This window comes from Paenibacillus sp. J2TS4 (genome assembly GCF_018403245.1).
Taxonomy (GTDB): domain Bacteria; phylum Bacillota; class Bacilli; order Paenibacillales; family NBRC-103111; genus Paenibacillus_L.
Genome location: NZ_BOSH01000005.1, coordinates 230,686 through 346,028, shown reverse-complemented (window position 1 = coordinate 346,028; position 115,343 = coordinate 230,686). Strand labels below are relative to the sequence as shown.

Annotated in this window: 92 protein-coding genes and 6 pseudogenes (2 of these 98 only partly in view); 72 read left to right on the top strand and 26 right to left on the bottom strand. The window is 45.0% G+C overall.

All coding sequences use genetic code 11. The features are described 5' to 3' along the window. Window positions 1-1,217: the 5' portion of an MFS transporter gene (locus KJS69_RS13780; protein WP_213584342.1), read on the bottom strand. The gene continues 181 nt to the left of window position 1, outside the view; the window shows 1,217 of its 1,398 coding nt (coding positions 1-1,217); its start codon is at window positions 1,215-1,217; its stop codon lies off the left edge, out of view. Continuing rightward, a complete protein-coding gene (locus KJS69_RS13775; protein WP_213584341.1) occupies window positions 1,214-1,834 on the bottom strand; it encodes a TetR/AcrR family transcriptional regulator in 621 nt (206 codons plus the stop codon). The genes KJS69_RS13780 and KJS69_RS13775 overlap by 4 nt, the downstream gene beginning before the upstream one ends. Before the next feature lie 114 nt (window positions 1,835-1,948). Here KJS69_RS13775 and KJS69_RS13770 point away from each other — a divergent pair, with 114 nt between their 5' ends. The 10 genes and pseudogenes from KJS69_RS13770 to KJS69_RS13725 all read left to right on the top strand — a co-directional run. Further along, window positions 1,949-2,932 carry a helix-turn-helix transcriptional regulator gene (locus tag KJS69_RS13770; RefSeq protein WP_249730510.1) on the top strand — a complete coding sequence of 328 codons (984 nt, stop codon included), beginning with the start codon at window positions 1,949-1,951 and terminating at the stop codon, window positions 2,930-2,932. Window positions 2,933-3,004: 72 nt separating this feature from the next. Continuing rightward, window positions 3,005-4,192, top strand: coding sequence for an MFS transporter (locus KJS69_RS13765; RefSeq protein ID WP_213584340.1), 1,188 nt, complete (start codon window positions 3,005-3,007; stop codon window positions 4,190-4,192). Window positions 4,193-4,356: 164 nt separating this feature from the next. Next, complete coding sequence (locus KJS69_RS13760; RefSeq protein WP_213584339.1) at window positions 4,357-4,953, top strand: class I SAM-dependent methyltransferase; 597 nt, start codon at window positions 4,357-4,359, stop codon at window positions 4,951-4,953. Between the two features lie 420 nt (window positions 4,954-5,373). Then, the gene (locus KJS69_RS30270; RefSeq protein ID WP_213584338.1) at window positions 5,374-5,523 is read left to right on the top strand and encodes an aminoglycoside adenylyltransferase domain-containing protein; all 150 of its coding nucleotides are present in this window, start codon (window positions 5,374-5,376) and stop codon (window positions 5,521-5,523) included. Window positions 5,524-5,967: 444 nt separating this feature from the next. After that, window positions 5,968-6,387: a DUF1259 domain-containing protein gene (locus tag KJS69_RS13750; RefSeq protein WP_213584337.1), complete on the top strand. Its 420-nt coding sequence runs from the start codon at window positions 5,968-5,970 to the stop codon at window positions 6,385-6,387. Between the two features lie 54 nt (window positions 6,388-6,441). Next, complete coding sequence (locus KJS69_RS13745; RefSeq protein ID WP_213584336.1) at window positions 6,442-6,864, top strand: DUF1259 domain-containing protein; 423 nt, start codon at window positions 6,442-6,444, stop codon at window positions 6,862-6,864. Between the two features lie 896 nt (window positions 6,865-7,760). Beyond that, entirely contained in the window at window positions 7,761-8,318 is a 558-nt protein-coding gene (locus tag KJS69_RS13740; RefSeq protein WP_249730509.1) for a helix-turn-helix domain-containing protein, read from the top strand. Window positions 8,319-8,481: 163 nt separating this feature from the next. After that, window positions 8,482-8,958, top strand: a complete 477-nt coding sequence (locus KJS69_RS13735) for a YbaK/EbsC family protein (RefSeq protein ID WP_213584411.1) — start codon at window positions 8,482-8,484, stop codon at window positions 8,956-8,958. Between the two features lie 333 nt (window positions 8,959-9,291). After that, on the top strand, window positions 9,292-10,554 hold the full coding sequence (locus KJS69_RS13730; protein ID WP_213584335.1) for a serine hydrolase domain-containing protein: 1,263 nt from the start codon (window positions 9,292-9,294) through the stop codon (window positions 10,552-10,554). A gap of 17 nt (window positions 10,555-10,571) precedes the next feature. Beyond that, window positions 10,572-10,909, top strand: a pseudogene (locus KJS69_RS13725) (MFS transporter); the annotation flags it as partial. Between the two features lie 354 nt (window positions 10,910-11,263). Here the strand turns inward: KJS69_RS13725 and KJS69_RS13720 are convergent. Next, the gene (locus KJS69_RS13720; protein ID WP_213584410.1) at window positions 11,264-12,145 is read right to left on the bottom strand and encodes a LysR family transcriptional regulator; all 882 of its coding nucleotides are present in this window, start codon (window positions 12,143-12,145) and stop codon (window positions 11,264-11,266) included. Between the two features lie 116 nt (window positions 12,146-12,261). Between KJS69_RS13720 and KJS69_RS13715 the strand changes: the two genes are divergently transcribed. Continuing rightward, window positions 12,262-13,620 carry an MFS transporter gene (locus KJS69_RS13715; RefSeq protein ID WP_213584333.1) on the top strand — a complete coding sequence of 453 codons (1,359 nt, stop codon included), beginning with the start codon at window positions 12,262-12,264 and terminating at the stop codon, window positions 13,618-13,620. A 521-nt stretch (window positions 13,621-14,141) separates the two neighbouring features. After that, the gene (locus tag KJS69_RS13710) at window positions 14,142-14,327 is read left to right on the top strand and encodes a hypothetical protein (RefSeq protein ID WP_213584332.1); all 186 of its coding nucleotides are present in this window, start codon (window positions 14,142-14,144) and stop codon (window positions 14,325-14,327) included. A gap of 35 nt (window positions 14,328-14,362) precedes the next feature. Here the strand turns inward: KJS69_RS13710 and namA are convergent, their stop codons facing one another. Further along, complete coding sequence (gene namA / locus KJS69_RS13705; protein ID WP_213584331.1) at window positions 14,363-15,370, bottom strand: NADPH dehydrogenase NamA; 1,008 nt, start codon at window positions 15,368-15,370, stop codon at window positions 14,363-14,365. Between the two features lie 448 nt (window positions 15,371-15,818). Here namA and KJS69_RS13700 point away from each other — a divergent pair, with 448 nt between their 5' ends. The 7 genes from KJS69_RS13700 (at window position 15,819) to KJS69_RS13670 (ending at window position 25,203) form a co-directional block, all read left to right on the top strand. Continuing rightward, complete coding sequence (locus KJS69_RS13700; RefSeq protein ID WP_213584330.1) at window positions 15,819-18,080, top strand: ATP-binding cassette domain-containing protein; 2,262 nt, start codon at window positions 15,819-15,821, stop codon at window positions 18,078-18,080. A 20-nt stretch (window positions 18,081-18,100) separates the two neighbouring features. Continuing rightward, a complete protein-coding gene (locus tag KJS69_RS13695; protein WP_213584329.1) occupies window positions 18,101-19,060 on the top strand; it encodes an ATP-binding cassette domain-containing protein in 960 nt (319 codons plus the stop codon). A 29-nt stretch (window positions 19,061-19,089) separates the two neighbouring features. Continuing rightward, entirely contained in the window at window positions 19,090-19,848 is a 759-nt protein-coding gene (locus KJS69_RS13690) for an ABC transporter permease (protein ID WP_249730525.1), read from the top strand. A 22-nt stretch (window positions 19,849-19,870) separates the two neighbouring features. Beyond that, on the top strand, window positions 19,871-20,791 hold the full coding sequence (locus KJS69_RS13685) for a helix-turn-helix transcriptional regulator (RefSeq protein WP_213584327.1): 921 nt from the start codon (window positions 19,871-19,873) through the stop codon (window positions 20,789-20,791). Between the two features lie 355 nt (window positions 20,792-21,146). Then, complete coding sequence (locus KJS69_RS13680) at window positions 21,147-22,061, top strand: NAD(P)H-binding protein (RefSeq protein WP_213584326.1); 915 nt, start codon at window positions 21,147-21,149, stop codon at window positions 22,059-22,061. Between the two features lie 589 nt (window positions 22,062-22,650). After that, complete coding sequence (locus tag KJS69_RS13675; RefSeq protein ID WP_213584325.1) at window positions 22,651-23,937, top strand: leucine-rich repeat domain-containing protein; 1,287 nt, start codon at window positions 22,651-22,653, stop codon at window positions 23,935-23,937. 483 nt (window positions 23,938-24,420) lie between these two features. After that, entirely contained in the window at window positions 24,421-25,203 is a 783-nt protein-coding gene (locus tag KJS69_RS13670) for an aminoglycoside phosphotransferase family protein (RefSeq protein ID WP_213584324.1), read from the top strand. Here KJS69_RS13670 and KJS69_RS13665 read toward each other — a convergent pair. Continuing rightward, window positions 25,111-25,404 (bottom strand): Sir2 family NAD-dependent protein deacetylase, encoded by a 294-nt coding sequence (locus tag KJS69_RS13665; RefSeq protein ID WP_283777462.1) that lies wholly within the window; start codon window positions 25,402-25,404, stop codon window positions 25,111-25,113. The genes KJS69_RS13670 and KJS69_RS13665 overlap by 93 nt on opposite strands. A 794-nt stretch (window positions 25,405-26,198) precedes the next feature. Here KJS69_RS13665 and KJS69_RS13660 point away from each other — a divergent pair. Together KJS69_RS13660 and KJS69_RS13655 are read left to right on the top strand one after the other, a co-directional pair. Further along, window positions 26,199-27,479, top strand: a complete 1,281-nt coding sequence (locus KJS69_RS13660; protein WP_213584323.1) for a hypothetical protein — start codon at window positions 26,199-26,201, stop codon at window positions 27,477-27,479. 53 nt (window positions 27,480-27,532) lie between these two features. Further along, window positions 27,533-28,072, top strand: a complete 540-nt coding sequence (locus KJS69_RS13655; protein WP_249730508.1) for a DUF6985 domain-containing protein — start codon at window positions 27,533-27,535, stop codon at window positions 28,070-28,072. 199 nt (window positions 28,073-28,271) lie between these two features. Here KJS69_RS13655 and KJS69_RS13650 read toward each other — a convergent pair whose 3' ends face one another. Beyond that, entirely contained in the window at window positions 28,272-29,816 is a 1,545-nt protein-coding gene (locus tag KJS69_RS13650) for an ABC-F family ATP-binding cassette domain-containing protein (protein WP_213584322.1), read from the bottom strand. 598 nt (window positions 29,817-30,414) lie between these two features. Between KJS69_RS13650 and KJS69_RS13645 the strand changes: the two genes are divergently transcribed. From KJS69_RS13645 to KJS69_RS13635, 3 genes are all read left to right on the top strand, one after another. Next, complete coding sequence (locus KJS69_RS13645) at window positions 30,415-31,191, top strand: DeoR/GlpR family DNA-binding transcription regulator (protein WP_213584321.1); 777 nt, start codon at window positions 30,415-30,417, stop codon at window positions 31,189-31,191. 160 nt (window positions 31,192-31,351) lie between these two features. Then, on the top strand, window positions 31,352-33,421 hold the full coding sequence (locus tag KJS69_RS13640; protein WP_213584320.1) for a bifunctional aldolase/short-chain dehydrogenase: 2,070 nt from the start codon (window positions 31,352-31,354) through the stop codon (window positions 33,419-33,421). Window positions 33,422-33,457: 36 nt separating this feature from the next. Further along, window positions 33,458-34,942: a rhamnulokinase gene (locus KJS69_RS13635; RefSeq protein WP_213584319.1), complete on the top strand. Its 1,485-nt coding sequence runs from the start codon at window positions 33,458-33,460 to the stop codon at window positions 34,940-34,942. A 75-nt stretch (window positions 34,943-35,017) separates the two neighbouring features. On the opposite strand, the gene KJS69_RS13630 is transcribed toward KJS69_RS13635, so the two are convergent. Further along, window positions 35,018-36,304 carry a M20/M25/M40 family metallo-hydrolase gene (locus KJS69_RS13630; RefSeq protein WP_213584318.1) on the bottom strand — a complete coding sequence of 429 codons (1,287 nt, stop codon included), beginning with the start codon at window positions 36,302-36,304 and terminating at the stop codon, window positions 35,018-35,020. Window positions 36,305-36,538: 234 nt separating this feature from the next. Between KJS69_RS13630 and KJS69_RS13625 the strand changes: the two genes are divergently transcribed. From KJS69_RS13625 to KJS69_RS13600, 6 genes are all read left to right on the top strand, one after another. Further along, window positions 36,539-38,047 (top strand): sugar ABC transporter ATP-binding protein, encoded by a 1,509-nt coding sequence (locus KJS69_RS13625; protein WP_213584317.1) that lies wholly within the window; start codon window positions 36,539-36,541, stop codon window positions 38,045-38,047. A 19-nt stretch (window positions 38,048-38,066) separates the two neighbouring features. Continuing rightward, entirely contained in the window at window positions 38,067-39,026 is a 960-nt protein-coding gene (locus tag KJS69_RS13620; protein WP_213584316.1) for an ABC transporter permease, read from the top strand. A gap of 7 nt (window positions 39,027-39,033) precedes the next feature. Further along, window positions 39,034-40,029, top strand: a complete 996-nt coding sequence (locus tag KJS69_RS13615) for an ABC transporter permease (RefSeq protein WP_213584315.1) — start codon at window positions 39,034-39,036, stop codon at window positions 40,027-40,029. 110 nt (window positions 40,030-40,139) lie between these two features. Then, complete coding sequence (locus tag KJS69_RS13610; protein ID WP_213584314.1) at window positions 40,140-41,339, top strand: M24 family metallopeptidase; 1,200 nt, start codon at window positions 40,140-40,142, stop codon at window positions 41,337-41,339. Window positions 41,340-41,354: 15 nt separating this feature from the next. After that, window positions 41,355-42,386 carry an autoinducer 2 ABC transporter substrate-binding protein gene (locus tag KJS69_RS13605; protein ID WP_213584313.1) on the top strand — a complete coding sequence of 344 codons (1,032 nt, stop codon included), beginning with the start codon at window positions 41,355-41,357 and terminating at the stop codon, window positions 42,384-42,386. Between the two features lie 9 nt (window positions 42,387-42,395). Beyond that, window positions 42,396-43,160 (top strand): DeoR/GlpR family DNA-binding transcription regulator, encoded by a 765-nt coding sequence (locus KJS69_RS13600; protein ID WP_213584312.1) that lies wholly within the window; start codon window positions 42,396-42,398, stop codon window positions 43,158-43,160. Window positions 43,161-43,645: 485 nt separating this feature from the next. Here the strand turns inward: KJS69_RS13600 and KJS69_RS13595 are convergent, their stop codons facing one another. Genes KJS69_RS13595 through KJS69_RS13585 form a run of 3 tightly spaced genes read right to left on the bottom strand, consistent with a single transcriptional unit; the run spans window position 43,646 to window position 48,166 of the window. Beyond that, complete coding sequence (locus KJS69_RS13595; protein ID WP_213584311.1) at window positions 43,646-45,343, bottom strand: extracellular solute-binding protein; 1,698 nt, start codon at window positions 45,341-45,343, stop codon at window positions 43,646-43,648. A 40-nt stretch (window positions 45,344-45,383) separates the two neighbouring features. Next, window positions 45,384-46,436, bottom strand: a complete 1,053-nt coding sequence (locus KJS69_RS13590; protein ID WP_213584310.1) for a response regulator transcription factor — start codon at window positions 46,434-46,436, stop codon at window positions 45,384-45,386. Beyond that, entirely contained in the window at window positions 46,433-48,166 is a 1,734-nt protein-coding gene (locus KJS69_RS13585) for a sensor histidine kinase (protein ID WP_213584309.1), read from the bottom strand. The genes KJS69_RS13590 and KJS69_RS13585 overlap by 4 nt, the downstream gene beginning before the upstream one ends. 260 nt (window positions 48,167-48,426) lie before the next feature. Here KJS69_RS13585 and KJS69_RS13580 point away from each other — a divergent pair, with 260 nt between their 5' ends. From KJS69_RS13580 to KJS69_RS13560, 5 genes are all read left to right on the top strand, one after another. Continuing rightward, window positions 48,427-49,710, top strand: a complete 1,284-nt coding sequence (locus KJS69_RS13580; RefSeq protein WP_249730507.1) for an ABC transporter substrate-binding protein — start codon at window positions 48,427-48,429, stop codon at window positions 49,708-49,710. Between the two features lie 78 nt (window positions 49,711-49,788). Then, window positions 49,789-50,742: a carbohydrate ABC transporter permease gene (locus KJS69_RS13575; protein WP_213584308.1), complete on the top strand. Its 954-nt coding sequence runs from the start codon at window positions 49,789-49,791 to the stop codon at window positions 50,740-50,742. A gap of 27 nt (window positions 50,743-50,769) precedes the next feature. After that, window positions 50,770-51,600, top strand: coding sequence for a carbohydrate ABC transporter permease (locus KJS69_RS13570; RefSeq protein WP_213584307.1), 831 nt, complete (start codon window positions 50,770-50,772; stop codon window positions 51,598-51,600). Between the two features lie 425 nt (window positions 51,601-52,025). After that, complete coding sequence (locus KJS69_RS13565) at window positions 52,026-52,355, top strand: HIT domain-containing protein (RefSeq protein ID WP_213584306.1); 330 nt, start codon at window positions 52,026-52,028, stop codon at window positions 52,353-52,355. Between the two features lie 262 nt (window positions 52,356-52,617). After that, complete coding sequence (locus tag KJS69_RS13560; protein WP_213584305.1) at window positions 52,618-52,782, top strand: hypothetical protein; 165 nt, start codon at window positions 52,618-52,620, stop codon at window positions 52,780-52,782. 147 nt (window positions 52,783-52,929) lie between these two features. Here KJS69_RS13560 and KJS69_RS13555 read toward each other — a convergent pair whose 3' ends face one another. Next, window positions 52,930-53,763, bottom strand: coding sequence for a helix-turn-helix domain-containing protein (locus tag KJS69_RS13555; protein WP_213584304.1), 834 nt, complete (start codon window positions 53,761-53,763; stop codon window positions 52,930-52,932). A 153-nt stretch (window positions 53,764-53,916) separates the two neighbouring features. Between KJS69_RS13555 and KJS69_RS13550 the strand changes: the two genes are divergently transcribed. From KJS69_RS13550 to KJS69_RS13530, 5 genes are all read left to right on the top strand, one after another. Next, entirely contained in the window at window positions 53,917-54,309 is a 393-nt protein-coding gene (locus tag KJS69_RS13550) for a VOC family protein (protein WP_213584303.1), read from the top strand. 62 nt (window positions 54,310-54,371) lie between these two features. Next, a complete protein-coding gene (locus tag KJS69_RS13545; protein WP_213584302.1) occupies window positions 54,372-54,851 on the top strand; it encodes a DUF4362 domain-containing protein in 480 nt (159 codons plus the stop codon). Between the two features lie 44 nt (window positions 54,852-54,895). Beyond that, window positions 54,896-55,129 carry a hypothetical protein gene (locus tag KJS69_RS13540; RefSeq protein WP_213584301.1) on the top strand — a complete coding sequence of 78 codons (234 nt, stop codon included), beginning with the start codon at window positions 54,896-54,898 and terminating at the stop codon, window positions 55,127-55,129. A 189-nt stretch (window positions 55,130-55,318) separates the two neighbouring features. Beyond that, window positions 55,319-56,140, top strand: a complete 822-nt coding sequence (locus KJS69_RS13535; protein ID WP_213584300.1) for a hypothetical protein — start codon at window positions 55,319-55,321, stop codon at window positions 56,138-56,140. Between the two features lie 288 nt (window positions 56,141-56,428). Continuing rightward, complete coding sequence (locus KJS69_RS13530; protein ID WP_213584299.1) at window positions 56,429-56,899, top strand: hypothetical protein; 471 nt, start codon at window positions 56,429-56,431, stop codon at window positions 56,897-56,899. A gap of 163 nt (window positions 56,900-57,062) precedes the next feature. Here KJS69_RS13530 and KJS69_RS13525 read toward each other — a convergent pair whose 3' ends face one another. Together KJS69_RS13525 and KJS69_RS13520 are read right to left on the bottom strand one after the other, a co-directional pair. Continuing rightward, window positions 57,063-57,857, bottom strand: a complete 795-nt coding sequence (locus tag KJS69_RS13525) for a class I SAM-dependent methyltransferase (RefSeq protein ID WP_213584298.1) — start codon at window positions 57,855-57,857, stop codon at window positions 57,063-57,065. A 293-nt stretch (window positions 57,858-58,150) separates the two neighbouring features. After that, entirely contained in the window at window positions 58,151-59,815 is a 1,665-nt protein-coding gene (locus KJS69_RS13520) for a glutathione ABC transporter substrate-binding protein (protein WP_374706633.1), read from the bottom strand. Window positions 59,816-59,944: 129 nt separating this feature from the next. Between KJS69_RS13520 and nikC the strand changes: the two genes are divergently transcribed. Genes nikC through KJS69_RS13500 form a run of 4 tightly spaced genes read left to right on the top strand, consistent with a single transcriptional unit; the run spans window position 59,945 to window position 63,833 of the window. Beyond that, the gene (nikC, locus tag KJS69_RS13515; protein WP_213584297.1) at window positions 59,945-60,841 is read left to right on the top strand and encodes a nickel transporter permease; all 897 of its coding nucleotides are present in this window, start codon (window positions 59,945-59,947) and stop codon (window positions 60,839-60,841) included. A gap of 37 nt (window positions 60,842-60,878) precedes the next feature. After that, on the top strand, window positions 60,879-61,802 hold the full coding sequence (locus KJS69_RS13510) for an ABC transporter permease (protein WP_213584296.1): 924 nt from the start codon (window positions 60,879-60,881) through the stop codon (window positions 61,800-61,802). A 31-nt stretch (window positions 61,803-61,833) separates the two neighbouring features. Next, window positions 61,834-62,844, top strand: a complete 1,011-nt coding sequence (locus KJS69_RS13505) for an ABC transporter ATP-binding protein (RefSeq protein ID WP_213584295.1) — start codon at window positions 61,834-61,836, stop codon at window positions 62,842-62,844. Beyond that, window positions 62,841-63,833 carry an ABC transporter ATP-binding protein gene (locus tag KJS69_RS13500; RefSeq protein WP_213584294.1) on the top strand — a complete coding sequence of 331 codons (993 nt, stop codon included), beginning with the start codon at window positions 62,841-62,843 and terminating at the stop codon, window positions 63,831-63,833. Before KJS69_RS13505 ends, KJS69_RS13500 begins: the two co-directional genes overlap by 4 nt. 220 nt (window positions 63,834-64,053) lie before the next feature. Here KJS69_RS13500 and KJS69_RS13495 read toward each other — a convergent pair whose 3' ends face one another. After that, window positions 64,054-64,551, bottom strand: coding sequence for a DinB family protein (locus KJS69_RS13495; RefSeq protein ID WP_213584293.1), 498 nt, complete (start codon window positions 64,549-64,551; stop codon window positions 64,054-64,056). Window positions 64,552-64,743: 192 nt separating this feature from the next. Between KJS69_RS13495 and KJS69_RS13490 the strand changes: the two genes are divergently transcribed. Then, on the top strand, window positions 64,744-65,220 hold the full coding sequence (locus KJS69_RS13490; RefSeq protein ID WP_213584406.1) for a DinB family protein: 477 nt from the start codon (window positions 64,744-64,746) through the stop codon (window positions 65,218-65,220). 358 nt (window positions 65,221-65,578) lie between these two features. Here KJS69_RS13490 and KJS69_RS13485 read toward each other — a convergent pair whose 3' ends face one another. Continuing rightward, a complete protein-coding gene (locus KJS69_RS13485; RefSeq protein WP_213584292.1) occupies window positions 65,579-66,838 on the bottom strand; it encodes a Gfo/Idh/MocA family protein in 1,260 nt (419 codons plus the stop codon). Window positions 66,839-67,346: 508 nt separating this feature from the next. Here KJS69_RS13485 and KJS69_RS13480 point away from each other — a divergent pair. Continuing rightward, window positions 67,347-67,685 carry a TetR family transcriptional regulator C-terminal domain-containing protein gene (locus KJS69_RS13480; protein ID WP_249730506.1) on the top strand — a complete coding sequence of 113 codons (339 nt, stop codon included), beginning with the start codon at window positions 67,347-67,349 and terminating at the stop codon, window positions 67,683-67,685. Between the two features lie 397 nt (window positions 67,686-68,082). Here the strand turns inward: KJS69_RS13480 and KJS69_RS13475 are convergent, their stop codons facing one another. Together KJS69_RS13475 and KJS69_RS13470 are read right to left on the bottom strand one after the other, a co-directional pair. Beyond that, on the bottom strand, window positions 68,083-69,276 hold the full coding sequence (locus KJS69_RS13475; protein WP_213584291.1) for a YhgE/Pip domain-containing protein: 1,194 nt from the start codon (window positions 69,274-69,276) through the stop codon (window positions 68,083-68,085). A gap of 40 nt (window positions 69,277-69,316) precedes the next feature. Next, window positions 69,317-70,096, bottom strand: coding sequence for a nuclear transport factor 2 family protein (locus KJS69_RS13470; RefSeq protein ID WP_213584290.1), 780 nt, complete (start codon window positions 70,094-70,096; stop codon window positions 69,317-69,319). A gap of 192 nt (window positions 70,097-70,288) precedes the next feature. Here KJS69_RS13470 and KJS69_RS13465 point away from each other — a divergent pair, with 192 nt between their 5' ends. Next, window positions 70,289-70,894 (top strand): TetR/AcrR family transcriptional regulator, encoded by a 606-nt coding sequence (locus KJS69_RS13465; RefSeq protein ID WP_213584289.1) that lies wholly within the window; start codon window positions 70,289-70,291, stop codon window positions 70,892-70,894. Window positions 70,895-71,226: 332 nt separating this feature from the next. Continuing rightward, window positions 71,227-72,012 carry an IS110 family transposase gene (locus KJS69_RS13460; protein WP_213584288.1) on the top strand — a complete coding sequence of 262 codons (786 nt, stop codon included), beginning with the start codon at window positions 71,227-71,229 and terminating at the stop codon, window positions 72,010-72,012. A gap of 70 nt (window positions 72,013-72,082) precedes the next feature. Here KJS69_RS13460 and KJS69_RS13455 read toward each other — a convergent pair whose 3' ends face one another. Next, window positions 72,083-72,418 (bottom strand): helix-turn-helix domain-containing protein, encoded by a 336-nt coding sequence (locus KJS69_RS13455; protein ID WP_213584287.1) that lies wholly within the window; start codon window positions 72,416-72,418, stop codon window positions 72,083-72,085. A gap of 200 nt (window positions 72,419-72,618) precedes the next feature. On the opposite strand from KJS69_RS13455, the gene KJS69_RS13450 reads away from it, so the two are divergent. The 7 genes from KJS69_RS13450 to KJS69_RS13420 all read left to right on the top strand — a co-directional run bounded on the left by KJS69_RS13450 (window position 72,619) and on the right by KJS69_RS13420 (window position 86,616). Further along, the gene (locus tag KJS69_RS13450) at window positions 72,619-72,822 is read left to right on the top strand and encodes an aspartyl-phosphate phosphatase Spo0E family protein (protein WP_213584286.1); all 204 of its coding nucleotides are present in this window, start codon (window positions 72,619-72,621) and stop codon (window positions 72,820-72,822) included. A gap of 1,164 nt (window positions 72,823-73,986) precedes the next feature. After that, a complete protein-coding gene (locus KJS69_RS13445; protein WP_213584285.1) occupies window positions 73,987-76,239 on the top strand; it encodes an AraC family transcriptional regulator in 2,253 nt (750 codons plus the stop codon). A gap of 140 nt (window positions 76,240-76,379) precedes the next feature. Further along, window positions 76,380-77,324: an ABC transporter permease gene (locus KJS69_RS13440; protein ID WP_249730505.1), complete on the top strand. Its 945-nt coding sequence runs from the start codon at window positions 76,380-76,382 to the stop codon at window positions 77,322-77,324. Between the two features lie 155 nt (window positions 77,325-77,479). Next, on the top strand, window positions 77,480-78,199 hold the full coding sequence (locus tag KJS69_RS13435; RefSeq protein WP_213584284.1) for a carbohydrate ABC transporter permease: 720 nt from the start codon (window positions 77,480-77,482) through the stop codon (window positions 78,197-78,199). Window positions 78,200-78,231: 32 nt separating this feature from the next. Beyond that, window positions 78,232-79,770, top strand: coding sequence for an extracellular solute-binding protein (locus KJS69_RS13430; protein WP_213584283.1), 1,539 nt, complete (start codon window positions 78,232-78,234; stop codon window positions 79,768-79,770). A 20-nt stretch (window positions 79,771-79,790) separates the two neighbouring features. Next, on the top strand, window positions 79,791-80,591 hold the full coding sequence (locus tag KJS69_RS13425) for a sugar phosphate isomerase/epimerase family protein (protein ID WP_213584282.1): 801 nt from the start codon (window positions 79,791-79,793) through the stop codon (window positions 80,589-80,591). A 118-nt stretch (window positions 80,592-80,709) separates the two neighbouring features. After that, on the top strand, window positions 80,710-86,616 hold the full coding sequence (locus tag KJS69_RS13420) for a DUF6528 family protein (RefSeq protein WP_213584281.1): 5,907 nt from the start codon (window positions 80,710-80,712) through the stop codon (window positions 86,614-86,616). A 19-nt stretch (window positions 86,617-86,635) separates the two neighbouring features. Here KJS69_RS13420 and tnpB (KJS69_RS30265) read toward each other — a convergent pair whose 3' ends face one another. Next, window positions 86,636-86,860: an IS66 family insertion sequence element accessory protein TnpB gene (tnpB, locus tag KJS69_RS30265; protein WP_374706638.1), complete on the bottom strand. Its 225-nt coding sequence runs from the start codon at window positions 86,858-86,860 to the stop codon at window positions 86,636-86,638. 157 nt (window positions 86,861-87,017) lie between these two features. On the opposite strand from tnpB (KJS69_RS30265), the pseudogene KJS69_RS13410 reads away from it, so the two are divergent. After that, window positions 87,018-87,462 (top strand): annotated as a pseudogene (locus KJS69_RS13410) (DinB family protein). 687 nt (window positions 87,463-88,149) lie between these two features. Here KJS69_RS13410 and KJS69_RS13405 read toward each other — a convergent pair. Both KJS69_RS13405 and KJS69_RS13400 read right to left on the bottom strand, forming a co-directional pair. Continuing rightward, window positions 88,150-88,446, bottom strand: coding sequence for a hypothetical protein (locus KJS69_RS13405; protein WP_213584279.1), 297 nt, complete (start codon window positions 88,444-88,446; stop codon window positions 88,150-88,152). Beyond that, complete coding sequence (locus tag KJS69_RS13400) at window positions 88,443-88,676, bottom strand: helix-turn-helix transcriptional regulator (RefSeq protein ID WP_213584278.1); 234 nt, start codon at window positions 88,674-88,676, stop codon at window positions 88,443-88,445. The genes KJS69_RS13405 and KJS69_RS13400 overlap by 4 nt, the downstream gene beginning before the upstream one ends. 367 nt (window positions 88,677-89,043) lie before the next feature. Between KJS69_RS13400 and KJS69_RS13395 the strand changes: the two genes are divergently transcribed. After that, the gene (locus KJS69_RS13395; protein ID WP_213584277.1) at window positions 89,044-92,211 is read left to right on the top strand and encodes a DEAD/DEAH box helicase; all 3,168 of its coding nucleotides are present in this window, start codon (window positions 89,044-89,046) and stop codon (window positions 92,209-92,211) included. Window positions 92,212-92,968: 757 nt separating this feature from the next. On the opposite strand, the gene KJS69_RS13390 is transcribed toward KJS69_RS13395, so the two are convergent. Next, window positions 92,969-93,784, bottom strand: a complete 816-nt coding sequence (locus KJS69_RS13390; RefSeq protein ID WP_213584276.1) for a hypothetical protein — start codon at window positions 93,782-93,784, stop codon at window positions 92,969-92,971. Between the two features lie 521 nt (window positions 93,785-94,305). Here KJS69_RS13390 and KJS69_RS30260 point away from each other — a divergent pair. The 10 genes from KJS69_RS30260 to KJS69_RS30255 all read left to right on the top strand — a co-directional run bounded on the left by KJS69_RS30260 (window position 94,306) and on the right by KJS69_RS30255 (window position 106,437). Beyond that, window positions 94,306-94,521 (top strand): DNA/RNA helicase domain-containing protein, encoded by a 216-nt coding sequence (locus tag KJS69_RS30260; RefSeq protein WP_213584275.1) that lies wholly within the window; start codon window positions 94,306-94,308, stop codon window positions 94,519-94,521. Between the two features lie 207 nt (window positions 94,522-94,728). After that, a complete protein-coding gene (locus KJS69_RS13380) occupies window positions 94,729-96,486 on the top strand; it encodes an MrcB family domain-containing protein (RefSeq protein WP_249730504.1) in 1,758 nt (585 codons plus the stop codon). Further along, window positions 96,458-98,854, top strand: a complete 2,397-nt coding sequence (locus tag KJS69_RS13375; protein WP_213584273.1) for a restriction endonuclease-like protein — start codon at window positions 96,458-96,460, stop codon at window positions 98,852-98,854. Before KJS69_RS13380 ends, KJS69_RS13375 begins: the two co-directional genes overlap by 29 nt. Window positions 98,855-98,872: 18 nt before the next feature. After that, window positions 98,873-99,661: a hypothetical protein gene (locus KJS69_RS13370; RefSeq protein ID WP_213584272.1), complete on the top strand. Its 789-nt coding sequence runs from the start codon at window positions 98,873-98,875 to the stop codon at window positions 99,659-99,661. A 326-nt stretch (window positions 99,662-99,987) separates the two neighbouring features. Next, window positions 99,988-100,821 (top strand): hypothetical protein, encoded by an 834-nt coding sequence (locus tag KJS69_RS13365; RefSeq protein ID WP_213584271.1) that lies wholly within the window; start codon window positions 99,988-99,990, stop codon window positions 100,819-100,821. Window positions 100,822-101,088: 267 nt separating this feature from the next. After that, a complete protein-coding gene (locus KJS69_RS13360; protein WP_213584270.1) occupies window positions 101,089-102,966 on the top strand; it encodes a DEAD/DEAH box helicase in 1,878 nt (625 codons plus the stop codon). Next, the gene (locus tag KJS69_RS13355; protein WP_213584269.1) at window positions 102,967-103,290 is read left to right on the top strand and encodes a hypothetical protein; all 324 of its coding nucleotides are present in this window, start codon (window positions 102,967-102,969) and stop codon (window positions 103,288-103,290) included. A gap of 654 nt (window positions 103,291-103,944) precedes the next feature. Then, window positions 103,945-105,324 carry an RNA-dependent RNA polymerase family protein gene (locus KJS69_RS13350; RefSeq protein ID WP_213584268.1) on the top strand — a complete coding sequence of 460 codons (1,380 nt, stop codon included), beginning with the start codon at window positions 103,945-103,947 and terminating at the stop codon, window positions 105,322-105,324. 66 nt (window positions 105,325-105,390) lie between these two features. Beyond that, window positions 105,391-106,104: a YaaC family protein gene (locus tag KJS69_RS13345; RefSeq protein ID WP_213584267.1), complete on the top strand. Its 714-nt coding sequence runs from the start codon at window positions 105,391-105,393 to the stop codon at window positions 106,102-106,104. Between the two features lie 66 nt (window positions 106,105-106,170). Then, window positions 106,171-106,437: a YaaC family protein gene (locus KJS69_RS30255; protein WP_213584266.1), complete on the top strand. Its 267-nt coding sequence runs from the start codon at window positions 106,171-106,173 to the stop codon at window positions 106,435-106,437. A gap of 383 nt (window positions 106,438-106,820) precedes the next feature. Here the strand turns inward: KJS69_RS30255 and tnpC are convergent. From tnpC to KJS69_RS29975, 4 genes and pseudogenes are all read right to left on the bottom strand, one after another. Next, a pseudogene (gene tnpC / locus KJS69_RS13335) lies at window positions 106,821-108,411 on the bottom strand (IS66 family transposase). A gap of 57 nt (window positions 108,412-108,468) precedes the next feature. Continuing rightward, entirely contained in the window at window positions 108,469-108,822 is a 354-nt protein-coding gene (gene tnpB, locus KJS69_RS13330) for an IS66 family insertion sequence element accessory protein TnpB (protein ID WP_213584265.1), read from the bottom strand. After that, window positions 108,816-109,121, bottom strand: a pseudogene (tnpA, locus tag KJS69_RS13325) (IS66 family insertion sequence element accessory protein TnpA); the annotation flags it as partial. The pseudogene tnpA and the gene tnpB (KJS69_RS13330), both read right to left, overlap by 7 nt. Before the next feature lie 205 nt (window positions 109,122-109,326). After that, window positions 109,327-109,476 carry a ribbon-helix-helix protein, CopG family gene (locus KJS69_RS29975; protein WP_283777461.1) on the bottom strand — a complete coding sequence of 50 codons (150 nt, stop codon included), beginning with the start codon at window positions 109,474-109,476 and terminating at the stop codon, window positions 109,327-109,329. A gap of 636 nt (window positions 109,477-110,112) precedes the next feature. On the opposite strand from KJS69_RS29975, the gene KJS69_RS13315 reads away from it, so the two are divergent. The 5 genes and pseudogenes from KJS69_RS13315 to KJS69_RS13295 form a co-directional block, all read left to right on the top strand. Continuing rightward, the gene (locus KJS69_RS13315; RefSeq protein ID WP_213584262.1) at window positions 110,113-110,850 is read left to right on the top strand and encodes an undecaprenyl pyrophosphate synthase; all 738 of its coding nucleotides are present in this window, start codon (window positions 110,113-110,115) and stop codon (window positions 110,848-110,850) included. Window positions 110,851-110,972: 122 nt separating this feature from the next. After that, window positions 110,973-112,256: pseudogene (locus tag KJS69_RS13310) on the top strand (IS110 family RNA-guided transposase). Between the two features lie 453 nt (window positions 112,257-112,709). Further along, window positions 112,710-113,266: pseudogene (locus tag KJS69_RS13305) on the top strand (histidine phosphatase family protein). A gap of 616 nt (window positions 113,267-113,882) precedes the next feature. Then, window positions 113,883-114,527, top strand: coding sequence for a DUF7986 domain-containing protein (locus tag KJS69_RS13300; protein ID WP_213584261.1), 645 nt, complete (start codon window positions 113,883-113,885; stop codon window positions 114,525-114,527). A gap of 194 nt (window positions 114,528-114,721) precedes the next feature. Further along, on the top strand, window positions 114,722-115,343 hold the 5' end (the start) of the coding sequence (locus KJS69_RS13295) for a mechanosensitive ion channel family protein (RefSeq protein WP_213584260.1). The gene runs 623 nt beyond the window's last position; 622 of the gene's 1,245 nt are visible here — the first part of the coding sequence; it begins with the start codon at window positions 114,722-114,724; its stop codon lies off the right edge, out of view.

The window sequence follows — 115,343 nt, the reverse complement described above, 5'->3', positions numbered from 1 at the left end:
GTTCCAACAGCGCCTGAAACACCAACGGCCAGCCCATAGAACCCCATTCCGGCTCCTATTTGCGAAGCGGGCAGCGTTCGGGTGATTGTTTCCGTAAGCGCGGTTTGCATAAACGACATCCCGATATAGATAAAAGCCAACGAACCACTGATATACCAGATCGATTTATCCGTCATACCGGCAAACAGCAGCAACGCCGCACCTATCAGTAGATATCCAATGTAAAAAACGAAACGGTGACCTTTCCTTGCGGTCATTTGACCGGCGATAACGCCAAAGATCACCGAGAAAACGGCGCCTGGAAATAGCACGATACCGATTCGATCCGTCGGCAGTTGATGCAAACCGGCCAGCATAACCGGTACGATAAAAACGATGCCCAGCATGATACCGAACACAATAAAGCTAATACTGATTCCAATCAGATAAGGAAGATTGCGGAATAATATCGGGTCCACAAACGGGTTCCGGGCGCGGATCACATGGATGATAAGTATGCTCAGGGTAAGCAAACAGGGCAGTAAGTAGTACCATTGCGCTTCAGTGCAAGCAAGCATCAAACATGCAATAAAAATCGAAAGCAAGCTTGCCCCGAACAGGTCGACTTTAGCCTTATTCTTAACTTGACTCGTCCTGGGAAGTTTAAGAAACAAGATGAGCGCCGGAAGCAGAAACAACGGGATCAGAAACAAGAGCGACCAATGCAGGGTCGAGGTGATATATCCGCCAACTATCGGGCCCGCGGCTACGGCCATGGCTTCGACCGAAATAAACAGACCAAAAAGCTTCGCCCTGCGTTCTGTACTGAAATACCGAGCCACAGCCACTAGAGTGAGTGCTTTCAGAGAGGAAGCTCCGAATCCTTGAATAGCCCGGACGATGAGCACCCAGGCATACCACTTCTGCAGGATAATTCCCCATACTCCGGAGATGACGTAAATAAGAATGCCAATGACCAATAAGGGACCGATTTCGAAGCGATCGGACAATTTGGCAAAAATCGTTTGCCCGATACCGAAAGTAACGATAAATGTTGTGACAATCCAACTCCCTTGAGAAGGGAGCAATTGAAACTGTTGCGCTATCTGGGGAATAGATACATTAAATACGGATTCATTCAAAACGGCAAAGAAGAGCACATAGACGATACATGCGGAGAAAATACCGGATCGTGACAGTATTTGCCCAGCGGGCGACTCGGCAGAAGGTGAATTCATGGTTTTCCCTGCACCTCCTGAACCTGTGTAAATCCTTTGGCAATCCAATCGGAGAGCAGTGCCATGGCTTGGTCGAATATTTGCGGCTTAAATTTGGACCGATGTTCGTTCATCGTAAAGTACAATTGAACAATGGCTGTTAGAACTTCAGGATCTTCTGAAATCACTTTGCCGCTTGCCTGCAGTTGTTCAAACACCGGGCTGAACTGCATATAGTCTCGGAAGACATGCGCCGCAATCTCATCCTTGGAAACCGATCGCATGACGAGATTGAGATCTTCTTCGGAGTGCTCCAGAAACGGATCTTCCTGGATCTGCTCGATCCCTTTCGTTAACATTTGACGGATAGCGGTGCTGGGAGAGCCTTCATTCTGATTCGTGACTTCCTCGATGAGCAAGGCCTGATTGTGATAGGCTTTATCTTCGAATATTTTGAAATAAAGCTCTTCCTTGGAAGCATAAAACTTGTAAAATGCCGCAGGCGAGATGCCAGCAGCTTTGGTCAGTTGCTCGATACTTGTTTTCTTCAGACCAAATCTGCCGAACAATCGGCTTCCTTCCTGAAGAAGCTTACCCCGGATCATTTCCAGTTCTTGCTCAGTAAATTTACGCGCCAATTTAACCACCTCTCTTGTTTATTATATAAAACCTGCGGTAAATGTAAATATATAAATAAATTATTTATTTATTTTTACAAAGGACGTATAATAATTCATGTGAGGTGATTTGTTATGGAATCGTTGACATCGATGTATAAACGGTATTTCGATGAATCCTTATTTTGCCCCCAAAATGAGGTGTCATTTATGCCTCGGCCTGAAGTGGGTACCGGGAGCATTTATAGAATCGCGACTTACAGCGGAATCGAAATTGTGTACTATGATATTCGCTATCATGTAGCCAGTCCGTTTGTTTTCGCTTCAAATGGGCGAATGGTAGAACTCCAGTTTGCTCTCTCTGGTCAACGTCAAGTCATGGTGTCCGATCAGCTTCATGAGCTTCCAGTCGGCAAGGGAGCTCTTGCTTTTATGCAAAACTTTAAAGCTCGGTTCTACCCCCCTGTACCGGAACGATACGTTTCGCTCTCGCTGGGCATACCGGTGACTCTATTTGACTACGCGGCCAATCAATTGGCGACTTCGCTTAATCGTCAATTTGAGTTTAACAGGGTCTTGGATGGTAAGCCGTCTCGAGCTTATTATTTTGATATCGATGTCAGAAGCATGGCAGTGGTCAAGCAATTGATCTCGGATTTTAGAAATGACAACCGATCCCCGCTCATGATGGAAGCTTCCGCATTGGAGCTCTTGAATAGGCATATGATTCAATTATTTGACCTGACGCCAAGACCAAGAGGCTTGTCTAAAGACGATCTTCAAAAATTGCATCGAGTTAAACAAGTACTTGAATCTGGTATGGCTGATCCCCCCTCGCTGCAGGCCCTTGCCAAAATGGCGGGGCTAAACGATTTTAAACTGAAGTCGGGGTTCAAAGCCTGTTTCGGACTGACCGTATTTGAATATTTGAGACACATTCGTCTCGACTATGCGATGAAGCTTCTGCGAAACGGTGAGGCTAACGTAACCGAAGCGGCAATGGCAGTAGGATATAGCAACGTAAGTGCGTTCTCCGAGCAGTTTTTTCGAAGATATGGCGTGAAGCCATCGGAAATCAAAAATAATTATAATCCGTTTGACCGTAATATTTCCTTTTGAAGGGAGCAGAGGCAGCCAAAGTTCACTTATAATCCTCATCAAATCATAGGTTATGAAGAGGAGTGTAGGGAAATGAAGAGAGTGAAGACCAGCGTTTTCTTAAGCGTTTTTGTAGCTATGTTGGGGCTTATGCTGATTGCCCCCATTATGCCTCCGCTAATTCGGGAATTAGGGCTTAGGGAAGCTCATTCCGGTCTCATTATATCGCTTGGCTCTGTCATGATGGCGGTTATGGCGCCGGTATGGGGGAATGTCAGTGATACGAAGGGGCGGAAACCCGTTATACTGATTGGGTTTATTGGGATGTGTATCAGCAGTTTATTACTGACCCTCACTTTTTATAGCGGACTTAAACAGTGGATTAGCGGTGGACTGCTGCTGTTTCTGTTAATCGTAACGCGTAGTTTAATCGGGATGTTCATCCCCGCAGTCTTGTCCTCTTCACAAGCTTATATGGGGGATGTGACGGAGGGAAAGGAAAGAGCGAGCGGCATGGCGATCATTAGTTCCGCAAACGGGCTGGGGCTCATTTTCGGTCCGGCTATTGCCGGTGTGTTTACGTTAATTGGCTTGCTATGGCCATTATATTTTGGAATCGTGATTGCAGCTGTCGCGTTTATAGTCATACTACTGCTAATGCCTGCAACGAAACCGGTAGTAAAGGAACGCCCGGTTAAAGTCAGTCCATTTCAACCCGGATTGCGGATGTATTTATTAGCCGCTTTAATCACGATGCTGGGGATTGTAACGGTTCAGGTTATCGGAGGGTTTTATTTGCAGGATCAGCTAAATCTCGCATCTGAAAGTGTGGCGAGAGTGGTTTCCTTAGGACTGATGCTTACAGGTCTGGCTATGCTTCTTGTACAACTGATTCAGACGAAATGGCTGAAATGGGAGCCGCGGCCGATGATCCTGCTCGGTTCTATGATTCTCGTCCTCAGTATGATCGTATTCCTGTTTACAGCTAGCCTTCCATTCTATTTCTTGGCGTTTTTTATGTTCGGGCTAGGTGCGGGATGGATGATGCCCGGATTTATGGCAGGCGCGTCCCTTTCCGTCAGTAATGAACAACAAGGCGGGGTTGCCGGGCTGGTTGCCGCGATGCAGGGAATTGCAGCCATCATCGCGCCTATTGTAAGCACCACTCTCTACCAAGTCGATAAACAAATCCCTATGGCCATTGTGGCGATTCTAGCCGTATTTCTGGGTGGAGTCATGATGAGAACCTCCAAAAAGAGACTACCCGCGAAAAACTTTTAAGAAGCAATCGGGACAGGAACCATGATTTGGGAATTATTAATGGGAGAGCCTCATATTCTTAGGACTCTCCCATTTAACTTGCTGGCTCTGTTCAGCAGGACGCTTTCCCTTGACGCCCATGACAAGCGATAATTACAATAAATAAAAGAATGGAGGTTGACAGGATGAGAGATTGGGATGAAGTGTATACCAACGGAAACTTTCGAGACTACTGGGATCTCCCGTACCCGTCTCAAGAATTGGTCGCGTTCGTGGCTTCCATGGACCTTCCCCCTAACATTGCCGTTTTGGATGTAGGCTGCGGCGCAGGCAGCGAAGCCATTTTTCTTGCCCAGCGGGGATATCGCGTAATCGGCGTCGATCTGAGTGCCGCTGCCTTGAACATCGCAAGGGAACGGGCAAACAAGGCGGAGGTTCAGGTGGATTGGCGTCAGGGCGATGCCTTGAAATTGCCGCTTACAAACCGGTGCGTGGATATGGTCAATGATCGCGGATGTTTTCACAGTATCGCCGAAGAAAATCGGGGGCGATTTGCGGAGGAAGTCGCGCGAGTGCTCAAACCGGGCGGGGTGATGCTGCTCAGAGGCTGTCGCGACAAGGCAGAAGAAGGACATTTTGTCTCCGTGACCGAACAATCAGTAGACCAGCACTTCAGCCGGTATTTTAAACGTGGCCCGGTGCTGCCGATCCAGATGACGGTCGGCAAAGGTTATAGCGAAGAAGGAATGAAGGGCAACCTGGTCGTTTTGAAAAGAAAGTGAAAGTCGACGCAGGGTGACCGCATTAGGGCTGCAGCTTTCTTGCGTATGGACCGGCAGACAAGGCTAGGGCGGCTTCCTCTGCCAAACAGATGATGCTCGGGATCGTCTCCAATTCCCCAGCCTCTTATGGGGAGAAAAGTGGATTCCGGTAAACCGTCGCCGCTTAGCAAACGGCATAGAATGGTTTCCGGAATCCCGGCAGAACGCAGCCAACGGAACCTAAGTGCCCTTCTTGAAGCAACCCGATGTACCATTTCACCGGTAACATCTACCCGCGCAACAGATTCGAACCTCAGATGTCTCTTTCAACCAATTGACAGAAACTATTATGTACAATCCATTCTTAACGATATTGGAGAAGCATCCAAGGAAATTATTGATGCACCTGTTTAATATGCCTTAAATCTTTGCAGAGTTCTTTTGTTTTTACAAGAAGGCAAAGTATCCTCTAAGAAAGAGGGCGGCGAATGGGGACTGAAAGTGCTACCCAGTAAATTCCACTGCATTATTGCCAATTGCTTAGATGAATACGATGGACTAGTAAATGAACTTGAGTTTGATAGCACATAATTTAGTAGAGTTTTCTGAATATATGCAAAATGAAATAAGAAAGTTAATTAAGCTTGGGCTTTAAGCGAAATTCTATTCTGGTCATGGGAATAAGTCTATAATATGAAGGTAGCCATTGTAAAAAGCAGTTTTCGTCTCCATCGTCCCACCTCCGTTTCGAAAAATAAGTTTACCGCTAAGCCGACGAGATTCAGGTATTTGCCCTGATTTTCGCTCGGCTTTTTCTTTTTGACCAGGTTATAGGATTTTTGGGGAAACGGGAGAAGGCAATAACATTCGGATGGTGAGGAGGCTGCAAACGAAGGAATCGCATTGGCTGATGAGGTAATGGCGTGAATGGCCGAAGGCTACACCCTATTTTTATTCTTGTAACATGGTGTTTTGTCCATACACTTTGCTTCTTTGATCATAAGATATTTCGATAATGGTTAAAGGAGGATTTATATGGCAGAAAAAGTGAAGGTTAGCCCACAATTCAAAAGACTTTGTACCCAATTCGGAAAAATCCTTGGCGGTGAATCGGAAGTGGATGAAGGTCCGGTTTGTTTTGTCATGCGCATGACGAACTTAAGGGCGACGATTCTGGGAAGAAGAACGCGCTCCCCTTTGGTTCAAATGCAAATGTTTTCGTTTGAATCTCTTGATAAGTCGGGTCGCGCGCTTTGTTTGGGCGAGACTGCCGTACATCAAAATCAAGTTAATCGATTGATGTCGAATCTTCGTAAACGTGGGATAAAAGTGACTGCGCTTCATAATCACTGGCTAAAAGAAACCCCTCGTTTAATGTATATGCACTGGGAAGCTATTGAGAATCCTATTGTGTTTGCTAGAAAAACCAAAGAATCCATTGCATTCTTGGGTTAATGCAGCTGAGCGATGAAGCTATATTATTATCATATTACGAAAGGATGATTCCGTATGGCGGCACAAGTGAAAGCAAGTCCCCGTTTTAGAAGACTATGTAACCAATTTTCAACCATTTTAGGTGGAACAGAGCATGAAATTACAAAAGGTCCGGTTTGTTTTGTTACCAGAAATAGGAAGATAAACGCTACAATTTTAGGGAGACGTACCACATCACCATTGGTCCGCTATCAACTGTTTTCGTTTGAATCACTGGACAGTTCAGGCCGCGCACTCTGTTTAGGGGAAACGGCCCTCTTCCAAAACCAAGTTAATCGATTGCTGTCAAATCTTCGCAAAAACGGGATCATAGTAACAGCACTCCATAATCACTGGCTGTTTGATAACCCACGTCTTATGTATATTCACTGGGAGTCGATCGATAATCCCATTGCATTTGCAAGGAAAGTGAAACGTTCTATTGCTTTCCTAGGTTAATTTTGAATAGTATTAACATGAAAGTGCTTCCGGGGCATTTTTGTTGGATGCACATCGTGCTGTTGTTCTCACTGGGAACTCGGCATATGTGGAATGCTGTGTGTTGTTGGCAAGGAGTAATATTTTTGAGCCACATCAAGATGAAGTATCTACGGATTGCTTAGGCAAGAAGTAGCAGACGGGCTGTTCCGCCCCCTATGCCTACAGGAGACATCGGTTGCTTGCTAGGACAACTTCACAGATACCCCGTATTTTGATATGGAGTAGATGGGGCAAATCCCTATCTGCAATAGGTACATGAAGTTGTCCGTGGTAAGAAGCCCCGACTTCAACTCGCGATAGCGAGTAAGTCGGAGAGGTTCACGGCTGCTTATTGAAGGTATATCCTGATACTTTTGCTTTATGAGACATGAAAAAACGCTCCTCCTTACAGTAAACAGTTTTATTATTTCCACTGTCTACCACAAGGGGAGCATATCAAACCTGGGCGGGTTATTTTCGTTTATTCAGGTAAGTAATCAGCGCGAGAAGAAACATTCCGAGCATGATCACTTCCACCAACGAAAATCGCATGAGCACCACCTCCGCTCTGAAGGCGATACTTCCCCACCCAAGTCATGTTGTACTATACCAACATTTGCTATGTTGGGACAGGTCCTTTTATGAATGAACGAGCTGAACTTAATTTGAAAAAGCCTGGAGAGACTGATATTTGAGATGTATTGGCGGATATAGTAAGGAAGCGGTGAACCCCGCTTCTTTTTTTGGCTCTGTAAAGAGTTATTAATTGATTGACTTATTAAACATAACGGCCGTTTTGAGTAACAACAGCCCTTTAAATTTGTTTTTTATATTGTTATATTTGTATAATATACTAAACGAAAGGAGGAAAATAATTGGATGCTATTCACATTACAATAGGACAAAACTTGCAACGATTGAGAAAGCAAAGGCAGTTAAGTTTGGATAAAATGGCAGATTTAACTGGGGTTAGTAAGGGGATGCTGCATCAAATCGAGAGAGGGGACACACAGCCGACAGTAACCACCGTTTGGAAAATTGCTACGGGACTTAATATTTCTTTTTCATCACTAATAAAAGACGATGAATCTACAATATCCATTGTTAATCGAAAGAAAGTACCTGATATAACAGAGGATAATGGTAATTGTCTCGTTTATGTATTATTTCCGTTCAACCCACAAACCCAAATTGAAATTTTCACGATTGTATTAAAACCTAAAGCAAGCTATGTTTCTACTCCACACAATGAGGGTGTTCTAGAGTACATTACTGTTGTTTCAGGAGAGTTTAAGATTATGGTTAAGGATGACGTGTATACTTTACCTGCAGGAGACGCGATACGGTTTGCAGGAAATGTTTTGCACCAATATATAAATGACACGACTGAGGATGTGGTCATACAAGTGGTCATGCATTATCCAGAATCGTAAAAAAGCAGTATAAATGTCAATGACATTTTAGTGGAAAGAACAAACTGTACTCACTTGTACAAAACGGGAAGTTGGAGAATTTAAGTTGAAGCGAATTAACATTAGGAAAGGGAAAGAAAGAACAGAAATTTATGTAATCGAATAATAGGAGGTAAACACGTTGATGATTCAACTTAAAGAAAGTGCACAACTGGTTCAAAACAAGCTAATAGAGTTAGGTTATCCTAATATAGTAATAGAATTACCAGATAGCACAAGAACTGCTCAGGAAGCTGCCGACGCGATAGGTTGTGAGGTTGCACATATAGCTAAGTCAATTATCTTTCGACTTAAAAATTCCGACAAACCGTTATTGGTTGTAGCAAGTGGAGCAAATCGAATTAATGAGAAACAGATTGGCAGCCAACTCGGTGAGAAATTAGGAAAAGCTGACGCTGATTTTGTTCGTGAACACACAGGATTTGTTATTGGGGGCGTACCACCTTTAGGGCATATAGAGTCAATCCTGACTTTTATTGACGAGGACTTGTTTCAATATGATGAGATATGGGCTGCTGCCGGACATCCCAGGGCAGTGTTTCAATTAACGCCCGAACAATTAATGCAAATGACAAAAGGCAAAGTAATCTGTGTAAAATAATATGAAGTTAACGATACAACAAGCGTTTCGATAGTATAGAGCGGGCCACATTTACCTAAATACTTGACCCGAGAGGTTCAAGCAGACACCATGCTTGGGCTTTTCTTTTTATACGAATCCGAGTTTCTGTGGTAGGTATTTGAAACGGCAGGTTCTATCGTATCGTAGTAACACCAAAGGGTGAAAAAGCCCGAATTCGATCTGGGGTCCAGCAGCTTTATATCGATCATTAGCCGCACGGCCATGAAGCAATCCGCTTCGTTTCATTCTTTTGTACAATGGAGGCGAGGAGTGAAGTTTAAGATTTTTATATCTTGTGAGGAGTGAGAACTGATGCAAACCATGCGATTGAAACTAGAAGAATATATCAACAAATATCTGGAATTGTGGGACTTTTACGGCGTTATTCAAGTCACCCAAAAAGGTGAAGTGCTTTTTGAAAACGCATACGGCTATGCAAATATCGAGTTTGGAATCAAAAATGATATCAATTCATGCTTCTCCATCGCTTCCATGTCCAAACAGTTTACTGCCTTCGCGATTATGCTCCTGTATGACAAGAATATGCTGGACATCGATAAATCCGCACAAATATACCTCCCGGCCGATATGAAGATTGACGAGTCGATCACTGTACATCATTTACTATCGCATACTTCTGGATTATTTAATTTTTATAATTTTGAAAATGATTTTTTTGCTGGTTACAACAGAATGAATTATTCGATAAACGATTTCTTCCGGCAGTATATCAATAAAAAGCCTACCAAGCCGCCGGGTACGGCATATGATTACAATAACTCAAACTATAATTTGCTCGCATGGATGATTGAAAATGTTTCAGGAGAAAAATATGAAGATTATATTCGAAACAACCTATTTCTGCCCTTGAATATGATGAACAGCGATGTGGATGACGGTTGTAAACCTATTAAAAACAGATCATGTAATTATACAAAAGATTTTGACGCAACGGTCAAAAGTCCGTATTATAACGAAAAATTTAGCATCGGTGCAGGGGCGATCATTTCAAACTGTGATGATTTGTTCAAATGGTATACTTGTTTGCGGGATCGTAAAATTGTATCGCAAAAAACGTATACCAGGTTTTTCAAAGAGAACAAAAACAATTACTGCTATGGATTGGAACATCATCATATTTACGGTACTGATAGGTATTCTCATGGGGGAGATCATCTTGGAATAAGCACCTATATGCAGGATTATTTCGATGAAGATATTTGCATCATCATTCTTTCAAATAATGAAGCTATCCATCAGTACAGACTGGGCAACGCAATATCAGATATTTTGCATCATGTTGATGTAGATGTTCCGACGAAGTATGAAGAGTTTCCCATCAACGAAAGCAAGCTTAAAGAGGTTTGCGGAACCTACTTGAAAGATAAGATCAAAGTGGAGCTTATTAACGGGAAATTATATTTTACAAGATTCTCAGGCAATCTTCATATTGAGATTTATCCAGTAGGTGAAGGGAGATTTGCCCGCAGATATTGTGACCAGATCCATCCGTACAGTATAACAGAGAACGAGAACGGTCAAATGACATTTTTCGGGTATGCCAAGGAGCTATAGGGGAACTGGCACACTAACTAAATTGGGGGTTTGACCGTAAAAAATATTGTTATCGATACTTGCTCTTTTTATTTTTGAGTAATTTTATCACTTTTTTCAGTCAAACTTTGAAATGTTTCTTTTCACACGAATCTTGCAAGGATTAAGTGGTGGGATTGTTATTGTCGTGGCAATGGCTGTAGCTACTCGACTCGTTGAGAAGGAAAGAAGAGGAAGTGCCATTGGAATCATTTTAATGGGTTTAAGCAGTTCCTTAGTTTTTGGTGTACCGCTGGGGACATTTCTCAGTGGGATCATGGGGTGGAAGGCATTATTTGTCTTCATTGGTTTGGTCACGATTATTCCACTACTCGTTTAAATAGGTGGCTATTCCACATTATTTAATTTGGATTCGCCTTAGGTTCGGGATTAGGAGGTCTTGTAATAAGCGGCACTTCTGTATTGAATCTTAGTTGGGTCGCAGCCGGTACTGTTGTTCTCGCTTTACTAATGACTTTAATGTTGGTTGCTTTTGAACGAACCCCTAGTAGTAAGGCGTTGATGGAAAAAGGTTAGAAACTATCGTCCATTTAAACTAATGGATTCAGATTTGAGTTGAATCTTCTCCAGATTTGTGTTCACAAGCAAGTGACGAGGTATCCACATACTTGTGACCACATGTGTGAGTTTCTACGTTAAAGAACTCTACCCCCCTCAAGGAAGCTCACTTCTACTTTTCTGCATAATACTCGACAAGGAAACGTTGAAATTCGCGCGCAGCTTCAGATAGATACCGCGCTTCATTCCACGATACGTAAAAGGCGCGTTTGTTATCCGGGTCTTCGATATGCAGCAAAGTATATTGCGGTACATCATCCCCTTTGCATCCCGGAACGAATGCAACCCCCAGACCTGCCTGTACCAGGCTGCCCAAAGCGGCGGGCTCCTCCACTTCACAGACGATGGTCCGCTGAATTCCCGCTCGGCTACTGATCTCGTCATTGGCTTCGCGAAACGGATGTCCGATCTTGTATTCGATGAACGGGTCATCGGCTACCTGCTCCAATGTAATGCTGCTCTGGTGCTCATACCGGTGGCCGCGAGGCACGGCCAGGAAGACCTCTGTCTGCAGCACGGGAACTTCACGAATGCCCGGCTTGTGAAAAGACATCGGTCCAAACCCGAGATCTGCGATGCCCTGCTCCAAAAGCTCCCCGATGCTGTACGTCTCGGCAGGCGCAATCTGATTGATGCGGAAGCTGACATCCGGAAACCGCTCGCGAAAAGCCGCTATTGCAGGCGAGAGGCGGTTTAATGCATTCGTAGCGATGCTGATCACCCCCCGTTCCAACCCTGCCAAATCCATCACTTCTTTCTTTCCTTCTTCCAAAGAAGATAAAGCCGTTTCGACTTTGGCAAGAAAGACTTTGCCGAATGCGTTAAGACGAATTTGCCGGTTCGCACGATCAAACAGCGGGACGCCCAGATCTTCCTCCAGTCTGGAAATCGTCTTGCTGAGAGCCGGCTGTGCAATATGAAGCTGTTCAGCAGCCTTGGTCATATGTTCCATTCTGGCAACTGTGCGGAAATATTGCAGCTGCAGCAATTCCAATGTCATCACCACTTTTCCATATACTCAAGGTTATGAATGTATTGAAAAATATATATTATTCTTTATCTATATTCGATTGTAAAATAATGCGTAACAAAAAGAAAGGGGGATCTTCCATGAAAACCGATAAGTTAATATATATCCTCGCATTCACCATGGTTCTATCTTCCATGAGTGCGACCATGTTCAATATCGTACTGCCGAAGATGGGGGAAGAGTTCCAGCTTTCCTACTCGCAAGTGAGCTGGGTGTCTGCAATCTATTTGCTTATTTATGCGATCGGTTCGGCTGTGTACGGCAAATTAGCCGACCTTTTTAGATTAAAAAGCTTGATCACATTCGGGCTGCTTTTCTTCTGTGCCGGCTCTCTGATCGGGTTGGCTTCTCAAGCTTATTGGATGGTTCTTCTAGGCAGAATTATGCAAGCTTGCGGTGCGGCAGTCATTCCCGCGACGGCGATGATCGTGCCGATACGGTATTTCCCGATGGAAAGACGGGGATGGGCGCTCGGCATTACGGCAAGCGGGCTGGCCATCGGCAACGCGATCGGTCCGGTTGTCTCTGCGATGCTTGTCAGCTTTGCTCATTGGCGGTGGTTATTCTGCCTGCCGATGCTTCTCGTCTTTACGCTGCCCTTATATCGCAAATATCTCGTTGAAGAGCCGCGGAATGGCGGCAAACTAGATTGGATCGGCGGCGGATTGCTGGCTGGAACCGTGGCAAGCTTGCTGCTGGCCATTACATTCGCGGATTGGCTGCCAGCCGTAATAAGTGCGGCAGCTTTCCTCTTATTCGTCGTCCGTATTCGCCGAGCGGAGACGCCCTTTGTGAATCCCCGCTTGTTTCGCAACAGCAGTTATTCACTGGGTCTAACCATCGCTGTATTGGTCATGGCTGTCGGATATTCGTTGCCGTTCCTCACTCCTCAGCTTTTGGCAGATGTCCATGGGCTCTCACCAGGATTGATCGGCTATGCGATGGTGCCCGGAGCCGCTGTCTCGGCGTTCTTGGGACGTAAAGCCGGCAAATTAGCGGATATTAAAGGGAATATGACCTTGTTCACGATCGCTGGCGGATTGCTTATGATTTGCTTCTCATTGCTGTCTCTTTATGCGGGTGTTTCTCCCGTGATCATTGCTGTCTTCCTCATCTTCGGCAATGTTGGACTAATGTTTATGCAGATTGCTTTATCCAATACGATTTCCAGAACGCTTCCGAAGGAACAGACCGGAATCGGGATGGGACTGTTATCGATGCTGAATTTCTTATCCGGGGCCATCTCCACGGGTGTTTATAGTAAAGTCATCGATCAAGGCACTGCGTTTCGATTGAATCCGTTCAATGCGTTCCCGGGCACTTATGTTTATAGCAATATTTACTTCGTGTTGGCGCTAACCGTTTTGGGAGTATGGATCATGTATCGTGTACGATTCGGAAGCAGGCTGAAAGTACGAGGAGAAATGCTGGAAAATTGAAAATAATAATGACGCAAGACCTTTAGATAAAATATCAAGATCCGAAGAAAATGGAAAAAATGCAGGCGTTCGATCGCAGCATCTCCGCCAAGTTTACATGGAAAATTAGTTTGTCTAAATCTTGCAGCCGCCACATAAACAAGATTGAAGTGCAGAAGTGCCTCTTAAATCTAGCCTTTTCCCAAAACGAGAATTAGAGTGCAGAAGTACCCTTTAATTTGACAAAATCGTCTGATTTTTACTAAACATAGAAAATAATGCGCACTTTTACACCACAATAGCAAAAATAGCTAAATTGGCAGAATTGGGGGGCATATTTGTACTTTTGTTTGTATTTTAATTTGTTTTCCGGCCTGACTATAGGCCCTAAGTTAAAAGTATAGCACCTCAATAAGTCACCCATCGTTTCTTCAGGGGACAGCTGAGGTGCCGTCGACTATGAGCGAACTTCCGGCAAATGATCGAATGCGGTTTTGGTTAATGCCACACGCGGCTCCCTCCTTATATTTACGGTATGGAGTGTGAGATCCGGCTTATGGCTCGATGGCCGCTTTTTTCGTATTGATGGCGCGAATAACGGCGGGGTCGAATTTGGGCTTGCGGTCATAAGTGCACAATCCATTCACTTCTTGCTCGACATCGTACAACTGGGTGTAGCAGAAGCCGAGGGGGGCTTCCGCCTCGTATTTGTTCTGGATGCGGGCTGACCCGCATCGGGACAGCCAAGCGGCGTGAGCGCAGCTTACCAGCCGCGCTGGTACGGCTTCGGCGCGGCAAGCTCGGCACCAAGCCGCTTCGCGGCGGCACGCGGCCAATACGGGTCGCGCAGCAGCTCGCGTCCCAGCAGCACCAGATCTGCGCGGCCGCTCTGCAGAATCTCTTCGGCCTGCTCCGGCTCCGTGATCAGGCCGACCGCGCCGGTCGCGATGCCGGCCCCTGACCGGATCTCCTCCGAGAAGGGTACCTGGTACCCCGGATATACTTTCGGGGACCCGCCAACGACCGCACCGGAGCTTACATCAATCAGGTCGATGCCCTGGGCCTTCATCTGTTTGGCGTAGTATACCAAATCGTCCGGCGTATTGCCTTCCGGATGGTACTCATGCGCGGATATGCGAACGAGCAGAGGCCCGTCCCAGACCGATTGAATGCCCTCGATCACCTCGCGAAGGAAGCGGTAGCGGCGATCGCGGTCGCCTCCATACTCGTCTTCACGATGATTCGTGAGCGGTGACAGGAACTCGTTGATCAGGTAGCCGTGCGCTGCATGAATCTCGAGCACATCGAAGCCGGCATCCTTCGCTCGCCCGGCAGCGGCTGTGAATGCGGTGACCGTCTCCCGGATTTGCTGCAGCGTCATGGCCTCCGGCGTCTTCGACTTGTCGTCGAACGGAATCGCCGACGGCGCAATGATCGGGCCGTCCAGCACCGCCTTGCGGCCGGCGTGGGCCAACTGGATGCCGATGTGGGCGCCCTGTCCGTGCACCAGTCTCGTCAGTTCCCTCAGTCCTTCGACATGCTCATCGCTCCAGATGCCGAGATCCTGGGGAGTAATCCGCCCTTGCGCCGTAACCGCCGTCGCTTCGACCAAGATGAGGCCGACTCCGCCTACCGCACGCGACGGATAATGGATTTTATGCCAGTCCTGAACACGGCCCGATTGATCGACGACCGAATACATACACATCGGCGACATGACGATCCGGTTCTTCAGGGTTAGCTGCTTTAAGGAGTATGGAGTAAACAACATGCATTTTCACGCCCTTTTCATATCATTGTTGATGGTTGGGTTCGGTATTTACTTATTTAATGGCTACATTAAGTCTCAATCCCGGAATCCGTGCTGGACAAAATAAGGTGCCATTGTACACCCCGATTCTGCCAATTTAGCCAATGAGCGTCAAGCACGGATGGCTGGCTAGAGCCTACTTTAAGCCGCCTTTTACAGGTTGTCAATAAACTTCAGATAATCCAGTGTACTTCGATTTTCCTGCAGATACAGCCAGAGCAACTTTGCGTTTTTTAATTTGTCGCCTCCTTTTGAGCTATAAAGCAGCAGTCCCCGACTTGCTGTTCCTTTCATTTTTTCCGTCTATAAAAATATTTAGTCCCTCCCGAATCCCTGACAAACTGTTGTCAGGGTGCGTGGCTTATACTTTTTTTGTATACATAACAAACAGGTAGAAAGGAGCGATACCATGCCGCAACAAGAGTACATCGTGGTAAGGGGAGCCAGGGAAAACAACCTGAAGAATGTATCATTACAAATCCCAAAGCGGAAGATAACTGTTTTTACCGGGGTTTCCGGCTCTGGCAAATCATCACTTGTTTTTGATACCGTGAGTGCCGAAGCACAGCGGTTGCTGAATGAAACGTACACGGCATTTATCCGAAATCGTCTTCCCAAATACAGCCGACCGGATGCAGATACCATTGAAAATTTGTCTACCGCAATCGTTATCGATCAAAAACGACTAGGAGGCAATTCACGCTCTACAGTAGGTACGATTACCGATATCTATTCCATGCTTCGCCTTTTATATTCACGCGCAGGCACGCCATTTGTTGGATACTCGCACGTTTTTTCCTTCAATGATCCGAATGGGATGTGTCTGGAATGCCAGGGTCTCGGCAAAAAAGTGGAGCTTGATGTGGACAAAATCTTCGATAAATCGAAGTCGTTAAATGAAGGAGCCATCTTGTTCCCCATATTTTCTGTAGGATCCTGGTATCTAAAAACGTACACCCTATCCGGCTTATTTGATAACGACAAGAAGCTCGCAGACTATTCGGAGCAGGAGTGGGAGATGTTGTTGTATGGTAAAGGACGAAAAATAAAGCTTCCGTCCAAAGGAGGACCTATCCAGTCTGATTATGAGGGGGTCGTTCCCAAATTTAACCGCCTTTATATTCAAAGAGACAATAATGAATTATCCGAGAGCACCCAAGGCAAGGTGAATCGCTTCATTACCGTTGTACAGTGTCCAGTATGCAAGGGAGCACGCCTTAGTCAAGACTCATTAAGTTGTACCATCCACGGCTATAACATTGCTGAATGCGCGTCAATGGAAATAAGTGAGCTTCTGAAGGTTATCAAGGACATCGTAAATCCGGTAGCCGCGACGATCGTATCCAGTCTGTCGGAGCGGTTGCAGCATTTGATCGATATGGGGTTAGATTACTTAAGTCTGGACCGGGAGACGACCACCTTATCTGGCGGCGAGTCTCAGCGGATTAAGATGGTGCGGCAGCTTGGCAGCAGTTTGACCGATATGATGTACATTTTCGATGAGCCAAGCATCGGTCTGCACCCCCGTGACATTCATCGTTTAAATCGTCTGTTGAGGAAATTGTGCGACAAAGGAAATACATTGCTTGTTGTAGAGCATGATCGGGATGTCATTCAAATGGCCGATCATATTGTGGACGTCGGACCGCGTGCCGGAACACGCGGAGGAGAGATTGTCTTTGAGGGAACGGTGGAAGAACTGTATCGCGCTCCTACACTAACAGGCCGTTATATCAATCGGCAGGCGCCGATGAAAGAAACCTTTCGCATGCCACAAGGACACATGACCATTGCAGGAGCGAACGCCCATAATCTGAAAAATGTTACGATTGATATTCCTGTAGGCGTCTTGACCGTTGTAACCGGTGTGGCAGGGTCAGGTAAAAGCTCGCTGATTCATCATGCCTTTGTTCCCCAGTACCCTGAAGCCGTTGTCATTGATCAATCTGCGATCAGCACTTCGATCCGCTCCAATCCTGCCACCTATACAGGGATTATGGATGATATTCGAACTATGTTTGCCAGAGCGAATAAAAAAAGCGCCTCTTTATTCAGCTTTAATTCCAAAGGAGCTTGTCCGGATTGTCAAGGATTGGGATTTATTTATACGGATTTAGCCTTCATGGAAGGCATCAAGACAGCTTGTGAAACCTGTGAGGGCAGACGGTTTAGAGATGAAGTGCTGAAATATACATTGAACGGGAAATCCATTACGGATGTTCTGGATATGACGGTGCGGGAAGCGCTTGATTTTTTTGATAAGAAGGAAATTTGCCAGCGGCTGCAAGCCCTCGATGATGTAGGCTTGCATTACCTCACACTCGGTCAACCATCCAGCACCTTATCCGGAGGGGAATGCCAACGTGTCAAGCTCGCTGACGAACTGCAGCAAGAAGGGAAACTATATGTAATGGACGAGCCGACCACCGGACTTCATATGTCCGATGTCGATCATTTGCTCGGTATTATCAACCGTATTGTGGATAGTGGCAGCACTGTCATTGTCATTGAGCACAATCTGGACGTGATCAAACAGGCCGATTGGATTATTGATCTTGGACCGGAAGGAGGCCATAAAGGAGGGGAAATTGTGTTTGAAGGGACGCCGCGGCAACTGATTCACACCAACAGTTCACTAACCGGTAAGTATGTGAGAGAAAATGCAATGTGAAATGAAGGAGGGAAAGCGCGATGGTTCGTGTCGAGAAGCTGCAAAAAATCTATCATGCCGGCAAGAAACATGAAGTTAAAGCGGTTCGGAATGTCAGTCTGGCCATTCAAAGAGGAGAGATATATGGATTGTTAGGTCCGAATGGCGCGGGCAAGAGTACGACTATGCGGATGTTGGCTACTTTACTTCGGCCAAGCGGGGGGCAAGCTTTCATTGCAGGCATCGATCTCTTACGGAATCCAGACGCCGTCCGTTCAAAGATCGGCTATGTGGGGCAGCATGGCGGAAGCAAGCTTTGGGCCAGCGGAATGGAAAATTTGGTTTTTCAAGGCCGTATATACGGCCTGTCTAAATCAGAGAGCGAACATAGGGCCGGGAACCTGGTGCAAGCATTGGATTTGCATGCTGTCTGCGACCGACAGGTAAAAGCGTACTCCGGAGGCCAAAAGCGAAAGGTTGATCTTGCCATCGGCATGGTTCATTCACCTGACTTGTTATTTTTGGATGAGCCGACAACGGGGCTCGATCCGAAGAGCAGAGCGGAGTTCTGGGGCTACGTCCGAACAATCAGAACTAACGGGACAACCATCCTCTTAAGTACGCATTATCTGGACGAGGCTGATGCTTTGTGTGATCGCGTAGCCATCGTCGATCGGGGAACGATCCAAACGGAGGGAAGCCCGGAGCAATTGAAAATGCAAGTAGGCGGAGATCGTATCACCCTGCAGTTACAGGAGGAAGGGAATCGCGGACGCGAGCAGGACTGTATGGATGCTTTGCGTCGGGCCGATTATGTCCAGCGGCTGCAGCAGGACGGGCAGTCTGTCCGATTAAATGTGGATTCGAATGAAAAGATCCTCTCGGAGGTCATTCGTCTCATCGATCATTACGGGTTAAAAATTTTGCGTTTCGAACATGCACGGCCAACATTAGACGATGTATTTCTCCAATACACGGGACGTTCCATGCTTGCCCAATAAATATGAAACAAAGGAGGCGGATATTGAAAATGATGCAGCAAACCTGGGTATTGTTTCAATCTCATGTGGCGGAAATGCTTCGCAGCTTCATCTGGGCCCTGATCTCATTATTTGAACCGATCTGTTACTTATTACTATTCTTCCCGCTATTGAATGGAATGGCCAGCAACCTGTTGTTTATTGAAGGCAATGCTCTTGATTTTTTTGTACCCGGATTGATGATCATGGTAACCATTTATTCGGTCATGACCTCAGGAATGAGTGTTATCGGACAAATCAAATCAGGGGTATTTGAGCAATGGCAAGCAAGCCCTTCGAGCCGAATAGCGATGACGTTCAGCTTGTTGCTTCGGGATGTAATAAGTACACTGATGCGTATTGGTATTTTACTAATTGTAGCTGTATGTATGGGAATGAAATTCAGTTGGTTTGGTTTTGTGATGTGCAGCTTGCTTGTTGTTCTTATTGTTCTTTTTATGTCTTCCATATCCTATGCGCTGGCTTGTATGATGCGAGACGAAGGGTCGCTTGCAGCGCTGACTAATTTTCTCGTACTGCCTTTGCTGCTGTTGTCGGGTATTTTAATGCCGCTTGAACTAAGTTCATCCCGTGTCATTTCGTTTTTAGGCAAAATCAATCCGTTCACCTATGTTGTAGACGCATGCAGAGCGCTCATGACTGGTGGAGGTTTGACCCCAACAGTTGGCATTGCTTATGCGGTAACGGGCATTTTGGCTCTAGGGGGGATTTGGTGGGCAACTCGTACTTTTAGTAAGTTAACGATATAATTTGGATAAGGGGGGATTTCGCTTGAAGCTGGATCGTTTGCTTTCCATTACGATGGCTTTGCTCAGTAACAATAGAGTGAGCGCTGTCGAATTGGCGGATAGATTTGAGGTGTCTTTAAGAACCATCTATCGTGATATGGAGACGCTGAATCAAGCCGGAATTCCCATAACCTCTTATCCCGGACCGGATGGCGGATATGAGATCATGTCGGGTTACCGGTTAGATAAACAGGTATTAACACTCGAGCAATTCCACTCTATCTATACCGCATTGCGAGGCATTCAATCGGCAACCGACAATTCCGATATGACCGATTTGCTTGAAAGAATCGGGGCCTTGATCCCCGATGGGTCCGGAGCCCCTTCTTCATTCAGTTTGGATTTTCGGCATGCGTCCGATAAGGATGTGAAGGAGAAGATTCGATCCCTGGATCTTGCCGTTCGGAAGATGCATGTTGTGGAATTCGATTATATGGACAATCAGGGTGTGGAGACGTCTAGAACGCTCGAACCTATGGGCCTGTACTTGAAGCGGAGCGCTTGGTATTTATGGGGCTTCTGCCGAATTCGATCGGCCCTGCGAGTTTTTCGTTTATCTCGTATGAATGATTTGAATGTCTTATCAGAAATGTTCATTCGCCGTGATCTAACGGTTGAAGATGTAGATAAGGACCGCAGGTGGATAAAGCCGCCGGATGGTGTGGACGTCACGTTATTGTTTCAACCATTGGCGAAGGCGCGGGTCAGGGATGAATTTGAAGCAAGCCGAATCGTAACGAATCCCGACGGAACACAGCAAGTGACAGCTTATTATTATACGAAGGAGAAGGCCATACAGCATATTATCAGCTTTGGAATTCATGTGAAGGTATTGGGACCGCCTGAGATGGTTAAAGCGTTATACAGCCATGTGCTTCAGATTTCCCATCTGTATGAAGAGTGATGTTTGCTGTCGCAAACACTTGGCGAATGGCCCGAATATATTCGAAGCGTGTCACATGTTCATCGGTATAAATCCGTTGGAATTGTGCTTGACAGAAGGAAAGGAACGATTCCCCAACTTTTATAGTGCCTTTTTACGCGCTTGTGCTGACATTCAATTTTCTGGCCATATCGATTGCTCTTGAATTCATGCCGTCACTTCATTAAACATTATGTATTAAGTTTAAAGCTTCCCGACGGATTATCTCAATACAAAACTATTATGACAGGTGTAAATTCGTTTAACTTTAGCATTTGCATGAATGTTATAGAATGGTGGTGAAGTCAGACAAAAATATGTTCAAGGAGGCACTCTCATGATATTAGTGACTGTCGTACCTACAGGCAAGCATCCCGGTGCAAGCCCATCCGAACCCATCGGTCGTTGTCTGGTCGATCGATTGATAAAGGCGGGCGAACAAGTGCGCGTACTGGCCGAAAGGCCGCAAACCTTGGGGTGGCCGGACGGTGTCGAAGTTGTCGAAGGAAGCATCACGCGCCCCTCAGAATGTTTGGACGCATTTCTAGGCGTCGAACGTGTATTCTTATCCGGTGCATCCCCAAAGACCGTACGGGAGTTTCTAGACCAAGCACAGAAAGGCGGGGTACGCCGCATTGTCGTATTATCTTCGCATGGCCCCGAGTACGAAGCCGAGTATCCTCCGGAAACGTGGTATTGGTTGGCCATAGAGAGGGCAGTGGAGGAATCCGGCGTGGAGTGGGTGCATATCCGGCCTTCTGCCGTGATGGCGAGCATGCTTACAGGCTGTTACCCGGCAACCGGATCGGCTTGGGTGGAGTCCATCCGGACTGAAGGAGTCATCCGTGAGCCCTACATTCGAGCTGCCTACCCGTTCATTGACGAGAGGGACCTCGCCGGTGTAGCAGCGGCCGCTCTGCTCGAAGATGGGTACACCGGAAAAATATTGGAGGCAGGAGGAGCGAACATTAGTGCAGTGGAACGGGTACGTATAATCGGTGAAGCGCTCGGGCGGGAGATTCGGCTTGAGGAGATAACTCCGGATCAGGCAGGCGAACTTTGGCGGGCTCAGGGATGGCCTGAGGAGACGATTGAGGTTACACTGTACGCTTTGTCCGAGTTTGGCGCTCACCCGGAATTATATGCCCAGTGGACAGCAGATAATGCGGATCCGACTATTAAACAGGCGCTCGGCCGCTCCGCCCGTACCTATGCGCAGTGGGTTGAGGATCACGTTGAAGACTTCCGCTAAATATTTATCATCCGAATAGCAATCCGATTGTAGCGGGCTGACGGTATCATCGTCAGCCTGTTGAATTTAAAGCGCAGCATGATCAAATGGAAAATTCTATTTTCAAGTCACCCAAAAAGGTGAAGTGCTTTATGAAAACGCATACGGCTAAGCAAGTATCGAGTTTGGAATCAAAAACGATATAAATTCATGCTTCTCAATCGCTTCCATGTCGAAACAATTTACTGCCTTTGCGATTATGCTCCTATATGACGATCGTAAAATTGTATCGCAAAAACGTATACCAGGTTTTTCAAAGAGAACAAAAACAATTACTGCTATGGATTGGAACATCATCATATTTACGGTACTGACAGGTATTCTCATGGGGGAGCTTAAATTATACAATTGAATTAGAAGATTTCCAGCATGGTTATAAATGTGTTCAAGGTTTGGAAAAACTGGGGTTTGGTATGGAGTGATGGTTTTCTTGAAGTAAAGATTGTAATAAAAAAGCAGCTTAATTGAGCCGTCCTGAATTAGAGCAAGATGGAGATTGTTCTCCGTCCTGGTACTAAAAAGGTTAGGAGCTTGCCCAAGGAGGAGCGCCATGAATATTACCGAAGATTTCATTGATGAACGTTTCAAAGCATACGTTCTGGAAAAGTTTTGCGGGAATCGTGAATGGATTCAGACGAGCGATGTGGATCGAATCGTATCACTGCAGCTTGCGAATCATAGATATTCAAGTCTGAAAGGGATTGAGCATTTCGCGTCGCTGGAGGAGCTGGATTGTTCGTTCAATAACCTGACGGAGCTCGACATCAGCAAGAATATAAACCTGCAAACGTTGGATTGCGGGGGGAACCAATTAACTTGTCTGGACACGGGGGATCATCCCAAATTGGAAAAGCTGTCTTGTCAATACAACAAGTTGACTCATCTGGATATCCGCGGCAATCCGTTGTTGAAAGAACTTAACTGCAACAAAAACGAGATTCATGCCTTGGATTTGACGGCCAATGTTCAGTTGGAAACGTTGGATTGCGGTTTTAATCGAATTCGGAATCTGGATGTCAGTCACAACGCCATGCTCACCAAGCTGGACTGTTATTGGAACATCCTTTCGGAATTGCCTTTAGATCAGAACACGAATTTAACAGAACTTAACTGCAGCTACAATTCCATATTTGATTTGAAATTGGAGCAGAATACACAGCTTACCCACCTCGATTGCGCGAACAATTATTTGATCAGCTTGAACCTGCAGGGCTGCTCGAGCTTGATTGAAATCCGCTGCAATAACAATCATCTTACGAATTTGGATGTAACCAGACATCACGCCTTGCAAAGTTTAAGATGTTTCAATAATCACATTACAACATTGGATCTCAGCCATAATGAGTATTTAGTCGAGCTCTATTGCTCCGAAAATAAAATCTCGAAGCTGGATACCAGTCATAATCCAAAGCTGGAACGACTGGATTATTCCAATAATCTCATCGTAGAGCCGGACCATACGGTTAAGGGTATCGGAACTTTTGGGTACGATGTCTCTCTATCTACCTATACATCCGCGCTTCCTTATAAGGGGAAAGAGCTGTCCGTTACAGCGGATGTCTCTGCCAAAGCTGCTATGAAACGGCTGTCGCCCATCATCAAGAAAGCATGGGGGAATTTGGACGAGCTCAACGATCGGGCGCTGGACCTGATTGCCCAAACGCATCCTGACGAAGATGTGACCGAGTTAGTTTTGTCCGGGCTTGAATTTGGTAGAGACAGCACATTTCGATTGGGTTACGATGCAGGCGATACCCCGGCCGGACAACTATACATTTACGTGGCTTTCAATAAAAAGCTTGAAATGAACGGCGATCTCGTTTATGAAACTTATTAATAACGCTGGACAGGGTTTGCGTCGATTTGGTCCTTGTCCAACTATATTGCTGGATTTCACCACTTGGATGAATTAGTTGATTCATGACAAGGGGCGATCACTATGCTGACTCTTACTCAAATCAAACGTAAGGTGAACCTCCCCCACTTACTCGCTATCGCGAGTTGAAGTCGGGGCTTCTTGCCACGGACAACCTGCACGCGGTCTTCCTAAGTTACGGGTAGCTAAAGTTAAACTAGCTCTTTCCGAAATGAGCACTTTCGGCGCAGGAACGGTTTGGCCTTTCGAACTATTGGTTTACTTTTGTGAAGAGGCTGTTCAGTTTATCCAGGAGGAGGGCGATATTTTTGAGGATATGGGGGATTGCTTCACGAATGCTTATGAAGAAGTAATTCAAATCCTTAATAAAGAAAAGACTCCATTGCCTGTAGACGGTTCAAATAGAAGCGGTTGTGAAAATGGTTTTGAAAGGCCGGGGATATAATGAAAATTGGGAGAATCATTGGCGAAGGCAATACGGCCACTGTATATGAATATGGGGAAGGTACAGTGCTTAAGCTTTTCGTTCAGGGCTATCCCCAGAATGCGATAGAAAGAGAGTTTCATAACGCAAAGGCAATCAACAGTATGAACTTTGCAAAACCAAAGGCACATGAAATGATTTGTTGCGAAGAGCGAACGGGAATTATCTATGACAGGGTGGAGGGGGAGTCCCTGTTGGATTGGGTCTTGAAAACAGGTGACCTTAAGGGATGTGCTAAATATATGGCGAACCTGCATAAGTCCATTGTTCAGAACAGGGTTAGCCATGTACCGGATTATAAACAATTTTTAATATCCAATATATTAAAAGCGCGATCGACTAATTTAATGGAACCAGAAGGAGTATTAGAAATCTTGGATAAATTGAAAGATGGGGATACCCTTTGTCATGGTGATTTTCATCCGGGCAATATATTACTATCCAATGGGACTACGGTGGTTATAGATTTCATGAACGTGTGTCATGGAGATTTTTTGTATGATGTGGCAAGAACTGTTTTTTTGGTACAATATACGCCTGTTCCCGCACATACGACGTATGATCGAGAATCGCTTCTGCGTCTAAAGAAAAGGCTGGCAGACTTATATCTTATCGAAATGAATGTAACCCGAGATAGGATACAAGATTATCTATCCGTGATTATGACGGCTAGAGTAGGGGAATGCCCCGACGAAGAGAGTGGGTTTAAACGTGTTTTGGGTAATGATCGATTGGAGCTGTAGGTGCTTGGCCCACAAGTTTAAGCAATCATATCCTTTATGGGGACTAACGGTTTGTAACGCTTGAATCCGCATGCGGTAAAAATCAACAAATTGCTGCGGACTGTTGTTCATAGCTTCCGTGCTTGCCAGCAATTGGGGGTCTTTTCCATGCCATAATCCGTTAGCGGAACGGAAATCAGGCACTCCGCTTTCTGTACTCATTCCGGCCCCGGTGAATACAACGGTATAGTTTGGATTGTTTAAGCATTTGGCTATCACAGTACTCAGCTCCTGTGCTTTATTTATGGTATATTTTTTGGCGGTCAAAGATGACCGGCATGAAACTTTAGCACTTCCTCAGCCGTATCAGAGGTAATAACTCCAACTGCTGGAGGTATAAATAATTATAGCATCGCTAATCCGAGAAGCTAGAATGCAGTCGGCCATTTTTAATTATAAAGAATGATAACTCAACTTTGCAGAGTGAAAATCAGCTTGAAACCTTGCAGTGGCTGGAGCGGGGAGAAATCAAGCACCTTATTTTTTTCGCAGTTACGGCGTGTCTACTTTTTTAGTCTACTCACGTCTACTCGCAAAGGTAGCGCCTACCTGTATTTTATGTAGGTAAATCGAAGCGGATGGGGCAAATCGACTAGACTAGATGGAAAAACTGTATTTAAAATGACGGATTTTTGCGGGTATCCTTCTTTCTACACGAAATAGATGGAGTTTTTCCACTTAGATACCCGTTATTCGCCCTTTAGTAACAAATTAGCTGTATGAAATCCATTTCGTTGTCCTGTTTATTTTGATCCAGCGTCAACTCTAGTAATTGAATAGTCAACATTGCCTGACTACATAAAGGCTGTGTGTCGATTTCAAGCTGAGAGAATTGAGTTATAAGATCGACACTTATAATCATGCTTATAGTTCACCGCGAAACGTCAATCCACCTTTAAAGGACGGTGGCAGCCGTTTACGCTTAAAAGAGGAAGCCGGAAGCGAGGTCACAATTGATGAATTCAAGGACACAGCAGTTAATTGATTTTACCAAAGCGAAATTTGGACTGGACAACTATTATTTACAACGACATAGATTCGACCGGGAGATTACTCCTGCTAATGAAACGGTGTATACCCTCAGTATGGAATGGTTCCCCAATCATGCCGCCGGACAAGAGGAGGAGGACTTGAATCCGGAAGGAACAGCGGTTATAGAAATCGAAGTCAACCGGCCAAAAGTGAAAAGCGTTATTTTCGTCATGGGGAAAACCTATGCGCAAAATGGAATTGTGTTCCCCAACCGGAATACGCAAGAGATTATCCAATGGGTGGAGGCGGAAACCGGTCTGACCTACGGCAAGCAATTTCAGCTCCGCAAGGAAGAGGAAGGGGAGCTTCAATTTGCGGAATGCTTTGAAGGCATTGCAGTGTCTCCCTCCGGGTTCATTGAGGTTAAATGGAATCCGCAAGGCCAGCTCACTTCCTTCTCAGTCTATGGTCAGTTTCCTTTTCCTAAGTCTGTTAAACAAGAAATTTATACCTTGTCTCTGGACAAGGCGGAACCATTGGCCAAAGAGCAGTTTAAGCTGGTGAACTTTCCTTCTTATGAACAAAACCAATGGGTTCCGGTTTATGCGGTGGAAGAGATTTTTGTGACGAATGACGGAACGTCGACCCTCCCTTTTGAATTTATAGTAAATACACAGTCTTCCGTGCGAATGGACCAGACCTTAGTTTGGGACAAGCCCATTGAGCGATCTCAAACAGCCTTTGAAGGAAAAGAGATTCAATGGCTTGAGGAGATTACTGCAGAACAGGCATTTGCGAATGAGCCGTCCCCGGATTCCCTGCCGATCACGGAGGAAGAGCGGGAAGCATGTGCGACTGCCGTTAAAGACTTTTTATCACGGGAATTACCCGATGACACTGGCCAATGGACGCTTAAAAGCTTGCATCGGGAAAAGGGCCGCATTCACGCCACATTAAGAGCGGCTCAACAGAACACGTGTGTTTTTCAAAGAAAGCTTACCGTGCTGCTGGATGCAGACACCTTGCAAGTCCATAACGTTATAGATAATCAACCAATGCTGGACATGTTTAACTCTTTTGAAGAGCCTGAAGAAATAAAGATTTCCGGAGAACAAGCGTATGCAAAGCTAAAATCATTCTTCGAGCTGACCCCCTATTATGTTTACGATGCCCAACAAAACCAGTATAGTTTATGCGGCAAATTCGATTGTAACTATGGTGCTCATGCCGTAAGCGGTGAAATTGTATCTTTAAATGAGTTGTAGGACTAGGAGAAGATTTGAGCCTTTTCTTGACGAATAAAGGGGTATAAATGGGAATGTCGAATCGGGAATATCCAATTAGTAGAAAATTTCATTTAGAGAATGTTGGCAAAGAGGAAGACGTTTACGCGTCAAACGGAGAAGCTACTTCTGGATTTGGGTTGTTTGTTTTATCTAATGAACGCGTACAATACCATTTTAGAGAGGAGGACATGAGTTTAGACGAAGCGGAGTCCTATATCGAAAATTGTTTGAATAATCTACCTGATGAAACGGTTGATGAGTTATGCAAAAAAATGTGCACATGGAAAGATCATCTCCTGACAGATTGTTATCCAGATATGAAATGCCCAGATGGTTTGCCGGATGCTCAGGGCAGGGACCTCTTACGCTTTATTTCAGTGAGCGATATTTATATCTACAGAAATCCTTATGATAAGAATGATCCCCTATTTGGAGCAAGCGTTCTGGCTGGTATGGAATGGGATTTTGAAGACGGTATTGAAATTATTATCAAAGGCAAGGAAGTTCTTGAAGTACGCGAGTTTCTAGGTTATGGGGAATATGCCATTTGGGATGAAAGCGACGACGGGTAAAAGTTTCGAAGCCGCATTTACCTGATATATTAAAGGCCCAAGCCATAAAATGCTTGCGCCTTCTTTTGTTTATTACAGATTAATTGGTTTTTTCGATTGCTTTAAGCCAGCCGATTCCCTGACATTAAGCGAACATGACTTTCAATAAATAACGGCACCAATTAGTGTAATCGATCCAAATCAATCCATTTTTTGCTTCTCATGTAAGGAAGATGCCATTTTCTATATTAAAAATATTATCTGCCCAATCAAGGTAAAAATTGTCTTCGTGAGAAACAAGCAACACACTTCCTTTAAATTGGATTAAAGCCTTCTGTAAAGCTTCTTTCGCTTCCGCATCCAGATGATTCGTAGGCTCATCTAAAATAAGAAAATTACATGGAGAAAGTATCAAACCACATAATTTCACTTTTGATTGTTCTCCGCCACTTAATGTGCTAATTTCTTGTGAAACGTTTTTATCTTTTACGCCACATCGTGCCAGATGCTGCCGTATTTCTTTTACATTCAGTTTAGGGAACTGTTCTGAAATAATTTGGAGCGGTGTTATTGCTCCGTTGTCCCAGTTTAAATCTTGCTCATAATATCCCATTTTTATCTGGTCTGAAAATCGAAAATAACCTGAAATGGCGGGAATACGCCCAACTAAAGTTTTTAATAAAGTTGATTTTCCAATCCCGTTAAACCCTGTAATAATCAGTTTTTGTCCACCCATAACTGAAAAATTTAGTTTTGGTAAAAGTGCTGATTCATAGCCGACTTCAAGATCTTTGACTGTGAGTACTGTATGTGATGAGATTGGCAATTCATCAAACTGAATGGATGGCTTATGAGTAAACGTAGGTGGAGCGATTCTTTCCATCCTTTCCAGTTGTTTTCTACGTCCTTTTGCTATTTTGGAGTTATTCCCTGCAATATTTTTTCGAATATATTCTTCGGTTTTTTCAATCTTTTTTTGCTGAGCGTTATATCGACGGATATAATCCTGTCGTAAATGCTCTTTTTGACGAAGAAAGTCTGAATATTTACCGTAGTACTTTTTAACAGTTCCAAACTCTATGTCACATATACAAGAAGAGACCTTTTCTAAAAAAGCAAAGTCATGGGAAACAATAATAAAAGCACCATCAAACGCTTCTAAATAATTTGCAAGCCATTCCACATGTTCTTTATCAAGGAAGTTTGTTGGCTCATCCAGCAACAGTACATTAGGTTTTTCCAGCAAAAGCTTTGCTAAAATGACCTTGGCACGTTGTCCGCCACTCAGATCTTGAATCTTACGATCTATTCCAATTGCATCGATACCTAAGCCAGCAGCCATTTTATTAATGTTGCTATCTACGGAATAAAAATCGTTAGCTTCCAGTTGTTCTTGATATGTTGCAGCTTGGAGTAATTGATCCGTATCCCCAGTAATAGCACTATCTTGATATAATCTGTTCATTTTGTTCTCCATTTCAATCAAATCCGCAAACGCAGTCTTGAGATATTCCCAAATTGTATGGTTTCCATCAATTTCAGCATATTGATCTAGATGTCCGATTTGAATATTAGGTTGCCACTTGATTTCCCCTTCATCGGGAATAATCTCTCCCATCAATATTTTTATTAAGGTACTTTTTCCAGCACCGTTTTGCCCAACTATCCCCATATGTTCGCCCTTATGCAAATCGAAAAAAGCATTTTCATATAAGGTTTTATCTATAAAAGAATGTGATAAGTTTTCAACTATAAGTAAGCACATTATGATTCCTCTTTTCTTAGAAAAATAAAAAAGCAGAGAACAATGTCTTATGACATTAGCCCTCTGCTTTTGTGGTGTATCGTACTTTTCAGCACGTTATATACAACGCCAATTTGTTGGTAAAACTCATTCGCGTTGCAACAAACACAAAGGGCCATAGACAAAGCATTGTCTATGGCCCCTTAATCTATTCTTCCATCAGCAAATAGCCATAACTAAATAAGTATAGTGAAACTACACTTTTTTCAGACTATTCAGCCGATGAATGTAAGAAGCATTATGCTCCTTGATTAAGCTCCGTACAACGCTTCATCGTATACATTTGTGCGGAGCAAAGCTTTCTAACGAGTTTTACAAATTTTATATAAAGCATTTTAAAGCCCCTTCCTTATAATAAATAATAAATTAAATTTTAATGAATGACAAGTTGAGATCGGTTAAATCATGTCTTCGCCTCTTCTCTGGTTTTTGTTCTGGAAGATGGAGATGGGAGCTACTGCGCAAACTCACCCATATTTTTATAGAAGGCCTTTTACCTGCTCCGCGAACAAGTTATACTTATAGGAAGAACAAAAATTGGAATTTCAAGGAGAATGAGATGCTTGTAGCGGAGCGGTACCATAAAATCGTACAACTTGTTAACGAGCGGGGAAGCATACGAGTAACGGAACTGAGTGAGATATGCGGGGTAACGGAGGAGACCATCCGTCGCGATCTTGATAAATTAGAAGCAGAAGGCCGATTGCTGCGAAGCCATGGCGGGGCGGTAAGTGTGAGGGATACTCAACTAGAGACCCCATATCTGGAACGTGAAACGTCAAACGTAGATCAAAAGATGGAAATCGCGCAGGAGGCTGTGAAGCATATATTGCCCGGCGATCGAATTGTGCTTGATGCCAGTTCGACTGCCTGGTTCATGACGCGAATTTTACCGGATATACCCATTACGGTTCTGACCAACTCGATTAAAGTGGCGTTGGAACTCAGCACAAAAACCAAGGTAGAGGTTATTTCAACTGGAGGTATTTTATCCCCCAGATCTTTGTCATATGTAGGTCCGCAAGCAGTGAAAACATTGGATACCTACCATGTAGACAAAGCATTTATATCGAGTAAAGGCGTTCATATTCAGCGAGGCATCAGTGATTCGAATGAGCTGCAAGCGGTTGTAAAGCAAAAAATGATTTCCATTACAGATAAAGTATTTTTGCTTGCTGATTACAGTAAATTCAATGTACAAGCTTTTGCGAAAGTATCTGCCTGGGATGATATTGATGTGGTGATTACGGATCATCAAACGGAGGAAGCCTATATTCAGGGGCTGAAGGACACAGCACGGTCTCTGACTGTGATTCAAACGGGCAGTGGTAAATAGAATATAAATTCGTTAATGGTCTGCGATGAGGTCGCAGGCTTTTTTCTTGGCCAGAAGACTTCAAAATTAATTGTACAAAAACATAAATAAGTATGATAAGATTAAAACAAATCAAAACAAAAACAAATAAACACAAACAAATAAATATGGAGGTTGTGAAATGCCAATAAATTTATGGGAAGAGACCAAAGCTCCACAAGCAGACGCAGGACTGAATGAACTAGTGTATCGTTCCAACCTGCTTGGCAGTGATCGTTCGGTTGCAAACTGGGGCGGGGGCAATACTTCAATGAAAACAAGCATGATCGATTTTCGCGGTCGTGATGTGGAAGTCATGTGGATTAAAGGCAGCGGATCGGATCTCGGCACAATGAAAAACAATCATTTTACTGCTTTAAGGCTGGAAGACTTGAATGCTCTCTACGACCGGAATGAAATGACGGACGAGGATATGGTTGCGTATCTTGCGAACTGTATGATGGACAGCAAACATCCAAGGGCATCGATTGAAACGCTGCTCCATGCGTTCCTGCCATTCAAGCATGTAGATCATACGCATCCTGATGCCATTATTTCGATTTGTTGCGCGCATAATGGAAAGCAGATTGCGGAGCGTATATTCGGGGATCGTTTTGTCTGGGTTCCTTATGTGCGCCCTGGCTTTAAGCTGTCCAAGATGATTGCAGAAGGGGTACAAAATAATCCCCGGGCTGAACTTGTACTTATGGAGAAGCATGGACTTGTCACCTGGGGAGATACTTCGGAATCGTGTTACCATAAGACGATCTCCATTATTGATGAAGCGGAGCGTTACATAAACGAACGGATTCAAGTCGAGAAGCTGTTCGGAGGAATGAAATACGAAGTGATTCCGGCAGAGGAACGCAGCGCTATTGCCTCAGAGATCATGCCATTGCTTCGGGGGGCGGTATGCCAAAATAAGAGAATGATTGTGACTTATGATGACAGTGACGCGGTGCTGCGTTTTGTGAATAGCAGGGATGCTGGAACGTTATCGCAAGTCGGAGCGGCCTGCCCGGATCATCTGGTACATACAAAAATGGTCCCCCTCTATATTGATTGGGATCCCGAAACCCGCAATATCGAACAGCTTGTCCGCAAGCTGAAGGAAGATCTTGAGGCGTTCGAAGCCGCTTATACACAGTATTTCGCTAGAAATCAAAACAAGGGCGACCTGATGTTCGAGCCTGTTCCGCGTGTCATTCTCATTCCTGGCATTGGAATGATGAATACCGGCAGCAGCCGGTTTATGGCAAGGATCAGCTGTGCATTATACCACCGTGCCATTGCTGTTATGCAAGGGGCGACGACACTAGGCGATTTTGTTTCATTAAGCGAGAATGAATCGTATAACGTCGAATATTGGCCGCTGGAGTTATATAAATTAACGCTGGCCCCGGCTGAAGCGGAATTCTCTCGACAGGTGGCATTCGTTACGGGAGGGGCTGGTGGGATTGGCCGAGTCACCTGTCAATCTTTAGTCTCTCAGGGGGCTCACGTCGTTATCGCCGATCTGAATTTGGAAGGCGCTGAGAAGGTTGCTGAGCAAATTAATGAGCAGTATGGGGCAGGCAGAGCGATTGCCGTGAGAATGGATGTAACCCAAGAGGAGGATGTAGCGAATGCCTTTAAACAAGCTGCATTAACCTATGGAGGCGTAGATATTGTCGTCAATAACGCAGGTTTAGCCACTTCATCACCGCTTGATCAAACTTCACTTCGTGAATGGAATCTGAATATGAACGTGCTTGTGACTGGTTATTTCCTGGTTGCCAGGGAAGCGTTCAAAGGGATGAAGCAGCAGGGGACTGGCGGCAGTATGGTATTTGTTGGCTCCAAGAACTCCGTCTATGCCGGTAAAAGCGCTTCGGCTTATAGTACGGCAAAAGCGGCTGAAATCCACCTGGCAAGGTGTATTGCGGTAGAAGGCGGGGAATATGGTATTCGGGTTAATTCGGTTTTACCGGATGCGGTGCTGCAGGGTTCGGCTATCTGGAATTCCAGTTGGAGAGAGGAGAGAGCAGCTGCTTATGGAATTGAGCCGGACGATCTTGAGGAGTATTATCGTAAACGAACGACGCTGCTCGTGAATGTTTATCCTCAAGACATTGCAGATGCGATCCTGTACTTCGCTTCATCCCAATCGGCGAAAACAACGGGCTGTATCCTGACCGTGGATGGCGGCGTTCCGGCGGCATTCACACGTTAAGAATGGATGTATGGCACGGCAGGGAGGAGATGCTAGTTGAATAAGCAGCAAGCTGCAAATGTTTTAGCGTTCGATCTGGGCGCTTCCAGCGGGAGAGCTATCATTGGAAGATGGGACGGATACAAGCTTTCTATTGAAGAAATCCATCGTTTTCCCAATGATCCGGTGCAAGTAGGAACCCGCCTTCAATGGGATATCCTTCGGATTTTTCATGAAATTAAACAGGGCTTATTAAAGGCTAAACAGAGTGGAATCGCACTGGAGAGTATGGCGATCGATTCATGGGCAGTCGACTTTGGTGTCCTTGGTTCCACAGGCGAGCTGCTGATGAATCCCTATCATTATCGGGATCGTCATACGGACGGGATCATGGACGAAGTCGTGGATCGCCTTGGGGCCAGTTCTATCTTCTCCAGAACGGGTATTCAATTTCTCCCGATTAACACGATTTATCAGTTGTATGCGCTTCGTAAGTCGGAGTCCTTCGTGTTCAAAGAAGGGAGATATCTATTGATGATCCCTGATCTATTGCAGTATTTTCTGACAGGCAAAATGAAGAGTGAATTGACCATCAGCAGTACGACACAGCTCTATAACCCCACGCTTGGGGAATGGGATGGCGCTCTGCTGCGCGAACTGGGCATTCCTCGGGAATGGTTTGCAGAGGTCGTTGAGCCGGGAACGGTTGTCGGTTTGCTGACACCGATCGTCTGCGAAGAACTGGATATGGGGCCGCTGCCTGTTGTGGCCGTGGGCGAGCATGATACAGCTTCGGCTGTTTTGGCGGTTCCTGCTGCGGATTCCGACTTCGCGTATTTGATTTCCGGAACGTGGTCTTTGTTGGGGACGGAAGTGCAGCAGCCCGTTTTAAGTCAGCAGGCGCTTGAATGGAACTTCACTAACGAAGGCGGCGTACAGGGAACCTATCGTTTGTTAAAAAACATTATGGGATTGTGGTTGCTTCAAGAGTGCAGAAACGAATGGATAAAGAATGGAAAAGAGTACTCCTTTGCTGAATTATCGAAATTGGCTGAGCAGAGCGAGCCTTTCCGCTCTTTAATCGACCCGGATCACGAGATGTTTTTGAAGCCGGTTCACATGACCCGGCAAATTAGCCGCTTTTGTAGAGAAACCGGTCAAAGCGTACCGCAAACCGAAGGACAATATGCGAGATGCATTTTGGAAAGCTTGGCATTGAAGTATAGGTATGTTTTTGAACGTACGGAACAGTTAGCGGATAAGACGTTTAAGGGATTGCATATGGCAGGAGGAGGCATCCAGAATACGCTCCTATGTCAGTTCACAGCGAGTGCCATTGGCAGGCCGGTATGGACAGGGCCGATTGAGGCAAGTGCCATTGGGAACATCGCGATGCAATTGATCGCATCAGGTATATTTGACTCTATCCAGGAAGCCAGGTCGGCGATTCGGGGATCTTTTGCCATCGATACTTATTTGCCGGAAGAGGGCGCCCGGTGGGAGCAAGAATACCATCGGTTTTTGAATTTAGTGAAGGATTAGTTTACAAAAAAACAAATCCGTTTCCAACTCTGCTAGAGAAGGAAACGGATTGTTTGTATATTCGCATAAATAAAATTATTTCTTTACTCCCCCGCACCATTCGATAATGGTTGCAGCGTATATCTCAACGAGCTTCAAGAAATCGGAAATGCAAATATGTTCATCGACAGCATGTGCATTCTTGCCTGACGGTCCGAAAAGAACGGCAGGGGTTGATGAAAACTTATTAAAAATAAACGAATCGCAAGCGAACGGGGCGCCCTGATAGGGCAATGATGCGCCGACGGCTTGAGTAGAGATGGTTTTAAGCGTATCGAGTAAGGGGTGATCTTCACTCATGCTGGTACCATATAGAAAACGCAGCTTTTTTTCGATCTTAGGCGGATGAGAGCACAGCAGTTCGTCATCTGCAGCTTGATTCTGATAGAAGCTAATAAACTCCTGATACAGCTGTTCCTCCGTCACATCCGGGTAACATTGAATCCATACGTCGAATGAGCAGCTGCTTGGCACGCGGTCTCCCAAATCGATATCGACATCGCCTGCACGCATGACTTGAATGAGAGTCGCCAGTTCCGGATTATTGACATACAGCGGATGAACAGGGGTATGTAGATTTCTCCATTCATGATATTGCCTTATGATTTCCACGAAGCGGGCGGCTGGATAAATGGGATTGATCGTATTTTCTCCGCTGTAGGATCGGCCAGCGCGCCCTTCGAATGTAACACGGAAGTAGCTGCCTCCTTGCGCGGCCGGACAAATGGCCAAATTGGTGGGCTCAGGCACGATGGCCGCATCAGCGTTGTATCCACGAAGACGGCTGGCAAGCGTTCCATTAGCTCCGCCGTATTCTTCATCCACAACGGTCTCAATTAAGAGATCGCCCTGTAATGTATATCCAAGCTCTTTGACGCATTTGGCTGCCATTATGGCGGCCACCATACCGGATTTCATATCAAGTATGCCCAGGCCATACTGCTTGTCCCCTTCGATTTCGCCTCCAAAAGGCTCCTTCGTCCAACGATCGCCGCCTCGGGGAACTGTGTCCATATGTCCAGAGAATAATAGCGACTTTCCGCCGCCGGTTCCTTTAAGCACCCCTACAACATTAGGGCGATTATCATAAATGCGGCCTTCATTGAGAAAAGCCTCGTGCTCTGTTAATCCCTGTACATCAGTAGGCAAAAACACATCGGTGGTAAAGCCAAGCTGCTGCAATAGTTTGTTTACTTCAAGCTGCACTTTCAATTCTTCGCCGTTTGGATATAAGTTTTCGCTTGGGAGACTGACAAGCCTTTGATTTGCTTTCAATATGTCTGTTTGATTTGCTTCGATCCATTGCCTAATGGTTTGTAACATATAAGAGCATCCTCTCCATAAGTATAGTTGTTATTTAAAGCAAAGATACCATATTTATGTGGAAAAGTATAGATGTTATCCACATAAACAAATGTAAATAAAAGAAAACAAACAATTTTTTACTTGCAAAATTCTTTGTTTCCATGTTAATATGAGGCAAGCAATCAGAAGCATAAGGATGGTCAAATAGTCATATTCAAATGGATTCAAATTTTTATGGGAGGGGTGAAGCTGGTGGAGCTTGATACGATTATTCGGGCTCATCAGATTGGCAAACAGTTTGATGGGGTCACCGTATTGCAAGCCTTCGACATGGAGCTAAAGCGTGGGGAAATTCATGCATTAATGGGAGAGAACGGAGCGGGCAAATCGACGCTGATCAAAATTTTATCCGGTATTTACCAGCCTGATCAGGGAATACTTGAGTTTCAAGGTCAGCCGGTTAAAATTGCAAATCCATCCAGGGCGCATAAGCTCGGTGTTTATACGGTTCATCAAGAACCGGCGATGCTTCCACAGTTGTCAGTTGCGGAAAACATTTTTATGGGTTTTCATCCACACAAGCGTTTTATTTTTAGATGGGTCGATCGCAAGCAAATGAATAGTCAAGCTGCAGCTTTATTCCAACGTCTAGGTATAACGATAGATGTTAAGCAAAAAGCCGGCACGCTGACCATCGCCCAGCAACAAATGGTCGAGATTGCAAAAGCGCTGATTCATGATGTGAAGGTGCTCATCCTTGATGAGCCAACAGCTACATTGTCTGTACATGAAGCGGATATATTATTTGAAATCGTAAGGCGATTAAGCGACGAAGGCACCTCCATTTTATTCGTTTCGCATCGGCTGGAGGAAGTGTTTGCGCTGTCTTCGAAAATAACCGTACTTAGAGACGGTATGCAGGTCGGCACTTACCCAACGGCTGAAATGGATGAGAAGCAGCTAGTGAGTTTGATGGTTGGCAGGGACGTCGAGCTTGAACGTTTCCGCCATGAAAGGATTGAACGTAAAGACCCTGTATTGCAGGTGAAGAAACTTACCCATGCCGGCGGCCGGTTCCATGACATCAGCTTTGATTTATACCCCGGTGAAATCGTCGGGTTTGCAGGATTAGTCGGATCAGGACGGACAGATATAGCGGAGGCCTTATTTGGTATTCAAGAAGCAGCTTCCGGAGAAATCCGGTTGGATGGCAAGCAGATCCGCATTCCAAACGTTAAACAGGCGCTAGGAAATGGAATCGCTTACATCCCGGAGGATCGCCACAAGCATGGAGTCGCTCTGGAGATGGATATAGCCTCTAATACGAGCTTGCCAAGCTTGGAGCAATTATCTAGATCAGGCGTTATACAGTTTAGCAAAGAAAAGGAATTAGCAGACAGAATGATCAAGGATTTGCAAATTCGCGCCGTTTCCGCCAAACAGAAGGTCGGTGAATTATCGGGGGGAAATCAACAGAAGGTTGTTTTTGCCAAATGGCTTGCACGCCATCCTAAAATTATTATTCTTGATGAACCGACACGCGGCGTTGACATTGGAGCCAAGAAGGAGATTCATAGAATGATTCATGAACTGGCCATGGACGGCGCTGCAGTCATGTTAATTTCGTCAGACTTGCCGGAAGTTCTGAATCTAGCCGATCGAGTAGTCGTTATGCGGGAAGGGAAGATCATGGCTGAAGTGATAGATGAAGAAATCAATGAAGTGACGATCGGCTCGTATGCAGCCGGCGTACATGCGTAAAGGAAATGGAGGCTTGAACTTGCAACAGCTGCTATGGAGATTAAGTAATCAACGTGAACTGTCTTTGCTTGTTTTTATCGGCTTTCTCGTAATCGTATTTGCAGTCACAACTCCGGCCATGCTATCCGGGGGAAATGTAATGGATTTACTGCAAAATTTAGTTGTCATTTGTTTACTGACCATTGGGGTATTAGTTGTTATTCTGGCTCGAGGGATTGACCTCTCCATTGGCGCGACTATGGGCTTTGTTACCCTATTAGTGGGCAAGCTTGCGGTGGCAGGCTGGCCGCTATGGTCATTAATTATTGTGGGGCTGGCCGCCGGACTCATTGCGGGAGCGATTAATGGCCTTCTTGTCACTGTGGTTAAGCTGCCTCCCATTATTGCCACACTAGGCACGCTTAGCATTTATTCGGGATTGATGTTCGTCATAACCAAGGGACAGTGGATTACGGGCGTCCCCAAACAATTGACGATATTAGGGAGTTTTACGATATTCGGTATTCCTGGAAGAATGATTATCCTTGGGATTATTATGTTGATTGTTATTTTGTTTCTTCAGTTTAGTGTGCTTGGGCGTTATATCTATGCGGTAGGCAATAACCCCAAAGCGGCCAACCTGGCTGGAATTTCCGATGGGCCTATAGTGTTTGTGACTTATTTAATTGCCGGGGCAACAGCAGCGATTGCGGGCATATTGTACGTGTCCTATACGGGATTTACAACACCAACGATGGGGATTGACATGCAAATGAAAGCGATTGCGGCAGCTGTCATTGGCGGGACGAGCATTTTTGGAGGAAGAGGTACACCTATTGGCGGATTTCTTGGATCGGTTTTGCTGGTCATGATTGCTTCATCTCTCGTATTCTACCATCTTCCGGCAATATGGAATAAAGCGGCAGAAGGATTAATTATTTTGATCGCGGTAATTGCTGATTCGGCGTTTGAAAATAAATCACAGAAGTTGGGAAGGTGAGCGTGTAATGAGAAGATGGTTATCTAATTGGACGCTCATGGCATTTCTCGTATTTTTTGTAGAAATGATTATATTAATTTCAATTGCGCCCAACATTCTGGACATTTATAACTTGTCGACTATGCTAAATAACTTTCTTGTCATTGGGATCATGGCCGTATCTATGAGCTTCGTCATTATTTCGGGCGGCATTGATCTATCCATCGGATCCATTGTGAGCCTGAGCGGAATTTCGATGGGGCTTATGTGGCAGGCCGGTATGCCGATTTGGCTTGCTGCGCTCATCGCGATTCTAATCGGCGGATTGGCTGGATGGTTGAATGGATTCATTATAGTGCGTACACGGATTCAACCTTTAATCGCTACACTGGCTACTATGTTCATATTTTCCAGCATTGCCCTTGTACTTGGCGGGGAAAGCTCTATTTCCGGATTTCCAAGTTCGTTCCTTAAGTTAGGCACCGGCTCTTTATTTGGCCTTATTCCATTTCAGGTCATCATTTTTGTCCTGATCGCCTTAATCTTCGGATTTTTATTACAAAAAACAACGTTTGGCCGCATGGTTACTTATATTGGCAACAATGAAAACTCGGCTTCGTATTCGGGCGTATCTGTTAACAAAATCAAGCAATGGACTTACATCTTATCAGGCTTGACTGCGGGATTGGCTGGAGTTATTCTCGGATCCTATTTCTCTGCTGTGCGCGGAGATATGGGTTATCAATTTGAGTTTCTTGTAATTACGGCATGCTTGGTTGGCGGAGTGAATGTGTTTGGCGGATCGGGAACGATATCCGGTGTGGTTCTAGGCACGCTCATCCTTGGGATGCTGAACCAGGGCATGAATATGATGAACATTTCATCTGTCGAGCAGAAAATTATTACGGGGATTATTTTGTTGCTCGCTGTTACGATTCAACAATTAAATACATTTTTTGCCAAGAGGCGATCGAGTGCCCATAAGTCAAAGGATAAAGGGACTGCTCAAACAGAACCTGCATAATTGATTAGTTCTACTCTTTTGAGGGAGGTGATCCTCTTTTTACTGGAGTGATTATGAGTTTATTCAATTAAAAAACAAATTCCAAGGTATAGGAAGGAGTGCTGGAAGTAGTGGTAAAAGTGATGATTCCGCCAGCAGAATTTGCAGAACGTGTTGAAAGATTAAGATCGTTAATGAAATCCCAGGGGATCGATATTTGTTTCATCTATGGAGATGAATATCGCAAAGAGAATTTACGTTATATCAGCAATTATTGGCCGATTTTTGAACGCGGTGCTGCCATTGTATCTATGGAGGGTGAGCCAATCGTACTCGCCGCTCCGGAAGGGGAGATGGTTTGTCGGGAAATGAGCGCTTGGCCGGACATTCGAATGGTTCCTGATTTTGCTTGCGTAACCGTTCCGGATGAAATTGAATATCCGCATGCGAATTATACGAACTTTAAAGCGGTTTTCCAGCGATTCGGCCAGTTCCGCAAAATGGCAATTGTAGGCCTTGATGCTATGTCTCATGATGTGCTGTTAACCATTAAAAATAGTTTGCCTGACCATGCAGAAGTTGTGGACGGCAATGATTTGCTATTTCAGCTTCGCATGAAAAAATCAACTAACGAAATAGCTTGCTTGAAAGAAGCGGCTCGAATTGCGGATGCAGGTTATGAGGCTTTGCTGAAGGAAGCCAAGATCGGCCGAACGGAGAAACAACTCTCGGCGGCTGCACACGATGCAGCTTTTCGTGAAGGAGCTGAACTCATTCCTTTTTGTCTGGTATCCAGCGGGCAACGTGTAAACAGCATTATCGGACGGGCGACGGATAAAGTGATTGAAGATGGCGATATGGTCATGGCGGCATTATCCGTTCAGTACCAGGGATATGTTGCAACGATTAATTTTCCGTTTGTCGTAGGCCGGATGAGCAATGAGCAGAAAGCGTTTATCGATTTGCTTATTCAAGCAGAGGATATTGCATTGGCCCATTTGAAAGCGGGAGAGAGTCAAAGCGAGCTTGTGAAAGCAGTAAAGGCTTACTTCGAGAAGCAACAGGTGAGCCAATACGACTTATATCCCCCACTTCATGGATGCGGGGTAGCAGAAGCAGAATCACCGTACCCGAACGAACGGACAACAGGAGTTTTCGAAGCAGGTATGACCGTGAATACAGACATTAGTCTATTTGGTCATCCCCATGGCTCGAATCGCATTGAAGAATGCTTGATTGTAACGGAGCAGGGATACGAGCCTATGTCGAAATTGGTTAGACAATTAAGTAAAGAATGGAAAGAACGAGGGTCTATTCAGGTGCTGAAATAATAAGGGGGCCACAATATGTCCAAAAAGATGGGGCTTGTTTCATTTATTCTGGTGCTATGTCTTGTGATGGCAGGTTGTAATTCTTCTGCTAAACCATCGGATACGGAGAATCCGGATAACGGACAATCCAAGGCAAATGAAAAGATTAAGGTAGTGATGATGCCGAAAGCGATTGGCAATTCTTATTTTGCTGCCGCTGCCGCAGGGGCGGAAGAAGTGAGCGCAGGTTTAAATATCAATTTTAACTTTAACGGACCCACTACTCTGAATGCTTCACAGCAAGTATCCATGATTAACGGTTATATTGCTCAAAATTACGATGTACTGGCTATTTCCGCGGTTGACCCTACTTCGCTTGTTCCAGCGTTAAAAGAAGCAAAGAATAAGGGAATTAAAGTGATTACATGGGATTCGGATGTAGAACCGGAAGCACGTGATTACTATGTGAATGCCGCTACCTCGGAAGGGATCGGTTCGACGCTGGCGAAACTGGCTTCCGAGAAATTTGCGGGACAAAACGTAGATGTAGCTATTCTTACGTCGACTCCGACAGATCCCAACCAGATTGAATGGATTGGTTCGATCAAGAAAGCAATTGAAGAGCAGTATACTAATCTCAATATTGTTACTACTCAATATGATAATGGAGAACCGGCCACAGGTCTGGCGGCTGCGAGCGATATTCTGAAGGCATATCCCAATGTCAAAGTGATCATTGCTCCGACCTCCATTGGGCTTCCGTCTGCCGCAGAGGCCGTTGAAAAAACCGGTAAGAGCGGCGAAGTGTATGTAACGGGTCTTGCCAATCCGGCAGTTGTGAAACAATATGTCCACAGCGGTACCATTGAACAGTTTGTACTTTGGGACGTTAAGACGTTAGGCAAATTGGCTATGTATGTAGCAAGGGCAGTTGCCGATGGTACAATGCCTACATCAGGCACTTTCAAGGCTGGAGATTTGGGAGAGTTTGAAATTGTTGGCGATAATATAATGCTAGGCTTGCCGTTTGTGTATGACAAAAACAATGTGGACGAATTCGATTACTAGGTGAATGCGATGTTGGTTGCAGAAAGGCTGCAGAAAATTGTCGAACTAGTGAGTGAAAAAGGGAGTATACGCAATACGGAACTCAGTGCGATCTTCCATGTCACGGAAGAAACAATTCGTAGGGATTTGTATAAATTGGAGCGGGAAGGCAAACTTTTGCGAAGTCATGGCGGTGCCGTCAGCATTAGAGAAATTCACACGGAAACTCCATTTGACATTCGAGAAATTACGAACATTCATGAGAAACAACTGATTGCCTTGGAAGCCGTTCAACATATCAAACCGTCTGACCGAATTGCTTTGGACGCTAGCTCGACAGCATGGTATATGGCCAAGATGGTTCCGGATATCGCTATTACTGTGCTTACCAATTCGATGAAAGTGGCCATTGAATTGAGCGCGAAGGAAAAAATTCAAATTATATCGACTGGCGGCATGCTTTCAAAAAAATCACTGTCATTTGTTGGTCCGCTTGCGGAACGATCGCTGGATTTGTACCATGTCAACAAATCTTTTATTTCCAGCAAAGGCGCATACCTTGAACGCGGCATTAGCGAATCTAATGAACTGCAAGCATTAATCAAGAAAAAGATGATTTCTATTGCCGATAAGACGTTCTTATTGTGCGATTTTAGCAAGTTCGGCAAACAGCATTTAACCCAGATAGCAGACTGGAATCAAATTCATCATGTGATTACAGATGTAAAGACGGATCAGAAGTTTGTTGAAGGTCTGCAGCGGATGTCCGTTCAAGTTAAGCTTGTAGGCGATTAAACTAACGAATCAGGAGCCAAAGATATCTAGTAGAACAATTTGAAAACATATACTTAAAACGAGGGCTTCCTCCACAGACGTAGATGTGGACGGGAAGCCTTTTTTTCAATATGGGGTGTTTTACTGAGGCATTAGGTGGTTTTGCCTACTTTTCTGGCGTATATCGTTTGTTGGACTTTTCCGGCAGTATGGACGTTCCTAACTGGATTTCTTACAGCTAGTTTGCTCCTCTAGGGCGAGGGACGGAAACTAAGTGGAAAAACCGCAGCTAGTTTGTGCGAAAAAGGCGATTTCAGCCAAAATCCTCGATTTTAAGTGCAGTTTTTCCATTTACTTTAATCACTTTCTGCCATTCGCCTGAATTTACCTGCATAAATTACAGCTAAATCGTTTACCACTTATTGTTATATGATATATATATCGTAAAATATGAACAAAAGATGCGAGACGGGATCATCCGATCCTAGCTTAGCGATCACGGTCATTCAACGGTTGTCGATCCGTTCTTCAATTTCCTCTATGATCGTTTGTCCGCCTTGGGCGTACCACTCGTTCACAAAATCATCGAACGAATCGACAGGGATTTCGCCCAGAACGATTTTGTAGAATGTTTCGTTTTCGAGCTTGAGCAGGGTATCCCATTTGCGTTCCATAGCCGGTGTCATCGATGTAAATTGATTATAGACCTCTTTATCCATCTTCCGCGTTACAATCTCGCCCCCATACAAATAGGCGTGGGGAGCGGCCCAATCGCTGACATTGTTCTCCAGCTGCTGTTCTCTTCGCAGCCATCGGTTGTAATGCCCCCTCATTTCAGGGGATAACGAATCAGGCGGGGCTTTCCCCTCCACGACTTGAACAAGCGCCGCATATTTACGGGAGACGGCGTCGGCATAATCGATGGTCAAATAAAGGGGGGAGAGCGGAATAATCATCCCCGGATCCAATTGGTTGTACTCCCCATCCGGCAGCCGGGAGTCCGCTAAATGCTGGTTCGCATAGACAATCGCCGCTTCGGGGTGGGCGAACCCTTTGCGCACGACCAGGTAATAGGAACTGACCGGCATTTTCTGCGTGTTATAACGGCCGTTGGCATCCGCGATTAAATAGGGCCGCCAATCGGCCGACGGATCTTGTTTCACCGCTTCGACGATGTTCCAAGGGGAGAACCATGAACCGAAGAACATGCCGCTTCGGCCTGCGGACAACAGATCCATCGGTTCCGTCCGGTAGGGAAAATCGGGATCGATTAAGCCGGACGCATACATGCCGCGAATTGTTTCGAGCGCATGCTTCGTTTCGGGCCGGGTGGAGCCATAGACGATCCGCCCCTCGTCATCCCGCAGCCACAATCCCGGAAAAGCGTCATGCGCGGCGAAAATTCCCGTGAAATCATACATACCGGCTAAAGCGTAGAGGTTTGTTTTGGTGCCGGATAATCCGACCGTATCCTTCAGGCCGTTGCCGTCCGGATCGCCTTCCACGAACGCCTTCGCAATCGTTATGACGTCTTCCATCGTACGGGGCGGCGCCAGCCCGAGCCGGCCCAGCCAATCCTGCCGCACCCACAGCATGCTGACGGAATCGGCCTGGATCGAAATATTGGGAAGCGCCATTAACTTGCCGTCGATCGTCGCATTTTCCAGCACGCTTATCCCGGAGGAAGCGTATATTTCCTTCATAAGTGTCGAGGCGTACTTGCCGTAAGCATCGGTTAAATCTTCGATTTGACCGTACTCCGCCAATTGCCTGAACATCGGTTCGTCGACGATCATGGCGTCCGGCAGCACGTTGCTTTCGACGGCCAGATGGAGCTTCTGCGTGTAATTATTGTCGGAAGCGTACCAATCGACCTTAAACTTAATATTTGTTTTCTTATAATAGTAATCGGTGAACGAATTGTTCTCGATCGTTTCGCCTTCCTGCAGCGTCAGTCCGGGCGGAACATTCTTGACGACCGACATTTCTACCGGATACGGAAGCCGGAACGGGTCCACGGGCGAATCGAGGGCGGCATCGGACGCACTTTCGTCTACCGTGTCCGCCGCAAGGCCGGCAATTTCACCATGGTCGCATCCCGCCAGAACCAGACCGGAGAACAGGGGCAGGAGCAGGATCGAGACCATCATCCCAGGTGTATAAAGCTTCCGCCCCGCACAATTCCTTTTGCCGCTCTTCTTCATCGCCATCCCTCCTTGACTCTCCTTGACAAGTTCAATGCGGTTAACCGTACAATTTGCGAAACTCGCTTGGCAGCATACCGGTCCATTTGCGAAACACTTTGGAGAAATATTTTTCGTTCGGATAGCCGGATTCCATCGCCACCCAATGAATCGGCTTATTGGTTTGCTTCAACAATTTCTCCGAATGTTTCATGCGCACTTCCCGCGTATAATCGTTAAAAGTTCGGCCTGTAATATCGTGAAAACAGCGGCTGAAATAACTTCGGCTCATTCCTACTCGCTTGGCGACGTCGGTCAAAGTGAGATCGGATTGGAATTCGCCTTGAATGAGCGCCTGCGCTTTTACAATGCAATGAATCATCTCGGGCGCATACGGGATGTCGGTGATTCGATTCCCGACCGCCGTCTTGAGCGCTTGAATCCATGCCAACCCATCGTCCCACGTTGTCATTCGGTCCGCATCGGGTGAGGGGCACGAATCCGGCGGCAGCAATGTTTTCCACTCCTCGTACCCCTTCTGCCATCCGTCTTGCAGACGAGCGGGGGAGGGTTGGAGCTGCAACGTTTCGTCAATCAACGCCGTGCATTCCTCGTCGTCGACCGTCCATTTTCCCTCCGCCCACCGATGGAGCAGAGACTCCGTTCGCAGTTGTTCGCCGGAAGGCGAGACTTCGCCGCTCGGCAGCTGTCCGTAGAACGATGGCTGAACGTCCCCGCTTCCATTGCGTTCCCGAATTCTCCGCAGCACTTCATCCATCTTCTCATCTTCCAATTCTACTTTCGTAATATAATCGATCGCTCCCATCCGAAGCGCTTCCTGAATATAATCGAACTTATCGTGAAAGGTGAGCACGACCATATGGATATGAGGGTAGAGTCGCCGGACTTCGCGCATTAGTTCAAGCCCGGACATGACGGGCATATGCAGGTCGGTAATTAACAGATCGACGGGATGATCGGCCATAAATTCCAGCGCTTTCTTCGCGCTTTCCGCTTCGCCCGCCACTTCCATCCCGTAACGCTTCCACGGCATCATCGCAATAAAGCCTTTACGCACCAAATAATCGTCGTCCACAACAAGCACCTTAGTCATTCACTTCGTTCCTCCCCGCTGGCAATAGGCAGGGTTAACGCAATGCACGTTCCCTTGCCGACCTGGCTGCGAATGTCGAGATTGGCCCGTTCACCGTATTTAAACTTCATGATCCGATGGACATACCGCAGACCGATGCCCATTCCCGCTTGCTTGCCATCCTCGCCATCCAATAACTTCCGAATCTGTTCCTCTGTCATGCCGCTTCCGTTGTCACAGACTCTCAATACGACATGCGTATCCCCTTGCTTGGAAATGTTCACTTCAATTCGCCCGTTCTCCTCGTTCAGACCGTGGTATAGCGAATTCTCGACCAACGGCTGCAGAATAAATCGCGGAATAGGCAAATCCAGGGCGTCCGGCTCGGCGTACATTTGGACATTGAATTGAAAATTGTAGCGAATGCCTTGCAGCGTAACATAATTTTGCAGCGCATCCATCTCTTCCTTAATCGTCGAAACCTCTTGTTTGCCAAGATTATAATAGAGCACCTTCGTCAACGTCGAGACGAGCCGGTCAATATCTTGCTGCCCGTTGGCTCGCGCCAGCCAGCGAACCGTATCCAAGGAATTGTACAGAAAATGAGGGTTGATCTGGTGCATGAGCTTCTCCACTTCAAGCTGGGCTTTCCGCTGCTCGTTCGCGGCCACTTCCGTAATTAATTCCCCGATTCGTTGACTCATGCTCCGAAATTCTCCCTGTAATTGCTCGAATTCGATCATAGAAGCGGTTGGTTTCAATAGGCGAGTATATTCGTGATTATCTTTGAAATGCCGGATGTCTCTGCTGAGCAGCATCAGCGGGCGGTAGACGGTACGCCAGATGAGCCAAGCCAACGAAAGGCCCAGCGCGATGGACAGAATGGCAAAAAGAATATAATGCCGCACCCATTGATGAATTTCATTATTGTAAGCCGACTTGGAAATGACGGCCACCACTTTCCAGCCTTGGTTGCTCTTCTCCTCAAAAAAATAATTGTCCTGGCTCGCCTCCCCTTTTATCCCTTGCTCGAAGAGCGACCCGATCGGGAATTCGGCGGTATGCTGACTATAAGCAATTCGATTTCGGTTATCGACTAGCAGAGTCGCGAAATTTCCTTCGTTCGGATTTAAAATCTCGTCCAGCAGCTTAGGGTCCGTTTCGATATATAAAAACAAATCGTCCCGTTCGGGCAGCCGCACCTGTCTTAAGATAGACAACACGTCGTTGTTATTCAGCGTACTTACCGACGGATGCGGGTTAAAGTAAGTCATCGTTTTAAATTCCATCATCACCGAGAGGTGATCGATATTGAAGTCGTCTCGCACACTAAAGGTTTCGAACAATTTCGTATCCGTCGACTGGAAGAAGTAGAACATCAAGCCGATCGAAGGATTCGTAAATTGAACCAGATTGATTTGGTTCGATATTTCTTCGTGCAGCGCCCGTTTCTCGTAATGGCTCGCATTGATGTAGCGCTCGATGTTTTTGCCCACTCTGCCGTCAAAGGTCAACTGCTGCGAAACGTGGTTTAATTGATTCAGTGTATTTTCCAGGGACGTTCGCATTTGGTGTAAATTGTTGATCACGCCGGTTTCCGCTTTATTTTTTAAGATGGAGTACATGGAATAATAGGAGATCGGACCGATGAACGCGAGCGGAATGATCGTAGATAGTAATAATAGAAGCGTCAATCTATGTTTTAAAGAACGGAGTCCGGCTATTCTCATAAGCCTGTGTCCTATCCGCATGCTGCACCGCCTCGTGTCCGTTTAAGATTGCTGTATTCTACTATTATATCACGCTATTAAAAGATGAAATGGCGGCAGGAAGTGAACGAACGTCTCTTTCGGGTGCATTTTTGTATAAATTGTCATTCCGCGTTCGGCATTTGAAGATCATTGTCCTCTGCGGCGAAGACCGGGTATGCCCTTCAAGCGGACCTTCTTTGTATATAATGAAATCGCTTGAAACATACAAACAAGCTAGACGCGTTGAGGAGGTAATAAAATTGAAAAAACAGTGGTTCGTATGGCCGTTGGTGCTGGTCATGCTTTTTCTGCAAGCGTGTTCAGGCGGGGGCGGCTCGGGCGATTCGCCTGCGGCAACCGAAAAGGGCGGCAAGGGGGACAAAGTCACCATTACTTATGCATTGTGGGATAAAAACATGCAGTCCGCTTATGAAGAAATTATTCGGAAATTCCAAGATGCCCATCCGAATATTGAAGTCAAGATGGAGCTTACGCCTTGGGAACAATATTGGGTGAAAATGGAGGCGGCGGCAACGGGCGGCGCTTTGCCCGATGTGCTCTGGATGAACGGTCCGAACTTTCTGAAATACGCTCTAAACGACATGCTCGCTCCGATCGGCGATCGGGTCGCTGCGGACGGGGTTGACCTGAACCATTACCCGAAAGCGTTGATCGATCTGTATTCCTATGACGGCAAACCTTATGCGTTGCCGGGATACTACGACACGGTTGCGTTGTACTACAATAAGAAAATATTCGACGATGCCGGTCTGCCATATCCCGACGATACTTGGGACTGGGCCAAGCTCAAGGAGGTTGCCGCTTCATTGACGGACACTTCCAAAGGGATCTACGGCTTCAGCGCGGAACTGTGGAACCAGGGCGCCTTCTATAATACGATCTTCCAAGCGGGCGGATATGTGATATCGGAAGACAAAAAGTCGTCAGGATACGATAAGCCCGAAGCGATCGCCGGACTTAAATTTTTGACCGACATGATCCAAGAAGGCATTTCGCCGACCTTCGCTCAATTAAGCGAAACGCCGGGCAATACGTTGTTCGAATCAGGCAAAAGCGCTTTGTATTTCGGAGGTTCCTGGTATCAGGGGGCTTTGATGAAGGCGGAGGCGCTGAAAGGCAATATCGGCGTAACCTTGCTGCCGAAAGGGGAGAAGCGCGCTACGGTTATGCACGGCGTCAGCTACGCCTTATCCGCGAAAACCAAGCACCCCGAAGAGGCTTGGAAATTCATTAACTATTTGGGGTCTAAAGAAGCGGCCGAAATTTTAGGGGAGACGGGAACGACGATTCCGGCGTTTAAAGGGACGGAGGGCGCTTGGGTGAAATCCAATACGGAGTTGGACTTGCAAGTGTTCATCGATTCCACGGAGTACGGTATGCCGTTCCCGGTATCCAAGCTGACTTCCGAATGGCAGGAAAAAGAGACCGAAATCCTGGGAAGAGCTTGGGAAGGCTCGATGAGCATCGAAGACGCGGCCAAACAGTTGGCCGACGAGATGAACAAAATTCTATCGAAAGAATAATAAATGGCAAGACACGTTGTCGGCTCTGTCATCGGTACAGAGCCGATTACCATCTTATTTCGAAGGAGAGGTTAAGGAATGAACGCCGAGCATGCAAGCAAGAAGAGCATCGGTATAAGCGGCAATTCCCCCCGACCTCGCAGGGGCTTAAGCACGTTTAAACGGCAAGATTATACATGGGCCTACCTGATGATCGCGCCGACGGTGATCGGTTTGCTGATCTTCTATGTATGGCCCGTTTTCCAAACGATTTTTTTCAGTTTTACGGAGTGGGGAGATTTCGGCAAATATCACTGGACCGGTCTCGACAATTATAAGAATATGATGCAGGATGCGGAAGTCCTCAAGGCGTTCCGCAATACGTTTGTCTATACCTTGTTGGTCGTGCCTATATCGATTGCGTTATCGACGATCATTGCGGTGATGCTGAATCAGAAAATCAAAGGGCAATCGGTTTATCGCACACTTTATTTTTTGCCTGTCGTGACGATGCCCGCGGCCATCGGTATGGTCTGGAAATGGTTGTACAATACCGAGTACGGTCTGATCAATTATTTGCTCAGCCTGTTGTCCATCGATAAAATAGCGTTCGTCACCGACGCGAATATTGCGCTCTATTCGATTATCGCCGTTGCGATCTGGAGTTCGCTGGGCACCAATATCGTCATTCTGCTTTCCGGTCTTCAAGGCATATCCGGCTCCTACTACGAGGCGGCGGAGATGGACGGGGCCGGACCGTTTGTGCGCTTTTTCCATATTACGCTGCCGTTGTTGACGCCTACGTTGTTTTTTGTGACGATCATGGGATTGATCGCTGCATTCCAAGTGTTCGATTTGCTATTTATAATCGTGCAAAATGCGAGCCCTTCCGTGCTTGAGAGTACCCAAAGCGTCGTTTACCTGTTCTATAAGTATGCTTTTGTAACGAACAATAAGGGTTACGCCGCCGCCATCGCTGTGACGCTGTTCGCCGTCATTTTAATGATCACCGCGGTGCAGATGAAATTACAGAAAAAATGGGTTCATTATTAAGAGGAAGGTTGGAAGGGGAGAAAGGGAATGTTAGTGCGAAACCGTACGTTCGGTCGGCTTGCGATTCACGCTATTCTATGTTTCGGAGCGGCCCTGATGGTAGGACCTTTCATCTGGATGCTGCTTACTTCGGTGAAGACGTTTAGCGAAGCGGCTCAAGTGCCGCCCGTTATTTTACCGTCCCGTTTGGTATGGGAAAATTACACGGAAGTGTTGCGGGTGCTGCCTTTTGACAAATATTACTTCAACACCGCGATCACGACCATCTCGCGGACATTGGGTCAAGTTCTGTTATGTTCCATGGCGGCTTACGCCTTCGCGAGAATCGAATTTCCGGGAAGAAACTTTTTATTTATGCTTTGTTTGTCCGTATTGATGGTTCCCAGTCAAATTTTCATTATTCCGCAATTTCTCATTATGAAGGATTTGGGCTGGCTGAACTCGCTTCAAGCTTTGATCGTTCCGGGCATCTTTAGCGCATTCGGCACGTTTTTGCTGAGACAATTTTTTATGACGCTGCCCAAAGATGTGGAGGAAGCCGCGAAATTGGACGGGTGCAATCACTTCCTCACCTACTGGCGCATCATGCTGCCGATGGTGAAGCCGGCGCTCATTGCCTTGACCATCTTCACCGCGTTGGCTTCATGGAACGAATTGCTGTGGCCGCTGATCGTGAACACTTCGCCGGACAAGATGACATTGGCCGCGGGGATCGCGTCGCTGAAGGGGCAGTACACCACCGATTATCCGACGATGATGGCCGGCACGTTAATGGCGACATTGCCGATGATCGCGATGTTCATTGTGCTGCAGAGATACTTTATCGAAGGGATTGCTCTGACTGGATCCAAAGGTTGATTTAAACTAACCTGGAGTATGTCCCGAGTTGGCAGGTGTATGGATAATGCTGTCTACTTGACAGGGTGCAGTTCAGAAAAGGCGTATCCCTCCCGGGACATCGTCTTTTCTTTTTTTGTTTGAACTTGTCGAAGGAAGGCTGTTGCGATGTTCCCTTATTCCGGGAAAGTGATTTCAACAAAGTAAGATTTTCGGAAGCAGGTAAAGATTTTCTGTATAACCTGAATAGTTTGTCCGGAAGCTGTTTCCAGGTCTAAATTTGTTTAAACCGACACAGGGGTTTGCTACCATCCAATGAAACGCACTACTTTTCTACGGACTACGAGTAAAATTTTAAGTGATACAACAAAGATAATTCCAATATATGGTATAATGAGGTGATGTTTTTCATTGATGAAAGATTATTTTTGTAGGGAGGGAATAGAATGTCAGTAGATTTCTATTGTGATGAGGTTCTAAGTGGAAAGACACCTGTGAATAAAGTTTACGAGACCGAAAATGTGCTTGCTTACCATCATACACGCCCATTCTATCCTGTACATATTGTTGTAATTCCTAAAAGGCATATATCATCGCTAATTACCTTGGAAGACAGCGATACTGGATTGCTTGTTGAACTGTTATCCGTAGTAAAAAAAGTTGCGTCTGATGTAGTATCTGAACAAGGTGCTTGCCGAGTGATAACAAATTTAGGAAAGTACCAAGATTCAAAACATTTACACTGGCATATAGCTTTTGGTACACCTATAAGATAATTGGATAGAACATGGATTCCATTACCCTATGAGGCGGAATTTTTTTGAAGGGTGAGAAGAATTATGGGCCCAAGAATAATGCACCTGGTAATTGCTAATAGAATTGCAGAGTGTCTGTCGATAGAAGATAGTACACTATTTTTACTCTCTATAAGAGGGTTAATGCTATTTTCGGTTGAACATGAATGATTCAATCTAAAATCTCATCATATGTTATAGTTAGAATCAATACTGATATTTAAGGGATTGAATGGTGCAACCAATGAATCAAATCAAGGATCTTCAGAAACTCATTAAACTCACAGGTGAGCGTGCTAAGTTGGATGCCAAAGCTAACGACACATACATTGTATATAAGACATCTCAGGGACAAATTGTAGAAGAATTCACTGATGGTAAAGTTGTTCCCTGTTTTGAACCAGAATGAATCTCATGCATGAAATGATTCCGATCATGTATGTTTTTGCCGGTAATAATGGCAAAACTGCTGCATCTCAATATTACCGATTCCACATATGTCGATTGTTCAGTGTGAACATCTTCTATACGGTCTGCTTGCCATCCAGACTTGCACCTATAGGGGAACATGATTCTCAAGTATATCCTGCCTGCGAAACAGTTCAGTCGGGGTCATATTGGCATACTTGTGGAACTCCCGATACAAATGGGATTGATCATAATATCCGCTGGATAGAGCCATGTCAATACTCGGGTTTACCCGCTCTTCCCTGATCATTCGAAGTGCCAACTGGAATCGCACAATACTTCCGTAATTTTTAGGCGTCAGTCCTACCTCTTCCTTGAATAAACGTATAAATCGTTCCGTACTAAGATTAGCCATGTCTGCGATTTCAGCAATGGAAGGCGCGGCCGCGGGGGAATGCTCAAACATTTGCAGCGCATAAGCTACGGCTGGATGTCCTTTCGGAACCATAATTTTCTTCTCCAGACAGCGCAGCAAGTATTGCTCGACTAATTGAAACCGTTCCTCCGCCGCAGAAGTCTCCTGCAGCCTTTCCCGAAAATCATCCACATGGGAATGTCGACCCAGACCATCCTCAAGAGGCATGTCAACATCCTTTAGTTTGCCTACCAAATTACCGAGAAAAGGCAGCGCTCCCCCCGGTTTGAATTGAATGCCCATACATGATTCTTGACATACCGTGTCCAGGTAGTAGTAGGATGACCGTGGACCAGCAATAATACTGCCGGGTAGAATCATAAGACGATCCATCCGATTACTCTCAAATACTCGGATCTGATCCTCTTTGAGATTAATAATCCATGCCAAAGAGGCATCGGGAAGTTTAAATTCAAGCCGATGGCTTGGCTGGTAGCCTTCACATATCCACAACTTATCAATCCATCTTGCTAAAGCTTGTCCAGGTTTGCGAGCATGGAAGTTCAAGCAATCCCCTCCCTTGATTTAAACGAATGCCGATGTCAAAATTATACCATCTAAAAAACAAAACGAAGATCAACTTTATACAATACGTTCTGATTTAATATAGCTATACTAATTAGGTAACTATAATTCACAAAAATTAAAGGAGGACAGGTTATGACAACGACTTATAAACCGCAAGGATATTCCGCTGTCACACCGTATTTCATTGTCGCAGGAGCAGACCGATTTATTGAATTTCTTAAGAATTGCTTTGATGCTGAGGAGCTTGAGAGGCATACTCGGCCGGACGGAAGCATTCTACATGCCGCATGTCGAATTGGAGATTCCATCATAGAGATCGGTGGAGGAACTAATAATGATTTTCCGCCGATGAAAAATGCGATCCATCTATTTGTTAAAGACGCAGATGAGGTGTACAACCGGGCTTTGAAAGCAGGAGCGCGTTCCCTGTATGAACCGCAAAATCATGATTATGGGGAACGCTCAGGGGGTGTGGAAGACCCATTTGGAAACCATTGGTATATCGCCACGAATATCAGCAGGTAATTTCTCTAGACAATTGAAACAATACATTGAAAACACTCGTCACTAATGAGTGAGGTGATTCAATGAGGAAAATATTTATTATATTTGGTTTAGCATCCTTATTGCTTTCTGCTTGTGGTGATTCCAACAACAATGGAAATGGTCAAGTAAATAATTCAAGCTTTCCAAAGGTTTCGAAGCCTTACCGTCCAGAACAAGCAGTTCAAAACGGTGATGTGGTAAATGTTCATGGGAAATATTCAAACATGGATAAGTGGCATCAATTCATTAAAAATATTGAAGCTGAGAAAGAGGACAAAGTGCGAATCACCCAATACACCATAGAAGGAGACCCCATCTTCTATGAGCTTGTTTACGATGGCAAGACAATTCATTATACGTATGATAACTCCATGGATGCCTTTGGTTCTGATGCAGGAAGACCGAGTGCAAGTTGCAAAGTAATTGGAACAGATAAAAATGAACAAGGTCATGAGTATTATGTATTAAATGAATGTAATAATGATATTGGCAAATCATTTTGGTTTGCGAAAGAAGAATAAATATATTGTTTACTCCCACAGCCATAATATGGATGTGGGTTTATTTGTTTGCAAATTTCCCTTCAAGTGATACCTTTCGTGGACAAAAAACAATATTAACCCAGCAAATTCAAGGGATTGCACCTCAGGCGGTGCGCGTTCGTTTCTGGGAAAACGGCAAGTTGATCTTTTATACGGTAACAGAGGATAGGGACGTATTTTTCCGATTCGATCCTGAAACGAATAACATCGATACGACGATGAATACTTTAACAAAGCCTACAAACTTCCACCAGTAACCGTAGGAACTACGGGGATAGCTTTTGTGGCTGAACCTAAGTTAGGAACGGATTGTTATTAAAAGGAGCCCATGAATTTGAAACTTTCAAAAGGATCAAATAAAATGGTCTGCCGCTTTGCTTGAGCCACAAGGTAGTTTTACCCAAAGTCTGCATGGTAAAATTACCAAAAACAGTGAGGTTTTATTTATGAGAACAAATTTCGGAAAATACTATGTGCCCCCAACTTTGGAAAAGCTGATCGACTTTCAAAAGGAGATTGGAGGATGGGAGGCTTTTAACAAGGGGTTGAATTTTTTCCTTTCCCTGGACAATTTTCGATATTTCAACACACCAAGTGACGTGATCGTTTTTGGAAATATCGGTGTGGACGGGATTCACTTTGGTTTCCTTACGGATTATGGCTCGGCAGATCACCTTGAAGCAGCGCCCATTGTTTGCGTTTCGCCAATGGAGTTTGATAGTCCCACTAAAATCGTTGCGGGCAGTCTGAGGGAATTTCTTCGCGTGAATCTGGCGGATCAAGAATTGTTTTACAACTGGTTCCAAAGCGAAGAGGATTACATAGCGGCCAAGCGGCGTTGGGCCGAAGAGACTGCCAGCTCTCCATATCGGCCATCGGAAGCGGAAGAGAAAGCACGGCAGGATATCATCCGGCGGTTAAAAGAGGTAATCCCCATGCCCGAGATCGACAATCCGTATAGGTACGTTCAGGAAATCGGGCTTCAACGGCAAAACCGGATTACCGTACAGACCCGGGACGGATTGGGGATTATTGCCCGGTTGGAGGAAGGAGAGAAGCATGAGCCGTTCCCGGTTGATAAGGATACGGACCCTGATTTGGCTCGGCTAAGAGATTTCCTGGAAATCGCGCCTAAAGTCTCGAAGCTTGCGTTGTTTAGGGATGTTCAGCAAAATTATATTTTACGGGATTATGAGCAGCTGTGCTCTATGGTTACGGAAGAAATGAACCGGATGGGGCTTGCGGACGAAGCCGCGCGAATCTGGTGAGTCTGGTTAACCCAGCGATTTGGATTCATGAGCTTCTCGATTCTATCAATCTTCTTAATGCTCAACAGCATGAAATCGCGCCATCTGCCTTATAACGGATTGGCATCCGTAACCTTCCGGACAAGTTCGTACAAATAGAGGAATAGGATAGTTGGACAGGGTGCCAAGTCATATCAATACAGGAGTAAAGTCACTTGTCTTTTGTACTCTAACCGTTATAATTTGAGGTCAGGGATTTTACCATTATTTTCCCAATGGATGTATGACTTCAGAATGGAAGGATGGAAGATGATCAAACAGACGGAAAAGTTTTATTCGAACAGGGTGCTGACCGCTTTTTTAAGTGTGCTGATGTTTGCCGCGGCGTATATCATTTATACTAAACTTTTGGCCGAAACGGACTATATCACAGAGGTTGCTTATTTTGTCTTTTACGGCGTATTAATTGTTGCGGTTGTTGTCGGTTTGGCCTGTGCAATTTTGACTTTTGATCCAAGGCCGATTATTCAAATCTCTCCGGATGGAATTGGGATTAGATCGTTTATTTTCATAGCAGAATTCGTGCCATGGAACGAGGTCGTCGGCACTCGGAATGAAGTCTACAAAAACCGGGTAGGGGCGGGCGTACGCATAACTGTCTCTGCCAATTTATTTAGAATATACCGACCCAATAAGCGCTCCCTCGCTATTAATCTCACCTTGTTAAATAAGCGCGGAGACGGGTTTAATAAGGCCTTTTCGAAATACATGGAAGTTTAGGGACTCAAAATTTTATAAACTTAATCCAAGGAATCGAATAGAGAAATACGATAGGGGAGGGGCGCTTGTCCCTCCTTGCTTGCTGTTGAGACGATGTTGGGAACAGAAATGTTTTTTCAATCAGGCTTCAAATTCCGCAGGGAAATCAACACCTTTATGTCCGCTAACGTTTCATCGCTAAAATAATGGACAGGTCTATTTCTTCTGTGAAGATTCCGCTGTTGTCTATGCGTAATAAAGCTTTTTCCAGTTCCTGTTCGAAAGAAGAAGCCCGGTCGCCAAGGAAACGCCTAGAACCATAGGAAGTGGAATACAGGTTGCCAATGATGGACTGGATCGTCCACTGCTGTTCATACGTTGGCAGACGATGAACTTCTAATTCAAATCGAGATTGTGCAACGATCTCTTCGTGACTAATTTGTGGGTGGGAGTATGTCGTGTTTCCCGCTCTTCTTTCTTCTCCATACCATAATTTGATGATTTGCTGGAGCTCAGCTTGCCATGGCAGCGGCTCTTTATGAGGGGCATAATGATCAATAATGGCGACTCCGCCATCTAGTTGGATTTTGTTATATAGACCGTCGAGCACCGCTTTTCTATCCATCCAATGAAACGCTTTGGCGATCGTGACTACCCGAAAGATTTCGTTAGTATTCTGCAAGTAGCTTTCCGCATCGGCCGTAATCCACTTGATGTTATGGACCCTCGTTTCTTCACTTCTCCTCAAGGCTTCGTCAATCATTTCTTGCTCACTGTCTACGCCAACCAGCCTCTCGAACCAATCGGAGAAGCGCATCATGAGTTGACCGGTTCCGCACCCCAAATCAAGCATATTGCCTTGGCCATCGAGAGAAAATCGGTTCACGATCCACCGCGCCAGTTCAGACGGGTAAAGCGGGCGGTACGCAGAATAATAAGATGCGGTTCCTTTAAATAACTCATGACCGTAATTTTTCATCGTAACACTCTCCTCAGATCGACACAGCGATCATTTTGTTTAGCGATCATAATTATTCTGTCTTTTTCCGGAAAATCCTTCCCAAAATTCAAAATAAAAGGACTCTGCACGGTGAATGAATGCGGGGTTTTTCGCATGGAAATAAAAAGCATTGGCAACGAAGAATATCGATGCATTTTCAAACGGCTTACAAGACAGATTCGTACCTGCCGATTATGCATAGCCGTCGTAAACGGCAGGAAGAAAGCCCCCGTACTTTTAACCAGAGTACGGGGGCTTTCACTTGCGCCATGCTACGGCTCAATCGACACGTCATGCAGCTGCATAATGCCGCTCGGATGTCTCCAGTAGCCCTTCACCTTCTTGCTCACCCCGTCCAAATATTCCTGATGGTGAATGTACAGCATCGGGGCCAGCTCGACGAGCTTCTCCTGCGCTCGCTTGTAAATCGCTTTGCGTTTCTCCGGATCGTTCTCCTTGCGCCCATCGTCCAGCAGCTTATCGAGCTCCGCATCCTTCGTGTAGGTCCGGTTCCCCGGCTCGCCCGCGTTAGCGGAATGGAAGACGAGGTACAGCCCGTAATCGGCGTCGGCCGTCACCGTGGACCAGCCGAGCACGAACATATCATGCTTTCCTTCGGCTGTCTGAGCCAAATAAGCGCCCCATTCCATCACTTCGATTTTCACATCCACATTCAGCTCTTTCAGCTTCGCTTGCACATATTCCGCAATTTTAATTCGTTCCTGGTTGTCATTCGTCCAGATCGTGGTAGAGAAGCCGTTCTCGAATCCTGCCTCTTTCATTAATTCCTTGGCCTTATCCAGGTTATACTCTATCGGCTTGACTGACGGGTCATAACCGTTCACGTCCGGCGCCAGCGGTCCAAGTGCGGGAATTCCCGTTCCTTCGTAAATGCCTGAAATTACTTCATCCTTGTTAATAGCCATGGATAGAGCCTGGCGCACGCGGACGTCATTGAATGGCTCCTTTTCCATATTAAAGCCGATATAAGACAGGCTGAGCGATGCTTGGCGGTTCAAATAAGCGCCGTCCAGTCCCTCCACCCGCTTGATGCTGCTCGGCGATACGGGCTCAATGATATGCGCGTAGCCTGTCTCCAGCTCGGCTATTCGCGTGCCGTCCTCGCTGACCACTTTGAAGGTTACGCTGTCTATTTGCGCTTTGTCGCCCCAGTGGTCGTTATTCTTGGCCAGCTTCAATTCCTGTCCCGGATTCCAGGAGTCCAGCTTGAAAGTCCCCGTCCCTACCGGATTCCGGGACAGCCAGGCTCCCGCCTTCTCCCCGGCGTTCAATTTCTCATAGTCTTGCTTAATGCCTTCGGCGCTGACGATCCCTACGCCAGGGTGAGCCAGATGGGCAAGCAGCGGAGAGTAGGGATAGTCGGTAACAATTTGCAGCGTGTACTCGTCAACGACGGTAACCTCCTTGATCATATTAACCAATGAAGCCCGCGGGGAAGCTGTCTTCGGGTCCAGCAGCCGGTCCAGATTAGCCTTCGCCACCTCGGCATTAAAGGCCGATCCATCTGTAAATTTCACTCCCTGGCGAAGCTTGAACTCCCAGGTTACGTCATCCAGCACCTTCCAGCTCTCGGCCAGTCTCGGCTGGATGTTCAGATCCTTGTCATGCTTCACCAGGGTGTCATAAATATGGGAAGACGCAATGCTTGTTTGCTGGTCTGTCGACATGTGGGGGTCCAAAGAAGGAGGGTCTGACAGCCAAGCCACAATGAGATCCCCGGTATCGCCCCCGCCCTCGGGCTGATCCTTGCCCTTGTCCTCCGTCACGGGATCCGGAGAGTTCGTGCTGCCTTTGTTTTCTTCCGGCGGCTTCTCCTCCGTCGTGCCGCGGCTTTCGCTGCATGCCGATACGGCCAGCAGGATCATCATAAGCACGAGCGGAATGAACCATCTTAACCTTGTTCTGATTGTCAACATTTAACACTCCCCTCTCGATCAAAAGATAAATATTTTTTTCGTACTTAACATATATTTGAGTAATTCAGATTTATTCTAGGATTCTACTTTAACGGGCGAATAATTATTTGTAGAAAGGATGAATTCCACATGCGAAACGCGGCGGGAGCAGCGGATGGCGCGGCACCGGGGCACAGCCGGTCACCGGCACGCGGATGGGGGATGCTCTACAGGCAATTACGGCAAAACACAGCGGCGCTGTTAGGAGGTTACTTCCTTCTTTTCATCATGATCGTTGCAATCCTTGGCCCTTTCCTTACACAGCAGGATCCGACCATCGTCGATTATTCTTCCAAGCTGTTGAAGCCGTCAGCCGACCATTGGTTCGGAACGGACCATAACGGCCGGGATATTTTCACAAGGATTATCCATGGAATGCGGCTTACTCTGACGATTGGCTTCATCTCGGCCATCCTCGGGGCGGCCTTCGGGGTCATTCTCGGTATCCTCTCCGGTTATTATGGGGGAGTATGGGACTCCATCATTATGCGCATCTGCGATATTTTGCTGGCGTTTCCCGGCCTGCTGTTGGCCTTGGCCATTGTAAGCGCTCTCGGAAAAAGCTTGTTCAATGTGATCATCGCGGTCGGCATTTTCTCCATTCCGACCTTCGCCCGGATCGTGCGGGGATCGACGCTGGCGGTTCGCAAGCTGGAATACATTGATGCGATGCGGGCGCTTGGCGCAAGCGACAACCGCATAATTTTCAAGCATATCTTGCCGAATATTACTTCACCTATTATCGTCCAAGCCACTCTTCGCATCGCGATTGCGATTCTGACGGCCAGCGGACTGTCCTTCCTCGGGCTAGGCGCGCAGCCGCCGACACCGGAATGGGGGGCGATGCTGAACGATGGGCGCAACTATATTGCAGAGCATCCTCATGTCGCCCTCTTCCCCGGACTGTCCATCGTCCTTGTGGTCGTTGCGTTCAATCTGCTGGGCGACGGACTGCGGGACGTGCTCGATCCGAAAATGAAGAAGTGACCGGAGTCACCAATTCACTTAAAAAGGAGCCGGCGCCATGCTCATTTATATTCTGCGAAGACTGATTCAAACCATCCCCGTCATCATCGGGGTAACGATTATCGTCTTCCTCCTCATGCATCTCATTCCCGGAGATGCGGCTCAAGTCATTGTCGGGGAAGGCGCTCCCAAGGAGAAGGTGGAGCAAATTAGGGAAAGCCTCGGCTTGAACGATCCGCTGCCCGTGCAGTATTGGAATTACGCCGGCAAGCTGATCCGGGGTGATCTTGGAGACTCTATCCGCAGCAGCCGTCCTATCGCCGACGAAATTTTCAAGAGCCGCTTCTGGATTACGGTGGAGCTTGCCCTGTACGGTACGATACTGGCTGTCTTCCTCGGCCTGACCGCAGGCATTGTTTCCGCCGTGTACAAAAACTCCCCCTCCGATCTCGGAGTCATGCTCGTCGCCTTGTTCGGGGTATCGATGCCGAACTTCTGGCTCGGACTGATGCTGATTCAATATTTCGCCGTCGATCTCGGTTGGTTCCGTCCTTCCGGCTGGGGCACCTGGTCGCAGACCGTGCTTCCGGTCATTACGCTGGGCACCGGCGGCGCAGCCATTATCGCCCGCATGACCCGCTCCAGCATGCTGGAGGTGCTGAACCAGGATTATATTCGCACCGCCCAGGCGAAGGGGGTGCGGGAGCGCGCTGTTATATACAGGCATGCCCTGAAAAATGCGATGATCCCCGTCATTACGGTCATCGGTCTGGAGTTCGGCACCTTGCTGAGCGGAGCGGTGCTGACGGAAACGGTCTTTGCCGTCAACGGAATCGGCCGCTATGTGATCGATTCGATCCGGGCGCGGGATTTTCCGGCCGTTCAGGCCACCATCCTGATCATCTCCTTAACCTTTGTGCTTGTAAATTTGTTAGTGGACATCTCCTATAAATATTTCAATAAACGAATTGATTTCGATTAATCCGACACTTGCGAGAGAGGAGCGAAGAAGGATGAACACGAAGCAGCCGCTGCTGGAAATCAACAGCCTGCAAACCTCCTTTGTCACGGAACGCGGTGAGGTGAAGGCGGTGGACGGCGTCAGTCTGACTATCCACAAAGGCAAAACGCTGGGCATTGTCGGCGAGTCGGGCTCGGGGAAAAGCGTGCTGTCGCTGTCGATTCTGCGTCTGATTTCCCATCCCGGCCGCATTATCGGCGGTGAAATCCAATACAACGGAGACAATTTGCTCGGCAAAACCGGCAGGCAGATGCGCCATATCCGGGGGAATCAAATATCGATGATTTTTCAGGAGCCGATGACGTCGCTGAATCCCGTCTTTACTGTCGGCCAGCAGATCGCGGAAGTATACCGGATTCATGAACGGATGGGGAAGCGGCAGGCGATGGGCAAAGCGGTCGAGATGCTGCGCCTCGTCGGTATCCCTTCTCCCGAGAAGAGAGTGAAGCAGTACCCCTTCCAGCTATCGGGCGGCATGCGGCAGCGGGTGATGATTGCGATAGCGCTGGCCTGCAATCCCGATCTGCTCATCGCCGACGAACCGACAACGGCGTTGGACGTAACGATTCAGGCGCAAATATTGGATCTGATCCGGGAGCTGCAGCGCAGACTGAATATGTCGGTTCTGTTCATTACGCACGATCTCGGCGTCGTGGCGGAGACATGCGACGATGTCGCCGTCATGTATTGCGGACAGATCGTGGAGTATACGGATGTGGTCACGCTGTTCCGGAAGCCGAAGCATCCGTATACGGTGGGACTGCTGAATTCGCTGCCCCGCCATGACATCGAGCAGCAGGAGCTGGTGCCGATTGCAGGTTCCGTCCCGGGCCCCTATGAAGCGCTGGCCGGATGCCGGTTTGCGCCGCGCTGTCCCTACGCGGAGGACCGGTGCCGAGAAGCGCAGCCGGAGTTGAACGAAGTCGGTGACAACCATAAGGTACGCTGCTGGATATATACCGAGCAGTGGGAGAGGAAGCCGGAGGTGAAGGTGACGATATGAGCAAAACACTTCTGACCGTGAATCGGCTGAAGCAGTATTTTCCAATCAAGGGCGGCATATTTGGGCGAACGGTCAACTATGTCAAAGCTGTCGATGATATTTCCTTCACCGTCCGCGAAGGGGAGACCGTCAGCCTCGTCGGGGAATCGGGCTGCGGCAAATCGACGACCGGACGCGCCATTCTGCGCCTGGATGAACCGACCTCCGGGGAGATTCTGTTCGACGGCACCAATCTGCTCTCGCTCGGCAAGAAGGCCATGAACCGCAAACGGAAAGACATTCAGATCATTTTCCAGGACCCGTATGCCTCCCTCAATCCGAGGAAAACCGCCGTGCAGGTGCTGGAAGAGGCGATGGAAATCCAAAATGTCGTGCCCAAGAACCGGCGCCGGCCGCGAGCGGTCGAGCTGCTGGAAACCGTCGGCCTGTCCTCCCACCAAGCGGACCGCTACCCACATGAATTCAGCGGGGGACAGCGTCAGCGGATCGGCATCGCCCGGGCGCTGTCCGTCAACCCGAGGCTGATCATCTGCGACGAGGCCGTCTCCGCCCTGGACGTCTCCATCCAGGCCCAGGTGCTCAATCTGCTGCAGGCGCTGCAGCGGGAATTCAAGCTGACCTATCTGTTCATCTCGCATGATCTGGGGGTCGTACGCCATATTTCCGACCGGATCATTGTCATGTACCTGGGAACGATCGTCGAAATCGCCGACTCCGCCTCCTTATTCCGTCAGCCGCGGCACCCGTATACACGCGCCTTGCTGTCCGCCATTCCGACTCTGAACCCCGAACGCAAAGCGGAGCGCATTCTGTTGAAGGGAGATGTCCCTTCCCCGATCGATCCTCCGTCAGGCTGCCGGTTCCATACCCGCTGCAGGTATGCCAGCGACCGCTGCCGTTCCGAGGCCCCCGCGCTGCGTTCGGTTCCAGGCGAGTCCGGCCATCAGACGGCGTGCTTTCATTTTGAAGACATCGATGTCCCTGGCTAGGTCATAGCTCTTGATCAGAGTTATTTGCTCAATGGAAGCAACATTGATCTAAGGCACATTCGCTTCATGAGGTTACCAGGATAGAATGGATTCGAAGTTAGGGCGTTTTAAGTGCTGAGCTGGCGATTATATCTTAAACATTGGCTCTGTTTTCGTTTATTGTTGATTATCGAGTAAAAGAAAATCGCCCATTGAAAAGGCGATTAATTTAACTGCCGTATTAGAGAAGTGCTTTTAGATCTTTTATTTGCTCTATATGTCGTTGCTCGTGTAAATATAACAGTTCGATCCACTGATCTAATGGCAAGTCACCAAACCTGGGATGATTCACGGCAATTTCCTTCAAAATGGATTTATCATCAACCTTATCAAGAACATCGATTAATTTATTTCTTGAGTCGCTTAATCGTTGAATGATCTGTGGAACTTGAAAAGGTCCCGAACCAGGTTCTGCAATCGCAGGTGCTTGGTACTTCACAGACCTATCTAACACAATTTGAATAGACTTTCGGTCGGTTTCGGATAAAATCCTTTGATCAAGCCCGAATAAAATGGCCTTTCTGGACAAAGTTTCCGTCTTCAATAAATGATGACAAATCTGACCTATACTCCACTTACTAATCTCAAATGTACGATTGAATTCACCGTCATTTAGGGATGAAATCTCATTTAACAATCGCTCTCTAGCTGTAAATAGATTTTTTCCAAAATCATCCATACTATCTCCTCCATAAGATAATGGTAATTTCAACCATAATTATATAACAAGGTACTATGACTTGGTACTATTTTTTACGATATTTATGGTTTAATAGCCAAACCTAAAGAAAATTTACGGGCATTACGATTGCATTCTGTAGGCTGTTTCCTTAAAATTGAATATAAACATCTGAAAAAAGGAGTGACGATGATGTACCGCAAAATAGACGACTTTATTGCGGATTGGAATGAACAGACGGCAGGTACGCTGCGGGTTATCGAGGCGATTACGGACGACAAGCTTGGACAAGCGATTGTGGAAGGACATAGCACGCTTGGCTGGCTGGGATGGCATTTGGCGACGAGCCCGGCGTTTTTTACAGGCTTGGTCGGGGTTAAAGTGCAGCCTGCGGGTACGCGGGATGATGTACCGGGCAAGGTGAGCGAAATTGCAGAGGCCTATCGCCGTATGGCCGCGGATGTGCAGGAAGGGGTCACAAGTGCGCTGACGGATGATATGTTGAGTGAAACTGTGTCTGCTATGGGTAGGGAAATGGCACGCGGAAAACTGCTCCGTACACTGCTCGCTCATGATACGCATCATCGCGGCCAGATGACCGTACTGCTTCGTCAAGCCGGGCTTACCGTACCGGGAGTCATGGGTCCGACGAAAGAACAAATGGGATAAAGCAGCCATTCATTGGATTTTCCATATATGTATAAAAAGACAAGCCGGATGCGAATTGCTTCCGGCTTGATCTTGTATTAAGAAGATTTTATAAAAGCAGGGTTTTCAGAACCGCTTCAAGTACGTCTGTTAGCATCAGGCGAAGTGGGTGAAGGATATATGGATTTCCGCCTTTGTCCGTTTGGAAGCCTACGATGAATCTTTACAAAGTCTTCACTCCTCCAAAACATGCATGTCGCCTGCCGTGAGATAAGACTTCGTCTGAAGTTGCATTTTAAGAAATCGCCATCAGCGCCCCAATACGTCATCGCAAATCTCATATCCTGACCGGTTAAATAAATGAGATGCAGCTCTCCGATTAAACAAATGTCGTGACCTTTTTGTAATAATCCTCCAGCTCGATCGACTTTCCGTTGTTCAGCCTGGATTCCTCCGCCGCGAACGCCATCAGGTGGCTGCGGACGGATGCCGAAGCCGAGGTGAGGCTCTCTCCGCCGTCGTAGCCGCGAACTTCGTTCAGGAAGCTGCGTACAATCCCGCTATCTCCTCCTCCGTGGCCGGTCGTTTGCGGCGGTATTGTGATTTCATGCTCTTCGTGGGTAACGAAATCCATGATGGTGATTTTTCCCTCTTCCCCTCGAAGCTCGCCTTTCGTCCCCATAATCTGAATACGCCGCTCCTGATGGCGGGTAAAGCCGCACATGCTGAACATGGCCGTCGCACCGTTTGCGAACTCCATGTTGACGACCTGGTGGTCCACCACATTGTTATCGCTCTTGTACACGCAGCGTCCGTAATTCGTTTCTTTCAATCCTTTTACGATATGGTCCCGGGACAAATCTTCCGTAAAATGTCTTGCCCATCCCTTGCCTTCACCTAAATAAAATCTCGGCGCGGAATAGGGGCAGGTCGATTCGACGGCACAGCCGTTGAGACAGTAGTCCGTCGAGCCTTCCGGCGCATTGCCGGAATGGAAATGCATCAGCGAGCCGTAGGAGCTGACGCGCACGCACGGCTCGTCCATAAGCCAGGACAGCACGTCCATGTCATGGCACGATTTCGCTAGAATCATCGGACTGGACGTGTCGGAATTGTTCCAGTTCCCGCGCACGAAACTGTGCGCAATGTGCCAGTAGCCTACATTCTCGTTCAGCTGGATCGATACGATCTGGCCGATGCGGCCCTCCTGGATCACCCGCTTGATTGCCGACCAGAATGGCGTGTAGCGAAGCACATGGCAAATCGTCAGCAGCCGGTCGTTATCCCTGGCCGCGCGTTCCATTTCAATGCATTCCTTCGGATCCGGCGACATCGGCTTCTCCAGCAGGACGTGATACTTTTTGTCGAGCGCTTTCAAAGTCGGTTCAAAGTGCATCCGGTCCTGCGTGCAGATCATGGCGATTTCGGCTAGCTTCGGCTGCTCTAGCAGCTGTTCCCAAGACGCATAGCTGCGCTCCGCAGGAATGCCGTGCTCCTCGGCAAACTTGGCCCGCCGCTCCGGATTCGCCTCTGCTACGGCGACGAATTTCAACTCATGCGGATAATCGAGCGCATAAGGCGCATAGCCCCCGGCTCCTCGGGCTCCCGCTCCGATCATAATGGCTGTAAGTTGCTGCATGGTGTTCGCTCCCTTATTGCGGATTTGTATGTACAATAAACCATACGTTTGTTTGTTATAATACACGATTTGACCATTATTTTCTATACTTCTTTTCACTTTTAACTTCAAAAGAATGTAATTCATCACCTAAGGGATACGTCTATCCAAAAATAGGTTTCGGGGGAATGATATTTCACTAAGCATAATCCTGCTACATCCATACACCCTTTCCTTCCCAATTCTGGACTCTCTGTCGACCGATTATTGAGCTGTCTCCAGGCAGAATTGATGGTTTTTGAACAGCCTCTTGAAGTCAAAACTACTGTAAGCGAAAAAATTCATTATTTTTCGCACTATTTGTCATAGTAATGTAAAGTCGTTGGGATAAGATAGTAGAACAGCTTAAACTTTAAGGCAAGTGGTTGATCAATATATGTCATCGTATGGACAGGTTTCGGAAAGTTTCCGGGATACAAGTATACCCCCGAAAGCAGCCATCGAGCAGGGATTACGGCGGTCGGCACGGATGCAGACAGAGAGGTCCCACCCTTTAGGCTGTCTGTTAGTTTTATCCGCAGTAACCTGTTCTCCTGAGCAAAATCACATCCGAGAGATGCTCTCCAAGGAACGAGAAAAGATCCGCAACTGGCTGAAAGATTGTATAGAACGGGCCGTAGCAATTGGTGATTTGCCCGATTCTACGGATATTGCCATGCTGGTTACCTTATTTGAAACATTTCTTCGAGGAATTTCGACACAAGCCCGAGACGATGTTCCATACGAGGCAATTGACTCTGCCATAACTCAACTGATGAGTGTATGGGATGTGCTGTCTGCAAAGACGGGGGATCGGGACAAGATTTGAGAAGACGACAAGTTAGGGGATTATCTATGGGACGGACCTTATAATCCAAGGATCTAGAAAACCAGTTGCGGATAATTGCCCGTTACTTCAATGAAAAACGGCAACCGATCGTTATCGTCGGTTGCCGTCATGTCTTTATTGACCTATCGATCCCGTTAGCGGAATTAATTACTTGGACGAAAATTCTAACAATAATTTTCTTGCCTCTTCAAAGTTTGTATATTCCTCATAAAAGTCCTTATAGTTACCGATTCGGTCTATATATTACCATAAACTAGTATACTTAGCGAAAAACCCCCTTCTAAATATTCCCTACTTGCGGTACGGCTCTCCATATCATCTATAGTGCGAAAATGGAGATGCAAAGGCACCCTAACGGGTGCCCAAGATGATTTTATTAGGAGGTATGTGCAATTTCAACCTCTTGCTTCCGTTCCGGTTGACGGGAATGTTTAAAGGCAGATGCAAGCAAGACCAAGAGGCCGCAGGCGCCGATCCAGATTAAGACGATTGTCGGATGATTCATGCGTAGGCCTTGCCCAAAGAAGAACAACTCACGCAGCCCTTCAACCATGAAGCGCATCGGCAACCATGATAGTATCCAATCCCGGTAAAACGGAGATATCAACTCGGGAGCGAAACTAAGGAGTGGCGCACTGAAAAAAAGGAACAGTACAAAAATAATCATGCCTTTCAGTCCAATCCAAGAGAAAACAGCAGCTATCATGAGGAAAAATGCTAAATAAGCAATGGCCAAGAATAAAGCTGTTTCCGTGAACTGAGAAATGTGTAAGCCCCAACTCTCGGCGAACCAAGTGAAGCTAAATCCAGCCGCCAAAGCAATGACCGCTCCCCAAAAGACTTGGACTATATTCGCCCGAAGCCGTTCATTACGATTCGCGTAATTCGATTTGTTTTTTACAAGCAAGAAAATTACATTTCCGATTAGACTGGCCATCCATAAAGGTTGAAACATCAAAACCGGTGAATTCCCGTTCGCACTATGCGTACCGATTGCATTCACATAGATGACTTCGCTAACGATTGGTGAAGCGAATGCAGCGGCTTGTTTCGTCGAAATCGCAGCGCCTTGCTGATCGAAAGTCGCCAATATCTCAGTACGTATCTCCTCATTTATGCCACTAATCGCTAGGTTTAGCATTTCCCCAACCATACTAGATGTCGATGCATTCATGCCTTGGTTGATATAAATCCGCATCCGGGGTGAGGACGGATCGGGCGTCATTAGCGATGCTTGCTTCTCGCTAAAATCCTTGGGAATCACCAATGCCGCATAATATTCCTGATTATCGAGTCCTGCTCTTACTCCTTCTTCACTACCAACTTCGATCCATTTCATCGCCGGCTCCCCATCCGCATTCGCAGAGGTTGCAGACTGAATGTTAGACACAACCGTCTCGCCCATATTTACGTTTGAGACCGTCAAGCCTTGATCCTCATTCACAATGGCAATGGGCAGGTTATGGGGAACAGGATTGATGCTAGGAATCATAGCAAGGCTAAAAATGAAGATAACTGCAATAACAATAAGGGGTAATGCAATAATGAATTTGTTTTTCAATAAGCTCATACGTTTCCTCTGTCTTTCTTGCGATTCAGCTGCACCAACCTCAAAATCTACTGTTCGAATTCTTTCGTTTTTCTACCGGCAGTATGGCCTCGATGACGTCCCAATGCTCGGCGATCTTTCCATTCTCCACGCGGAACAAATCGTAGAAAGCGGTAGGCTGACCGTCGAAGAAACCTTCACTCACCGTAAGCACAAAATCGCCTTGTCCGATTACCTGATGGACATGAGTATATTGAAATTCTATCTTTTTCTCCTCCAGCGCCTGCAAAGCAGCATGAAGACCGGAAAGGCCGTCTGCAATATGCGGACTATGTTGAATGTAGTGATCGCCATCAAAGTAAGAGGCAAGCAGGTCGGGGTTCTTCCCGAGCAAGATGTTCTCCACATAGCTTTTGACAAATGCTTTGTTAGCATCCGTCTTGTCGATATCCTTAATCGTGACCGGTCCGTCAATCATCGTATGATTGCTTGGCGTCTTTTCCGTCATCTCTTGCAAATTGTCCCAATGCTCGACGATTAGCCCATTCTCAAAACGGAAGATATCAATAGCGATTTTAGGGCCGTGAAAATCATATACGGAATGAAGAGCCACATAATCTCCGTCGACTAAAGTACGCTTAATGCTTACCTTTGTACCCATTTCCTTTAAATGATCAAGTGCGCCAAGCATGGCTTCACGGCCATCGGGCAAGGCCTGGTTATGCTGAATATATCGATCCGGATGAACGTAAGCCGTTATCGCTTCGGGGTTGCCGCTCTCTAAACTTTCCAGCACGGCGATTGCCTTAAGTGCAAGCTCATTTTGATGATTGAATGTCATTGGAATATCCTCCTTAGAGTTTATAGTCATTAGATAAATAATGAACATCATGTTGTTTATTTATCTTTCGCTCATTATAATAGAGACTAATACAACGCTCAATATTTAATATTTTTGTTTTTGCAGGATAAGTTACAGTTCATAAAACTTTGTCGCTTAACGGTCTAAATTAATTTGAGGGGAACTAAAATCATGAGTAAAAAAACGGATCTAAGAATACTGCGCACTAGACAATCGATTCGAATGGCGTTTTATGAGCTTATTCAGGAAAAAGGGTATGAAGCGATAACGATCCAGGATATTGCAGATCGGGCTATGATCAATCGAAACACGTTTTATCTTCATCACCACAATAAACCTGATTTATTGGACACTTGTATGGATGAGTTGTTGAGCGAATTAAAGAATGCAGTCGTTCTATGTCCATTCAATATGAGTCCTTTCCATACTTCTACACTTGAGACAGTCATGCAAACTGTACTGGAGCATATTTCGCGGAACACCACCTTTTACTATGCCATGTTAATTGAAGATAATAGAATCTATCAGTTTCGAGCGAAAATGGAGAATATCATTAAAGATAAATTAAATGAGGGATGGAATCCTGCTCAGGAAAAGTCCCCTTTAGCGATATCCAAGGAATTGCTGCTCGAGTACCTCGTATCGTCTTTCATGGGGATTGTCATTTGGTGGATTAAAAACGATAAGCCCCTTCCTACGGGTGAAGTTTCATCTCAGTTTAGTAGAATCGTTGCCTACGGGCATTCGAAAGCTGCCGGCATCGCCGTCGAGGAATAAAATTAGCGAGGGTAAAAGGGCATAGGCACTAAGCAGGTATCCGCAAAAAATTGGGAAGGGGCTGTCCAGAAAGTCAGCTTTCACTGACTTTCGTATTATTAGGTCAACCAGATATTACTGGTTGGCCTATATTTATGGTCATTTTATGATGGCGGTAGCCGGAAGAACGTGACAGCCCCTGGGGGGAAACCCCGTACACAAAAACTGTTCTCCCACTACCACCAACCATCACGATTGAGCTGGTTGAGGCATTGACCTCGTATCACAAGCGAAGCTGTGGAGTTGGATCCATTGTGGGAATGACCGGCAGATTTTCTTTGAAAGGAGAACTAATGAAACCTGTTATTGGAATTGATGTAGCAAAGGGAAAGTCTGTCGTGCAGTGTTTTTTAAAACGTAACCGACCCGTAGGACGAGCAGAAACCATTCTGCATACGCCTAAAGGATTCGAGCGGCTTAGAACCTTACTCACCGATCTGGAGCAACAAACTGGGTTAAAGCCGCAAGTTATCTTCGAACCAACAGGCCATTATCATCGTGTACTGGTTCAATATTTACAGTGTGAAGCCTTTGAAGTCATCCTGGTGAATCCCCTGCAGGCACAGCGAGCTAGAAGAACGGGTTTGCGTAAGGTCAAAACTGACGAATCCGATGCATGGCATTTAGGCGATCTGTATTATCAGGAAGAAGATTGGCTGACTCATCCCCTCCAAAAGGAAGCTTTCACAGATTTGCAGTTCTTAACGCGCCAGCATGAATTCGTTACGAGCTTGTATGTGCAGGCCACGTTAAATATGCGTGCCCTGATTGATCAAGTCATCCCTGGCTATGAGACTTTTTTTACAGGGGTAAGTACAAAGCTGGCTACCGCTATTGTGGCAGAAATCGGAGATGTGTCTCAGTTCAGCCATCCCAAACAAGTCGTGGCTATGGCTGGGCTTGACCCAAGCGTGTTTAGTTCTGGGAAGTTTACGGCAAGTGAAAACAAAATAACGAAGCGCGGCTCAAAACGTTTGCGAAGAGCAGCTTATCTTGCGGTAATATGCGGATTAAGAAAGGGATTAAACCCGCGACTAAGAGAATATTACGACAAGAAAAAAAGCGAAGGTAAGCCCTAACCTCGCCCCGGTAAGCCTCCCATATCTGGCGCGTTAATGGTACGAGACTGAGAGAGGCTTGTAGGAGAGTCTAACGAATCGCGGCGAGAAATAGCTTCAAAAGGGCATAGCCATCCTTTCGCTGCTTCTCTGTGCATTGATTCAAAGCAGCGATAATCAGTTCCGTTTCATTATAGGGCTTGGTTTGGTCCGAACTACCCAATAGAAGTTGATTGGGAGACAGTTTTAACAGGGAACAAATACTTAGCATGGTTTCTATGGACATCCCCGCTTGCCCGCGTTCAATATCGGCACAAAATTTGGGAACCCGTCCTATTCTTTCCGCAAAATCCTCCTGAGATATGCCCAAAGCCTTTCTTCGTGCCCGAATGCGTTCGCCTACGGCCTTTTTATCGTATTCACTCATGTGGATTCCTTTCCAAAGCGGAGTTTTCAGTTCCTATTATGAAGGAGTTTTTAATTGACTTTAATGAGTTTTAAAGGTACTATTTAGGATAGTTTTAGGGGTACACCTCTCAAGTGTTCCCGATTTATCGGGACTAATACGGAGAGTGTATAGGCGGCTAAGGGTAACGCAATTTTGACAAGAAACAGAGAGATGCTTAGATGAAGAAATGGGCTGAGCAGCTTGAAAATGAAAAAGAAAAGTTGGATCCACTTGGGAACGAATCTCTGGCGAATGGAATCCGGTTGTATGAAAACAACGCGTTGCAAGCTCAAAGCAGGAAGGTGGATGAACTGATTGTTCAATTGTATAGGAGAATTGGGTTTGAACAACGGTCAACATGGATTCGGAAAGTAGCCTCTTAAAAAGTTGAAAAAGCCGCGTCAAATCGAGGTTTATCCGTCACATAAAGTTGCTAATTTTTTTCAAAATAAACAGGACACTACGTGCCCCTTGCCAAAGGTTAAACCACCACAGAATAACCGACGAGAGGGAGTGTCCTTAGCAACAAACACAAGCAACGAACCATGCACCAGAACAAAAAACACGCCGTGAAAGGCGAACCCAAATCTTGGGGGAAGGCCGCCACATCAAGAAAACCGGCTTGCCCAGATCTAGAAGTGATTGTACGCACGATACGGCATAAACTTCGAACGTTCTCCGATCGGTTACGACTGAACGAATCCATCGCCGCTTAAACGAGTCCAATCCCAACCGACTAATGACTCCATCCCGCAAAAAGGCGGGCTTCTTTGGAATTCCCAAATTTGGATTGGGAATTCCTAACAGGCTGTTCAATTAAAGCAGTACAACTCACAAATTCCTATATATCCCATTTCTTCGCATAATCACGACTTATTCACAGACTTGAGTTATCCACATTCCGAATTCATGTTGACAATTTATTTTCTTATGCTGACTCATTTCAAACATTAGGTTCAGACAGTTCCTACGTTATCTGAGTTTTTTGGTATCTCCGTAAAGCAGAGAGAGGCTGAAGATCTCATGGCATTCATTAATATGGGGAAGGAGCACGGTCTTAACCCGGATTTGGCCAGTGAATTCTTTATCGGATATTCGATTCGCAAATTCCCAAAGAACTAGATCATCTTCGTTTTGGTGTCAACTACAACCTGAACATCGAACTGAAGAATGCCAGTAGCTCAGAGCGAACCAGCTTATCATGCCCGCCTCTCCATTTAAAATCGCAATCTAATTACCCCATTCAGAGTAGCGAGAAACAAGTTTATACTCTCGATGCAAATGAAAATCTTGTTTCCAGTACGATAGAAGAGCTACACGGTGCGATCAAGGACCAGATAAGAAAGCGGCCCAAATGGTCAAATAAGAAGGGATGATGGCGATATGACACCTATTATCCATCAATCTTCCCATCAGCTTAGCCTAAGACCTCTAATAAATCTGAATTTATCAGGAGCAACTAACTACAAGGATATAACGATAAAGCTGTCGAAGTATTCTAAGATTATAGAATGTTCAGAACTATTTAGCCGGTTAGGAGTGAGATAATGAAGTTTCGCAACTTTGTTGACACCAAAATAGCATTTCGCAAATATTTAATCTTGTTCTTTATTACCGTACTGGTTCCTACCGTATTGCTCTTAACTCTTCAAATATATAATAAATATCAGGACACCCTACAGCAAGCGGATGCGATCTCGGAAGCTGTTCGTGAATCTGCTTCGCGTAATCTGGAGCTATTGTTGGAGCAGATGGGACAAATGACGCTGCAGATTTCGATGTCGCCGGATGTTCTGGAGCTGTTAACCCGCCCCTATGATCTGCCAGCTTATCGATATGCCGAAACTAAGGACCAGTTGGGAACGTGGATGGATTCTAATTCGTTGTTTGAATCCATCTATTTGGATATTAGACTGAATGAGAAGGTGATGACGGTTCGAGAAGGGCTGTATGACAGAGAAAGCTTTTACGACAAGACCTTCCTGAAGGAGATTACCCAGTTGTCCTCCGAATATTCGCGTTCATGGGTAGGCGTGCGTCAGTATCCGGGGAGTTCCGGTAAGGAGGTTCTGTCTTTCGTCAGATCCGTGCCGGTTACAGAGAAAACCGCCTTAGGTTACCTGGTTGTGAATGTAGACAAAACCAAGTTTATGAACATACTGATGAATATTAATTCACAGATGTCAGGACAGTTGATCGTAGCGGATCCCGAGAACCATCTGGTCTCTTCCTCCTTTGAAGGCATAGATGCACAGAAGTTGCTTTCAAAAATAACGCCTGGAATCGTTTATACCGATGTCATCAAGCTGGATGGAATGCAATACAGTCTCAACGGCTTAAAAAGTGCCTCAAACAATTGGACGTTGTTGAAAGTCACGCCTATCAGCCCTTATATGCCTGCGCTAACCGGAGCTATTCGGCAAGCTATGCTTATTCTTGTTATCGTGCTCTTGCTGGGTATTGGAATGTCTTATTTGTTTGCGTCGATTCTATACAACCCTTGGAAACATCTGGCGACGACGCTGCAAGGTTATGTCATGCGAAATACAGAGGATAGGCAAGACGCTTATACGGTCGTCAATCGAGCGATTCATAATTTAATTGCAAAAATCCATCAGAATGAACCGATCGTCCGAGACCACGTTGTCTATGATTGGCTTCATAATCAGTATCCCGATGATATCGATACGCCAGCTCAGCGCTTCGCAGAGGCCGGCATTCACTTCGTATCCCCCCATCATGCTGTGCTTGTTGTCGTTGATGAGAATACGCGTGATCCGGAAAGAGCAAGCGGCGATACCCTCTTTCTATTCAGTTTGACTGAGGATGAGCTACATTCGCGGTTTATGGCAGCAGGAACGATGATCGATAGCGGTAAATTTGCGTTTATTCTAAATTTCGACCGCAACGAATTCGACGCCGAACTCATGGCCGAGTTGGAGGATGCTTGCCGGTCCATTCAGCAGAAGGCTCACAAACGCTTAAAGGCGGAGCTAGGGTTCTTCGTCAGCGGTATTCAGCCGCTATCCCATCTTTCTGAAGCCTTTGAGCAAGTGAAAAGGGCGATGGCCTACAAGGCTTTTCTGCCGCAATCTGCGGTCTGCTTCGTGGAGGAATCGAATGAATCCGGCCAGTTCCAGTACCCTGCCAGCTATCAGAAGAAAATAATTAATTTTATTCTTGCCGGTGACCGGGACAGAGTAGAACAGTATATGACCGAGCTGTTTGAGCAATATTTGCAGAGCAGCGCCGCTCCTTATCCTAAATTGCTACAAATGATTATTATGCTGATGAGCCATATACTTGGTTCGCTCGCGCAGGAAGGGTATGATATTGAACCTCTATTGGATCAGGTCGATCTGCTCCAATTACAGCAGTGTCAGAACCAGCGAGAATTAAAAATGATGCTCCTGCTTCAAATCGGTCAAATTATGGACTACTTGTGCATGGTAGGGAAGCAGACGGAAGACAGCAACCCTATGGTAAGCCAGGCTCTGGCCTATATCGATAACCATTATGCCAGCAACCTCTCGATTGCGGATGTTGCGTCGCTTATCGGGATCAGTCCCTCTCACTTGAGTCGAATATTTAAGGCGGAGGTAGGCAAGTCGCCGATCGAATATTTAACGGAGCTCAGAGTATCCGCGAGCAAAACGCTGTTGAAAGATAAAGCAAAGTCGCTGCAACAAATTAGCGAATCGATCGGTTATAACGATGCCAATACCTTTATCCGCACGTTTAAGAAAGCGGAAGGGATGACTCCGGGCGAATACCGCAAAAAAGTAATAAACCATTCTTGATCGGAATGGTTTATTTTTGATTATCGGCTATTTGTATCGAAATACGTCCATGATAATCAAATTGTCGTTATATACGCCCCAATCGGGAATGTCTTATAGTGTAAAGGCAAGCACACAACCATAAGAAAGGAGGGTTTAGATTGGCGTTACCTTCTACGGCCCGAACATCCACACCATCATATTTATCAATGTATTGGAGGAAAGCGTGGAAGCCGTTTGCAAGCCACAAATATTATTTTGTGCTGCTGCTTCCTGGTATCCTTTACTTCTTGTTGATCCATTATTGGCCTATGGCTGGTATTGTAATCGCATTCAAAGATTTTCGGTTAATAGATGGCGTAATGGGAAGCCCTTGGGCCGGGCTCAAATGGTTTCAGTTATTGTTTGATTCACCTGATTTCTGGGTGGCGCTGAGGAATACGATCATTCTCAGCCTCTATAAGCTGGCCATCAACTTCCCGGCACCGATTATATTGGCGCTTCTGCTCAATGAAGTGTATCATGCCGGCTTTAAGCGGGTCATTCAGACAGTTGTTTACTTTCCGCATTTCTTGTCTTGGGTCATTCTTGGAGGGGTGTTATATTCGTTGTTTTCCTCCAAGAGCGGATTGCTCGATCTGCTTGGACTCCAAACCTCGCCATTGATGGATCCGGGCAGCTTTCGGGGATTACTTGTACTGTCCGAGCTGTGGAAGGAGGTCGGATGGGGGACCATTATTTATATGGCGGCGATCTCCGGAATTAATATGGAGCTCTATGATGCGGCCAAAATCGATGGGGCTAACCGGTTTCAATTAGTCCGCCATGTTACATTGCCTTCGATTGCGGGCACGATCGTCATTTTGCTTATTTTGAAAACAGGTCATATTTTGAACGTAGGCTTCGATCAAATTTACAACTTGTACAATCCATTAGTATATGAGGTGGCGGATGTACTGGATACTTATGTATACAGAGTGGGGATTATGATGGGAAGATATTCGTTCGCCACGGCCGCGGGGTTGTTCCAGTCCGTAGTCGGATTGATTTTAATAGTATTGACCAACCGGTTAGCCAAGAAATTCGGCCAACAAGGAATATGGTGAGGTGACGATAGCTAGTGCATTCTTCATTCGGAAATCGCATGTTCAACACACTCAATGCAGTTTTTCTTTCATTGTTAGGTCTTGCCACGATCTATCCACTATGGCGAGAGATTTCCCGGTCGTTAAGCTCGGGTGATGCGGTAATGCGAGGGGGCATGTTCTTATGGCCCGTTGACTTCAGACTGGATGCGTACCACATCATAATAAAGAGCGATTATTTGTGGACGGCGTATGGCAATTCCCTCTTTATTACCATCGTAGGAACAGTGCTAGCGCTTCTATTAACGTCAAGCACTGCCTATCCGCTGGCCAAGCGGACGCTCCCGCTCAAGAAGTTGTTTATGCTCATTGTATTGTTCACTATGATCTTCAGCGGAGGCCTGATCCCGACTTACCTGGTGATGAAAGATCTGCACCTCATTAATTCTTTGTGGGCCATCATCGTCCTGAATCTCATAAGCGCTTTCAATGTCATCGTCATGCTCAGCTTCATTCGAACGATCCCCGAGGAATTGGAAGAATCGGCTATGATCGATGGCGCCAATCCGATTCGTATCTTTTTTACGATTATATTGCCGCTATGCAAGCCGGTACTGGCAACATTGGCCCTGTGGATGGCGGTTAGCTTATGGAATAACTTCTTCCAATCCTTTATCTATTTGAACGATAAAGCGCACATGACCTTACCGGTCTTGCTTCGTCAAATTATTGCCGGTCAAGTTGATGCGGAAGCGATGGGCGAGCTCAATGCAGCTTCTTCGGATTCTGTCATTGCAGCCACAATTGTTGTCTCTTTGATCCCTATATTGATGGTGTATCCATTCTTGCAGCGTTTCTTCGTGAAAGGCGCGATGATTGGATCGGTCAAAGGGTAAAAAAATACAAATCATATTAGGGAGGTCATTCGATGTTTAAGGATCAAAAAAGAAAGATGATGTTGGCTAGTTTGTTGGCAGTAGCGATTGTTTCCGCTGGTTGCAGCGGAGGAGAGAAGCAAGGGGAAGGGACTACGACTGCAGAAGTTGAAGAGATGACGACGACCTATCAAATGTTCCGCAAATTTGCCGCTCCAGAGTATCCGGAGGATGGCGGCGAGGGCAAGAAAACGCTCCTTGAGGCATTTGAGAAAACTGGAGCGAAGGGATTCGATTTCAAGGTTACTCTCGCAAGCGGAGACGATTACTTTACCAAGCTGAACATTCTTGCTACCTCAGGCCAGCTTCCTGACTATTTCGACATCGATTCGAAGACGCTCGCGCGGTTCTCCGAAGAGGGACTGCTTCTGCCACTCGATGAGTATCTGAAGGATGCTCCAAATCTAATGAAGATCATTCCGGAAGAATTCTGGAAGGAAGTCACGTTTAACGGTAAAATTTACGGCATTCCAAAGGGAATGAACGACAAGCCGTTTAACTTGCCCAGTACACTTGGACTTACCATTCGACAAGATTGGCTGGATAACCTCAAACTGAGTCAGCCGACCACACTAGATGAGTTGTATGCCGTATTGCAAGCCTTTGTTACACAAGATCCTGACAAGAACGGCAAAGACGATACATTCGGTCTGGGAGTTTCCAACGAGACGAATTTCAATGCGATCTTTGGCGCGTATGGCATTATCCCTAAATATTGGACTGAGGTAGACGGAGGAATTAAGAAAGGATTCGTGCTTCCCGAAATGAAAGAGGGCCTTGCCTTACTTCAGAAATGGTATGCGGAAGGTCTTATTGCTCACGACTTCCCGATTATGGAATCCAAACAAAGAGATGAGTTGGTTGTAAACTCTCTGGTCGGATTGTTCGAGGGAAGTGTGTATTATACGGAAAAGATGTCTAGCCCACTTGCAACTTCGCTGCATGAAGCCAATCCCAATGCCAAGCTCATCATGCTGGAAGCGCCGAAAGGTCCGACTGGTAAGCAAGGCTATCAAGAAAAGCTCTATAATTCGGAGTTCACAGCACTGTCGGCTAAAGTTCAGGATCCCAAGAAGTTGTTCCAATATCTGGATTGGGTTGCCGATCAGAGCGATGAAGGCGGATTCAATCACATGATGTACGGCATCGAGAATGAGGATTTCACTTACGACCGCGCTACGGATACAATCGAATTGATTACGCCGTATGCCGAGCTGTATAAGAAAGGGTATTCCAACCCGGTTCGATTCGTTATTGTTACCGATCGTCGTTCAGCGAAGCCAGAAGTTCGTGAGGCCATTGAAATTGTGAACAAACATGTGATCACCAATGCCTTGTGGAAATCGGTTCCAGCAGAGATGGATTATCCGGATCTCGAGACTAAGCTGTGGATGGAATATTTGGTCAAGATCGTTACGGGTGTGTGGCCTGTAGAGAAGTACGACGAGTTTATCAAAAAATACTATGCTCAAGGCGGTAAACTCATCGAAGAGCAAGCCAACGAGCTGTGGAAAGAGTTAAGTCAAAAATAAGGTCAAGGAGCGTGCGGAAGTTGAGACAGCTTGAAGAGTGGAAAGTCGGTACATCGTATCGTGATAGAAATAGCGCTGGTTTGGAGCAACTGAAGCGCACCGGGTTGGATTGTATAGAGCTCGTGCTGCATGGCGAGGACTGGCACAACCACTTTGAAGTGCTTGCCAAGAAGTATACCGATATTGTTCATGAAGCAACTCGTTTGGACATGCAGGTGTGGTCCGTGCATTTGCCGTTTGGAGACGAATGGGACGTATCTTGTCCAGATGCTGCGCTCCGAAAGACCATCATTGAAAATCAATACCGAATGTTGCAGTTAGCGGACAGTTGGGGTGTGGGCATCGCAGTGCTCCATCCCAGCTTTGAGCCGATCCCTGCGGAGGATCGGCACGAACGATTGGCGATTTGCAGAGAATCGTTACATGCATTGGCCAATCTAGCCAATCACCTGGACATTCGTGTAGCCGTGGAATGCTTGCCAAGAACCTGTCTCGGCAATTCAAGCGATGAAATCTTGCAGTTGATTGAACCTACGAGCGAATTGGTCGTGTGCTGCGATGTGAATCATCTGCTGCATGAAAGCGCAGAGGCGTTCATCAACAAGCTCGGATCACGAATTGGTACGGTTCATATGTCCGATTATGATGGAATAGATGAACGGCATTGGATGCCAGGACAAGGAATTATTGAGTGGAATAAGGTGCTGAAAGCTCTAGCTGAACAAGGATATCAAGGTCCGTTTATGTTTGAAGTGCGCGATCCTCAGGCGGAGGAGCTCATTTCATGCTGGGAGGGGCTGAAGCAACAACAGATGATTTAATACCCGAGTCTGGCTAATCATTCCGAATCAATAGAAAAACTCCTGCAGCTAGGACATATGATCCACCGAGAACTGACCTAGCTGCTCTTAATTAAAACTTTGGGGAGGTAAATAGTAAATGAGTCAGCTAAGAAGAGGCATTACCCAATTCAGTATCTCGGTCATGCTGATAAGCTTGTTCCTGCAGCTATCCCCTAGTTCCGCAAGTGCTCAAGGACTAACGCAAGTCGATGGCGATGACATTGTCAGCGGCGGTTATTATGTGTTTGCTATTCCAGGTATCAGCAGCACTTTGTTAGGAAGCGGTCAATATGCAATATCCTCGGAAAGTAACGGTAACGCGTCACCGTCGCTGCGCAACCAAATCGCGTTTGACGAAACACAGTCTGGGGTCAACGAGGAAATCGTGTGGCAGGCGGTGCCATTTGGTTCAGGATATAGTCTAAAAGCCTACTCTAAGAATGGAGCAGCTGCCTATCTGAATCTGAATGGAGGTGATTTAACGCTTGGCGAGCAGCAGGAACTAAATCTGATTGTCAATGAAGATGGAACCATACTCATCTCCCGAGAGATAGACGGTACATTCTATTATGTGCGGTTTACCAACACCAATGGCGGTGGCTGGCAATCCAGCACGTATGATGCGCATAAACCAAGTATGTCCTTCCGTGTGTTCTCAATTACACAGAATAGTATTGTATTGAATGATAGAATCAGCCAGATTGATGGTGACGAGATTACGAGCGGTGGATATTATGTATTTGCAATCTCAAATATTGTAAGCAATTGGAAGGGGCGCGGTCAATATGCGCTTTCCTCAGATAGTAACACCAATTCTACACCGCTGCTGCGCGATCATATTAAATTTGACGAAACAGTGCCTCAGGTACACGGAAGAATGGTATGGCAGGCGGTGCCATTTGGTTCAGGATATAGTCTAAAAGCCTACTCTAAGAATGGAGCAGCTGCCTATCTGAATCTGAATGGAGGTGATTTAACGCTTGGCGAGCAGCAGGAACTAAATCTGATTGTCAATGAAGATGGAACCATACTCATCTCCCGAGAGATAGACGGTACATTCTATTATGCGCGGTTTACCAACACCAATGGCGGTGGCTGGCAATCCAGCACGTATGATGCACATAAACCAAGTATGTCCTTCCGTGTGTTCCCTGTCACCGAGAATATGATCATTTCAATCGATAAGATTACTGAGATTAATGGCGGGGAAATCGTAAGCGGCGGGTTTTATTCTCTCTCTATTCCCGGAATCAACAGCAGTGCGCTAGGGAGAGGTGAATATGCCCTTGCCAGTGAAAGTAACGGCAATGCATCCCCTCTTTTACTCCGTCATATTCCATTTGATGTAGATCAGAAGAGCTTGTCCAATGCTCTCGTATGGAAAATTGAAAGCTTTGGCGGCGGCTATAGCTTAAAAGTGTATCCCGGTAATGGAGTAAATTCCTATCTGAACCTGAATGGAAGCAGTTTGACGCTTGGTCAGCGGCAAGAGCTAAACCTGATTGTCAATGAAGATGGCACTGTACAGATTTCCCGCAATGTAGATGATATATCTTATTATGTACGGTTTACAAACACCAATGGCGGTGGCTGGCAATCAAGCACAGATGCTTCGTACAAGCCAAGCATGTCTTTCCGCGTGAGCGCTGTTCCGCTTACTAGTGTCGCGGAGCATCCGATTAAGCTTGTTTCCCCGAACGAAATGCAAAGCGGCGGCTATTATATTTTTGCCCATCCCGCCATCGGCAGCTCCGATCAAGGCAAGGGCCAGTTTGCTCTATCCGGTATTGCCAATATTAATCCTAGCAACTCTATACTAAGGCACGTAAAGTTTACTGAATCACAAGATGGTTTGGACAATACGATCATATGGAGATACGAAGCTTTCGGGGCTGGATTCAGCTTGAAGCTGCTCGGTGCCGGTGAGACGGATAGCTATCTGAATCTCGTCATAAACGATTCAACTGCTCGTGCGACATTGGGGCCACAGCAGGAATTGAACTTTACTAGAAATGCTGACGGAACAGCCAAAATTTCGCGGACCCTGAACGGCGCGGACTATTTTGTTCGATTTACAACCACAGGCGGAGTGGGCTGGCATGCGAACACTTATGATGGAAGCAATGCGTTCCGCGTGTTCGAAGTTCCTGGAGATCGCATCCTGCCAATGCCAAGCCTCATGAAAGGACAAGAACTGCTCGACGGCATGAAGATCGTATTAGCGATACGGGATATCTCCAGCAATGACCAAGGCAAAGGACAGTTTGCCCTATCCAGTACTCCGAATGCTTATACGGAGCAAGGACTGCTCCAGCATGTCAAGTTTAACGGAGCCGATCAACCTCCAGTAAACCCAAGTCTGGTATGGGTCATTGAGGAATACGATGGAGGGTATAGCTTGAGAGCAGATGGCGTCTCGGGGGAGAACAATTATTTGAATATCAGCATGGTAAACAACAAAGCTTCTGTTGGCCTGGGCCCCCGGCAAAAGCTGACGGTTACGTTCAACGAGAATGGGACGGTCATGATTTCCAAGGTCTATCTCAAGCAGCCATTTTATATTCGATTTACGAACCTAAAGGGGATTGGATGGGAAGCGGCTACCCCGTCAAACTCCGCATCCTTCCAGGTATACAATGTTTCCTATGTTCCGACGCCAAAGCCGACCTATTATAAAGTCGGCGCAACAAGCCTGGTCAGCGGCAAGGATTATGTGCTAGCCATTCCGAAAATCACTCCTGTCGGCGGCTCAATAGATCAGTATGCGGTTTCCAGCGAAAATACAGCTGGTGCAAGCCCTCTTCTACTGAACTATGCCAGTTTTAACGCTTCGCAGAGCGTAATCGATTATCGGCTCATTTGGAATATCGAACAAGTAGAGGGCGGCTGGACGCTGAGGTCTGTTCAAGCGACGGGTGACAATAAGTACCTGAACATTGAGCTGGACAACGACAATCAGCCAAGTCTGACGCTTGGTCCTAAGCAAACACTGACGATAAGCGCGAACGGCAGCGGTCTGGCAAGAGTGTCGAGAGTCATCGACGGCAAGACGTATTACATCAGCTTTACGACAGGGAATGGTCAAGGCTGGCAAGCGAACACAAGCAACAGTAACAACTTATTCCATGTCTATGAAGTGGAGATCGACGGAACAAAGCTGGATGTTGAAGAGCCGCGCGAAAAACCGTTGTTTACCATTACGGCCCTTACTGATCTGCATGTTGGTTACGGACTGCAGGATCAGCCGGACGTCATTAGGGAACAGACCCGTCTGGCATTGGAGCAAATCAAAACGAAAGAAAATCCGGATGTGATTGTTGTTACCGGGGATATCAGCAGTACAACCGGCGGCGATCCATGGAATGCAGAGACCTATAATAAGGTTGTTTCGCAGGTGACCGAGGCGTTTGCTCAGACCAGCAAAGACGGAAAAGTATTGTATGTAGGCGGAGATCAAGATTATGAGGCAGGTTCGACACTGTACAACTCTGGCGCTTATATGGATGCAACGATGCTGGGAAGCCTTGGGCCTTATGAAGATGCGCTGTATGAAGGAACCGACCGAAATTCGAATCTTCTGGCTTATTACTACAAGATCGGCGGGATCCACTTTATCGGAATCAATACCCCGTATAATGGGGACGACACGATCGACTCCAATGTGTATGCTCCGGAAGCGGTAGATTTTCTGGAGAACAAACTGTCGAGCATAGACAATAATGATAAAATTATCGTACTCGGGCACTATCCTTTACAGGGATCACAAGCATTATCTGCGCCAAGTCAAGGACTCTCGGATGACAACGGCATGGACACGAGAATAAATAACTTACTGCTGAACTATCCCAATTTGATTTATATCTATGGACACGACCATGGCGGCCCGATCATCGAACAGGACACCTTCGAGCGAATGACCGCCTATAACGCCGACGGCAGCGTTGAGCAGGAGCGTACCGTTCGGTCTACCGGTTTCGTGTCCGGTTTTGCAGGTTCATTGAGCTATTCTAACAACCGTTTCGATCAAGGACCGCTTTCAGCCAATCAACCGGCTGTGGTCCAGTCGCTGATGATCTATGTGTATGAGGATCACGTGGATCTGCAGATGAAAAATTACGGACAACAGACAGGTGAGAAGAAAAACCTTATGTCATATGCCATACCGTTCAGACAATGGATTACCTCGGATCACTATTCGATCGACCGTACTGCAGGAACGGTAACAGACATTCCTCACAGAATAACCATTGAAAATTTCTTGACCGGGTTTGATCACCCTGAGGAGCTGTCGGTATTTGGGGTGGATGGAATCGAGATCACCGATTATAGCCGAAACCTCCGTTCTGGGATGGCGTTGAAACGAATGAAAGGTACTGTAGAGCAGGATTCCCTGGAGGTTCTGGTAAATCTGCAGGCTCTCACGTTGCAGCCTTTCGAAGGAAACCCGTTGGTGCCTAACTCGGCCGATACCGAGATGATCGCGGTTACAGACCAGGTAGACAACAAAATTGTTGTATACAAGCAAGACAGCTTGGATTGGAATAATCCTGATGCTGTAGTTTGGAAGTGGCTTCCTTCTGAAGCTTTGGGCTTTACCGGCATTACAGATTATGCCCGTGTGACGGATGCCAAGCTTCGCTACAGCGAATTTTATGGCGGATATGTCGTTGTAACGACCGCTTCCGGCGGCTTTGTGGGATTAATTGACTACGAAACGGGTGAACGTCTATATAGCCGCGACACGAAGAACGAAAACAATCCTCACTCTATTGAGCTGTTGCCAGACGGCAACCTTGTTGTGGCGGATAGTGTAGGGAAAGCCGTTACGATTTACGCGTCTAGCCAAGGGGATTCGAACGGCTATTTCTACCGAGTGGAGCTGCCTGGGGCCCACGGTTTGGTTTGGGATAACAAACGTAAGCTGATTTGGGCTGTTGGAGATTACGAGGTGGTTGCTTATGAAATTACTGGAACATTACAGCAGCCGACACTGACATTGAGGGAGGATTTGGGGGCCGATCTCCCAAAACCGGAAGATAAAGAAGGAGCTTGGGGGCATGATTTGTTCCCGGTTACAGATGGCGGCGATCTGCTCTGGATTACGGGCCAATATGACGTTTTTCAGTTCAATATGGTTACTGGCGAGGTCTCAACTCAATTTGATGCATATGATGATGTCTTCGCTCTAACAGCAAAGTCCATTGGTACACAGCCGTACACCGGCAACATTATCCGCACGGTTCCAAATGGAACGCTGGCGTCTTATAACACGAATGTCGTAGATATCTTCCGGCCTGACGGAGAAGGCGGATATACCCGCGACGAAAGAACGCATAACCGAGAAGCGTACTACAAAGCGCGTGTATGGTACCCTAGCATTCGGATGATAAACGACGTCAATCATCCATTGGAGCCATCGGCAACCTTAAGCGGTCCAGGCAATGTGGAGGAGAATCAGTCGTTCGATGTCGTTTATGGATTTAACAATATGAACGGACCGGTGTTGGCTCAAGATGTTACATTTAACTACGACGAGCAGAAGCTTGAATTTACCGGATTAGAATCGATGAAGGAAGGCTTCACCGTCATTGAATCCGTCTATGGTCCAGGAACGATACAATTAATAATGGTCGATCTCGGCGACAATCCATCCGTTTCGAACAGCCAACTGCTGAAACTGCAATTCAAGGCCAAGCCGTTGGAAGAGTCTTCGGAGACCGTTATCGAGGTAACGAATGTGCGCACATCGGACGAGGAAGGACAGGAAACGCAGCTGGCCGGAGCGCGGTATAGGGTGTTCATTGTGAAAGCAGTTGACGAGTCTGCGCTTGAGGCTCTGATCGGCGATGCACTAGCAGCGGTGGAAGGCGAGCGAGTCGGTCAATATCCTCAAGGCGCTAAAACTATATTACAATCTGCCATTAACGTGGCGAAGGCGGTTGTAGACAATGACAAAACAAGATCGGCATCAAAGATTTGGCATACGTCGCTAGACTTATATTAAATAAAACTGATAAAGGATACTATCCGGGGGCAGGCGCTATTCTGCCTGCCTCTCGTTCTGTCATCAGGAATCGGTCACGGTTGCAGAACACGAAGAGGCACGATGAGAACGGATCGAGTCCAAACCCTTCCTGAACAAGTGCGGCCAATCCGTCGATGGACTTTCGCAGATCGGTTGATCCGCAGGCCAGGTAAACGCTTTGGGCGCTGGTGGGTTTGACGCTTACTTGGCTGTGGTACTCCATGCACGAAAAGGCGACGGCGAAAAAACTTGCCGTTACAGTCAGCACGCTAAAACGTATCATAAGTAACGGCTGGCCTAGCCGAGCGCTTTACTTGATTGAATGTTTTCAACAACGAGGTTTATATTAAATATAAACTATCTAAAAAAGGAGTGACAATATGTACCGGAAAATAGCGGGTACGATGCAGGTGATCGAAGCGATTTCGGACGATAAGCTTGGACAAGCGATTGTGGAAGGGCATAGTTCGCTTGGCTGGCTGGGATGGCATTTGGCGACGAACCCGGCGTTTTTTGCAGGGTTGGTCGGTGTTAAAGTGCAGCCAGCGGGGACGCGGAATAATGTGCCGAGCAAGGTGAGCGAAATTGTGGAGGCCTATCGCCGTATGGCCGCGGATGTGCAGGAAGGGGTCAAAAGTGCGCCGACGGATGATATGTTGAGTGTAACTGTGCATTGCTATGGGTAGTGAAATGGCACGCGGAAAACTGCTCAGTATATTGCTCACTCATGATACGCATCATCGCGGCCAGATGACCGTACTGCTTCGTCAAGCAGGCCTTACCGTACCGGGAGTCATGGGTCCGACGAAAGAACAAATGGGATAAACCTCACTTATATGGCCAGGGATCTAGCAACCATTCATTGGATTTTCCATAGCATAAAAAGACAAGCCGGATGCGAATTGCTTCCGGTTTGTTCGCGCATTATGAGATTATAAAGCAGTGTTTTTAGAGGATGCATTTGATCCGAATAAGGATTGATGGATTTTTGATATTTCATGTTGGGGTGATTTATGGTGTTTATTCATTTATGTAGTTTCATCACACCCGGCCTGTAAGGGATGACATAGCTCCCCTTGGCTCTTTTGCAGGCCGGGCCTTCTCCCAAGGGGCGTGATGAAATGAAAAAAAGCAGAAAGCGAAGTCGTGCGTATTACCGACATCATCGAAGAAGGGTAATTCAGCGTAAGAATAAGATTGCCAAACAACTCGGCTGGAATGAAAGATATGCAGGGAAGTTTGCTAAGGGTAAGGTTCATTGTTCCTGCTATTACTGCAGGAAAAAGACCAAATATTTAGGATTACCCAAGTCAGATCTTGTAAGGATGCAACGTATGGACAACCTCGACGATTGGGTATAGCAAATCTACCTATTGAAGTTGTAAGGATTGGCTGTAGACATGAAGTCTATGGCCTTTTCTCAAAAAGAATGCCAGAACAAGGAGGTTCCGCAATCTTATTGTAACGAAGAAAGATTCTTCATCTGTCCATTTGTCATCTGAGGTTGAGTGATTAGTAGTTTTTGCGAAATCTGTTCAATGATACAATGGACGCAACATTTGAAAGGATCAAAATCACAGCAATGAGTATTTTATAAATATGGAGTGGGAATTGCAAAAATACGTCGGAGATAATCAATAAACTTATCAGCATAGATAGATACGAAAATGAAGTTCTTGATGACAAACCTATTATTATATCCCCTCGTTCGTCCATGCCCTCTTCCTTAGTAAATTTCTTATTGTAATAGTAATTATAGGTGACGGCGATCAGGGCAATAGACCAAGCGGCTAATTCCAACCATTTCATTGTAATTCCTCCTCATCAAATTCCTCAAATTGAAATACTTCCGTGATTTCAACTTCAAATAATTTAGCGATCTTGAAGGCTAGGATTAAGGACGGATTGTATTTGTTTGCTTCGATCGAGGCAATCGTCTGCCTGCTAACACCTAACCGATTAGCAACTTCCTGTTGTGACCACTTTTTTGCTGCCCTTAAGAGGTATACGTTATTTTGAAGTTCTCCATTTATCTCCATTTTTCCCCTCCTAATCCCGATTGTAATTAATTTTTTACATATTGAAAAGTATTTTATACAAAATGTAATTTATTTTATTCATGGGGTTCGCTCGGCAGATTGCCTTGAAGCGGCACTCGTTGCATGTTTATCCATAACTTTTTTGCAAAACTATAGCCATTGAGAGTAACGGTTAACCCCCGTCGTTAGGTTTGAAGAAGGTTCGTTTATCTGAAACCAACGAATCAAAAATGTGGTACCGCGAAGGAAAACCTATCGCCTCTTTGCAGGCAATAGGTTTTTTTATTCCCCTAATTATGAAAATAGGTAAACGGAATAGGCCAATGGTATAATATTACATAAGTAAATTTTGAAGGGAATGCTATCATTGAATTTGCAGTTCATTAATAAAATCGAAGCATGGCACAAGGTTGAATTTCTAACACCTTTCCAGTTCCAGTGGGATAAGGATGAAGATTATCTGATAATGGAAGAAAGACAAATTCCATGGATGGACCATGAAAAATATCGTCTCCAAGAGACGGAAGATGATACTTTTCGTTTTACAGTATACATAGGGGTTGTGGACACTGAAGTAGTTATGCAATCCGTACGTAAATTTTTGCATGATGAAGAACAAGTCCTGGAGGATATAAATTATAAGACAAATACAGCAATCGCAGAGATTTCATTAGATTTTAACGGGAAATACATAGCTGGAAGTTTTAAGTTATCGACGTTGCCTTTTGCACTTGGCCAGTTGAAAAAAGGGGATTTTTATAAGGATTGGTACCATGAGTTTAATAAACTTCACGTACAGTTAAATGAGACGATTGATAGAGAACTTCAACATACAGTCACTTTGGACAGAATGAAATTTATTCAGCAAGAAATTAGTGATTTTGTCGGATGGTCATCAGACTATTCTTATTTTATTGCAAAATGCAGGAAAGTTCCAAAACCTAAGCAGGCAGATAAAGAACAAACTTCTTTCGCTAGAGAGCCGGGTATATTAAATAGTTTCTATATTAAAGATCTTGAGTTGGTGCGAAATAGTCTTAAATCGGAAGGAGCAATAAGCGGCGGGCTGGTTCAGTTTTTAAGCGGTGAAGAGATTCCTCAAGAAAATCGGCAAGACATTCATCGTAATAAGGAAAAACTCTTCGAGATTCTTTCCCCTGAAAACATTCCATTAGGAAAATGGCCGGGCCATCCGGAACATTCTCTCAACTTAATGCAGCAGGCTGCAGTAAACCAGTTATTTAAGCAATTGCAAGACTCAACTGGAATATTCTCCGTTAATGGTCCGCCTGGGACTGGAAAAACAACACTTTTAAGGGATGTCATTGCCGAAATCATGGTTGAACGGGCTGAACGCTTAGCAGCCTATGATGATCCGAAAAAGGCTTTTTCCTTCATTAAAGAAGCGGACGGTTCTATCAAGAAAGTGCAAAATTCATATGTGAATACACTCTCTCCCGAATTATGCGGGTTTGGCATAGTTGTGGCGTCTTCGAATAACGGGGCCGTGGAAAATATATCAAAAGAACTGCCCGATATTAAAGCGATACATGAATCATTTTTAGAGGTTGAAGGGGCAGATTATTTCAGGGATATTGCAGAAAGAATGCACGGAGCCCATTCATGGGGGCTTATCTCTGCCGTTCTTGGCAATAGCGGGAATCGGTTTACTTTCAATACTAAATTCCTTGACCGGGGAAAAGATAAGGATAAGCCGGGAAAATCCTATTTTCAAATCCATGATGAATGTAAGGCCATACCAGACCACGTACATATAGAAAAATGGAACAAGGCTAGAGAATTATTTAAACAAGCCCTAAAAAATGTTCAAGATTTAAAGAAGGAAGCAGTAGAGTTATATGAACTTTGCATTAGAAGAAATAAAGTCGAAGCGGAGATAAAGCATAGGCAGGATGAAATACAGTCTCTCACTTTGAAAATGGAAGAACTGAAAGAAAAGCATCGGCAATTAAACAGAGAATGTAGTGAACTGGATGAGAAAATTTATGATTTGAAGGAAGCGCTAGATTATCATAATAGGCAAAAAATTGGTTTTTTTGTCAGGTTATTTAGACGTAAACCCTATAAAGATCATCTGGCACGGGCAAATTTCTTAAATAAAGATATCTCTGAACAAATTCAATTAATTAGTCAAAAGAAATCTGATCTAAAAGCCGTAGAAGACAAGCTCACGCCAATATCTGATAAATCTATCAAGTTAAATGAAGAGCTTGCTCAACTAAAGGAAGAATTTGCGTCCATTGAATCGAGGATCAAGAACTCTTTGCAGGAAAAACCGCGCTGTGTGGTTAGCTTGATGGATTTAATTCATGGGGATAATGAGGAGATTCAGAAATCTTCTCCATGGATTACGCAAGAGTTTTCTGCAGCAAGAAGTAAATTGTTTTTAGCGGCAATGCATGTTCATGAATGCTTTGTTCGTGCATCGGTTTCGAAAATAATTGGTAATGTAATCCTTTTTAGCAAATTAAATTCACTTGATACTTTTGCGGAGAAAGAAGTTTTCAAACCTATATGGGATGTTATCAGCCTGATCATCCCTGTCGTTTCAACTTCATTTGCTTCTGTTGCCAGCATGTTTAGAGGTGTTGGAAGTGAAAGTTTAGGATGGCTAATAGTCGATGAAGCAGGACAAGCGGTGCCCCAAGCTGCTGTGGGTGCCATATGGAGAGGCCAAAGAACAGTGGTTGTTGGAGATCCAATACAAATTGAACCGGTAGTCACCCTACCGAAATCTGTCTTTAATGACATTAGGAAATATTATGAAATCACTCCGCATTATTTGTCCGAGAAAAGCTCTGTTCAGACACTTATGGACCTTGCTAATAAGTACGGAACATTTCTTCAAAGTCGATGGATAGGGTCGCCATTATGGGTGCATCGAAGGTGTATCAACCCTATGTTTAGGATCTGTAACGAAATTGCATATGATGGCAATATGGTACTCGCTACGGAGAATCCCGAGGATAAACAAGCACCTCTTAAGGCAGAGGAACAGAATCAGGTAAAGTTTCTAAAGCACATGGGTCCGAGTTCATGGTATCAAGTTCAGGGAGAGACGGATGTCAGACAATACGTTCCTGCCCAGGGCAAACTGGTTGCTGAACTGGTTAAGAAAGCATTTCAATACTTTAACGGACAAGTTCCGAGCTTGTTTATTATTACACCATTTACGGCTGTAAAAGAAGAACTGAAGTCTTTATTGAAAAATAGGTATGAAGAGTTAACTTCCTCTAAGATTAATAAAAAGCAGTTTCATAGATGGATTAATGAATCGGTAGGAACTGTCCATACTTTCCAAGGCAAAGAAGCATCCGTAGTCATTTTTTGTTTAGGAGTTGATCATAAAAATCCGGGCCCGGCTTCATGGGCCACTAACGAACCTAATCTTATTAATGTTGCCGTTTCCAGAGCAAAATATCGCTTCTATGTCGTAGGAGATATAAATATCTGGGGGCCCTTGGAATATATGAAGGTGGTTAGGCGCGAGTTAGCTTGCGAACAACCTGGGTAATTTAAAGGAAGTTAGTAGGGCTATTCGAGAAATTTGATCAGGATACAAATAAACCTTCAAGAGATATAAATGGGAATGTCAAATCGGGAAATATTGAAATTATTATTCTCAAAGGTAAGGAATTTCTTGAAGCATGAATTTCTAGATTATGGGAATGTGCCATTTGGGATGAAAGCGACTGCGAGTCATAAGCGAATTAAAAAGGAATGCAAGAGAACTGCTGGCTACCGAAGCTAGTGATGAAGTTCATAATATTTTAATGACACTTGGAAATAAAATTGAGACGCTAATAGACTTGTATCCGGTGGAGTATTTTCAATAAAAGGGGTTAAATCAGCTCCCAAGGCTCAACCAGGTTCAAACAGCATCTTAATTTATCTCCTCAAGACATGTTGAAGCTGTGTTCCTTGGTAGGTTTTTGAGACAGGCCTGGGGATGAATGAATTGGGATGCGAGTGATGGCGTCCTGAATTCAATGCTATCTGCAGTTTTTCGGAATACATTTGCATCTGATGCATTACCTTTTTTCATATATAGATGTACTCTGATTAGAATGGAGGCATTTTGGATTAATCCAAATGACAAGTTTAGCAGGAATTGTATTGTTGGTTGTTTTGCTGCTTGCTCTATTTATTGGTATTAAAATAGATTGAAGGATTAAGTATCTATTGGCAAAGAAATCGCTGAAATCAAAGGAAACAGATGGACATAAAAAGGTACGGAAAGGGACTTTTTTGTAAAAGTAAATAAAATAATTTCATTTAAGAAGTATGCTAGACTTTGGAAGCATTATCTTTTCACAGTCTTCAGTTGGTTCAGGTTTATCTCCAATAAGAATATTGCCTTCTATACTAGGTCGAAATATATACTTATTATATAGTTTCTCCCCGTTAGTTAAAGTGATTGTAGCAACAATTACAGGTTTTAAAAAATTTATATATATTCTTACAAGTGGCTGAAATAGAAGCCTGAGGAATCCATACATTAACAAAACTATCATTGATATTCCGAAATAGGCCTTAATCGATGGCAAAGAAAATAGTGTAGTAAATGTATCTTCTTGGCTAATGTTTAGTGAATGGTTTAGGTAACTTAGTATTATATTAATTGTATAACCGAATAAAACACTCAATATTATGAGATAGGTAATAATAAAAATAAAGAACACCCAAAATATAGATTTGTTACTAAATACTTTTTTATAGGTGTATCTCAGTAATTTTTTATTTAATATCAAGATAAAGAAAAAGGTGAATAGAATTCCAGCTATAACCACACACGACAAGGTAATCGCGTTTGGTAAAAGACTATTTGGAATAAATGGAAATGTACTAATAGGGATATGTTCGGTAGTGTTAAATGAGGTGGGGACTACTGTAAAGTATATAAATGCCATCATAGCGGATAATTCGATAAATATCTTCCTGACTATGCGCTGGTAACCTGTCAGAAAGGGTATCTCTTCCAAAGAAATACTTATTATTGGATGAGGAATGAAGATCATTTTAAATAAGCTTAAAAGAATGGTGACACCGATTCCGCTAAAAACCCAAGCTATTATCGACTGATCCAATTAATAAATCCTTCCAGTTCTTTAGGTATATTATACTATTAATCTTGAAATTTTTGTTAAAAATACGGTTTTTCAGTATTAATGACATATATAACCTCAACATAAATCAACAAAACCAACCATAATTTGACTATAACTGTTAAACAGGATAAATTGTAAGGAGGGATAGTTTACGGGAGGGCCAAAGCATGGCTGGTGACAGGCGAAATTATTGTGGGAACATATCTACCTTTTTGGATTAAGGGAGATGTGTCTTTTTTTATTTTCAACAATAGTTATAGGGGTGACTTCACATTGATTATTTACAGCAGCGCGTTGGAGTTTTGTCAGACGGTTGACCGAAATGAGATCACTGTGAAAATCGAGGAAGCTTTTATAGATAGAATGGGAAAGAAGCCATCCTTGGGCGAGAAAAGGGACAGCGAGCTACGGACGGCTGGGACAATGAAGCTCTTGAATTTGAACTGGTAGATTATGTCGGGGTTATCATTGGGAATGATCTGAAATAAGATCTTGATAAAATGGAGCTCTATGCCGATTATGAGGAGTATAAAGATAGAGTTGGCAAGAGAGGACTTAAGTCTAAACCGGCCCAATTAACAGCTCTCATTAAAAATATTTATATAGTTTTGCTTTCCAGAGGGATAAAGGGCTGCTATGTCTACTGCCGTAATCCTGAGCTGCAGCAGTATTTACAAACTAGGTTGAAGCAGGTTCAAAGGGACGATTTTCGATAATAAAGAACTTGGAGCTTGAAAGGTGCTAAAGAAGCAGTACAAGCGATAGGTTAAACCCAACATTTAAATTGTGAGGTCCTTACCAGAACTTTTGACTGTACTATATATTTTTCACAATAGGCTGGTGATGAGATGGCTTTGCCACCAAAGTACTATAATGAAAGTTCGTATCCTACCTTCTCCTTACAGGAGGCTTTGCATAGGGTTATGTCCAGTTATTTACAGGCCAAAACGGAATCTTTTGCTGGACACGAACTTGGCGAACTAGTCCGTAAGACTATTCCGAACCAACTGAAACAAATACCTTTTGTAACAGAAGAGTTAAAGGTTCAAGCCTCCGTAGGGCAAGGGAATTGGGCTGCTATACCATGGATCGCTATTATGGATAAACGAATTACGGGTACAACACAACAAGGTGAATACGTTGTCTATTTGTTCTCCGAAGATATGAAGAGAGTGTATTTAACTCTAATGCAAGGGGTAACGGTTCCTCTCCGTGAGAAGGGGAGAAGTGAAGGGTACTCTTATTTACAGGACAAAGTCAAAGAAATGCGCGAACAACTTCCACTCCATGGCATGCAAAAAGATGAAGAAATTTATTTGAACACCAAAGGGCTAGGTCGGGATTACCAGGTCTCCACCGTTGCGTATTACTGTTACGAGCGGGATAATCTACCTGACGATCAACAATTAATTTCCGACTTACATAATGTGGTCAATAATTATAAACAGTACGTCGCGTTTACATTAGGAGAACCTATAGAGCTTGATAACGATCCGACTGAGGAGGTATTAATCGTGGATTCTTTATCTCCGCAGGAGAGGATAGCTTATATTAAACAATATATAGCAAGTAAAGGCTTTTTCTACCCTGAGCATTTTATTGAGAACTTCTATCTTTCTCTTAAGTCGAAGCCTTTTGTTATATTAGCAGGCATATCAGGAACAGGGAAGACAAAGCTGGTGGAGCTGTTTGCAGAGGCAATTGGAGCAACAAGTGACAATGGGCGGCTGAGAATTATTCCAGTAAGGCCCGATTGGAGTGATCCGACCGATCTTTTAGGGTACAAGGATTTAACAGGTGCTTTCCGACCAGGACCTTTAACCAAAGTCATCGCAGAAGCTTCGCAACCGGAGAATCATCATCGTCCTTTTTTTGTATGCTTGGATGAAATGAATCTGGCTCGAGTCGAGCATTATTTCAGCGACCTACTTAGTATACTAGAAACGAAAAGATGGCACAGAGATCGAGCTCAAACGATTGCCCTTATCCCCCAAGAAACTCTTTCATCAGAATATGATATAGAGATGTATGGGAAACTATACTTACCAGATAATGTATACTTGATTGGAACCGTCAATATGGATGAAACGACCCATCCTTTCAGCAAAAAAGTTCTCGATCGAGCCAATACAATAGAATTTAACTATATCAATCTTCATCAATATCCCGATAATAGTAATAACACGCTTGAAAAGGTTAGTGTGACGGAAGTTCCCAACTCGTTCTTAAGGAGCGACTATCTGCAACTCATTGACATATATGATGAGTACTCCCAGTTAGTAAGGCAGACGACGGAATTATTGGGTCTCATTAACGATATCTTGGAACCTATTCATTGTCACATTGGTTTCCGTATAAGGGACTCTATTAGCTTCTATATGATTTATAATGAGCGATTCCAGCTATTGAAGACTGAGGAAGCATTCGATCTCCAGCTATTGCAAAAGATTTTGCCAAGAATTCAGGGAAGTAGTACATCCGTCAAAAGAGCTTTGTTACAACTAGCTCAATTAACCATCGGCAACAAAATCCCCATTAAGGACTTCATGGAGGATGCCACCGAGCTATATTCGTCAACTATTATGAAAGAGAAAGCGAAATATCCCGTGAGCATGAAGAAGCTTGCTTATATGATTCGGAGGTTAGAAGAAGATGGCTTCACCTCATACTGGCTCTCTTAGTCAGCCTATAGAACTGATTCGAGTTGAGACGAATTTATTTAATTTATATATTCAGGGGAAGCCGTTTCATCCAACCGTAGATGCCTTGAACCTTCACAGAAATGAACAGAATGAATGGGTGGACGCTCCCATTCATTTTTCTTATGGGCAAACATTGGAAGTCCAATCTATTTGGGTGTTCTCTCCAGAGCGAGGGGACATGGTTAGCTGGGAGGAAGGGCAGGGAGGATCTCCGCTATTTTTTGAAACGCAGTCTTATGAATTCGTTGTCGAGAAGAAGGAGGACATACCGCTAACCTTTTACCACGATAATCTTAACTTGCGGCAAGCGATCAAGCCACTGGGAAAGCGAATATTATCCGGAATCCTAAATTTTCGTAATGAGATTGGTTATTCGGAGCTAGTTCTTAGGCTGGGGGGACAACCTGTCTTTAGCCTACAAATTGAAGTGTTTCCATCCAAGATGGACTACAAAAAAGATTATCAGCGCATCCTACAGGACGTTAATGAACAGGTCTATAACCTTTCTTTTGACTTTCTGCGCAAAACATATCATATGACGGGACTTAAAGAAACGAATCATCAGAGTTTAACGGAGTACTTTACTATTTTGCAGCATGTCTTTAATCAACTAGTTGAAGCAGTAGAGCGAATTAAGACCGCTCCCCATGTCAAGCTTCAAGCGGAACATAGGGTGGTGGATGCAGCTAGAGTCAAAAGTGTGGGCAAAGATACCTTAGCTTACTTGCAGAAGCGAGCACACCTTCTGCAAGAGAGTACGAAGGGGATTCTTACGATTAATGGCAAGGATTATACTCCTAGTAGATTGTTAGAGAGTAAGCGGCAGATCAGCTATGATGTGCCGGAGAATCGCTTCGTCAACTATGTCTTAACACGAACACAACAGAAGCTTAAAGACATGAAGCTTCGATTAACCCAGCTTAAACGTAATTCAGATCCGCATGTCATCGACAAAATCCAATGGATGCAAACTCAGCTTCAGCGGGTGCTAAGATATGATTTCTTAAATGTAGGCGAGCTTAGGCAAATGTCGATTTCTTTAGTTTTACAGATGGCCCCGGGGTACCGGGAGGTTTATCGCTGCTACCTTATGCTGATGAAAGGGTTGTCTATTCAGAGTGATCTTTTTCGCTTATCTATGAAGGATTTGGCCCAATTATACGAATACTGGTGTTTTCTTAAGATCAATCAATTATTAAGTAAGAAATACGAACTCCTCAAACAAGACATTATAAAAGTTAATAGGCAAGGGTTGTTTGTTACCTTAGATAAAACCCAGAAGGCGAAAATGACGTATCGCAACCCGCAAAATGGGGAAGAGTTCACTTTGTATTACAATGCTCTCCCCAAAGGGGATCGTAGTCCCACCCTTAGTCAAAAGCCAGATAACGTACTTACGTTAAAAAAACGGGATTCGGGAGCAGAGTATAAGTACATTTTCGATGCTAAATATAGGATTAATCCTGCTTATGAAGGCACACCTTATTATGAAAAGTACAGGGCACCTGGTCCTGAGGAAGAAGACATTAATACGATGCACCGTTATCGGGATGCCATTCATTATACGGGGAGTAACGATCAAGAATATGAAAGAAGCATGTTTGGGGCGTATGTTCTCTTTCCTTATCATGATGAAGGCCGATTTAAGGAACATCGTTTCTACAAAAGTATTGAGCTCGTGAATATCGGGGCGTTTCCGTTTCTACCTGACTCGACCACCTTGATGGAAAATTTCTTGGATGAGATCATTTGGGATAGTCCAGAAAAAGCCTATGAACGGTCAACGAGACCAAGGGGGACGCAAGAGTATTATGTGAACAAGCTTTCTGGTAAGAACGTGTTGTTAGGCTCCTTAAGTAAGAAGGAACAGCTCCAAATTGCTTTAAGGCACCGATTCTACCATACTCCCTTGGGCAATATTCGAGATCATAAAGTATTGACGCAGTTGGAATATATAGGCCTTTATCAATCCATTACTTTGTTCGGTAACCATGGAGAAGTAGGGGTATCGTATTATGGGAAAATATTGGACTGGAAAGTCATTCCGCGCAAAGAGATTAAGGAAATCTCTTCTAGCCGAGGGAAGGATGACGAGTTGTACGTGGTTTTTACCGTTGAAGAATGGCTCAAGCGGCCAGAGCCAATCATTCCCGGTGGGCATGGAATCTATAGAGTTCTATATACGACGAAATATATGTTTGACCGAGCACGAGAAATCGCTGAGCTGAGACTGGAGACCGAGGAGGAGTTACGAATCTGGCGAGAAAAACGGCGACAAGGGAAAGTAAAAATTCAACTCGACCAGCAGCATGCGGATTTAGCTAAGAGTCTTAGAATTGAGGAGTAGGGGAAAAGGGGGATAGGTGTGGAAGGAATTTTAGAAGGAATAAAAATATTAAGTGCGTTGCCTGCGATAACAGCAATTATAGGAATAATAAAATTTTTTAATAGAGTTTTGAACAGAAATGAATTAGAAAACCATGTAACTGAGTACGACAAGAAAACATGGGAAAGTTTTGGTGAGGTTTTAATAATATGTATTTTGTTGGTGTTAGGTGTGAATGTACCTGTTCTTCTATTGGATACCAATAATCCCCTGTTTTCTAAACTAGCTGGAATACTGTTCTTTATTAGTTTTCCAGTATTAATAATAACAACTGTAACAACAGGATTAATAAGTTTGTATTTTAATATTGTAAAGTTTTTCAAAAAGGAATTTTTAAATAATCTTATGCATGTCATTATTCCGAAAATACCATACCCTTTATTGTTTTCATTGATGTTAACCAATGTATCTTACTCTATTTTACATTTACCTGAAAAAGTAACGAGTGATTTTTTGGTTGGTTACATAACGGTTATTTATATAATTTATACAGCACTAATATTGTTATCGATAAATACTTTGAAGTATATCGCCAAGCCTTCCATTGCTGCCGTTAAAGTTGAGGCTATTCATGATGCCTTAATAGAAAAAGTACTCACGAAACTATGCTTTATTTACGCACTGGATAATGAAAGACATGTGATGAGTCATGTAACAGTTAAAAAGAATGAGTTAGTTTTACCTGCCTATATTTATTATCCAAAGGAAAATAGACTAATTAAATATTACAGAGAAGAAAGTTGGTTTGGGGGGAGTAAATCGATCTGAATTTCTTAGAAAAATATTTGCGAAGATGGAAATTAGGGAAGGTGTAATCCTAGATTGTGGAATAAGCTTCTTATCGTGTGTTCGAGTTATTATTCTATGGATACATACCGGTTTGTGGGGAATGCCTGGCCTGGCGTTCTGTCAACGCGTGGACATTGCCTGAAATCGGAACAAGGCTGCTGTAATGTAACGGAGAAAGCGAAGGAGGATCAAATGGCAATCGATCTGAACAATACGTACATGGCCAATCGCTTTGCTTGAGCCACTGGTAGTTTTCCAAAAAGTCTGCTTAGTAAAATTATCGAAAAAGTGGTGAGATTTTATTTATGTGTATAAATTTTGGAAAGTACGACATACCTCCAACTTTGGAAAAGCTTATCGATTTTAAAAAGGAGATTGGAGGATCGGAGCCTTTTTATAATGCTCTGAATTTTTACCTTGTCCGGGATGAGAATTTCCGATATTTCAACACGCCAAGTGATGTGATCATTTTTGGAAATATCGGTGTAGACGGCATTCACTATGGCTTCCTTACGGATTATGGCTCCGCAGATCGCCTTGAAGCAGCGCCCATTGTTTGCGTTTCGCCAATGGATTTCGATTGTCCCACCAAAATTGTAGCGGGCAGCCTGAGAGAATTTCTTCGCGTTAATCTGACAGATGGAGCATTGTTTTACAACTGGTTCCAAAGCGAAGAGGATTACATAGCGACCAAGCGGCGTTGGGCCGAAGAGGCCGCCAACTCTCCATATCGGCCATCGGAAGCGGAAGAGAAAGTACGTCAGGATATCATCCGGCGGTTAATGGAGGTGATCCCCATGCCCGAGATCGATAATCCGTATAGGTACGTTCAGGAAATCGGTCTTCAGCGGCAAAAGCAGATTACCTTTCAGACTCAGGACGGATTAGGGGTTATCGCCCGGTTGGAGGAAGGAGAGAAGCATGTGCCGTTCCCGGTTGATAAGAACTTAGCCCCTGATTTGGATCGGCTAAGGGATTTCCTGGACACCGCGCCTAAAGCTTCGAAACTTGCGCTGTTTAGGGATATTCAGCTAAATTATATTTTGCGTGATGACGAGCCGTTGTGCTCCATAGTTACGGAAGAAATGATTAAAATGGGGCTCGCGGATGAAGCCGCGCGAATAGCGGAGATGGGTTAATGATGGAGGAAGGTTAGTATATTGATGAAGCACAGTTGAAAAAGAAATAACAATCTCGTTTTTTTATTTATGGTGTGGTGAACCGTGTCATCGCTAGTGGTAAAGCAGAGGATTGAGCTGCAGGTTGAAGCTTCAGTGCTATGTGCTCATTTAGGAGCGTATGGAGCAGTGATTTAGGCTTCGAATCAACATACAAACCTGTTAAAAGAAGGAAGATGGAGGCGGATGTCGAATTATACACAAAACATTTTAAAAGGGGAACAATAGATGAATCAAAATTATTTTCTTGAGTCGATACCTAATATTGAGTCAAATGATGGCTTAAGGGAGCCGCAGATTGAGGCGTATAAAGCCGTTTACGATCATCTTACTGTTCAAAATAGTCGTGAGCATGCTATTGTTGTTCTCCCCACTGGTGTAGGGAAAACAGGAGTTATGGGCTTAATACCGTATGGAAATTCATTGGGAAGGGTGTTAATTATAACACCTCAATTGGTCATAAAAGATGCAGTGCTTGATTCTCTTGACCCCGAGCATCCAAAGAATTTCTGGATGGCGCGGAACATATTTAGCAAATTTAATGATCTTCCCGCAGTTATTGAATACGATAGTGCAACCTCTAAATGGGCGTTGGACGAAGCTAATATAGTTATATTGAATATTCATAAGCTTCAAGAGAGATTGGACAAAGCCCTTGTTAAAAGAGTTCCTTCCGATTACTTTGATATGATTATAATTGATGAGGCTCATCATTCAACAGCCCCAACATGGGAGAAGACCTTGGAGTACTTTTCTTCAGCGAAAGTCATTAAATTAACAGGGACTCCGTTCCGCTCCGATGGTGAAGTGATCGAGGGGAAATACGTATACAAATATCCTCTGAGTAAAGCAATGGCAAAGGGATATATAAAATCACTGGAAAGAGTCAAATATATTCCTGATGCATTGTATCTGACAATTGATCGTAAGGACGATACTTTGTACTCCGTTGATCAAATTCGAGATATGGGATTAAAGGAGGAAGACTGGATATCCCGTTCCGTTGCCTATTCAAAAGACTGTAGTTTAAAAGTCGTTAAAGAAAGTATTGATATCCTTGAGCGTAAGAGAGTAACTGGCATACCTCATAAAATTATTGCAGTTGCATGTAGTATATATCATGCTGAACAGATTCAAGCCATATATGAAGAATCTGGAATGAAAGTTGCGGTAATTCATAGCAAACTGCCCAAGGATACGCTTGCCGCTGGTTTAAATGCTATTGAAAACCATAAGGTTGAGGTAGTAATACACGTGGCCAAATTAGGTGAAGGATATGATCACAAGTATTTATCTGTAGCTGCCATATTTAGACCATTTCGTTCAAGGTTACCTTACGAGCAGTTCATAGGCAGGGTACTTCGTTCAATTGATCCTGATGAGGTTGTGAATGAAGAGGATAATATCGCGGCGGTTGTGCACCATCAAGAGCTAGGACTCGAAGAGCTTTGGGAATTTTACAGAAAAGAGCGGGAGAAGAGCGATGTAATTAAATATATTGAGCGTGGTGGGTCTACTGTAGAAGGCGGCAATATCACTGATCGAAATATAAATAAAGAAACTGGTTATGTACAGGAAGACGGGGATGGAGAATTTGTAACAGATTCTTTTATAGATACTGAGCTATTAAAAGAACGGGAGCGTAGGATTGCTGAAGAGCGTGAAAAGCTAAGGAAGCTCAAGGATTTGCTCCCTGATTATCCAGATGATGTTCTGTTACAGATGGTTAGAAGACAAGAAGAAGGATCAACGGCTGAAAAAATCCTAAGACCTGATAAATATATCTTTAGGAAGAAGCGAAATTTAGATGATCGAATTAAAATTGAGATGGTTCCGGAGCTAATTATTAAATATAATATTCGTAAGGAAGGCAAAGAGCTGAGTAACTCTCGAATATTTCGTGGGAAATACGCTTGGATACCGGAAAAGTCCGCTGATAATGCTGCAATGTTAGCTATATATCTTGAATATCGAGTGAATGAAGCAGTTGGAAATCGAGCTCGCGCATCATGGGGACCAGAAGAGTATTCTGCTGCGCTTGATCAAGTCGAAGGCATTTATAAAGTAATGGAGCAGATTTTAGAGTCTGAATTTGGAGGGAATTAAATGGATCACATCCACGAGCTTTACACGTTAACAGAAGGGCATATAGTCACACCTAATGAACTTTTGGCAAATGCAAAGTTGCCTAACTATGAGTATGTGAAGTTTTCTAATAACGGTATTGGGCTACATGTAGAAGCTTGTTGCCAGGTAGAGGAAGGAAAGCAAGTGATCTTTAATTATTACTTTGATAACAAAGATTGCCTTCAGAAATTAGTAATGGAATCTGGGGCAATATCAGAAGTCATCTTTGATCGAATAGTTGAAATTGAAAAGCTTAGATCTAAAATAAGAAACACGAAACGGTTTGCAAAAGTTCGCAACTGAGACATATCCGTCACCTTCTGGTGACGGATATGTTTTATCTTTGTCCCGAGCTTTATGCGCCTTGTAATACTTAAACCTGTTAATGATCATTATAAAAAATTGCCTCTTCGCTATAGTTCATGGGGTTATGTCTACTTAGTAGAGATAAGTCAATACTGCCGAAGATTATTGCTAGGGAGCCACGCATCGCTCGCAACTGTACCAATTCCCTTGTCTGGTTTTTACCTATCATACTAGTCGAAAGACAGTTACCCAATCAGTAGAGCGAAAACCCGTTAAAAAATGACATAGAACTTGGGCCAAAAAAGAAACAAAATTCGAGTATTTATGACTAGTGCGGTTGGAAGAAAAGGTACTTATTGGTTGAATTTTGTCTACTAATCTACTATAATTATATTGCCCATAGATTATATGGCTATGGGGATGTGGATGACTTCTTGTCAAGTGTCGCATGGGCAACCTTGCACAACTGACTGATACCTGAGATGGCTAGCGTGATTAATTGAACCAATCCCAAGTCACCTCCATTCCACAATGCTATTGTTATTATAACTCTAGTATACCAGTTAAATGAGACGCAGCCTCGGGAAGGAGTTCAAGCTCAAAGGGTCTAACAGCTGCAGTGCCATGGCCCTTTAAGCTCACTCAATAAGAATGAAACCTAAAAAAGCGAAATTGCCATGCAAATTTGAAATAAAACCTTTTCCCCATTTCGACCAGCGAATCTCTGTGACTAAGAATGTCAGAAAAAATCTTCAAAACCCCATGTATATCTCTTCACATAGCTTCTATCCCTTTATTCATTACACAATTACAACTCGAAAGTATAAGAAAGAGAAGTTTCTATCCGATCCTAAGAAACGAGAAATATATTATGCCAGCCATATGGATGGATACATATTCAAATACTATGGTGAAAGCCTTAATTATCTGTACAACAAAGCATGTCATGACAGAGGTTTGAACGATGTTTCTCTTGCTTACCGTAATAATAAAGAGGGAAGAAGTAATATCCACTTTGCCGCTGAGGTAATCAAATTTATATCGATACAAGAGCATGCGTTTATCTTCGTGTCAGATTTCTCCAAATATTTTGATAACCTCGATCATAAGCTGCTTAAAGAACGTCTACAAAAAGTCTTAGGGGAAGAATCTAGGCTTCCGGCAGACTGGTGGAATGTCTTTAAGCATCTTACTAAGTTTAATTGGGTGGAAAAGGACTTGTTGATCAATGATCTTAAGCAGTCCAAGGGGTGGTCAAGCGACCGTAAAAATAGGGAAAGGTACTATACACCTGCTGAATTTAGGGAGTTTCGTAAACGGGTGCCAATCTTATGTAATCCCTATGGTTACGGAATTCCCCAGGGTACAGCAATAAGTGCGGTACTAGCCAATGTTTATGCGATTGATTTTGATGAGGTTTTGAACACTTATGTTTCAGGGTTGGGCGGAATTTATAGAAGATACAGCGACGATATTATTATCGTTTTACCCATTAAGAAAGGTCAAGAAAATAAAATCACTGATCACATTTCATTCATCAGAGAAGCGGTAAAAGATAACAAAATAACTATGGGCGAAGGCAAAACGAACACCCTGTTTTATTCCAACAAGGGAATCTATAAGGAAATACAATGTGAGAACGCCGGCAAGCTCGATTATCTTGGATTTGTCTTTGATGGAACAAAAGTCTTGTTAAGAGAGAAGAGTTTGTTTAAATATTACCATAGAGCTTATAAGAAGGTAGCCTCCGTTAATAAGAAGAGCAGCAAGAGGGGGAAAAATGTTGGCAGGAAAAAACTATACTCTCTGTATACTCATCTCGGGAGAAGATACAAGGGGTATGGAAATTTTATTACCTATGCTAAGAAAGCTCATGCTGTGTTTCAGGAGATTGATACCGTAGAAAGCTTGATTTATAGACAAATTAAAAGGCATTGGAACAAGATACAAGCACGAATGATTTCAGTTACAGTAGAAACAACTTCATCCGATGTGGGTAAAAAAGGTAGCACTTCATTTTACGGTTCTTAATATTTTTAATCAAAGTTGAATTATTCGTAAATTGATATGAATTACTAAATCAGGAAGTGAAAAACGTTGGCAAAACCAATTTTCTTAAAAAGAAAGCTGTTGACTATCAGATCATCAGCAGTATCACCTAATTTTCAAGGAAAAACGGTTCTTGCAAGTGAACCTTGGACCTTCGTTGAGTCATGGTTGAGGAATAATAGTACAGTAGAGGCTTCGTTTTATTGGGAACAAGCTAAAAACTTCTATCTTAGTTCAAAATCACTTCCGACAACTGCTGCTCCATTGCCGCTTTATTACTGTTTCCTAAATGCAGCTAAAACTCTACTCATTGTTAAGAAACAGGTCTTCTCAACAAAACATGGAGTTTCCGGCAACTACTCAGGAAAGAGAGCTGCAAGACCTAATACAGAGGATGAGAAGGTTAACTTTAAAACTAGAGGTATTTTAGCAGCACTGGGTAGTTTAATTGATGATCATATTACGCCTGGCGAATATCAATATAATCTTGATCAACTATTCTATAATATTCCATATATTCATCGAGCTTACTGTCTTTCATATGATACAGAAACAAGAACAGTTCCTGAGTTGTTTATTCCAATAAAGGACCCTCACTTTGTTAATAAACCAGGGTCCACCCAAAGCTGGTTTGTAGCCGAAATTGAACCAGATCCTCGATATGCGAATGGACATACTATTAATAAATTGCCTCCGGATTTTGAGAGGCTTACAAATATTTCTGACCGTTATGTAATTCGGATGAAAAAGCGCTTTAGGTAGAATAAACAGAACCTATCGCCTTTTGAAGTTTATCATAATAAAGTAAGAAAACATGTACTACCCATTGTGGGAAAGGGGGAGAAAAAGTGGTACATAAGGCGTAGCCAAAATGGGGATAAGTGGATTAATAGGAGTCCACTAACGCTGTCTTTTGCTGCCATGCATCGATTAAGTGAACTATCACGGTATAATCCAATGATTCTAAGAGGGTATTTATCAGGAAGGCATAATTGGATTGTAACAGAGTTTATACAAAAGTCTCCCTATCAGTTTATTAATGAAATTGCATCCGAAATAACCGGGTATGAATTTCTTGATACTGGTGTCTTTTAATGTGAAATGAGTCCTCTCTATAATAATGAGGGGGCTATTTATTTTTTTATGAAATACCCAATATTAGTTTAATACCTAAGAATTTAGCCGTTACAGACAGCGCGGTGAACCGTATCATTGATAGTGGTAAAGCAAAGAGTCGAGTTGAAGGTTGATGCTACGATGTTGAATCTACAGATTGGGGCTTAGGCATTACACTCGACGCATGTGGAGTGCTTATTATTGATGATTCGTAATGACTGAGATGGTGACAGTATTCGCTCAAAAAAATAGTAAGGTCACGATGTATTTGAGTACTTTTAGTGGGAGACTTAGCTCAACTGTGAGCGTCAAATAGCCCCCACCTGTTAATTAGACGGGAGCAGCTATAGAATAAGGGAAGATTAAGTGATGCGACAGGTGACCGGCAGTAATGCCGACCACGGCATAAACGGTTCCAGTGCCTGCGGATCCTGAAGATTCGAAAGCTGAGGCAATTGCTCGAACAGGTACATCAAGTACCGGAACGGATGCAGGCCGTTCTCCTTCGCGGTCTCAATCACGCTGTAAATCGCCGCGCTTGCCTTGGCTCCTCTCGGAGTGTTGGCGAAGAGCCAATTTTTGCGCCCGATCACAAAAGGCTTAATCGACCGTTCGCTGCGATTGTTGTCGATTTCCAGCACCCCGTCCTTCAGGAACGCCGTCAACTTATCCCATTGGTTCAGGTTGTAAGCAATCGCTTGACCGAGCAAGCTTTTGGGCATCGTCCGGGACCGCTGCTGGCGCAGCCAGGCGTAATAGGCATCCAGCACCGGGCGGCTTCGATCCTGGCGAGCCATAAATCGCTCTTCCGGCGTGGCCCCCTGCAGGTCCCGTTCAATGGCAAAGAGTTGGTTGCAATACGCCAGTCCTTGTCCGGCTACCGTGTCCTTGTCCCCCTTCGCCTCCGGTACAGCCTTGAGCGCTTCGTCGTATTTGCGCCGGGCATGCGCCCAGCAACCCACCAGTATGACTCCGGCCACCTTATAGTAGCCCGGATAACCATCCACATGCAGATATCCCCTAAATCCAGACAGGAAGTTCCGGGGATGCTCGCCACCACGCGTCCGCTAGTAGTCGTAAACGACGGCCGGATCTGTGCCACGACCCGTGCGATAAAGCCATAAATACGAGGTCGATTCTGCCGATTTACCGGGTTCGCGAAGCACTTGCAACGTCGTCTCGTCCGCATGCAGCGCACTTTGCTTTAGCAGGTGCGCCTTCATCGCCGCGACGACCGGCATCAGCCATTGCTCCGCTCCGTAAATCATCCAGTTTGCCATCGTTTGCCGAGACAGCGTATAACCCAGACGGGCAAATTGCTGCTCTTGCCGGTACAGCGGCAGACTGTCTACGTATTTCTGGCACATGACATGCGCCAGAATAGACGGTGAAGCCAGACTGCCCGGATACACCGGTTTAGGCATCGGCGCGGTAAGGATGGGCGTCTGCATCTCATGACGCTCACAGTGTCGGCAGGCGTATACCTGCCGCACATGCTGAATGACCTTGACTTGCGGTGGCACGATGGCGATTTCACTGCGCGTCTCGGCACTCATCTCATGCAGAGAACCGCCGCAGCACGGACATACCTGCTCGTCTTCGTTCAGGCTGTACACGACGGTCCCCGACCGGTAGTTTGGACAGATCTGCTTTCCACTTGCCGCTGGTCTTGCGGCGCTCGTAGGTGACTTTCTCCGTCAGAGGCTCTTGCCCCTCCGGGGTAGCCAGCACTTCGGCTTCGTTGAACAAATTCAATTCTAGTTGATCCGGATGCGTTTTTTCGCTGGAGGCACCGAAGCGCTTCTGTTGGGCGAGGCGAAACTGCTCTTCATACCATTTGAGTTTGGCTGACAGTTCGGCTAGTTCACGCGCCTGCTGCTTATTCTGTTGTTCCAGCCCTGCATTTTGCTGCTGGGGTTGTTCCAGGGTGAGGGATTCCGCTTCAGTTTTCATACCGTTTTCTTTCGACAACCCGGTGGCAAAATCCTGCTTGTGCGTAACCGAAATCTGTTAGATCGCCACTTCCGGCGAAAGGGCAGGATGGGCATGGACCTGCGAGAGCGACAGGCCATCGAGTAGCCAGCGCAGTTCCCGAGCAGTTAGGCAAAGCGGCATGGTGCCGCCGGAAGGCCACTGAAACGTGCCACGCTCCAGACGACGGTAGTAGAGCCAAAATCCTGCGTGATCCCACTGCAAGATTTTGAGTTTGTCCCGTCTGCGGTTGCAAAACACAAATAACGCCGCGGAGAAGGGATTGAGCGCAAACTGTTCCTGGACGATGGCGGCTAGGCCGTCAATGGATTTGCGAAGGTCGGTGGAACCACAGGCCAGATAGACCTGCGCAGCAGCGGCCATATTCAGCATAAAGTCTCCAGTGTGCGTACGACATCGCGAAGCAACTGCGGTTCAAAACTTGGAGTGACAGCAATGCGAGCGGAGCCTACTTGTACCCACAAGGAATGAGAAGAGGCCTTTTCCGTTCCTTCCTGGCTGATCACGTTCACCGGACGAAATGCCGGGGGTGCCGCTGGCGAGAGGTCCTCCTTTTTCTTCGCTTTGTAGAGCCAATATTTCAGTTGATCCACCGAAAGACCTTGCTCTGCGCACCAGGCCTTCATCGTCTTTCCACTCGCCCGGTACGTTGCGATGCGTTCCATCCATTGCTGCCGTTTCGTTCTTCATCTCGCTTTCCTCCATCTGTTTGAGATGGTTCTTATTTTGACAGCAGGCGGCTCTCATGAACAAGTGTGTTCGGTTTGACGCTTACGTATGAGAGTTCAAAGAGTTAGAGAAGAACAGGGCCAATTTCGCACGTCTTGCCATTGAATAGAAATTATATCTGTTCTTTTTGTACCTCACCTTTATTCGTTATTTAGGAGAATCTGTCGAGTCAATAAATTTCACATTTTTGAGAGCATATTCTAAAGCCATATTAATTATTTCGTTTCGGGAACGATTGCTCTTTCGAGCAAGTTCATCCAATTGGTCCTGCATAACTTTTTCTATGCGTATTGACATCGTAACTGTCTTGTCTTCCCTGGGGGTTATGATGAACTCGTCACTATTCATGAAAAATCACCTCACATATCAGTATAGAAAGAAAGTGAGAAGTTAAAACATAATACGATTTGTGATATATTTTAATTACAAATTGTAATATTCACTATTTTGTGTACTTAGTGTAGTACGGGGTTCTGATCATACTAGATTTTCTGTCCATTAAATATTTATTTGGAGGTCACGTTTATGAAAAGTAATAACATCGATGTTCTGATACTGATAGACGAGGCTGGTGACCTTACCCCATTTAGATTATTTAAGTTATATACTAATCTCCGCGGATGCTTAATGATGTCCTTAAAGAAAGAGAATGTGTACTTTCCTTTTAAGGTAATGCAGACAGAGGAGGGAGTTACCGAGTTATTGTGCCAGAGGAATAGGAGATACAGAATTTCAGGAATTTCCTACAAAGTACCTAATTGAATATTTCAGTCCCATAGAGCCATTAAGTTAATGAATGAGAGTCACTTCGTTAATAAAATAGAGCCACGATGTTAATGTACAGAGCCAGTATGGGACTAAACTTACGGGCTGGATAGTTCCAATTGTGGTAATATATAGATGGTTGACGACTTATGTTTTGGAGGGTTGAGAATGAAGTGGTTTGGTCTGAATCGAACTAGAAATGGCCTCAAATCAAAGATTGATTGGAGTAGTCATCTTCCAAAACATATCGCAATTATGATGGATGGAAACGGTCGATGGGCGAAGCGAAGAGGATTACCTAGGTCTGCTGGCCACTATGCTGGGATGCAAACAATGCGTCAAACCATAAGCATGTGTCATAAAAACGGAATAGAATCACTAACGCTATACGCTTTTTCAACAGAAAATTGGAAAAGGCCTAAAGACGAAGTTGATTACATCATTAGTTTAGTGAGTGAGTTTGTTCAAGAGACAAACGTTCGTGAGTTAAATGAAAACAATATTAAAGTCTTTTTTATTGGAGATATTTCTAAATTTCCTGAAGTAACCCAGCAAGCCATGCGTAAAGTCGTAGATGAAACTGAAGAAAACACTGGACTAAAAGTTTATTTTGCAATGAATTATGGCGGTAAGAGCGATATAATTCAAGCTGTAAGATCGATAGTTAAAACAAAAAATGAGGAAGAAATTACGGAAGAGGAGTTTGAACAGTTCCTCTATACAGGAAATAATCCTTGCCCCGACTTACTAATTCGAACAAGTGGTGAGAAACGGTTAAGCAATTTTTTACTTTGGCAGTCAGCCCATACTGAACTCTGGTTCACTGATGAAATGTGGCCTGATTTCAATGAGGAACTTCTTTATGCGTCCATTTTAGATTATCAAAATCGAAAGAAAAGAGCCTAAGCATTAAAGTAAACATTCCTGTTAGTCCTAAGAAACGGACTTTGTCAAAATAGGAGCGCCTCGGTATGATGGGTTTGTCGGCGGGTTTGAAACCCAACACCAACAAGGGAGGCGCTCTTACTATGAAGTTTAAGCAATCGGTAGGACAAAATCAACGGATTGAACGCATTACAAGCTCTCATCTCGTAGTTGGAATCGACATGGCCAAGGAGACCCATGTAGCGCAAGCTACGAACTTCCGGGGAATTGTGCTTTCAAATCGGCACTTTTCGTTTAAGAACACACATAGCGGATTTGAAACACTAAAACGGTGGATGGATGAATTACAGCGGAAACATAGATTAAAAGGTCTTATTATCGGCATGGAGCCGACAGGTCACTATTGGAACAACCTGGCCAATTGGCTAGTTGCACAGGGACAAAACGTCTCTTAGTGAATCCGGAGACAACAAAAAGAAACAAGGAGAACCGTGATAACAGTCCTTCCAAGAGCGATCCCAAAGACGCCCTCATCATTGCAGACGCTGTCAGCCGTGGGTTTTACTACGATTTCACTCGTCAAACGGGGGATTTCCAAAGGTTACGCACCATCATGAGTGATCGGGAATTTTGGGTCACAAATAGCGTACGGCTGCAGAATCGGATCGTTCGCTGGCTAGATATTTATTTCCCTGAGTATGCATCTGTCTTTAAGGATTGGACACGCCCTCGATCGATTGCCACCCTCAAAGCGTTTCCATCCCCATCTGATCTTCATAGCCGATCCATTGAAGAGGTCATTACGGGATGGAAAAAGTACATGAAGCGAGCTGGCGGCACCACGGGAAGACAGAAAGCTGCCGAACTCCTCAGTAAAGCCAGACAGAGTGTAGAGAGACCGCTGCACTCATGGAGGCAAAGCAAGATTTACAACGGTTGTTAGACGAGTTTGAGCGTATTACCGACATCTTAGAACAGGTCGAAAGGGAACTCGGAACATTACTGGAAGGGATCCCGCTGGTTAGCCAACTTCGCTCGGTAAAAGGTCTTGGTACGATTTACATTGCTGCGATTCTGTCCAGTGCAGGTGACTTGAGACTGTATTCCCACGGGCGTCAATTGCTGAGGAGAGCCGGCCTAAATCTGGCTGAAAGTAGCTCAGGGAAGCGCAAGGGAGAGATTGTAATCTCGAAGCGCGGGGATGCAAAGCTGCGAAATATCTGTATCTTGCGATGCTTACACTGGTAGGAACCAATGCTGTTTTTCGCCAGCTGCATGAAAACAATGTTCAAATTAAGCATATGGGAAAGCAACAGTCGGTGTTTAAGTTACTTGGAAAACTGGCTCGTATCCTAGTTGGGATGGTTCAAAACGGTGACTCGTTCATGCCCGAGAAAACTGTCCATTCGTTTGTTCAAGTAGCATAAAGCTATATTGCAGTATCGTCGTAAATTGACTCATTCGCAGGATTTCGAATAAAGAAAGCACGGAGGACCGAGTTCGTACCCGATAAGGGCATAGACCCATCAGCTAAACGCTATCGGTCTCCACACCTTGGATAAGTGTAACGAAGGAATGTCAGGGCATAGACCCGTCGAGCCGTGGGATGGTAAACTTCCAGGGGACTAGTGGAGGATGCGTGCAGTAGAGAACCACCAGGAGAAATAGTCCCAGTCGTTTCTTCTATTCCCGCATGCCTAAAACAGCGACCTTATGGGTTTCAAATGATATTTTCCTTTCGGCCACTGCCTTCTAGGGTAATGAAATCCTGCGAATGAGTGAGCATACGAGAGATAATCCCTTAATACCGAGGGAAGAGTACGATAATACAGGAATTCACACGAGACTACATATGCCTTATTGAAGTCTAGGGGGAAATTATGAAGACCTATATATACATGGTCAGGCACGGAGAATCACCGAAAATGGAAGGGGACGAAAGAACACGTGGACTGACTTTAAAAGGCGAATCAGATGCCCGAATTGTAGCTCAATTATTGAAAGATGAGGGTATAGACAGGTTCATCTCAAGTCCATATAGAAGGGCAATATTAACAATAGAAGGACTAGCCCAATCATTAGGCAAAGAAACGATTGTGATTGAGAAACTAAAAGAAGTAGTATTTATTGGCGACGATAGAATAATGCCTGATAAGGAGGTGTATCCATTAGTAAAGAAAATGTTTTCAGACCCCGACTTTTCGTTGCCTGGAGGGGAGTCTTTTACGATTTGCCAAAATCGTGTTGTAACAATATTAAAAAACATTATTAGCGAATATAAGGGCCAGAAAGTTGCTATTGGAACTCATGGGGCCGTTATGACAATGATGATGGGGTACTTCGATTGGATTTTTTATTAAATACTTCAAAACCTGATATCTACAAGATGGAATTTGATGAAGGAATATTAACCAAAACAGAGAGGTTATGGAGGTGAATTCTTGCATGATTCAATTTCGCTTACGGTACGACAGTTGAAAATTGTAAATGGGAGAGCCCTCATATTCTGCTGGCTCTCCTTATTAATTTGCTGGCTCTATTTCGTTAACATCATGGCTCTCACTAATTAACCAAGTGGCTCTGCCGTACCGAAATATTCATAATCAAAGAAAAAACAAGATTGAATTTAAATACGTTATAGTAGATTCCTTTGATCAGGCCTTGAATCTGACACGCTATATTTCTCTGAAAAGCGTATTGGTTATTTCAAAAGCTATTGTCGATACTGGCTGCGACAGAAGTAAGTCAAACAAGATGTGAAAATGTGGAGCGACTGTAATTAAGGATCTTTCAGTAAGATTGGATACCTGCGGTATTGTAAAAACATTGTCGAAAGCAGGGTTTTCAAGTAAGATTGTCGATAATCCTAAAGAACTAGTATAATTAGGAGATAGACAGGAGCAAGACGAATGCTATCAGGAGAAATTCGTAATAAGGTTGATAAAATATGGTCAGATATATGGGAAAGCTTGTAGAAATGGTTACACAAATTAAAGAGAATGCGGTTCAGGTCATAGGTTAGTTGCAGAAGGCGTAGGAATAGAGGTGGAATCATGGTCGACATAGAGCAATATAAGCATTATAGACAAGTTCAAGTGGGGCTGCACAGTAAGATCATGGAAGATTTGGTCCATGCCACTGAGTTTCAACAGGCTGCCAGTATTCTGGGCATACTTTATAAGCAGAACCAGATAGTTATTGAATCCTATGCGGAACAAGATGCATTGTATGATTTTAATATATATGAAACAATCCGAGAGGAAAAGAGTTCTTTATCAGGGTTTGCGGAGAATTATCTTGCAGATAATCATGTGGAAAATGAGTTGCTAAATGCCATGCTGCATTCGGAGACTTCTTTATATGAAATCATAAGTATCGACAATAAGGAAGGAATGCTCATCCTGCGTGATATTTTGCGTGGGCTGAACAAGTCGGTAAAACTTGTCGATCTCAGTTTGATTAATTGCATACAGCAGAATGTATTGATATTTACCCGATTACTTCATTTGGAAGAGTATAGTATTACATATGGCTTAGGCTTTGTATTTTCCAATAATCATAAAGATTATATTCTGAGCAGAAGCCGAAAAATGCTCAAAAAAATGAAAACGGGGGACCCCTCAACAGACAGATTCATTGTGTTCTTTCATTTAAATCGTTCGGATGGAATTCCCGTATCGTATGAGAAAGTAGAATGAAGACCAATTTCAGGCGCTACTCGAAATTCTGGATCCATCAAAAGAGCTAATGGATAAAGATTTAATCCAGCACGCGGTCCAAAATTCTTGGTGGGAAAACAATGAACAGAAAGATATTATTGTGGGAAAACTATAATTTCCGGTTATTGTCCATGCGTGCGATGGTGGGCCTTTCTTTTTTTTTAGGAGGAGTTATGGAATTTATTAAGAATTTGCTCGTAGAGCTCGGAGTCCAAGCAGATACAGCTGTTTATCTGTCCAATGTGATCATGATCGTTGGAATCATTGCGCTGAGCATATTAGCTAATTTTATTACTAAGAAGGTCGTTATAAAAGTCCTCAGCCATTATATTAACAACAACCGGTTCCAGTGGGACAATTATCTATTGGAGCGGAAGGTCATCCAGAAGCTTTCTCATGTGGTTCCCGCCCTCATTATTTATTATTTCTCTTTCACCTTTCCTGATTATCAACAATGGATAGAGAAGGGTGTCATCATCTACATGATTGTGGTGATGATGCTGGTAGTGGACGCATTCCTTAATGCTCTGAATGACATTTATACAACCTACGAAATTTCCAAGGTCAGACCGATCCGGGGATATATTCAGGTCGTTAAAATTGTTATGTTTATCATTGGCGGAATACTGGTGATCTCCAATCTGATTGGAGAGAGTCCGATCATTCTCCTGAGCGGGATCGGCGCATTATCGGCGGTTATTATGTTGATTTTCAAAGATTCTATTTTGGGTCTGGTAGCAGGCATTCAATTGACTTCCAATGATATGGTGCGTGTCGGCGATTGGATTGAGATGC

Excerpts from the sequence above, each read along its gene's own strand:
- KJS69_RS13480 (WP_249730506.1), top strand. The coding sequence starts at position 67,347 with ATGCAGACAGAGAGGTCCCACCCTTTAGGCTGTCTGTTAGTTTTATCC.
- KJS69_RS13350 (WP_213584268.1), top strand. The coding sequence starts at position 103,945 with ATGAAACCTAAAAAAGCGAAATTGCCATGCAAATTTGAAATAAAACCT.
- KJS69_RS13545 (WP_213584302.1), top strand. The coding sequence starts at position 54,372 with ATGAGGAAAATATTTATTATATTTGGTTTAGCATCCTTATTGCTTTCT.
- KJS69_RS13595 (WP_213584311.1), bottom strand. The coding sequence starts at position 45,343 with ATGAAGAAGAGCGGCAAAAGGAATTGTGCGGGGCGGAAGCTTTATACA.
- KJS69_RS13315 (WP_213584262.1), top strand. The coding sequence starts at position 110,113 with ATGAAGTGGTTTGGTCTGAATCGAACTAGAAATGGCCTCAAATCAAAG.
- KJS69_RS13640 (WP_213584320.1), top strand. The coding sequence starts at position 31,352 with ATGCCAATAAATTTATGGGAAGAGACCAAAGCTCCACAAGCAGACGCA.
- KJS69_RS13730 (WP_213584335.1), top strand. The coding sequence starts at position 9,292 with ATGCAAACCATGCGATTGAAACTAGAAGAATATATCAACAAATATCTG.
- KJS69_RS13495 (WP_213584293.1), bottom strand. The coding sequence starts at position 64,551 with ATGGATGATTTTGGAAAAAATCTATTTACAGCTAGAGAGCGATTGTTA.
- KJS69_RS13560 (WP_213584305.1), top strand. The coding sequence starts at position 52,618 with ATGAATCAAATCAAGGATCTTCAGAAACTCATTAAACTCACAGGTGAG.
- KJS69_RS13645 (WP_213584321.1), top strand. The coding sequence starts at position 30,415 with ATGCTTGTAGCGGAGCGGTACCATAAAATCGTACAACTTGTTAACGAG.
- KJS69_RS13660 (WP_213584323.1), top strand. The coding sequence starts at position 26,199 with ATGAATTCAAGGACACAGCAGTTAATTGATTTTACCAAAGCGAAATTT.
- KJS69_RS13530 (WP_213584299.1), top strand. The coding sequence starts at position 56,429 with ATGATCAAACAGACGGAAAAGTTTTATTCGAACAGGGTGCTGACCGCT.
- KJS69_RS13630 (WP_213584318.1), bottom strand. The coding sequence starts at position 36,304 with ATGTTACAAACCATTAGGCAATGGATCGAAGCAAATCAAACAGACATA.
- KJS69_RS13700 (WP_213584330.1), top strand. The coding sequence starts at position 15,819 with ATGCCGCAACAAGAGTACATCGTGGTAAGGGGAGCCAGGGAAAACAAC.
- KJS69_RS13435 (WP_213584284.1), top strand. The coding sequence starts at position 77,480 with ATGTTCTTATGGCCCGTTGACTTCAGACTGGATGCGTACCACATCATA.
- KJS69_RS13690 (WP_249730525.1), top strand. The coding sequence starts at position 19,090 with ATGATGCAGCAAACCTGGGTATTGTTTCAATCTCATGTGGCGGAAATG.
- KJS69_RS13650 (WP_213584322.1), bottom strand. The coding sequence starts at position 29,816 with ATGTGCTTACTTATAGTTGAAAACTTATCACATTCTTTTATAGATAAA.
- KJS69_RS13375 (WP_213584273.1), top strand. The coding sequence starts at position 96,458 with ATGGCTTCACCTCATACTGGCTCTCTTAGTCAGCCTATAGAACTGATT.
- KJS69_RS13460 (WP_213584288.1), top strand. The coding sequence starts at position 71,227 with ATGAAACCTGTTATTGGAATTGATGTAGCAAAGGGAAAGTCTGTCGTG.
- KJS69_RS13365 (WP_213584271.1), top strand. The coding sequence starts at position 99,988 with ATGTGTATAAATTTTGGAAAGTACGACATACCTCCAACTTTGGAAAAG.
- KJS69_RS13485 (WP_213584292.1), bottom strand. The coding sequence starts at position 66,838 with ATGCAGCAACTTACAGCCATTATGATCGGAGCGGGAGCCCGAGGAGCC.
- KJS69_RS13450 (WP_213584286.1), top strand. The coding sequence starts at position 72,619 with ATGAAGAAATGGGCTGAGCAGCTTGAAAATGAAAAAGAAAAGTTGGAT.
- KJS69_RS29975 (WP_283777461.1), bottom strand. The coding sequence starts at position 109,476 with ATGTCAATACGCATAGAAAAAGTTATGCAGGACCAATTGGATGAACTT.
- KJS69_RS13770 (WP_249730510.1), top strand. The coding sequence starts at position 1,949 with ATGGAATCGTTGACATCGATGTATAAACGGTATTTCGATGAATCCTTA.
- KJS69_RS13550 (WP_213584303.1), top strand. The coding sequence starts at position 53,917 with ATGACAACGACTTATAAACCGCAAGGATATTCCGCTGTCACACCGTAT.
- KJS69_RS13750 (WP_213584337.1), top strand. The coding sequence starts at position 5,968 with ATGGCAGAAAAAGTGAAGGTTAGCCCACAATTCAAAAGACTTTGTACC.
- KJS69_RS13590 (WP_213584310.1), bottom strand. The coding sequence starts at position 46,436 with ATGACTAAGGTGCTTGTTGTGGACGACGATTATTTGGTGCGTAAAGGC.
- KJS69_RS13565 (WP_213584306.1), top strand. The coding sequence starts at position 52,026 with ATGTCAGTAGATTTCTATTGTGATGAGGTTCTAAGTGGAAAGACACCT.
- KJS69_RS13670 (WP_213584324.1), top strand. The coding sequence starts at position 24,421 with ATGAAAATTGGGAGAATCATTGGCGAAGGCAATACGGCCACTGTATAT.
- KJS69_RS30260 (WP_213584275.1), top strand. The coding sequence starts at position 94,306 with ATGGAGCTCTATGCCGATTATGAGGAGTATAAAGATAGAGTTGGCAAG.
- KJS69_RS13400 (WP_213584278.1), bottom strand. The coding sequence starts at position 88,676 with ATGGAGATAAATGGAGAACTTCAAAATAACGTATACCTCTTAAGGGCA.
- tnpB (WP_374706638.1), bottom strand. The coding sequence starts at position 86,860 with ATGGAGTACCACAGCCAAGTAAGCGTCAAACCCACCAGCGCCCAAAGC.
- KJS69_RS13680 (WP_213584326.1), top strand. The coding sequence starts at position 21,147 with ATGATATTAGTGACTGTCGTACCTACAGGCAAGCATCCCGGTGCAAGC.
- KJS69_RS13360 (WP_213584270.1), top strand. The coding sequence starts at position 101,089 with ATGAATCAAAATTATTTTCTTGAGTCGATACCTAATATTGAGTCAAAT.
- KJS69_RS13715 (WP_213584333.1), top strand. The coding sequence starts at position 12,262 with ATGAAAACCGATAAGTTAATATATATCCTCGCATTCACCATGGTTCTA.
- KJS69_RS13300 (WP_213584261.1), top strand. The coding sequence starts at position 113,883 with ATGGTCGACATAGAGCAATATAAGCATTATAGACAAGTTCAAGTGGGG.
- KJS69_RS13765 (WP_213584340.1), top strand. The coding sequence starts at position 3,005 with ATGAAGAGAGTGAAGACCAGCGTTTTCTTAAGCGTTTTTGTAGCTATG.
- KJS69_RS13695 (WP_213584329.1), top strand. The coding sequence starts at position 18,101 with ATGGTTCGTGTCGAGAAGCTGCAAAAAATCTATCATGCCGGCAAGAAA.
- KJS69_RS13655 (WP_249730508.1), top strand. The coding sequence starts at position 27,533 with ATGTCGAATCGGGAATATCCAATTAGTAGAAAATTTCATTTAGAGAAT.
- KJS69_RS13445 (WP_213584285.1), top strand. The coding sequence starts at position 73,987 with ATGAAGTTTCGCAACTTTGTTGACACCAAAATAGCATTTCGCAAATAT.
- nikC (WP_213584297.1), top strand. The coding sequence starts at position 59,945 with ATGCGAAACGCGGCGGGAGCAGCGGATGGCGCGGCACCGGGGCACAGC.
- KJS69_RS13745 (WP_213584336.1), top strand. The coding sequence starts at position 6,442 with ATGGCGGCACAAGTGAAAGCAAGTCCCCGTTTTAGAAGACTATGTAAC.
- tnpB (WP_213584265.1), bottom strand. The coding sequence starts at position 108,822 with ATGCTGAATATGGCCGCTGCTGCGCAGGTCTATCTGGCCTGTGGTTCC.
- KJS69_RS13470 (WP_213584290.1), bottom strand. The coding sequence starts at position 70,096 with ATGACATTCAATCATCAAAATGAGCTTGCACTTAAGGCAATCGCCGTG.
- KJS69_RS13605 (WP_213584313.1), top strand. The coding sequence starts at position 41,355 with ATGTCCAAAAAGATGGGGCTTGTTTCATTTATTCTGGTGCTATGTCTT.
- KJS69_RS13615 (WP_213584315.1), top strand. The coding sequence starts at position 39,034 with ATGAGAAGATGGTTATCTAATTGGACGCTCATGGCATTTCTCGTATTT.
- KJS69_RS13520 (WP_374706633.1), bottom strand. The coding sequence starts at position 59,815 with ATGTTGACAATCAGAACAAGGTTAAGATGGTTCATTCCGCTCGTGCTT.
- KJS69_RS13570 (WP_213584307.1), top strand. The coding sequence starts at position 50,770 with ATGTTAGTGCGAAACCGTACGTTCGGTCGGCTTGCGATTCACGCTATT.
- namA (WP_213584331.1), bottom strand. The coding sequence starts at position 15,370 with ATGTTGTTTACTCCATACTCCTTAAAGCAGCTAACCCTGAAGAACCGG.
- KJS69_RS13665 (WP_283777462.1), bottom strand. The coding sequence starts at position 25,404 with ATGAGTACAGAAAGCGGAGTGCCTGATTTCCGTTCCGCTAACGGATTA.
- KJS69_RS13380 (WP_249730504.1), top strand. The coding sequence starts at position 94,729 with ATGTCCAGTTATTTACAGGCCAAAACGGAATCTTTTGCTGGACACGAA.
- KJS69_RS13760 (WP_213584339.1), top strand. The coding sequence starts at position 4,357 with ATGAGAGATTGGGATGAAGTGTATACCAACGGAAACTTTCGAGACTAC.
- KJS69_RS13510 (WP_213584296.1), top strand. The coding sequence starts at position 60,879 with ATGCTCATTTATATTCTGCGAAGACTGATTCAAACCATCCCCGTCATC.
- KJS69_RS13600 (WP_213584312.1), top strand. The coding sequence starts at position 42,396 with ATGTTGGTTGCAGAAAGGCTGCAGAAAATTGTCGAACTAGTGAGTGAA.
- KJS69_RS13500 (WP_213584294.1), top strand. The coding sequence starts at position 62,841 with ATGAGCAAAACACTTCTGACCGTGAATCGGCTGAAGCAGTATTTTCCA.
- KJS69_RS13420 (WP_213584281.1), top strand. The coding sequence starts at position 80,710 with ATGAGTCAGCTAAGAAGAGGCATTACCCAATTCAGTATCTCGGTCATG.
- KJS69_RS13465 (WP_213584289.1), top strand. The coding sequence starts at position 70,289 with ATGAGTAAAAAAACGGATCTAAGAATACTGCGCACTAGACAATCGATT.
- KJS69_RS13675 (WP_213584325.1), top strand. The coding sequence starts at position 22,651 with ATGAATATTACCGAAGATTTCATTGATGAACGTTTCAAAGCATACGTT.
- KJS69_RS13430 (WP_213584283.1), top strand. The coding sequence starts at position 78,232 with ATGTTTAAGGATCAAAAAAGAAAGATGATGTTGGCTAGTTTGTTGGCA.
- KJS69_RS13455 (WP_213584287.1), bottom strand. The coding sequence starts at position 72,418 with ATGAGTGAATACGATAAAAAGGCCGTAGGCGAACGCATTCGGGCACGA.
- KJS69_RS13490 (WP_213584406.1), top strand. The coding sequence starts at position 64,744 with ATGTACCGCAAAATAGACGACTTTATTGCGGATTGGAATGAACAGACG.
- KJS69_RS13405 (WP_213584279.1), bottom strand. The coding sequence starts at position 88,446 with ATGAAATGGTTGGAATTAGCCGCTTGGTCTATTGCCCTGATCGCCGTC.
- KJS69_RS13475 (WP_213584291.1), bottom strand. The coding sequence starts at position 69,276 with ATGAGCTTATTGAAAAACAAATTCATTATTGCATTACCCCTTATTGTT.
- KJS69_RS13735 (WP_213584411.1), top strand. The coding sequence starts at position 8,482 with ATGATTCAACTTAAAGAAAGTGCACAACTGGTTCAAAACAAGCTAATA.
- KJS69_RS13525 (WP_213584298.1), bottom strand. The coding sequence starts at position 57,857 with ATGAAAAATTACGGTCATGAGTTATTTAAAGGAACCGCATCTTATTAT.
- KJS69_RS13535 (WP_213584300.1), top strand. The coding sequence starts at position 55,319 with ATGAGAACAAATTTCGGAAAATACTATGTGCCCCCAACTTTGGAAAAG.
- KJS69_RS13505 (WP_213584295.1), top strand. The coding sequence starts at position 61,834 with ATGAACACGAAGCAGCCGCTGCTGGAAATCAACAGCCTGCAAACCTCC.
- KJS69_RS13585 (WP_213584309.1), bottom strand. The coding sequence starts at position 48,166 with ATGCGGATAGGACACAGGCTTATGAGAATAGCCGGACTCCGTTCTTTA.
- KJS69_RS13355 (WP_213584269.1), top strand. The coding sequence starts at position 102,967 with ATGGATCACATCCACGAGCTTTACACGTTAACAGAAGGGCATATAGTC.
- KJS69_RS13575 (WP_213584308.1), top strand. The coding sequence starts at position 49,789 with ATGAACGCCGAGCATGCAAGCAAGAAGAGCATCGGTATAAGCGGCAAT.